Source organism: Pseudomonas sp. c313, from assembly GCF_055407145.1.
Map to the genome: position 1 here is coordinate 731,716 of NZ_JBUZRD010000001.1, position 113,230 is coordinate 844,945.

At 59.5% G+C, this 113,230-nt stretch carries 100 protein-coding genes, 6 tRNA genes and 3 pseudogenes (2 of these 109 running past the window's edge); 63 read left to right on the plus strand and 46 right to left on the minus strand.

Features of this window, described 5'->3' with window-relative positions:
* Both ACZRKZ_RS03625 and ACZRKZ_RS03630 read right to left on the minus strand, forming a co-directional pair.
* On the minus strand, positions 1-243 hold the beginning of the coding sequence (locus tag ACZRKZ_RS03625; protein ID WP_463980725.1) for an MlaA family lipoprotein. It extends 546 nt beyond the left edge of the window; 243 of the gene's 789 nt are visible here — the first part of the coding sequence; the start codon lies at positions 241-243; its stop codon lies beyond the left edge, outside the window.
* Positions 236-1,534 (minus strand): serine/threonine protein kinase, encoded by a 1,299-nt coding sequence (locus ACZRKZ_RS03630; protein ID WP_463980726.1) that lies wholly within the window; start codon positions 1,532-1,534, stop codon positions 236-238. Before ACZRKZ_RS03630 ends, ACZRKZ_RS03625 begins: the two co-directional genes overlap by 8 nt.
* Before the next feature lie 235 nt (positions 1,535-1,769).
* Between ACZRKZ_RS03630 and ACZRKZ_RS03635 the strand changes: the two genes are divergently transcribed.
* Positions 1,770-2,141, plus strand: a complete 372-nt coding sequence (locus ACZRKZ_RS03635) for a hypothetical protein (RefSeq protein WP_463969668.1) — start codon at positions 1,770-1,772, stop codon at positions 2,139-2,141.
* A 37-nt stretch (positions 2,142-2,178) separates the two neighbouring features.
* On the opposite strand, the gene ACZRKZ_RS03640 is transcribed toward ACZRKZ_RS03635, so the two are convergent.
* Positions 2,179-3,729 (minus strand): glycoside hydrolase family 17 protein, encoded by a 1,551-nt coding sequence (locus ACZRKZ_RS03640; protein WP_463980727.1) that lies wholly within the window; start codon positions 3,727-3,729, stop codon positions 2,179-2,181.
* Positions 3,730-4,060: 331 nt separating this feature from the next.
* Here ACZRKZ_RS03640 and ACZRKZ_RS03645 point away from each other — a divergent pair, with 331 nt between their 5' ends.
* The 3 genes from ACZRKZ_RS03645 (at position 4,061) to ACZRKZ_RS03655 (ending at position 7,116) form a co-directional block, all read left to right on the plus strand.
* Positions 4,061-4,912 carry a glycine betaine ABC transporter substrate-binding protein gene (locus ACZRKZ_RS03645; protein WP_463980728.1) on the plus strand — a complete coding sequence of 284 codons (852 nt, stop codon included), beginning with the start codon at positions 4,061-4,063 and terminating at the stop codon, positions 4,910-4,912.
* 237 nt (positions 4,913-5,149) lie between these two features.
* Positions 5,150-5,461 (plus strand): DUF485 domain-containing protein, encoded by a 312-nt coding sequence (locus tag ACZRKZ_RS03650; protein ID WP_463969671.1) that lies wholly within the window; start codon positions 5,150-5,152, stop codon positions 5,459-5,461.
* Complete coding sequence (locus tag ACZRKZ_RS03655; protein ID WP_463980729.1) at positions 5,458-7,116, plus strand: cation acetate symporter; 1,659 nt, start codon at positions 5,458-5,460, stop codon at positions 7,114-7,116. The genes ACZRKZ_RS03650 and ACZRKZ_RS03655 overlap by 4 nt, the downstream gene beginning before the upstream one ends.
* 224 nt (positions 7,117-7,340) lie before the next feature.
* Here ACZRKZ_RS03655 and gltA read toward each other — a convergent pair whose 3' ends face one another.
* Positions 7,341-8,630 (minus strand): citrate synthase, encoded by a 1,290-nt coding sequence (gene gltA, locus ACZRKZ_RS03660; protein ID WP_133099072.1) that lies wholly within the window; start codon positions 8,628-8,630, stop codon positions 7,341-7,343.
* Between the two features lie 364 nt (positions 8,631-8,994).
* Here gltA and sdhC point away from each other — a divergent pair, with 364 nt between their 5' ends.
* The 12 genes from sdhC to ACZRKZ_RS03720 all read left to right on the plus strand — a co-directional run bounded on the left by sdhC (position 8,995) and on the right by ACZRKZ_RS03720 (position 23,317).
* Entirely contained in the window at positions 8,995-9,369 is a 375-nt protein-coding gene (sdhC, locus tag ACZRKZ_RS03665) for a succinate dehydrogenase, cytochrome b556 subunit (protein ID WP_133099071.1), read from the plus strand.
* On the plus strand, positions 9,363-9,731 hold the full coding sequence (gene sdhD / locus ACZRKZ_RS03670; RefSeq protein ID WP_133099070.1) for a succinate dehydrogenase, hydrophobic membrane anchor protein: 369 nt from the start codon (positions 9,363-9,365) through the stop codon (positions 9,729-9,731). The genes sdhC and sdhD overlap by 7 nt, the downstream gene beginning before the upstream one ends.
* A 3-nt stretch (positions 9,732-9,734) precedes the next feature.
* The gene (gene sdhA / locus ACZRKZ_RS03675) at positions 9,735-11,510 is read left to right on the plus strand and encodes a succinate dehydrogenase flavoprotein subunit (protein ID WP_133099069.1); all 1,776 of its coding nucleotides are present in this window, start codon (positions 9,735-9,737) and stop codon (positions 11,508-11,510) included.
* 11 nt (positions 11,511-11,521) lie between these two features.
* Complete coding sequence (locus tag ACZRKZ_RS03680) at positions 11,522-12,226, plus strand: succinate dehydrogenase iron-sulfur subunit (protein WP_133099068.1); 705 nt, start codon at positions 11,522-11,524, stop codon at positions 12,224-12,226.
* A gap of 260 nt (positions 12,227-12,486) precedes the next feature.
* The gene (locus tag ACZRKZ_RS03685) at positions 12,487-15,318 is read left to right on the plus strand and encodes a 2-oxoglutarate dehydrogenase E1 component (protein WP_463969674.1); all 2,832 of its coding nucleotides are present in this window, start codon (positions 12,487-12,489) and stop codon (positions 15,316-15,318) included.
* 44 nt (positions 15,319-15,362) lie between these two features.
* Positions 15,363-16,580 carry a 2-oxoglutarate dehydrogenase complex dihydrolipoyllysine-residue succinyltransferase gene (gene odhB / locus ACZRKZ_RS03690; RefSeq protein ID WP_463969675.1) on the plus strand — a complete coding sequence of 406 codons (1,218 nt, stop codon included), beginning with the start codon at positions 15,363-15,365 and terminating at the stop codon, positions 16,578-16,580.
* Positions 16,581-16,680: 100 nt separating this feature from the next.
* Positions 16,681-18,117 (plus strand): dihydrolipoyl dehydrogenase, encoded by a 1,437-nt coding sequence (gene lpdA, locus ACZRKZ_RS03695; RefSeq protein ID WP_149411451.1) that lies wholly within the window; start codon positions 16,681-16,683, stop codon positions 18,115-18,117.
* A 201-nt stretch (positions 18,118-18,318) separates the two neighbouring features.
* Positions 18,319-19,485, plus strand: coding sequence for an ADP-forming succinate--CoA ligase subunit beta (gene sucC, locus ACZRKZ_RS03700; RefSeq protein ID WP_133099064.1), 1,167 nt, complete (start codon positions 18,319-18,321; stop codon positions 19,483-19,485).
* Entirely contained in the window at positions 19,485-20,366 is an 882-nt protein-coding gene (sucD, locus tag ACZRKZ_RS03705; protein ID WP_463969676.1) for a succinate--CoA ligase subunit alpha, read from the plus strand. Before sucC ends, sucD begins: the two co-directional genes overlap by 1 nt.
* A gap of 354 nt (positions 20,367-20,720) precedes the next feature.
* Complete coding sequence (brnQ, locus tag ACZRKZ_RS03710; RefSeq protein ID WP_463969677.1) at positions 20,721-22,034, plus strand: branched-chain amino acid transport system II carrier protein; 1,314 nt, start codon at positions 20,721-20,723, stop codon at positions 22,032-22,034.
* A 144-nt stretch (positions 22,035-22,178) separates the two neighbouring features.
* Positions 22,179-22,919, plus strand: coding sequence for a DUF599 domain-containing protein (locus tag ACZRKZ_RS03715; protein WP_463980730.1), 741 nt, complete (start codon positions 22,179-22,181; stop codon positions 22,917-22,919).
* Positions 22,916-23,317 carry an MAPEG family protein gene (locus tag ACZRKZ_RS03720; protein WP_463980731.1) on the plus strand — a complete coding sequence of 134 codons (402 nt, stop codon included), beginning with the start codon at positions 22,916-22,918 and terminating at the stop codon, positions 23,315-23,317. Before ACZRKZ_RS03715 ends, ACZRKZ_RS03720 begins: the two co-directional genes overlap by 4 nt.
* 91 nt (positions 23,318-23,408) lie before the next feature.
* On the opposite strand, the gene ACZRKZ_RS03725 is transcribed toward ACZRKZ_RS03720, so the two are convergent.
* Positions 23,409-23,660: a hypothetical protein gene (locus ACZRKZ_RS03725; protein WP_133099059.1), complete on the minus strand. Its 252-nt coding sequence runs from the start codon at positions 23,658-23,660 to the stop codon at positions 23,409-23,411.
* Between the two features lie 159 nt (positions 23,661-23,819).
* Here ACZRKZ_RS03725 and ACZRKZ_RS03730 point away from each other — a divergent pair, with 159 nt between their 5' ends.
* The 4 genes from ACZRKZ_RS03730 to ACZRKZ_RS03745 all read left to right on the plus strand — a co-directional run bounded on the left by ACZRKZ_RS03730 (position 23,820) and on the right by ACZRKZ_RS03745 (position 27,547).
* Positions 23,820-24,296 (plus strand): PaaI family thioesterase, encoded by a 477-nt coding sequence (locus ACZRKZ_RS03730; protein WP_463980732.1) that lies wholly within the window; start codon positions 23,820-23,822, stop codon positions 24,294-24,296.
* Positions 24,293-24,757: a PaaI family thioesterase gene (locus ACZRKZ_RS03735; RefSeq protein WP_463969681.1), complete on the plus strand. Its 465-nt coding sequence runs from the start codon at positions 24,293-24,295 to the stop codon at positions 24,755-24,757. The genes ACZRKZ_RS03730 and ACZRKZ_RS03735 overlap by 4 nt, the downstream gene beginning before the upstream one ends.
* 90 nt (positions 24,758-24,847) lie before the next feature.
* A complete protein-coding gene (gene htpG / locus ACZRKZ_RS03740) occupies positions 24,848-26,752 on the plus strand; it encodes a molecular chaperone HtpG (RefSeq protein ID WP_463980733.1) in 1,905 nt (634 codons plus the stop codon).
* Positions 26,753-26,818: 66 nt separating this feature from the next.
* Positions 26,819-27,547 carry a dienelactone hydrolase family protein gene (locus tag ACZRKZ_RS03745; RefSeq protein WP_463980734.1) on the plus strand — a complete coding sequence of 243 codons (729 nt, stop codon included), beginning with the start codon at positions 26,819-26,821 and terminating at the stop codon, positions 27,545-27,547.
* A 127-nt stretch (positions 27,548-27,674) separates the two neighbouring features.
* Here ACZRKZ_RS03745 and ACZRKZ_RS03750 read toward each other — a convergent pair whose 3' ends face one another.
* Positions 27,675-28,547: a pirin family protein gene (locus ACZRKZ_RS03750; protein WP_463980735.1), complete on the minus strand. Its 873-nt coding sequence runs from the start codon at positions 28,545-28,547 to the stop codon at positions 27,675-27,677.
* Between the two features lie 64 nt (positions 28,548-28,611).
* Complete coding sequence (locus tag ACZRKZ_RS03755) at positions 28,612-29,040, minus strand: OsmC family protein (protein ID WP_463980736.1); 429 nt, start codon at positions 29,038-29,040, stop codon at positions 28,612-28,614.
* A 92-nt stretch (positions 29,041-29,132) separates the two neighbouring features.
* On the opposite strand from ACZRKZ_RS03755, the gene ACZRKZ_RS03760 reads away from it, so the two are divergent.
* The 4 genes and pseudogenes from ACZRKZ_RS03760 (at position 29,133) to ACZRKZ_RS03775 (ending at position 32,505) form a co-directional block, all read left to right on the plus strand.
* On the plus strand, positions 29,133-30,197 hold the full coding sequence (locus ACZRKZ_RS03760) for an amidohydrolase family protein (protein WP_463980737.1): 1,065 nt from the start codon (positions 29,133-29,135) through the stop codon (positions 30,195-30,197).
* Between the two features lie 79 nt (positions 30,198-30,276).
* Positions 30,277-30,741 carry a DUF3859 domain-containing protein gene (locus tag ACZRKZ_RS03765; RefSeq protein ID WP_463969687.1) on the plus strand — a complete coding sequence of 155 codons (465 nt, stop codon included), beginning with the start codon at positions 30,277-30,279 and terminating at the stop codon, positions 30,739-30,741.
* A 138-nt stretch (positions 30,742-30,879) separates the two neighbouring features.
* Positions 30,880-31,650 (plus strand): annotated as a pseudogene (locus tag ACZRKZ_RS03770) (MCP four helix bundle domain-containing protein); the annotation flags it as partial.
* Positions 31,642-32,505: a methyl-accepting chemotaxis protein gene (locus tag ACZRKZ_RS03775; protein ID WP_463980879.1), complete on the plus strand. Its 864-nt coding sequence runs from the start codon at positions 31,642-31,644 to the stop codon at positions 32,503-32,505. The pseudogene ACZRKZ_RS03770 and the gene ACZRKZ_RS03775, both read left to right, overlap by 9 nt.
* Before the next feature lie 67 nt (positions 32,506-32,572).
* On the opposite strand, the gene fabB is transcribed toward ACZRKZ_RS03775, so the two are convergent.
* From fabB to ACZRKZ_RS03800, 5 genes are all read right to left on the minus strand, one after another.
* Positions 32,573-33,793, minus strand: coding sequence for a beta-ketoacyl-ACP synthase I (gene fabB / locus ACZRKZ_RS03780; protein ID WP_463969688.1), 1,221 nt, complete (start codon positions 33,791-33,793; stop codon positions 32,573-32,575).
* 11 nt (positions 33,794-33,804) lie between these two features.
* Positions 33,805-34,320 (minus strand): 3-hydroxyacyl-[acyl-carrier-protein] dehydratase FabA, encoded by a 516-nt coding sequence (gene fabA / locus ACZRKZ_RS03785; protein WP_133099048.1) that lies wholly within the window; start codon positions 34,318-34,320, stop codon positions 33,805-33,807.
* 248 nt (positions 34,321-34,568) lie between these two features.
* Complete coding sequence (locus tag ACZRKZ_RS03790) at positions 34,569-36,470, minus strand: ATP-binding protein (protein WP_463980738.1); 1,902 nt, start codon at positions 36,468-36,470, stop codon at positions 34,569-34,571.
* Entirely contained in the window at positions 36,467-37,399 is a 933-nt protein-coding gene (locus ACZRKZ_RS03795) for an ABC transporter substrate-binding protein (RefSeq protein ID WP_463969690.1), read from the minus strand. Before ACZRKZ_RS03795 ends, ACZRKZ_RS03790 begins: the two co-directional genes overlap by 4 nt.
* 1 nt (position 37,400) lies before the next feature.
* A complete protein-coding gene (locus ACZRKZ_RS03800; RefSeq protein WP_463980739.1) occupies positions 37,401-39,521 on the minus strand; it encodes a TonB-dependent receptor plug domain-containing protein in 2,121 nt (706 codons plus the stop codon).
* Between the two features lie 195 nt (positions 39,522-39,716).
* On the opposite strand from ACZRKZ_RS03800, the gene ACZRKZ_RS03805 reads away from it, so the two are divergent.
* From ACZRKZ_RS03805 to ACZRKZ_RS03845, 9 genes are all read left to right on the plus strand, one after another.
* Positions 39,717-40,742 carry an NAD(P)H-dependent glycerol-3-phosphate dehydrogenase gene (locus ACZRKZ_RS03805; protein WP_149411468.1) on the plus strand — a complete coding sequence of 342 codons (1,026 nt, stop codon included), beginning with the start codon at positions 39,717-39,719 and terminating at the stop codon, positions 40,740-40,742.
* A gap of 10 nt (positions 40,743-40,752) precedes the next feature.
* Positions 40,753-41,100 carry a DUF4389 domain-containing protein gene (locus ACZRKZ_RS03810; RefSeq protein ID WP_463980740.1) on the plus strand — a complete coding sequence of 116 codons (348 nt, stop codon included), beginning with the start codon at positions 40,753-40,755 and terminating at the stop codon, positions 41,098-41,100.
* Entirely contained in the window at positions 41,097-41,546 is a 450-nt protein-coding gene (gene sixA, locus ACZRKZ_RS03815; protein WP_463969693.1) for a phosphohistidine phosphatase SixA, read from the plus strand. The genes ACZRKZ_RS03810 and sixA overlap by 4 nt, the downstream gene beginning before the upstream one ends.
* An 86-nt stretch (positions 41,547-41,632) precedes the next feature.
* Positions 41,633-43,300, plus strand: a complete 1,668-nt coding sequence (locus ACZRKZ_RS03820; RefSeq protein WP_463980741.1) for an AMP-binding protein — start codon at positions 41,633-41,635, stop codon at positions 43,298-43,300.
* Positions 43,301-43,329: 29 nt separating this feature from the next.
* The gene (locus tag ACZRKZ_RS03825) at positions 43,330-43,773 is read left to right on the plus strand and encodes a hotdog fold thioesterase (RefSeq protein WP_463969695.1); all 444 of its coding nucleotides are present in this window, start codon (positions 43,330-43,332) and stop codon (positions 43,771-43,773) included.
* Between the two features lie 97 nt (positions 43,774-43,870).
* Positions 43,871-44,680 (plus strand): alpha/beta fold hydrolase, encoded by an 810-nt coding sequence (locus ACZRKZ_RS03830; protein ID WP_463969696.1) that lies wholly within the window; start codon positions 43,871-43,873, stop codon positions 44,678-44,680.
* Positions 44,677-45,531 (plus strand): alpha/beta hydrolase, encoded by an 855-nt coding sequence (locus ACZRKZ_RS03835; RefSeq protein ID WP_149411474.1) that lies wholly within the window; start codon positions 44,677-44,679, stop codon positions 45,529-45,531. The genes ACZRKZ_RS03830 and ACZRKZ_RS03835 overlap by 4 nt, the downstream gene beginning before the upstream one ends.
* A 102-nt stretch (positions 45,532-45,633) precedes the next feature.
* A complete protein-coding gene (locus ACZRKZ_RS03840; RefSeq protein WP_463969697.1) occupies positions 45,634-46,452 on the plus strand; it encodes a DUF4892 domain-containing protein in 819 nt (272 codons plus the stop codon).
* A gap of 72 nt (positions 46,453-46,524) precedes the next feature.
* Positions 46,525-47,595, plus strand: a complete 1,071-nt coding sequence (locus ACZRKZ_RS03845) for an AI-2E family transporter (RefSeq protein WP_463980742.1) — start codon at positions 46,525-46,527, stop codon at positions 47,593-47,595.
* Here ACZRKZ_RS03845 and ACZRKZ_RS03850 read toward each other — a convergent pair whose 3' ends face one another.
* Together ACZRKZ_RS03850 and ACZRKZ_RS03855 are read right to left on the minus strand one after the other, a co-directional pair.
* Entirely contained in the window at positions 47,596-48,642 is a 1,047-nt protein-coding gene (locus ACZRKZ_RS03850; protein WP_463980743.1) for a sensor histidine kinase, read from the minus strand.
* The gene (locus tag ACZRKZ_RS03855) at positions 48,642-49,406 is read right to left on the minus strand and encodes a response regulator (RefSeq protein ID WP_463980744.1); all 765 of its coding nucleotides are present in this window, start codon (positions 49,404-49,406) and stop codon (positions 48,642-48,644) included. The genes ACZRKZ_RS03850 and ACZRKZ_RS03855 overlap by 1 nt, the downstream gene beginning before the upstream one ends.
* Before the next feature lie 302 nt (positions 49,407-49,708).
* Between ACZRKZ_RS03855 and pyrF the strand changes: the two genes are divergently transcribed.
* Positions 49,709-50,407 (plus strand): orotidine-5'-phosphate decarboxylase, encoded by a 699-nt coding sequence (gene pyrF, locus ACZRKZ_RS03860; protein ID WP_149411479.1) that lies wholly within the window; start codon positions 49,709-49,711, stop codon positions 50,405-50,407.
* Between the two features lie 164 nt (positions 50,408-50,571).
* On the opposite strand, the gene ACZRKZ_RS03865 is transcribed toward pyrF, so the two are convergent.
* On the minus strand, positions 50,572-51,579 hold the full coding sequence (locus ACZRKZ_RS03865) for an NADP-dependent oxidoreductase (RefSeq protein WP_463980745.1): 1,008 nt from the start codon (positions 51,577-51,579) through the stop codon (positions 50,572-50,574).
* A gap of 224 nt (positions 51,580-51,803) precedes the next feature.
* Between ACZRKZ_RS03865 and ACZRKZ_RS03870 the strand changes: the two genes are divergently transcribed.
* The 4 genes and pseudogenes from ACZRKZ_RS03870 to ACZRKZ_RS03885 all read left to right on the plus strand — a co-directional run bounded on the left by ACZRKZ_RS03870 (position 51,804) and on the right by ACZRKZ_RS03885 (position 55,138).
* Positions 51,804-52,565 carry an SDR family oxidoreductase gene (locus tag ACZRKZ_RS03870; RefSeq protein WP_463980746.1) on the plus strand — a complete coding sequence of 254 codons (762 nt, stop codon included), beginning with the start codon at positions 51,804-51,806 and terminating at the stop codon, positions 52,563-52,565.
* Between the two features lie 44 nt (positions 52,566-52,609).
* Positions 52,610-53,056: pseudogene (locus ACZRKZ_RS03875) on the plus strand (aminotransferase class I/II-fold pyridoxal phosphate-dependent enzyme); the annotation flags it as partial.
* 996 nt (positions 53,057-54,052) lie between these two features.
* Positions 54,053-54,277, plus strand: a pseudogene (locus ACZRKZ_RS03880) (HAMP domain-containing protein); the annotation flags it as partial.
* 18 nt (positions 54,278-54,295) lie between these two features.
* Positions 54,296-55,138 (plus strand): methyl-accepting chemotaxis protein, encoded by an 843-nt coding sequence (locus tag ACZRKZ_RS03885; RefSeq protein WP_463980880.1) that lies wholly within the window; start codon positions 54,296-54,298, stop codon positions 55,136-55,138.
* A gap of 194 nt (positions 55,139-55,332) precedes the next feature.
* Here ACZRKZ_RS03885 and ACZRKZ_RS03890 read toward each other — a convergent pair whose 3' ends face one another.
* Positions 55,333-56,091, minus strand: coding sequence for a hypothetical protein (locus ACZRKZ_RS03890; protein WP_463980747.1), 759 nt, complete (start codon positions 56,089-56,091; stop codon positions 55,333-55,335).
* 370 nt (positions 56,092-56,461) lie between these two features.
* Between ACZRKZ_RS03890 and ACZRKZ_RS03895 the strand changes: the two genes are divergently transcribed.
* Both ACZRKZ_RS03895 and ACZRKZ_RS03900 read left to right on the plus strand, forming a co-directional pair.
* Positions 56,462-56,537 (plus strand) — tRNA-Glu (locus tag ACZRKZ_RS03895).
* 2 nt (positions 56,538-56,539) lie between these two features.
* Positions 56,540-56,615, plus strand: a tRNA-Gly gene (locus tag ACZRKZ_RS03900).
* Between the two features lie 134 nt (positions 56,616-56,749).
* Here ACZRKZ_RS03900 and ACZRKZ_RS03905 read toward each other — a convergent pair.
* Together ACZRKZ_RS03905 and ACZRKZ_RS03910 are read right to left on the minus strand one after the other, a co-directional pair.
* Positions 56,750-57,157, minus strand: coding sequence for a PA2817 family protein (locus tag ACZRKZ_RS03905; protein ID WP_149411483.1), 408 nt, complete (start codon positions 57,155-57,157; stop codon positions 56,750-56,752).
* A 74-nt stretch (positions 57,158-57,231) separates the two neighbouring features.
* Positions 57,232-59,679 (minus strand): acyl-CoA dehydrogenase, encoded by a 2,448-nt coding sequence (locus ACZRKZ_RS03910; protein WP_463980748.1) that lies wholly within the window; start codon positions 59,677-59,679, stop codon positions 57,232-57,234.
* A 201-nt stretch (positions 59,680-59,880) separates the two neighbouring features.
* Here ACZRKZ_RS03910 and ACZRKZ_RS03915 point away from each other — a divergent pair, with 201 nt between their 5' ends.
* From ACZRKZ_RS03915 to ACZRKZ_RS03930, 4 genes are all read left to right on the plus strand, one after another.
* The gene (locus tag ACZRKZ_RS03915; protein ID WP_133099025.1) at positions 59,881-60,540 is read left to right on the plus strand and encodes a transglutaminase domain-containing protein; all 660 of its coding nucleotides are present in this window, start codon (positions 59,881-59,883) and stop codon (positions 60,538-60,540) included.
* A gap of 56 nt (positions 60,541-60,596) precedes the next feature.
* Positions 60,597-61,220 carry a glutathione S-transferase family protein gene (locus tag ACZRKZ_RS03920; RefSeq protein ID WP_463980749.1) on the plus strand — a complete coding sequence of 208 codons (624 nt, stop codon included), beginning with the start codon at positions 60,597-60,599 and terminating at the stop codon, positions 61,218-61,220.
* Between the two features lie 135 nt (positions 61,221-61,355).
* Entirely contained in the window at positions 61,356-62,288 is a 933-nt protein-coding gene (locus ACZRKZ_RS03925) for an ABC transporter ATP-binding protein (protein WP_463969709.1), read from the plus strand.
* Positions 62,285-63,064: an ABC transporter permease gene (locus ACZRKZ_RS03930; RefSeq protein WP_463969710.1), complete on the plus strand. Its 780-nt coding sequence runs from the start codon at positions 62,285-62,287 to the stop codon at positions 63,062-63,064. Before ACZRKZ_RS03925 ends, ACZRKZ_RS03930 begins: the two co-directional genes overlap by 4 nt.
* A 52-nt stretch (positions 63,065-63,116) precedes the next feature.
* Here the strand turns inward: ACZRKZ_RS03930 and ACZRKZ_RS03935 are convergent, their stop codons facing one another.
* Positions 63,117-63,662, minus strand: a complete 546-nt coding sequence (locus ACZRKZ_RS03935) for a TetR/AcrR family transcriptional regulator (protein WP_463980750.1) — start codon at positions 63,660-63,662, stop codon at positions 63,117-63,119.
* Positions 63,663-63,753: 91 nt separating this feature from the next.
* Here ACZRKZ_RS03935 and ACZRKZ_RS03940 point away from each other — a divergent pair, with 91 nt between their 5' ends.
* From ACZRKZ_RS03940 to ACZRKZ_RS03955, 4 genes are all read left to right on the plus strand, one after another.
* Positions 63,754-64,947: an MFS transporter gene (locus tag ACZRKZ_RS03940; RefSeq protein WP_463980751.1), complete on the plus strand. Its 1,194-nt coding sequence runs from the start codon at positions 63,754-63,756 to the stop codon at positions 64,945-64,947.
* A 46-nt stretch (positions 64,948-64,993) separates the two neighbouring features.
* Entirely contained in the window at positions 64,994-65,305 is a 312-nt protein-coding gene (locus tag ACZRKZ_RS03945) for a cupin domain-containing protein (RefSeq protein ID WP_463980752.1), read from the plus strand.
* A gap of 105 nt (positions 65,306-65,410) precedes the next feature.
* Positions 65,411-66,565: a TDT family transporter gene (locus tag ACZRKZ_RS03950; RefSeq protein WP_463980753.1), complete on the plus strand. Its 1,155-nt coding sequence runs from the start codon at positions 65,411-65,413 to the stop codon at positions 66,563-66,565.
* Positions 66,566-66,658: 93 nt separating this feature from the next.
* Complete coding sequence (locus ACZRKZ_RS03955; protein ID WP_463980754.1) at positions 66,659-68,533, plus strand: MFS transporter; 1,875 nt, start codon at positions 66,659-66,661, stop codon at positions 68,531-68,533.
* 37 nt (positions 68,534-68,570) lie between these two features.
* On the opposite strand, the gene sugE is transcribed toward ACZRKZ_RS03955, so the two are convergent.
* The 3 genes from sugE to rdgC all read right to left on the minus strand — a co-directional run bounded on the left by sugE (position 68,571) and on the right by rdgC (position 71,789).
* On the minus strand, positions 68,571-68,885 hold the full coding sequence (gene sugE / locus ACZRKZ_RS03960) for a quaternary ammonium compound efflux SMR transporter SugE (RefSeq protein WP_133099016.1): 315 nt from the start codon (positions 68,883-68,885) through the stop codon (positions 68,571-68,573).
* A gap of 118 nt (positions 68,886-69,003) precedes the next feature.
* Positions 69,004-69,969: a bile acid:sodium symporter family protein gene (locus tag ACZRKZ_RS03965; protein ID WP_463969716.1), complete on the minus strand. Its 966-nt coding sequence runs from the start codon at positions 69,967-69,969 to the stop codon at positions 69,004-69,006.
* Between the two features lie 899 nt (positions 69,970-70,868).
* On the minus strand, positions 70,869-71,789 hold the full coding sequence (rdgC, locus tag ACZRKZ_RS03970; RefSeq protein WP_463980755.1) for a recombination-associated protein RdgC: 921 nt from the start codon (positions 71,787-71,789) through the stop codon (positions 70,869-70,871).
* A 159-nt stretch (positions 71,790-71,948) separates the two neighbouring features.
* Between rdgC and ACZRKZ_RS03975 the strand changes: the two genes are divergently transcribed.
* The 4 genes from ACZRKZ_RS03975 to ACZRKZ_RS03990 all read left to right on the plus strand — a co-directional run bounded on the left by ACZRKZ_RS03975 (position 71,949) and on the right by ACZRKZ_RS03990 (position 72,461).
* Positions 71,949-72,024, plus strand: a tRNA-Val gene (locus ACZRKZ_RS03975).
* Positions 72,025-72,043: 19 nt separating this feature from the next.
* A tRNA-Asp gene (locus tag ACZRKZ_RS03980) sits at positions 72,044-72,120 on the plus strand.
* Positions 72,121-72,290: 170 nt separating this feature from the next.
* Positions 72,291-72,366 (plus strand) — tRNA-Val (locus ACZRKZ_RS03985).
* Between the two features lie 18 nt (positions 72,367-72,384).
* A tRNA-Asp gene (locus ACZRKZ_RS03990) sits at positions 72,385-72,461 on the plus strand.
* An 80-nt stretch (positions 72,462-72,541) separates the two neighbouring features.
* Here ACZRKZ_RS03990 and ACZRKZ_RS03995 read toward each other — a convergent pair.
* From ACZRKZ_RS03995 to kdpF, 6 genes are all read right to left on the minus strand, one after another.
* Positions 72,542-73,234 carry a response regulator gene (locus ACZRKZ_RS03995; RefSeq protein ID WP_463980756.1) on the minus strand — a complete coding sequence of 231 codons (693 nt, stop codon included), beginning with the start codon at positions 73,232-73,234 and terminating at the stop codon, positions 72,542-72,544.
* The gene (locus ACZRKZ_RS04000) at positions 73,231-75,888 is read right to left on the minus strand and encodes a DUF4118 domain-containing protein (RefSeq protein ID WP_463980757.1); all 2,658 of its coding nucleotides are present in this window, start codon (positions 75,886-75,888) and stop codon (positions 73,231-73,233) included. Before ACZRKZ_RS04000 ends, ACZRKZ_RS03995 begins: the two co-directional genes overlap by 4 nt.
* 71 nt (positions 75,889-75,959) lie before the next feature.
* Positions 75,960-78,032 (minus strand): potassium-transporting ATPase subunit KdpB, encoded by a 2,073-nt coding sequence (gene kdpB / locus ACZRKZ_RS04005; RefSeq protein ID WP_463969720.1) that lies wholly within the window; start codon positions 78,030-78,032, stop codon positions 75,960-75,962.
* 12 nt (positions 78,033-78,044) lie between these two features.
* Positions 78,045-78,704: a K(+)-transporting ATPase subunit C gene (kdpC, locus tag ACZRKZ_RS04010; protein WP_463980758.1), complete on the minus strand. Its 660-nt coding sequence runs from the start codon at positions 78,702-78,704 to the stop codon at positions 78,045-78,047.
* A gap of 10 nt (positions 78,705-78,714) precedes the next feature.
* Positions 78,715-80,421 carry a potassium-transporting ATPase subunit KdpA gene (gene kdpA, locus ACZRKZ_RS04015; protein WP_463980759.1) on the minus strand — a complete coding sequence of 569 codons (1,707 nt, stop codon included), beginning with the start codon at positions 80,419-80,421 and terminating at the stop codon, positions 78,715-78,717.
* 107 nt (positions 80,422-80,528) lie between these two features.
* Positions 80,529-80,627 carry a K(+)-transporting ATPase subunit F gene (gene kdpF, locus ACZRKZ_RS04020; protein ID WP_074851717.1) on the minus strand — a complete coding sequence of 33 codons (99 nt, stop codon included), beginning with the start codon at positions 80,625-80,627 and terminating at the stop codon, positions 80,529-80,531.
* 410 nt (positions 80,628-81,037) lie between these two features.
* Between kdpF and ACZRKZ_RS04025 the strand changes: the two genes are divergently transcribed.
* From ACZRKZ_RS04025 to ACZRKZ_RS04040, 4 genes are all read left to right on the plus strand, one after another.
* Complete coding sequence (locus tag ACZRKZ_RS04025) at positions 81,038-82,624, plus strand: BCCT family transporter (protein ID WP_463980760.1); 1,587 nt, start codon at positions 81,038-81,040, stop codon at positions 82,622-82,624.
* Positions 82,625-82,717: 93 nt separating this feature from the next.
* Positions 82,718-84,727: a CocE/NonD family hydrolase gene (locus ACZRKZ_RS04030; protein ID WP_463980761.1), complete on the plus strand. Its 2,010-nt coding sequence runs from the start codon at positions 82,718-82,720 to the stop codon at positions 84,725-84,727.
* A gap of 84 nt (positions 84,728-84,811) precedes the next feature.
* Positions 84,812-85,747, plus strand: a complete 936-nt coding sequence (locus ACZRKZ_RS04035; protein ID WP_463980881.1) for a LysR substrate-binding domain-containing protein — start codon at positions 84,812-84,814, stop codon at positions 85,745-85,747.
* A gap of 10 nt (positions 85,748-85,757) precedes the next feature.
* On the plus strand, positions 85,758-87,050 hold the full coding sequence (locus ACZRKZ_RS04040) for an MFS transporter (RefSeq protein ID WP_463980762.1): 1,293 nt from the start codon (positions 85,758-85,760) through the stop codon (positions 87,048-87,050).
* A 233-nt stretch (positions 87,051-87,283) separates the two neighbouring features.
* On the opposite strand, the gene ACZRKZ_RS04045 is transcribed toward ACZRKZ_RS04040, so the two are convergent.
* Positions 87,284-88,414 carry a catalase family protein gene (locus ACZRKZ_RS04045; RefSeq protein ID WP_463980763.1) on the minus strand — a complete coding sequence of 377 codons (1,131 nt, stop codon included), beginning with the start codon at positions 88,412-88,414 and terminating at the stop codon, positions 87,284-87,286.
* A 30-nt stretch (positions 88,415-88,444) separates the two neighbouring features.
* Positions 88,445-90,253: a di-heme-cytochrome C peroxidase gene (locus ACZRKZ_RS04050; RefSeq protein WP_463980764.1), complete on the minus strand. Its 1,809-nt coding sequence runs from the start codon at positions 90,251-90,253 to the stop codon at positions 88,445-88,447.
* Between the two features lie 258 nt (positions 90,254-90,511).
* Here ACZRKZ_RS04050 and ACZRKZ_RS04055 point away from each other — a divergent pair, with 258 nt between their 5' ends.
* The 5 genes from ACZRKZ_RS04055 (at position 90,512) to ACZRKZ_RS04075 (ending at position 93,272) form a co-directional block, all read left to right on the plus strand.
* Positions 90,512-91,231, plus strand: coding sequence for an FKBP-type peptidyl-prolyl cis-trans isomerase (locus ACZRKZ_RS04055; protein ID WP_463969729.1), 720 nt, complete (start codon positions 90,512-90,514; stop codon positions 91,229-91,231).
* Positions 91,232-91,622: 391 nt separating this feature from the next.
* On the plus strand, positions 91,623-92,078 hold the full coding sequence (locus ACZRKZ_RS04060; RefSeq protein ID WP_463980765.1) for a YkvA family protein: 456 nt from the start codon (positions 91,623-91,625) through the stop codon (positions 92,076-92,078).
* A 97-nt stretch (positions 92,079-92,175) separates the two neighbouring features.
* Complete coding sequence (locus ACZRKZ_RS04065; RefSeq protein ID WP_463980766.1) at positions 92,176-92,514, plus strand: helix-turn-helix domain-containing protein; 339 nt, start codon at positions 92,176-92,178, stop codon at positions 92,512-92,514.
* Positions 92,511-92,882 (plus strand): hypothetical protein, encoded by a 372-nt coding sequence (locus ACZRKZ_RS04070; protein ID WP_133099000.1) that lies wholly within the window; start codon positions 92,511-92,513, stop codon positions 92,880-92,882. Before ACZRKZ_RS04065 ends, ACZRKZ_RS04070 begins: the two co-directional genes overlap by 4 nt.
* Positions 92,883-93,272 carry a tetratricopeptide repeat protein gene (locus ACZRKZ_RS04075; protein WP_463969732.1) on the plus strand — a complete coding sequence of 130 codons (390 nt, stop codon included), beginning with the start codon at positions 92,883-92,885 and terminating at the stop codon, positions 93,270-93,272.
* A 5-nt stretch (positions 93,273-93,277) separates the two neighbouring features.
* Here the strand turns inward: ACZRKZ_RS04075 and ACZRKZ_RS04080 are convergent, their stop codons facing one another.
* Both ACZRKZ_RS04080 and ACZRKZ_RS04085 read right to left on the minus strand, forming a co-directional pair.
* A complete protein-coding gene (locus tag ACZRKZ_RS04080; RefSeq protein ID WP_463980767.1) occupies positions 93,278-95,056 on the minus strand; it encodes a bifunctional diguanylate cyclase/phosphodiesterase in 1,779 nt (592 codons plus the stop codon).
* 117 nt (positions 95,057-95,173) lie between these two features.
* Positions 95,174-97,255 carry a carboxy terminal-processing peptidase gene (locus ACZRKZ_RS04085; protein ID WP_463980768.1) on the minus strand — a complete coding sequence of 694 codons (2,082 nt, stop codon included), beginning with the start codon at positions 97,253-97,255 and terminating at the stop codon, positions 95,174-95,176.
* 138 nt (positions 97,256-97,393) lie between these two features.
* On the opposite strand from ACZRKZ_RS04085, the gene ACZRKZ_RS04090 reads away from it, so the two are divergent.
* Positions 97,394-98,356: a zinc-binding dehydrogenase gene (locus tag ACZRKZ_RS04090; protein ID WP_463969735.1), complete on the plus strand. Its 963-nt coding sequence runs from the start codon at positions 97,394-97,396 to the stop codon at positions 98,354-98,356.
* 62 nt (positions 98,357-98,418) lie between these two features.
* On the opposite strand, the gene ACZRKZ_RS04095 is transcribed toward ACZRKZ_RS04090, so the two are convergent.
* The 6 genes from ACZRKZ_RS04095 to ACZRKZ_RS04120 all read right to left on the minus strand — a co-directional run bounded on the left by ACZRKZ_RS04095 (position 98,419) and on the right by ACZRKZ_RS04120 (position 103,741).
* On the minus strand, positions 98,419-99,072 hold the full coding sequence (locus ACZRKZ_RS04095) for an HAD family hydrolase (RefSeq protein WP_463969736.1): 654 nt from the start codon (positions 99,070-99,072) through the stop codon (positions 98,419-98,421).
* Positions 99,073-99,110: 38 nt separating this feature from the next.
* A complete protein-coding gene (locus ACZRKZ_RS04100) occupies positions 99,111-100,100 on the minus strand; it encodes an ABC transporter ATP-binding protein (protein ID WP_463980769.1) in 990 nt (329 codons plus the stop codon).
* Positions 100,097-100,897, minus strand: a complete 801-nt coding sequence (locus ACZRKZ_RS04105) for an ABC transporter permease (protein ID WP_463969738.1) — start codon at positions 100,895-100,897, stop codon at positions 100,097-100,099. Before ACZRKZ_RS04105 ends, ACZRKZ_RS04100 begins: the two co-directional genes overlap by 4 nt.
* Positions 100,884-101,729 (minus strand): ABC transporter permease, encoded by an 846-nt coding sequence (locus ACZRKZ_RS04110; RefSeq protein WP_463980770.1) that lies wholly within the window; start codon positions 101,727-101,729, stop codon positions 100,884-100,886. Before ACZRKZ_RS04110 ends, ACZRKZ_RS04105 begins: the two co-directional genes overlap by 14 nt.
* Positions 101,726-102,532, minus strand: coding sequence for an alkaline phosphatase family protein (locus tag ACZRKZ_RS04115; protein WP_463980771.1), 807 nt, complete (start codon positions 102,530-102,532; stop codon positions 101,726-101,728). The genes ACZRKZ_RS04110 and ACZRKZ_RS04115 overlap by 4 nt, the downstream gene beginning before the upstream one ends.
* A gap of 132 nt (positions 102,533-102,664) precedes the next feature.
* Complete coding sequence (locus ACZRKZ_RS04120; RefSeq protein WP_463969741.1) at positions 102,665-103,741, minus strand: ABC transporter substrate-binding protein; 1,077 nt, start codon at positions 103,739-103,741, stop codon at positions 102,665-102,667.
* A gap of 351 nt (positions 103,742-104,092) precedes the next feature.
* Here ACZRKZ_RS04120 and ACZRKZ_RS04125 point away from each other — a divergent pair, with 351 nt between their 5' ends.
* A complete protein-coding gene (locus ACZRKZ_RS04125) occupies positions 104,093-104,806 on the plus strand; it encodes a UTRA domain-containing protein (protein WP_463980772.1) in 714 nt (237 codons plus the stop codon).
* Positions 104,807-105,521: 715 nt separating this feature from the next.
* Here ACZRKZ_RS04125 and ACZRKZ_RS04130 read toward each other — a convergent pair.
* The 8 genes from ACZRKZ_RS04130 to minC form a co-directional block, all read right to left on the minus strand.
* A complete protein-coding gene (locus ACZRKZ_RS04130) occupies positions 105,522-106,868 on the minus strand; it encodes an amidohydrolase (RefSeq protein WP_463980773.1) in 1,347 nt (448 codons plus the stop codon).
* A 50-nt stretch (positions 106,869-106,918) separates the two neighbouring features.
* Positions 106,919-109,078, minus strand: a complete 2,160-nt coding sequence (locus tag ACZRKZ_RS04135; protein WP_463980774.1) for a mechanosensitive ion channel family protein — start codon at positions 109,076-109,078, stop codon at positions 106,919-106,921.
* A gap of 73 nt (positions 109,079-109,151) precedes the next feature.
* Positions 109,152-109,328 (minus strand): hypothetical protein, encoded by a 177-nt coding sequence (locus tag ACZRKZ_RS04140; protein ID WP_178114425.1) that lies wholly within the window; start codon positions 109,326-109,328, stop codon positions 109,152-109,154.
* A 107-nt stretch (positions 109,329-109,435) separates the two neighbouring features.
* A complete protein-coding gene (locus ACZRKZ_RS04145) occupies positions 109,436-110,725 on the minus strand; it encodes a M18 family aminopeptidase (RefSeq protein WP_463969744.1) in 1,290 nt (429 codons plus the stop codon).
* A 163-nt stretch (positions 110,726-110,888) separates the two neighbouring features.
* Positions 110,889-111,524 carry an RluA family pseudouridine synthase gene (locus ACZRKZ_RS04150; RefSeq protein WP_463969745.1) on the minus strand — a complete coding sequence of 212 codons (636 nt, stop codon included), beginning with the start codon at positions 111,522-111,524 and terminating at the stop codon, positions 110,889-110,891.
* A 96-nt stretch (positions 111,525-111,620) separates the two neighbouring features.
* Positions 111,621-111,875 carry a cell division topological specificity factor MinE gene (minE, locus tag ACZRKZ_RS04155; protein WP_003175252.1) on the minus strand — a complete coding sequence of 85 codons (255 nt, stop codon included), beginning with the start codon at positions 111,873-111,875 and terminating at the stop codon, positions 111,621-111,623.
* A gap of 3 nt (positions 111,876-111,878) precedes the next feature.
* A complete protein-coding gene (minD, locus tag ACZRKZ_RS04160; RefSeq protein ID WP_463980775.1) occupies positions 111,879-112,691 on the minus strand; it encodes a septum site-determining protein MinD in 813 nt (270 codons plus the stop codon).
* 210 nt (positions 112,692-112,901) lie between these two features.
* Positions 112,902-113,230, minus strand: partial view of a septum site-determining protein MinC gene (gene minC, locus ACZRKZ_RS04165; RefSeq protein WP_463980776.1) — the 3' end only. The gene runs 409 nt beyond the window's last position; only the last 329 of its 738 coding nucleotides appear in the window; the start codon falls outside the window, past its right edge; its stop codon occupies positions 112,902-112,904.

Below are 113,230 nucleotides of genomic sequence, written 5' to 3' on the forward strand. Positions count from 1 at the left end.
GAAGCGGTAGTTGAAGTGGTACACCCGACGGTTCCACGACTCCAACGGGTCGTAGACGTTGAGAGCGTTCAGTGTCGAGCGTTCGAATTCGCGCTGGTCCAGGCCCGGGTTGAACTTGAGCCTGCTCAGAGGTTCCTTGAAGCCGTCTTCATCGACCACGGTGGGTGTGTGGGCCTTGCTGTTGTCGGCATTGGCGACGCCTGTGCAGAGTAACGCAGCAATAAGCAGGAGATATTTAGCCACGGAAGAACTCCAGCATGGCGTCGGCGTTGACGCGGTAATTGAGGTTGCCGCAGTGGCCGCCCAGTGGATAGACGGTCAAGCGATCGCCGAAGGTTTTACGCAGGAAGCCGAGGTCACCAGGGCCGAGGATTACATCATCGGCGTTGTGCATGACCGCAATTTTCGGGCTGTCGCGCAGGTAATCCTTGAGGGCGTAGAGGCTGACCTGGTCGATCAACTGCAACAGGCTGCCGCCATCGGAACGGGCGCGCCACATCGGGATCACTTGTTCGGTCAGGTAGCAGTCGAAGTCGCATTGCAGCGCACGCTTGAGGAACGGTGTAAGGCTGGTGCCTTCGGTGATCGGGTATTTCGGTGGAATGATCAGGCCGCGGCGGTTGATCAGGTCCGAGGTAAAGGCAATGTCGGCCGCCGAAAAGCGGAACGTGGTGCCGATCAGCATCGCCATTTGTTCGTTGGTCAGGTGCTGTTTGGAGTTCTGGAAGTCGTAGAGCAGGGCGTCGTTGAGATCAATGTAGCCCTTTTGCTGGAAGTAGCGGGTCAGCTTGTTCAGCACCAGTTCATAGAACGTGGTGCTGTTGTTGATGCCCTTGACCTCGGTTTGTACCAGCTTGTCGAGGTTGGTGATCGAGGTGTAGAGGTTGACCGGAGGGTTGAGCAGCAGCACTTTCTTGAAGTTGAAGCTGCGCCGGGTCTCGTCCAGCTTGCTGACGAATGCTGCGTCCAGGGCCCCCAGGCTGTAGCCGGTGAGGTAGTACTCGGTGACCGGCAGGCGCGGGTGTTGCGCGCGCACGGCTTGCATTACCCGGTACATGTCCTCGGCGTCTTCACTGGTGATGCCCGGTGTGGCGAAGCGCGACGCAGCACTGATGAAGTCGAAGCTGGTGGGCGACGACAACTGGACCACATGGTAGCCGGCCTTGTAATAGAGCTTTTTCAGGTATTCGTTGATGGTGCTGTCGTAGCGCGCACCAGTACCGGAGATCAGGAAAATCAGCGGCGCGGCATGGTCTTGCTTGGCCATGCGGTAGGTGAGTTTCTTTACCGCCCAGAAGTTGTCGGGCAGGCTGAATTGACGTTCTGGACGCATTGTCAGGCTGTAGTCGGACTGATCGATCTCGTCATCGGTCGGCAGTTCAGGCCGAAGATGAGGGGGCGTGGTGGCGATGGTCGCTTCGAACGGGTTGGTCAAAGGGTAGCCATAGCTGGCGGGGTCGACATCGACCGCCAGTGCTGACGCACTCAAAAAAAGGCCGCCCAACAGGGCCGCACAGCGTAAGGAACGGAGCATGACTTAATCCCTAAGAGGAAAGGTGCTGAATGAAGTTCGCAGGCTATGACCACGGCGCTGCCACCGAAGTGCCAGCCGTCGGCACAAAAAGTCGGTAAAAACAGCGAGAGTCGGAATAATAGTCGCTAGACGATACACTTTGGCACGTTTTGTTGAACACTTATCTGCGTACAAGCCTTGCCAACCGCTACCGGGCGATTAAGCTGGGCGCCGTTTTCGCCTATCGGAGTGCCCCATGTCCCGCCGCTTGCCGCTGATTCTGCTGCTTATTGCCCTACCGTTATGGCTGGCCGCCAGTTATGGGGCGCGTTACGGCTTTATGGAGGACGGGCAGTGGGTCGGCATTTGCGCTGATGAGGCTAGCCGCTGGGAATGCCAGGTGCGCTCGAACCTGGGCCTGATGATTCACTTCAAAGTGATGGGCTGGGCGGCGCTGGTGACGTCGGTGCTGGCGTTTTTTGTGCCGGGGCGTGCCGGGTGGGGCTTGGCGGTGCTGGGATTGGTGTTCGGGTTTTCGGCGTTGGCGTTGTACAACACCACGTTTGCAGTGTTCGCCGTAGTTATTGCCGGATTGCGCTTGGTCAGGGCGCCGCGGACCGCCGAGTAACCTGTGGCGAGGGGGCAAGCCCCCTCGCCCAGAAACCTTATTTGCGAACCCGCAAGCAACGCCACAACGCCGCGACCATCAATACACTCACCAACGCCCAACCCAGGGCCTGCTGGTTCATCAACCCTTCGCGATACAGTTGCGGTGCAATGCCGGCACCGATGATGAACGCGAGCAAGGCAATCTCCCGACGCGGCCCCGTGACCGGACGCACCAGATACACCAGTGCCGGTAGCAGCAATGCCGCGCTCGGGAAGCTGCGATAGCGCGGGTCAAACACCAGCGCCAGCATCATCACCGCACCGGCAAAGCCAGCCAGCGCCACCAGCCAGCCGGCGCGCTGTTCCAGCCAGTTGAAACTGCGCGCGCGCCAACCTTCACGGGTGCTCAGGGCCAGGGCTGCATGGGCCAGCACCAGCAGGTTCAAGGCCACCAGCAACGCAGCCCAGATCCATTCATCAGTAAAGCGCGCGGTGACACGGGTCAACTCGCTCCAGCTACCCATCGAGCAAGCCGCCACCGCGCCCAGCAACGGCAACAGCAGGGCGGCGCGTGTGCTGCGAACGCGCCCACCCAACACCAGCGTGCCCAACAGGATTATCCCGCCAACGCCCAGCCACATCGGCCAGTACGGCACATTGGTGACCGGCCCGGCCAGCACGCCCTTGTCCTGGCGATCGGCATCAAACAAGCCCCAGTAACCGCCCACCGCACCTTCGCTGGCGCGCTTCCATGGCTGGTCAAAGGCTTCGATCAGGTTGTAGTGCCAGCCATTCGATTCGGCCATGGCGACAAAGCCGCGGATAAACTTGGCTTCGTTGACTCGGCTAGGCACGGCGGTTTCGCGCTGGCGGCCTTCGCTCGGCCAACCGGTCTCGCCGATCATCACGTCCTTGGGGGCGAAGCGGTTGCCGAAGGTCTGGCGGATATCGCCGACATGCCGGAGTGCCTGGTCGATCCCCGCCGGGTCATCTTCCCAGTACGGCAGCAAGTGAATGGTCAGGAAATCCACCGCTGGAGCGATTTGCGGGTGTTGTAGCCAGAATTCCCACACATCGGCGTAGGTGACGGGCTGCTTGATCTGGCTCTTGACCCGCTGGATCAGCTTCACCAGCTGGGTGGCGGTGATTTCCTTGCGCAGCAGGGTTTCGTTACCGACGATCACTGACGTGACCACGTCGGCGTTGGCATTGGCGGAGGCAATCAGCAGGTCGACTTCCTTGGCGGTATCCACCGGGTTGCTGTTGACCCAGGCGCCGATCATCAGCTTCAAGCCGTGCTTGCGCGCTAGATCCGGCAGGGCTTCAAGGCCGCTCATCGAGTAGGTGCGAATGCATTCAAAGCGGGTGGACAGCAGCGCGAGGTCGGCATCCATGCGCTCAGGGCGCAGTTTGAACGGCTGGTCGAAAGGCGATTGGTCTTTGTCGAACGGTGTGTAGGACGCACATTGCAACTTGTGACTGGCGCTGGCGACATCGGGCAGCGCCACCGGTTGGCCGAGGCCGTACCAATAGCCACCTAGGGCAAAGAGGCCCAGCAGCAAGGCGAATAAATAGGGCAGGGCAGGGAAGCGGGCGGTCGCGGGCATGGTCTGGCCGTCTGGGGGCAAAGCCGCGCATCTTACCCGTATTTGGTCGGCGCCAGTGGGGCTGCATAACTTTGACATGCAAAGTTCGGGCGGGATTGTTACCTGGTGTCCTATAACTCGACCTGCTGGCGATGTGATGTCGTTTCCTGCTTACCTGAGGTCGCAGTCAGAGCAGGTCGCTCGTGGCAGCAGGTTGATGATCGAAGTGTCAGTACTCCACTGATGTCGCGACAGCATGATCGATGCGCGTGAAGGGGGCGCGGTGCACCACATAACAACAGGTTGACGTCGCTCGGCATCCGTCGGGCGCAGCACTTTCGGGGAAGTAACGATGAAGATGCGACGACTCTTGGGCGCAGGTGCCGCACTGGTGCTTGTGATGAGCTCCACACTGGCCAGCGCCGACAGCAAAACCCTGAGCATCGGCTATGTGGATGGCTGGTCGGACAGTGTCGCTACCACCCACGTGGCGGCAGAAGTGATCAAGCAGAAGCTCGGTTATGACGTGAAACTGCAAGCGGTCGCCACCGGGATCATGTGGCAAGGCGTGGCCACCGGCAAACTCGACGCTATGCTCTCGGCCTGGCTGCCGGTGACCCACGGTGAATACTGGGCCAAAAATAAGGACAAGGTGGTCGACTACGGCCCCAACTTCAAGGACGCCAAGATTGGCTTGATCGTACCGGAGTACGTCAAGGCCAAGTCCATTGCCGACCTCAAGGATGACACCAGCTTCAAGAACAAGATCGTCGGCATCGATGCCGGTTCAGGCGTGATGCTCAAGACCGACGAAGCCATCAAGGCCTATGGCCTGGACTACAAGCTGCAAGCTAGCTCCGGCGCCGCCATGATCGCCGAACTGACCCGTGCCGAAGACAAGCAGGAATCCATTGCGGTCACCGGCTGGGTACCACACTGGATGTTTGCCAAGTGGAAACTGCGTTTCCTTGACGATCCAAAAGGGATTTATGGTGCTGCCGAAACTGTGAACAGCATCGGCAGCAAGGGCCTGGAGAAGAAAGCGCCTGAAGTCGTGGCCTTCCTGAAAAAATTCCAGTGGGCCTCCAAGGATGAAATCGGCGAAGTGATGCTGGCCATCCAAGAGGGCGCCAAGCCTGATGCAGCGGCCAAGGATTGGGTCGCCAAGCACCCTGAGCGTGTCGCTGAGTGGACCGCTCCGTAATACCTGAAACATGTAGGAGCGAGCTTGCTCGCGATGGACTTCAACGATGACGTGTGGTGCCTGAATGGACGCGTTGTCCTGGTGTTTTTCGCGAGCAAGCGCGCTCCTACAATTGTTTCTGCGCCCTGACAACTCCTCGCTACACGCCTTCTAATACTAAGGTCGTCTGGAACCTGTCCCGCAGCTGCATAAAGTGGATACGTTCCAACAATAATCTGTGCTGCGAGGATAAAAACAATGAACGACAGCATTTACCTCTCGATTCAAAACAGCCCGCGCTTCAAGGAGCTGGTTAGTAAAAGGGAAAAGTTCGCCTGGATTCTCTCGGCGATCATGCTTGGGCTGTACTCCGGATTCATCCTGTTGATTGCCTATGGGCCACAAATACTGGGGGCCAAGATCAGCCCCGGTTCGTCCATTACCTGGGGAATCCCGATAGGGGTCGGGCTGATTGTTTCGGCCTTCGTCCTCACCGCCATCTATGTACGACGCGCCAACGGCGAATTCGACGAGCTGAACAATGCGATTCTCAAGGAGGCTGCGCAATGATCCGTCGTCTATTGGCTGTACTCGGCGCTTCGGTCTTCGCTCCTGCTGTTTGGGCGGCGGAAGCGTTGACCGGTGAAGTGCATAAACAACCGCTGAACGTTGCAGCGATCCTGATGTTCGTAGCCTTTGTCGGCGCGACGTTGTGCATTACTTACTGGGCGTCCAAGCGTAACAAGTCGGCGGCTGACTACTATGCGGCTGGCGGCAAAATCACTGGGTTCCAGAACGGTTTGGCGATTGCCGGCGACTACATGTCGGCGGCGTCTTTCCTGGGGATTTCCGCGCTGGTGTTCACCTCCGGCTACGACGGCCTGATCTACTCGATCGGCTTCCTGGTGGGCTGGCCGATCATTCTGTTCCTGATCGCCGAGCGCCTGCGTAACCTGGGTAAATACACCTTTGCCGACGTGGCGTCCTATCGCCTCGGGCAAACCCAGATCCGCAGCCTGTCGGCTTGCGGCTCCCTGGTAGTGGTGGCCTTCTACCTGATCGCGCAGATGGTTGGCGCCGGCAAGCTGATTCAGCTGCTGTTCGGCCTTGATTACCATGTGGCGGTGATCCTGGTGGGTATCCTGATGTGCATGTACGTGCTGTTCGGCGGTATGCTGGCGACCACGTGGGTGCAGATCATCAAGGCGGTGTTGCTGCTGTCCGGTGCCTCGTTCATGGCGCTGATGGTGATGAAACACGTCAACTTCGACTTCAACATGCTGTTTACCGAGGCGATCAAGGTTCACCCTAAAGGTGAAGCGATCATGAGCCCGGGCGGCCTGGTGAAAGATCCGATTTCGGCATTCTCCCTCGGTCTGGCACTGATGTTCGGTACCGCTGGCCTGCCTCACATTCTGATGCGCTTCTTCACCGTGAGCGATGCCAAGGAAGCTCGTAAGAGCGTGCTGTATGCCACTGGCTTTATCGGCTACTTCTACATCCTGACCTTTATCATCGGCTTCGGCGCGATTCTGCTGGTCAGCACCAACCCGGCCTTCAAGGATGCGGCAGGTGCCTTGTTGGGCGGCAACAACATGGCGGCGGTGCATCTGGCCAACGCGGTGGGTGGCAGCATCTTCCTGGGCTTTATCTCAGCCGTGGCCTTCGCCACCATTCTCGCGGTGGTTGCCGGTTTGACCCTGGCCGGTGCTTCGGCGGTGTCCCATGACCTGTATGCCAGCGTGATCAAGAAAGGCAAGGCCAACGAGAAGGATGAGATTCGCGTCTCGAAGATCACCACCATCGCCCTGGCGGTGCTGGCTATCGGCCTGGGCATCCTGTTCGAAAGCCAGAACATCGCGTTCATGGTTGGTCTGGCGTTCTCCATTGCCGCCAGCTGTAACTTCCCGGTGTTGCTGCTTTCCATGTACTGGAAAAATCTCACCACTCGCGGTGCGATGATTGGTGGCTGGTTGGGTCTGATCAGTGCCGTTGGCCTGATGGTCCTTGGTCCAACCATCTGGGTCTCGATCCTGCACAATGAAAAAGCCATCTTCCCTTACGAGTATCCAGCACTGTTCTCTATGATCATTGCGTTCGTCGGGATCTGGTTCTTCTCCATCACCGACAAGTCGACGGCTGCGGAAAAAGAGCGGGCGCTGTTCTACCCGCAGTTCGTGCGTTCGCAGACCGGTCTGGGGGCGAGTGGGGCGGTTTCTCACTAAGGGTTGTCGAAAGACAGCTGCATAAGCTGCACCCATAAAAATGCCCCGGTCGAGAGATCGGGGCATTTTTTTCTGGGTGGTTAATTTGTGGTAGCCGGGCTTTTGTGGCGAGGGGAAAACCTCTTCGCCACAAGTGTCCCCCAACACAAATCCTGCACAAACAAATACGGCCTCCAAGAGGAGGCCGTATTCGGTGCAGCTAAGCGGTTATCGCAAGACACTGCTTATTTGCGGTCTTCCAGCTTGGAGATATCACGCTGCTCGTAGCCGGTGTACAGCTGGCGCGGGCGGCCAATCTTGTACGGGCTGGAGAGCATTTCTTTCCAGTGGGAGATCCAGCCCACGGTCCGCGCCAAGGCGAAGATCACGGTGAACATGCTGGTTGGAATGCCGATAGCCTTGAGGATGATCCCGGAGTAGAAATCGACGTTCGGGTACAGCGAGCGTTCGATGAAGTACGGGTCGGTCAGGGCGATCTCTTCCAGGCGCATGGCCAGTTGGAGTTGCGGATCGTTGTTGATCCCCAGTTCCTTCAGTACTTCGTCGCAGGTCTTCTTCATTACGGTGGCGCGCGGGTCGCGGTTCTTGTAGACCCGGTGACCGAAGCCCATCAACTTGAACGGATCGTTCTTGTCCTTGGCCTTGGCGATGAACTTGTCGATGTTCGACACATCGCCGATTTCATCGAGCATGCTCAATACGGCTTCGTTCGCACCGCCGTGGGCAGGGCCCCACAGTGCGGCGATACCGGCGGCGATACAGGCAAACGGGTTGGCACCCGAAGAGCCCGCCAGGCGCACGGTAGAAGTCGAGGCGTTCTGTTCGTGGTCGGCGTGGAGGATAAAGATCCGGTCCATTGCCTTGGCCAGCACCGGGCTGATCGGTTTGATCTCGCACGGGGTATTGAACATCATGTGCAGGAAGTTTTCCGCGTACGTCAGGTCGTTGCGCGGGTACATCATGGGTTGGCCCATGGAGTACTTGTAAACCATCGCTGCCAGGGTTGGCATCTTGGCAACCAGGCGGATCGCGGAAATTTCGCGATGCTGCGGGTTATTGATGTCCAGGGAGTCGTGGTAGAAGGCCGACAGGGCGCCAACCACGCCACACATGACAGCCATCGGGTGGGCGTCGCGGCGGAAGCCGTTGAAGAATGTCTTCAACTGCTCATGCACCATGGTGTGATTCTTCACGGTGCTGACGAACTGGGCTTTCTGCTCGGCTGTTGGCAATTCGCCATTTAGCAGCAGGTAGCAGGTTTCCAGGTAGTCCGACTTCTCGGCCAGCTGTTCGATCGGGTAGCCCCGATGTAGCAGGATGCCATTATCACCATCAATATAGGTGATCTTCGACTCGCAAGAGGCGGTCGACATGAAGCCTGGGTCGAATGTAAAACGGCCCGTGGCCGTCAGGCCCCGTACGTCGATAACATCAGGACCAACGGTGCCGGTTAAAATGGGCAGCTCGACGGGGGCTGCGCCCTCGATGATCAACTGCGCTTTTTTGTCAGCCATGTGGCCTCCTATTTATGCTTCAAATCATCAGACAGACCCCCCACGCAGGGCCCGCACCACTATAGTGAGATAAATTCGAATGTCAATTTGCCTAAAGTCTTGCTCCAGAAGGCTTTAACCGTACTTTTTCCTCGAAATTACCTGCCGTTTACGCCTTTTATCCCAACAGCGCAATCAGCTATTAGGGTGAGGTGCGCGCGTTGTCATTAGTTGCCTAACTGTCTATACTCGGCCACCGACCGCCAAGGGCTTTTGGGCTTGTTTTCATTGGGGGTCGCACTCCCTGGGTGGTGCTTACCTGACCAGTGCCCCCCCCAACAACTTTGCCCTGATTGTTAGGGGCTCTTCAGTGTGAAAAAAAGCCGTGAATAGCCAACGACCTGTAAACCTAGACCTAAGGACCATCAAACTCCCCATCACCGGCGTGACGTCATTCCTGCACCGTGTTTCCGGCATCATCCTGTTTCTCGGCCTGGGCATCATGCTTTATGCATTGAGCAAATCCCTGGGTTCGGAAGAGGGATACGCTGAGGTGAAGGCATGCATGACCAGTCCGCTGGCCAAGTTCGTGGCGTGGGGCCTCCTGTCCGCTCTGCTGTATCACCTGGTGGCCGGTGTTCGCCACTTGATCATGGACATGGGTATCGGTGAGACGCTGGAAGGCGGCAAGCTGGGCTCGAAAATTGTTATCGCCATTTCCCTGGTGATGATCGTTCTGGCGGGAGTTTGGATATGGTAACCAGCGTTACGAACCTGTCGCGTTCGGGCCTCTATGACTGGATGGCGCAGCGTGTGTCTGCGGTCGTTCTCGCGGCTTATTTCATCTTCCTGATCGGATACCTCGTTGCCAATCCGGGTATCGACTATGCCCAATGGCACGGCCTGTTCTCCCACAGCGGGATGCGTATCTTCAGTCTGCTGGCCCTTGTGGCCCTGGGCGCTCACGCCTGGGTCGGCATGTGGACTATCGCGACTGACTACCTGACGCCGATGGCGCTGGGCAAGTCCGCGACTGCAGTACGTTTCCTCTTCCAGGCAGTATGCGGCGTCGCGATGTTCGCTTACTTCGTCTGGGGTGTGCAGATTCTTTGGGGTATCTGATTCATGGCTAACACAGTTAATACACTTTCATTCGACGCCATCATCATTGGCGGCGGCGGTGCCGGCATGCGTGCTGCGCTGCAACTGGCCCAGGGCGGTCACAAGACTGCCGTGATCACCAAGGTGTTCCCGACCCGTTCCCACACCGTTTCGGCCCAGGGTGGCATCACCTGCGCCATCGCCTCCGCCGATCCAAACGATGACTGGCGCTGGCACATGTACGATACCGTCAAGGGTTCCGATTATATCGGTGACCAGGACGCTATCGAATACATGTGTTCCGTAGGCCCGGAAGCAGTCTTCGAACTGGAACACATGGGTCTGCCGTTCTCCCGTACCGAACAGGGCCGCATCTACCAGCGTCCGTTCGGCGGTCAGTCGAAAGATTTCGGTAAGGGTGGCCAGGCCGCCCGTACCTGCGCTGCAGCCGACCGTACCGGTCACGCGCTGTTGCACACCCTGTATCAAGCCAACCTGAAGGCTGGCACCGTATTCCTCAACGAATACTACGGTGTCGACCTGGTGAAGAACGAAGATGGTGCCTTTGTCGGCATGATCGTTATCTGCATCGAAACCGGCGAAACCTCCTATGTACGCGCCAACGCCACCGTATTGGCGACCGGCGGTGCAGGTCGGATCTACTCGTCCACCACCAACGCCCTGATCAACACCGGTGACGGTATCGGCATGGCCCTGCGTGCAGGTGTTCCGGTACAAGACATCGAAATGTGGCAGTTCCACCCGACTGGCATCGCCGGCGCCGGTGTACTGGTGACCGAAGGTTGCCGTGGTGAAGGTGGTTACCTGATCAACAAGAACGGCGAGCGCTTCATGGAGCGTTATGCTCCGAACGCCAAAGACCTTGCCGGTCGTGACGTTGTAGCCCGTTCCATGGTTAAAGAGATCATCGCCGGCAACGGCTGTGGTCCCGATGGCGACCACGTGATGCTGAAACTCGATCACCTCGGTGAAGAAGTACTGCACAGCCGTCTGCCGGGCATCATGGAGTTGTCCAAAACCTTCGCCCACGTCGATCCGGCTGTTGCGCCGATCCCGGTTGTTCCAACCTGCCACTATATGATGGGCGGCGTTGCCACCAACATTCACGGTCAGGCGATCACCCAGGACGCCGATGGCGTTGATCAGATCATTCCTGGTCTGTTCGCCGTAGGTGAAGTGGCGTGCGTATCGGTTCACGGTGCCAACCGTCTGGGTGGCAACTCGCTGCTCGACCTGGTGGTGTTCGGTCGTGCTGCTGGCCTGTTCCTGGAGCAGACTCTCAAGGAAGGCGTCGATTACACACGTGCTCGCCAGTCCGACATCGACGCTGCCCTGGCACGTCTCGATGGCCTGAACTCGCGCACTGACGGTGAAGACGTTGCTACCCTGCGTAAAGAGCTGCAAAGCTGCATGCAGAACTACTTCGGTGTGTTCCGTACCGGCGAATACATGCAGAAGGGTATCGCCCAGCTCGCTGATCTGCGTGGCCGTATCGCCAACGTCAAGATCAACGATAAGAGTCAGGCGTTCAACACCGCTCGTATCGAAGCCCTTGAATTGCAGAACCTGCTGGAAGTGGCTGAAGCAACTGCCATCGCCGCAGAAGTTCGCAAAGAGTCCCGCGGCGCTCACGCCCGTGAAGACTTCGAAGAGCGCGACGACGTTAACTGGCTGTGCCACACCCTGTACTTCCCGGGTGACAAGCGCGTAACCAAGCGTGCCGTGAACTTCTCGCCAAAAACAGTCCCTACGTTTGAACCAATGATTCGGACTTATTAAGGGTGGCCGCCATGTTGAAAGTCAGTGTTTATCGCTACAACCCTGATCAGGACGCTGCGCCGTTCATGCAGGAATTCCAGGTCGATACCGGTGGTAAAGACCTGATGGTGCTGGACGTGCTGGCGCTGGTCAAAGAGCAGGACGAAGGTTTCTCCTATCGTCGCTCTTGCCGTGAAGGTGTCTGCGGTTCCGACGGCATGAACATCAACGGCAAAAACGGCCTGGCGTGCATCACGCCGCTGTCCGCTGTCGTCAAAGGCAACAAGCTGATCGTTCGTCCACTGCCAGGTTTGCCGGTAATCCGTGACCTGGTCGTCGATATGAGCATCTTCTACAAGCAATACGAGAAGGTTAAGCCATTCCTGCAGAACGACACGCCGGCTCCGGCCATCGAACGTCTGCAGACCCCGCAAGAGCGCGAGAAGCTGGACGGTCTGTACGAGTGCATCCTGTGCGCTTGCTGCTCGACTTCCTGCCCGTCCTTCTGGTGGAACCCGGACAAGTTCCTGGGCCCGGCTGCACTGCTGCAAGCGTATCGCTTCCTGGCAGATAGCCGTGACACCCAAACGTCCGAGCGTCTGGCTTCACTGGATGACCCGTTCAGCGTATTCCGCTGCCGTGGGATCATGAACTGCGTCAACGTATGTCCTAAAGGCCTGAACCCGACTAAGGCCATTGGTCACGTACGTAGCATGTTGCTGCAAAGCGGCGTGTAACTGACGTTGTAGTAAAAGCAGGACCGTTGTGCCCGTAGATGCTGCGGCGCAGGCTTCAACCGGCGCCGTAGTCTTAACCTGAGCAGCGACTTACAAAGCGCGGCTCTTATTTTGAAGAAATGAGACAAGCAGGGGCATCCGGGTTGGTACCCGGACTATCAGCGTGATCCTAAGTGGCTTGTTTTGGTCGCTGCACTCGGACTTTGCAAGCAGACTCGGTGTCTTCGCCGGTGGTGTCCCCTAACCGAGGGTGACCAAGCATGCAAGAAAGCGTGATGCAGCGCATGTGGAACAGCGGCTATCTTTCAGGTGGTAACGCTGCCTATGTGGAAGAGCTTTATGAGCTCTACCTGCACGACCCTAACGCTGTGCCAGAAGAATGGCGCACCAAATTTCAGACGTTGCCCGCTGACGGCAACGCTGCCACCGATGTATCGCACTCGACGATTCGCGATCATTTCGTGCTGCTGGCAAAGAACCAGCGCCGCGCCCAGCCGGTTTCCGCCGCAAGCGTGAGCAGTGAGCATGAGAAGAAGCAAGTTGAAGTGTTGCGACTGATCCAGGCCTACCGTATGCGTGGCCACCAAGCAGCCCAGCTTGACCCGCTGGGGCTGTGGCAGCGTCCTGCACCTGCAGACCTGTCGATCAATCATTACGGCTTGACCAATGCCGATCTTGATACGACCTTCCGTGCCGGCGATCTGTTTCTCGGCAAGGAGGAGGCGAGCCTACGCGAAATTCACGAAGCGTTGCAGCAGACATATTGCCGCACCATTGGTGCTGAGTTTACGCATATCGTCGATACCGAGCAGCGCCACTGGTTCCAGCAGCGTCTGGAAAGCGTGCGCAGCCGTCCGGTGATCTCCGCCGACCTCAAGAGCCACCTGCTTGAGCGCGTCACTGCAGCTGAAGGCCTGGAAAAATACCTGGGTACCAAATACCCGGGTACCAAGCGTTTCGGTTTGGAAGGCGGCGAGAGCCTGATTCCGATGCTCGACGAGTTGATCCAGCGTTCCGGTTCCTACGGCACCAAGGAAATCGTCATCGGCATGGCCCACCGTGGTCGTCTGAACGTGTTGGTTAACACTTTCGGCAAGAATCCGCGCGATCTGTTCGATGAGTTCGAAGGCAAGAAGAAGGTCGAGCTGGGTTCCGGTGACGTTAAATACCACCAGGGCTTCTCGTCCAACGTGATGACCACAGGCGGCGAAGTCCACCTGGCCATGGCATTCAACCCCTCCCACCTGGAAATTGTTTCGCCAGTGGTCGAGGGTTCGGTGCGTGCCCGTCAGGATCGTCGTAACGATCCGACCGGTGAAAAGGTCCTGCCTATTTCCATCCACGGTGATGCGGCATTCGCCGGTCAAGGCGTGGTCATGGAAACCTTCCAGATGTCGCAGACTCGCGGCTTCAAGACTGGCGGTACCGTTCACATCGTCATCAACAACCAGGTTGGCTTCACCATCAGCAACCCGGAAGACTCGCGTTCCACCGAGTACGCTACTGACGTTGCGAAAATGATCCAGGCGCCGATCCTCCATGTAAATGGTGATGATCCGGAAGCCGTATTGTTTGTGACCCAGTTGGCCATCGACTACCGCATGCAGTTCAAGCGTGACGTGGTAATCGACCTGGTTTGCTACCGCCGCCGCGGTCACAACGAAGCAGATGAGCCGAGCGGCACCCAGCCGTTGATGTACCAGCAAATCGCCAAGCAGCGCACCACCCGTGAGCTGTACGCCGAGCGCCTGACCCTGGCCGGAGTGGTAGATGATGCGCGTGTTCAAGGCAAGATCGACGAGTACCGCAACGCGTTGGACAACGGTCTGCATGTTGTAAAAAGCCTGGTCAAGGAACCGAACAAAGAACTGTTCGTTGACTGGCGTCCGTACCTGGGTCACGCCTGGACTGCGCGTCACGACACCACGTTTGATCTGAAGACCTTGCAGGAATTGTCCGCCAAGCTGCTGGAAATCCCGGATGGCTTTGTAGTTCAGCGTCAAGTATCGAAGATCTACGAAGACCGTCAGAAAATGCAAGCCGGCGGCCTGCCGATCAACTGGGGTTATGCCGAAACCATGGCATACGCGACCCTGGCGTTTGAAGGCCACCCGATTCGCATGACCGGCCAGGACATCGGTCGTGGTACGTTCTCGCACCGTCACGCGGTGTTGCACAACCAGAAAGACGCGGGTACCTACATCCCGCTGCAAAACCTGTACAAGGGCCAGCCACGTTTCGACCTGTACGATTCGTTCCTGTCCGAAGAAGCAGTACTGGCCTTCGAATACGGTTACTCGACCACCACGCCTGAGGCGCTGGTGATCTGGGAAGCCCAGTTCGGCGATTTCGCCAACGGTGCCCAGGTGGTTATCGACCAGTTCATCACCAGCGGCGAGCACAAATGGGGCCGTCTCTGCGGTCTGACCATGCTGCTGCCGCACGGTTATGAAGGTCAGGGTCCGGAGCACTCTTCGGCTCGCCTGGAGCGTTACCTGCAGATGTGCGCCGAGCACAACATTCAGGTGTGCGTACCCACTACGCCGGCTCAGATCTACCACTTGCTGCGACGCCAGGTGATTCGTCCCCTGCGTAAACCACTGGTAGTCCTGACTCCAAAGTCGCTGTTGCGTCATAAATTGGCCATCTCGACCCTGGAAGATCTGGCCGAAGGTTCGTTCCAGACCGTTATTCCGGAAATCGATGCCCATGACCCGAAAAAGGTCACGCGTATCGTACTGGCGAGCGGCAAGGTCTACTACGACCTGCTGGAAAAACGCCGTGCCGAAGGTCGTGACGACATCGCCATCGTGCGTCTTGAGCAGCTGTACCCATTCCCTGAGGACGACTTGATTGAAGTCCTGGCTCGTTACTCCAACCTCAAACATATCGTTTGGTGTCAGGAAGAGCCGATGAACCAGGGTGCCTGGTACTGCAGCCAGCATCACATGCGCCGCATCATTGGCGGTCACGACAAGTCGCTCGTACTTGAGTACGCGGGCCGTGATGCTTCTGCTGCACCTGCTTGTGGTTATGCATCGATGCACGCCGAGCAGCAGGCAAAACTGCTGCAAGATGCTTTCACTGTTTAACGCCTTCGCGCTGACTGAAACCGAATTTTAAGGACCCACAGATAATGGCTATCGAAATCAAAGCCCCGTCATTCCCGGAATCGGTTGCCGATGGCACCGTTGCCACCTGGCACAAGAAACCAGGTGACGCTGTCAAGCGTGACGACTTGATCGTTGACATCGAAACCGACAAGGTTGTGCTGGAAGTGTTGGCCGAAGCCGACGGCGTCCTGGGCGCCATCGTTGCCAATGAAGGCGACACCGTTCTGTCCAACCAGGTACTGGGCTCGATCGAAGAGGGTAGCGCTGCTGCCGCTCCAGCCGCTGCTGCTCCGGCTGCCGCACAAGCTGCTGCTCCAGCCGACGCTGGCGAAGACGATCCTGTTGCTGCACCGGCTGCTCGCAAGCTGGCTGAAGAAAACGGCATCAACATCGCTTCCGTTGCCGGTACTGGCAAAGGCGGTCGTGTGACCAAGGAAGACGTAGTCGCTGCTGTTGCTACCAAGAAAGCCGCTCCGGCTGCCGCGCCTGCCAAGGCTGCTGCACCTGCTGCTGCCGCTCCTGTGTTCGCGGCAGGCGATCGCACCGAGAAACGCGTGCCGATGACCCGCGTACGTGCCACCGTGGCCAAGCGTCTGGTTGAAGCCCAGTCGAACATGGCGATGCTGACTACCTTCAACGAAGTCGACATGACCGAAGTCATGGCATTGCGTTCGAAGTACAAGGATCTCTTTGAGAAGAGCCATAACGGTGTGCGCCTGGGCTTCATGTCGTTCTTCGTAAAAGCGGCTACCGAAGCGCTGAAACGCTTCCCGGCAGTCAACGCTTCCATCGACGGCGCCGACATCGTTTACCACGGCTACGCTGACGTCGGTGTTGCTGTCTCCAGCGAGCGTGGGCTGGTGGTGCCGGTTCTGCGTAACGCCGAACTGATGAGCCTGGCTGAAATCGAAGGCGGCATCGCCACCTTCGGCAAGAAGGCTCGTGACGGCAAGCTGACCATCGATGAGATGACCGGTGGTACCTTCACCATCACCAACGGTGGTACTTTCGGCTCGATGATGTCGACCCCGATCGTCAACCCACCACAAGCTGCGATCCTGGGCATGCACAACATTCTGCAGCGTCCTATGGCGATCAACGGTCAAGTGGTCATCCGTCCGATGATGTACTTGGCGCTGTCCTACGATCACCGCCTGATCGATGGTAAAGAAGCCGTGACTTTCCTGGTGACCATCAAGAACCTGCTGGAAGACCCGGCTCGTCTGCTCCTGGATATCTGATAGAAGCAGCGTCAAGTTGCGAGCTGCAAGCTGCAAGTTAAAGCAGCTTGGCTTACAGCTTGACGCTTGAAGCTTGTCGCTAAATAGAGGATCTATTTTCATGTCTCAGAAATTTGACGTTGTAGTGATTGGTGCAGGCCCTGGCGGCTATGTTGCCGCCATCAAGGCCGCGCAACTGGGCCTCTCGACTGCTTGCATCGAAAAATACACCGACAAGGAAGGCAAACTGGCCCTGGGCGGTACTTGCCTGAACGTCGGTTGCATTCCCTCCAAGGCGCTGCTGGACAGCTCCTGGAAATTCCACGAAGCCCAAGTTGGTTTTGCCATCCACGGTATCAACCACGCTGGCGTGACCATGGACGTACCAGCAATGGTCGGCCGCAAGGCCAACATTGTTAAAGGCCTGACTTCCGGCGTTGCAACCCTGTTCAAGGCCAATGGCGTCACTTCCCTGCAAGGTCATGGCAAACTGCTGGCCGGCAAGAAAGTTGAAATCACCAAGCCTGACGGTTCGGTCGAAATCATCGAAGCCGAGAACGTGATCCTGGCTCCAGGTTCGCGTCCAATCGACATTCCACCTGCTCCAGTTGACCAGAACGTGATCGTTGATTCGACCGGCGCCCTGGAGTTCCAATCAGTTCCAAAACGTCTGGGCGTGATCGGCGCTGGCGTGATCGGTCTGGAACTGGGTTCGGTCTGGTCGCGTCTGGGTTCGCAAGTGACCGTCCTGGAAGCCCTGGACACGTTCCTGCTGGCTGCCGACAGCGCTGTGTCCAAAGAAGCCTTGAAGACCCTGACCAAACAAGGTCTGGACATCAAACTGGGCGCACGCGTGACTGGTTCCAAGGTCAACGGCGAAGAAGTCGTTGTGACCTACACCGACAAGAATGGCGAACAGACCATCACTTTCGACAAGCTGATCGTAGCCGTTGGTCGCCGTCCGGTGACCACTGATCTGCTGGCTGCCGACAGCGGCGTGAATCTCGACGAGCGCGGTTTTGTGCACGTTGACGATCACTGCGCCACCACCGTACCGGGCGTTTTCGCCATTGGCGACGTGGTTCGCGGCATGATGCTGGCGCACAAGGCTTCCGAAGAGGGCATCATGGTTGTCGAGCGCATCAAGGGTCACAAGACTCAGATGAACTACGACCTGATCCCGTCGGTTATCTACACCCATCCAGAGATTGCATGGGTCGGCAAGAACGAACAGCAGTTGAAAGCTGAAGGCGTTGAAGTTAACGTCGGCACTTTCCCGTTTGCCGCTTCTGGCCGTGCCATGGCAGCCAACGACACCGGTGGTTTCGTCAAAGTCATCGCTGATGCCAAGACTGACCGCGTATTGGGCGTCCACGTGATTGGCCCAGGCGCAGCAGAACTGGTTCAGCAGGGCGCAATCGGTATGGAATTCGGCACCAGCGCCGAGGATATCGGTATGATGGTCTTCTCCCATCCGACCCTGTCCGAAGCGCTGCACGAAGCTGCGTTGGCAGTGAATGGCCATGCCATCCACATCGCCAACAAAAAGAAGCGCTAAGCAAGATAATAAGAAACCACGGCGGTTGCCCGTCGTGAGCCTTGTGCGCAAGACTCACCGCGGAATATCCGCTGGACGCAGTCTTGCGCAGCTTTGCAAGCCTAAGGGCTGCGAAGCTGGGCAAGCAGCAGTCACAGGTGGTGCGGCACTAACACTAGTGCAGCACCGAATGCGCAGTACCTAACGAAGACGGTAATAAGCATGAATCTTCATGAGTATCAGGGTAAGCAGCTGTTCGCTGAGTACGGCCTGCCAGTATCCAAGGGTTACGCAGTAGACACCCCGGAAGCAGCAGCAGAAGCTTGCGACAAAATCGGCGGCACCGAGTGGGTTGTCAAAGCCCAGGTCCACGCTGGTGGTCGCGGTAAAGCGGGCGGCGTGAAGCTGGTTCGCAGCAAAGAAGACGCCAAGGCCTTCGCTCAACAGTGGTTGGGCAAGCGTCTGGTGACTTACCAGACTGATGCCAATGGCCAGCCAGTCACCAAGATCCTGGTTGAATCGTGCACTGATATCGCTAAAGAGCTGTACCTGGGCGCTGTCGTTGACCGTTCGAGCCGTCGCATCGTGTTCATGGCTTCCACCGAAGGTGGCGTGGACATCGAGAAGATCGCTCACGAAACCCCAGAAAAAATTCTGAAGGCCACTATCGATCCACTGGTTGGCGCTCAGCCATTCCAGGGTCGCGAGCTGGCATTCCAGTTGGGTCTGGAAGGTAAGCAAGTTGCTCAGTTCGCCAAGATCTTCGTAGGTCTGGCCAAGCTGTTCAAGGATCACGACCTGGCCCTGCTGGAAGTGAACCCGCTGGTGATCAAGGCTGACGGCGATCTGCATTGCCTCGATGCCAAGATCAACATCGACGCCAACGCCATGTACCGTCAGCCTAAGCTGAAGACTTTCCACGATCCGTCGCAAGACGATCCGCGTGAAGCGCACGCTGCCAAGTTCGAACTGAACTACGTAGCCCTGGAAGGTAACATCGGTTGCATGGTCAACGGTGCTGGCCTGGCCATGGGTACCATGGACATCGTCAATCTGCATGGCGGCAAACCAGCCAACTTCCTCGACGTGGGCGGCGGTGCTACCAAGGAACGCGTTACCGAAGCGTTCAAGATCATCCTGTCCGACTCCAACGTCGCTGCAGTATTGGTCAACATCTTCGGCGGCATCGTTCGTTGCGACATGATTGCCGAAGGCATCATTGGTGCAGTGAAAGAAGTCGGCGTTAAAATCCCGGTTGTTGTTCGCCTTGAAGGTAACAACGCGGAACTGGGCGCTAAAGTACTGGCAGAAAGCGGTTTGAACATCATCGCTGCTACCAGCCTGACCGACGCTGCTCAACAAGTTGTCAAAGCTGCGGAGGGCAAATAATGAGCGTCCTGATCAATAAAGACACCAAAGTTATCTGCCAGGGTATTACCGGTTCGCAAGGTAGTTTCCACACCCAGCAAGCCATCGAGTACGGCACCAAGATGGTTGGCGGTGTAACTCCAGGCAAAGGCGGCACCACTCACCTGGACCTGCCTGTTTTCAACACTGTGAAAGAAGCCGTAGAAGTCACTGGCGCCACCGCTAGCGTCATCTACGTTCCAGCTCCTTTCTGCAAGGATTCCATCCTTGAAGCAGCGTTCGGCGGCATCAAGCTGATCGTTTGCATCACTGAAGGCATTCCTACCCTGGACATGCTCGACGCTAAAGTTAAGTGCGACGAACTGGGTGTGGTCCTGATTGGCCCTAACTGCCCAGGCGTGATCACTCCAGGCGAATGCAAGATCGGCATCATGCCCGGTCACATTCACTTGCCAGGCAAAGTCGGTATCGTTTCCCGTTCCGGCACCTTGACCTACGAAGCTGTTAAGCAGACCACTGACGCCGGTTTCGGTCAGTCGACTTGCGTCGGCATCGGTGGTGACCCGATCCCGGGCTCCAACTTCATCGACATCCTGAAATTGTTCCAGGAAGACCCGAAGACCGAAGCGATCGTCATGATCGGTGAGATCGGCGGTTCGGCTGAAGAAGAAGCGGCTGCCTACATCAAGGCACACGTGACCAAGCCGGTTGTTTCCTACATCGCTGGTGTGACTGCCCCTGCAGGCAAGCGCATGGGCCATGCTGGCGCAATCATCTCTGGCGGCAAGGGTACAGCAGACGAGAAGTTTGCTGCCCTGGAAGACGCAGGCGTGAAAACCGTGCGTTCGCTGGCAGACATCGGCAAGGCTTTGTCCGAGCTGACCGGTTGGGCTGTCAAGTAAGCCTCGCGCTTAACTGACGCTTCACCACGCAAAGGCCACCTTCGGGTGGCCTTTGTGCATTCTGGAGGTTGGTGAAGATCAAAAATGTGGGAGCAAGCCCGCTCCCACACTTGATTGCATTTCAATATTTAGATATACGGATGCGACATATAAATGTCGCTTATCGGACAGTTCGCCCTGCAATAGTGCGTTCGTCAGACAAATTCGTTAGGCTAGCTGCCTCTTTATGCGTCCGCTCCCCACAAGGAAGTTCCGCGCTAGACCGGTCGGTCCCCATCCGGGCTGATAGCATTTCCCTCATCCATAGGGAAGCCCCTCTCTAAATTCCGATTCAGTAGTGTGGTATTTCCTCAAATGAAAGTGTTGAAAAGCCAGGACATCCTGGCGTTGGGCTTTATGACTTTTGCCCTGTTCGTGGGCGCCGGTAACATCATATTTCCGCCTATTGTTGGTTTGCAGTCCGGGCCTCATGTCTGGATGGCGGCGCTGGGCTTCCTGATTACCGCAGTAGGACTGCCAGTGGTCACCGTCATCGCCCTGGCCAAGGTCGGTGGTGCTATGGACGCGTTGAGCAGCCCCATCGGCAAGGTCGCCGGTGGCATCCTGGCCGCGGCGTGCTACCTGGCAGTGGGTCCTTTGTTCGCCACGCCACGTACCGCGACGGTGTCCTTCGAAGTCGGCCTGGCGCCACTGACCGGTGAAAGCCCGTTGGCGTTGTTCCTCTATAGCTCGGTGTATTTCCTGCTGGTGTTCTTCATCTCCCTGTATCCAGGGCGTCTGCTGGACACCGTTGGCCGTTTCCTCGCGCCGCTGAAGATCATCGCCCTCGCGGCACTGGGCATCGCCGCCTTTGCCTTGCCCGCCGGAGATGTCGGTGTCGCCACGCCTGAGTACGCCGCCGCGCCGTTCTCCCAGGGCTTTATCAATGGTTACCTGACCATGGATACCCTGGGCGCCCTGGTGTTTGGCATCGTTATTGTCAACGCCATTCGTTCCCGTGGCGTCGAGTCGCCACAGTTGATTACCCGTTACGCGATCATTGCCGGGCTGATTGCCGGCGTGGGCCTGGCGTTGGTGTACATCAGCCTGTTCCGCCTCGGTTCGGGCAGCCATGAAGTGGCTGCTGGTGCCGCCAACGGTGCCGCGGTGTTGCACGCCTACGTTCAACATACCTTCGGTTCCCTGGGCAGCGGCTTCCTTGCGGTGCTGATTTCCCTGGCGTGCCTGGTGACCGCAGTAGGCCTGACCTGTGCCTGCGCGGAGTATTTCAGCCGTGTACTGCCGCTGTCCTACAAAACCCTGGTGGTCATCCTTGCCGCGTTTTCGCTGCTGGTGTCGAACCTGGGCCTGACCAATCTGATTGCCTTCTCGATTCCGGTACTGACCGCGATCTACCCGCCGTGCATCGTCTTGGTCGCGCTGAGCTTCTGCAAGGGCTTCTGGCAGGAACAGGGCCGGATCGTCGGCCCAGTGATGCTGGTGTCGTTCATCTTCGGCACTATCGACGCTTTGAAAGGTGCGGGGCTGGCGGACTGGCTGCCGTCGCAACTTGCCAATCTGCCGCTGAGCGAGCAGGGCCTGGCGTGGCTGGTGCCGTCGGTGATGACCCTGGTGGTCGCGGTGGTGATTGACCGTCTGCTGGGCAAGCGCAGCGAAGCCATCGCCTAAAACGCTTTGTTACACGCTGAAATCGAAATGCCCCGTATCAAACGATCCGGGGCATTTTTTATGGGCGTCAGGCAGTGTCTTTTTCCGTGAGCTAACGTCGAACAGGCACAAAGCACTTTTCGCCAATGTCTTACAAGGACCCGCATGTCGTTCGTCGAAGCCAACTTGATCCATCTGCTTGCCGCGCTCTGGTTTGCCATTTGCTGGGGTGGTTATACTCGTTACGCCAGTTGGAAAGCCCGTGATACGGCGTGTCTGGCCAGTGTCCTGCACCTGTATCGCGAAGACTGGATGCGCCGCATGCTGTTGCGGGACAATCGTATCGCTGACGCCAGCGTGATCGGCAACCTTGAGCGCAACGCCTCGTTTTTTGCTTCCAGCACCCTGATTATCCTCGCCGGTATTCTGACCGTGCTTGGTGCATCGGAGCGGGCGGTCTCGTTGCTGGCGGATATTCCCATGATCCAGCAAGCGTCCCAGGGCATGTCGGAGATCAAACTGTTGTGCCTGGCCCTGGCGTTTGTCTACGCCTTCTTCACCTTTAGTTGGTGCATGCGCCAGTACAACTTTGCGGCGATCCTGATCGGTTCGGCCCCCATGGTCGGCGAGCGGTATGTCTCCGAGCAGGAGCGCAAGGCGTTTGCCTTGAGGGCAGCTCGGGTGATTTCGATGGCGGCCAACCAGTTCAACTTGGGCCTGCGCTCCTACTACTTCGGCATGACCATGCTGGCGTGGTTCGTCAGTCCGTGGCTGTTCATGCTGATGAGCACTGGAGTGGTGTTGGTGCTGTACCGCCGGGAATTTCATTCCGACGTATTGGAAGTCATGGTCTATACCCCTACAGAGGCACCCTTGCCTGAATCCTCCAAGGAGGCGACGTTGTGAGCATTCCGTTCTGGTGTGTGTTTATCAGCGCGCTGCTGATCTTCGTGGCGCGCATGCCCGTGGCCAGGGCCATGAAAGAGCAGGGCGGTTACGACAATCGCGAACCGCGTCGTCAGCAGGCGCAATTGACCGGGTTTGGTGCGCGGGCAGTGGCCGCTCATCAAAACAGCTTTGAAGCGTTCATTTTGTTTGCGGTGGGGGTGTTGATGGCCCATACCACTCAGACCCAGGGCTACCTGATTGACTGGCTGGCGATCATCTTTGTGGTCGCGCGAGTGGTTTATTTACTGTGCTATTGGGCTGATCTGGCGTGGCAGCGCAGCCTGGTCTGGTTCGTCGGTTTACTCTGTTCGCTATTACTGATGCTTAGTCCGACCTTTCGTACTTTTCTCCTCTGAGAAAAAAACACCAGGCAAAGTAAAGCCCGCTCTAAGGCGGGCTTTCTTTTGCAACATGGCTTTTCAAACCACGGTATTCAAGTCGTCAGACTCAAGAACCGGTTGCAGGCGTAGCAGGAGCACTTTCTTTGACCGCTGCTGCGTCAGATTCAGCTTTGGCTTTGGCGGCTTCAGCGTTTTCTTTTGCAGCGTCGTTCACTTTATTCTGAGCTTCGCTCATTTTTTCTTGAGCTTGTTCAGCATGTTGGTTGGCATCCTGAGCTTTGTCCTCGGATTTTTTATCGCAGGCAGCGAGGCCAAGGGCAGCGGCCAACATCAAGGAAACAGCTAAAGTCTTGCGCATGGGGTGTTTCTCCTTAGTGAAGATATCTACTGGCCTTTCGAGCCTAAGGTGCGCGTATTAGTTCCTTTAATCCCACAGATATATAAGCCGCGTCGCAAAGGAACTTTCTTCGGGGGGGACAAACTCCGCCGGATCAACACTAATAAGAGTCTCTATCGAATGACCGACAACCCTATTTTAGAGCGTGCGGTACGCTTTGTTTCAGCCTTGCGCCATTGTCAGGTGCTGGGTATCGAGGTTCATGACGCCAGCGCGGACGGCATGACCCTGCTCCTGCCGTACAGCGCGCACATCGTCGGGGACCCACAAACCGGGGTGATCCATGGTGGTGCCCTCACATCCTTGATGGACACGGCCTGTGGCATGGCCACTTTGTGCGTTCTTGCGGAGTTCGAGGTGTGTCCGACCCTGGACTTGCGCATCGACTACATGCACCCGGCTGAGCCCCACCAACCGGTTTTCGGCTTTGCCCAATGTTACCGGGTGACCACCGACGTGATCTTCACCCGTGGTTTTGCCTACCAGGATGACCCGCAGCAACCGATTGCCCATGTGGTGGGCACCTTCATGCGCATGGGCAAGCGACTCAAAGGCACGCAAGGTCTCGGTGGCACCATCAAGGGAGAACAGGCATGACCCACCGATTCAGGACCCGGATGGAACAGGCCCACAATCGCGGCGACTACGAGGCGTTACTCAACCTGATTCCCTACGCCAAGCTGATCGGCATTGAATGCACCCGCTTGGGGGACGAGTTGCTGTTCCGCATGCCCGCCAACAAGGACAACATTGGTAACCCGATATTGCCAGCGATCCATGGCGGCGTAATCGCAGGCTTTATGGAGCTGTCGGCGGCGCTGCATTTGCTGGTATTTACCGGTGCGCCCGGCCTTGAAAAAAGCATGCCGAAAATCATCGACTTTTCCCTCGATTACCTGCGTGCCGGGCAGTTTCGCGACACCTACGCCAAATGCCAGGTGTGGCGTCAGGGCCGACGGGTGGCCAATGTGGCGATTACCGCTTGGCAAAGCACCCAGGCAGAACCTATCGCCACCGCTCGGGCCCATTTCAAGATCCAGGAGCATGATAGCCCTTGAAATCCTGCTCTTAGCCCCCAACTTTGATGACAACCCGCCGCCAACCCTCAAGGGCGCGGCCACTGCCATCCAAGTTGGAGTTTGATGACCATGAGTGTGGAAACTCAAAAGGAAACCCTGGGCTTCCAGACCGAGGTGAAGCAACTGCTGCACCTCATGATCCATTCGCTGTATTCCAACAAGGAAATCTTCCTTCGCGAATTGATCTCGAACGCCTCTGACGCTGTCGACAAATTACGTTTCGAAGCCCTGTCCAAGCCAGAATTGCTGGAAGGCGGCGCGGAACTGAAAATCCGTGTGAGCTACGACAAAGACGCGAAAACCGTCACCCTCGAAGACAACGGTATCGGCATGAGCCGCGACGATGTGATCACCCACTTGGGGACCATCGCCAAATCCGGCACCGCTGACTTCATGAAGAACCTGTCGGGCGACCAGAAGAAAGATTCGCACCTGATCGGCCAATTCGGCGTGGGCTTCTACTCGGCCTTCATCGTTGCTGACGAGGTTGAAGTGTTCAGCCGCCGTGCCGGGCTCGCTGCCAGCGAAGGCGTGCACTGGTCTTCCAAGGGCGAGGGCGAGTTTGAAGTCGCCACCGTCGAAAAGGCTGACCGTGGGACTCGCATTGTCCTGCACCTGAAATCCGGTGAAGACGAATTCGCCGATGGCTGGCGTCTGCGCAACATCATCAAGAAGTACTCCGACCACATCGCCCTGCCGATTGAGTTGCCGAAAGAACAAGCGGCGGCCGAAGGTGAAGAGGCTCCTGCCCAGGAATGGGAAGTCGTCAACCGCGCCAGTGCCCTGTGGACCCGTCCTCGTACCGAAGTCAAAGACGAGGAATACCAGGAGTTCTACAAGCACATCGCTCATGACTACGAGAACCCGCTGAGCTGGAGCCACAACAAGGTCGAAGGCAAGCTGGAATACAGCTCGCTGCTCTACGTACCGGCCCGTGCTCCGTTTGACCTGTACCAACGCGAAGCGCCGAAAGGCCTGAAGCTGTACGTACAGCGCGTGTTTGTCATGGATCAGGCGGAATCCTTCCTGCCGCTGTACCTGCGCTTTATCAAAGGCGTGGTTGATTCCAACGACCTGTCGCTGAACGTGTCGCGTGAGATTTTGCAGAAAGACCCGATCATCGACTCCATGAAGTCGGCGCTGACCAAGCGCGTGCTCGACATGCTGGAAAAACTGGCGAAGAACGAGCCTGAGCAATACCAGGGCTTCTGGAAAAACTTCGGCCAGGTCATGAAAGAAGGCCCAGCAGAGGATTTCGCCAACAAGGAAAAAATCGCCGGTCTGCTGCGTTTTGCCTCCACCCAGGGCGACGACGGCGAGCAGAACGTTTCCTTGACCGAGTACTTGGCACGCGCCAAGGAAGGCCAGGACAAGATTTACTACCTGAGCGGCGAAACCTATGCCCAGGTCAAGAACAGCCCGCACCTGGAAGTCTTCCGCAAGAAAGGCATCGAAGTGCTGCTGCTCACTGACCGTATCGACGAGTGGCTGATGAGCTACCTCAGCGATTTCGACGGCAAGAGTTTTGTCGACGTGGCCCGTGGCGACCTGGACTTGGGTAACCTGGATTCGGAAGAAGACAAGAAGGCCGCCGAGGAAGTCGCCAAGACCAAAGAAGGTCTGGTTGAACGAATCAAGGCCGCCCTGGGCGATGCCGTCAGCGAAGTGCGGGTTTCCCATCGTCTGACCGATTCTCCGGCGATCCTGGCCATTGGCGAGCAGGACCTGGGCATGCAGATGCGTCAGATCCTGGAAGCCAGCGGTCAGAAGGTTCCGGATTCCAAGCCGATCTTCGAATTCAACCCGGCGCACCCGCTGATCGAGAAGCTCGATGCCGAGCAGAGCGAAGAGCGTTTTGGCGACCTGTCGCACATCCTCTTCGACCAGGCAGCCCTGGCTGCGGGGGACAGCTTGAAAGACCCGGCCGCCTATGTGCGCCGACTGAACAAGTTGTTGGTTGAATTGTCGGTTTAACACCGCTGTTAGAAAACCCCGCTTCGGCGGGGTTTTTCGTTCTAGTGATCTCAACTGGAGTAAATGATGAGCCAAGTCACCGTGCGTTCCGTGGTCTATCAGATTGATGGCCAGTCTTATGAAAGCCGTCTGGCCTTTGATGCCAGCCACAAGGGGCCGCTACCGGGCCTGTTGATGGCACCGAACTGGATGGGCGTCAGTGTGGGTGCCGAGGAGATCGCCAAGACCGTGGCCGGCAAGGGCTATGTGGTGCTGATCGCAGATCTGTACGGGCAAAGCGTTCGCCCTTCAAGCGGCGATGAAGCGGGTGCCGCGATGATGCCGTTGAAAAATGACCGGGCATTGCTGAACAAACGTATGCAGGCGGCCCTTGAGCAGTTGCAAGGGCAGACGGAAGCGGCGGTCGATACCTCAAGGCTGGCGACGTTTGGCTTCTGCTTTGGTGGGTGCTGCTCCCTGGAGCTGGCCCGTACCGGCGCGTCGTTGAAGGCCGCCGTTTCGTTCCACGGCACCCTCGACACGCCGAATCCAGCCGATGCGAAGAACATCAAGGGCTCGGTACTGGTACTGCATGGTGCATCCGATCCTTTGGTGCCCAAAGAGCAACTGCCGGCGTTTGAAGATGAAATGAACGCTGCGGGTGTGGATTGGCAACTGCTGAGCTACGGTGGGGCGGTGCATTCCTTTACCGATCCCGATGCGAATGTGCCGGGCAAGATGATGTATGACGCCAAGACGGCTGGCCGCGCGTTTTTGTCGATGCATAACTTGCTGGATGAAGTGTTCAAGGGCTGATTGCTTGGGGGGCGGTTTTAGAGGCGCGATTGAGTACATATCCGTTTCTGCGGTAACGGCGGATTAGAGTTACGCCCTGACCGAAATAACGGATATGTACCCAGCCGACCAGCAGCCCACACATTTTTCAAGCCTTGTTCCCAGGCAACTCAATCCGCTCACTTTCCCCCGGCACCGTCGGCCAATCCCCGGCCGCCCAGCGCTGCCGAGCCTGTTCGATCAGCGCCGGATCACTGGCGACAAAATTCCAATTGATTCGCCTCGGCCCATCCAGCGGCGCGCCACCGAATACCACGAGATGGCAATCAGTTTCGGCAAACAGCGCCATTGTTTCGCTTGCCGGTAAAACCACCAGGCTATGGACCTCCAGGGACTTGCCATCAAGCTGCGCCTCACCCTCCAGCACATACACCGCCCGCTCCTCATGCTCATGGGGGATCAGCAAGGTCGTGGCCGTCTGCATCTGCACCTCGGCGTACAGGGTTGGCGACAACACCGGCACCGGCGACTCCAGGCAGAAGCCGCTGCCGGCAATCAGGCGGATCTTTACCCCAAGGTTGTCACTCATGGGCAGGCTGGCGGCCGAGTGATGGCTGTAATGCCCCGGGCCTTGTTCGTGTTCCTTGGGAGAGGCCAGCCACACCTGTAGCCCATGCAGGCTGAAACCTCTGGCCTTGAGGGCTTCAGGCGTGCGCTCAACGTGGGCAATGGCGCTGCCGGCAGTCATCCAGCTGACATCTCCGGCCTTGACCACTTGATCGGAACCCAGGCTGTCCTTGTGCAGGAGTTCGCCTTCAAACAGGTAGGTGAGGGTGGAGAGACCAATATGGGGATGCTGCCGAATATTCATGCCGCTGCCCGGTGCGTAGCGGGTTTCCAGCATATGGTCAAAGAACACGAAAGGTCCGACGCTGCGGCATTGCCTTGAAGGTAACGGGCGCAGGATCGGTTGGCCCTCGACATCCTCGGCGCGAGGGCGAATCACAGTCACAGTGGTCATGGTACGTCCCAATCTGAGCGGGGTTGATGAGGCTGAGCATAACCCGCTCGATGGGATGTTGGCGCTATTGGCTGAAGGCACCTTCCGAGAGCTTGGTCTCGATGATAATTTCGGTAGTGGTCATCAACTTGTGTACCGGGCAGCGATCGGCCACGCTATGCAGTTCGTCGCGCTGGTCGTCGGTCAACACGCCCTTGAGGGTCAGCTTGACGTTGAGTTTGTATTTGCCCTTTTGCTCTTCGCTGCTGTCATGGGTGACTTCGACGGTGACACCGGTCAGCGGGATGTCCTTTTTCTGCGCATAAAGTTTGAGGGTCAGGGCCTTGCAGGCGCCGAGGGCCGCGTCGAAGTAGTCATGAGGGGAGGGCGCGGAGTCTTCGCCGCCCAGGCTCTTGGGCAGGTCGGTAAACAGCTCATGCTTTTCATTGCCATCAGCAATTTCGATGTTGTGGCGAAAGCCTTTGTCGGATTCGGTATTCACGGTAACAGGCATGGCGAACCTCATTAGGTGGCAGGATGAAGGTCATGCAGTTATAGAGCATGCTGGCACCTGGGTGTTCCCTGCTTTTTTGTCGCTGAACCCGGATGGGCGGCCGGGGGTCTACCTGTATTCGTCCTTATCGAGGTTTCCCCGTGCCTTGGACCCGCTTGAGTATTACCCTGTTGCTGGTCACCATCAGCGTTGCCACCCAAGCGCGCGACTACAGCTACAGCGACGCGCACCTGCATTACGTCGATTTCTTCCAGGAGACGGCAGGCATGGACAAGTTGCTCAAGGCCATGGCTGAGAATCGCATTGAGCATGTGATGCTTTCCGGCGTCCCAGTGGCAAAGAAATGGCACGAAGACGAGCCCAAGCGTCCGCGCTACTACGCTGGTGACGACGCCGATGCCTACTGGTACAGCGCCACGGATGTAATCGTCGCGGCGGCAGTGAATAAACTGACACCCGAACAACGCCAGCATTTCCACCCGTTCCTTACAGGTTTCAACCCCAACGACAAGAATTCCGCCTCCCATATCCAGCGCATGCTCGACCTCAATCCCGGCCTGTGGCAGGGCATTGGGGAAGTCTTCACTCGCCACGATGACCTGACCGCCCTGACATCGGGCGATACCCCACGGGCCAACAACGAAGCCATGACTCGGATTTATCATTTGGCCGCCGAAAATGATCTGCCAGTGATGCTGCATTCCAATATCACTTCCAAGCGTGAGCGCAATCCGCTGTACCTGGCGGAAATGGAAGAACCGCTGCGCAATCACCCCCATACACGGTTTATCTGGGCCCACGCTGGCACCAGCATGGAGATCCATCGCCACCAGACGCAGTTGGAGTTCCTCCTGCCGACCCTGACGCGGATGCTGGAGGCGTATCCCAATCTGTACATTGACCTGTCCTGGAGCGTGCTCACGCCTTACTTGCTGGATGGCGCGGGAAAGCCTCGTCCCGAGTGGGTAAAGCTGGTGGAGCGCTTCCCTGAGCGCTTTATGCTGGGTTCCGACGTGGTAGGGCGTTTCAGCAAACTGGGTAAGAAGATGCGCAGCTTTGATCCGTTTCTTGATGCATTGCCTGAAGACGTTGCGAGAAAAGTCGCCCGAGATAACTTTCTGGCGATTTTGCCCAATGTGGGAGCTGTCGAGCCTTAGCGAGGCTGACAGCTCCTGCGGTCATCTTCCCGTCACACCCGTGTCATAAGCTCCCGCCATCTTAATTAAGGAGCGCACCATGCATTTCACCCGTACAAGCGCCCTGGCGGCGCTGATGATGATTAGCAGCCTGGCCAGTGCCGAAGTCCGTATCGAAGGCCCGGTGGAATACGGCGTGTTTGACGGCCCAAAAGCCGCACTGCAATCGGGGGAGCGCGTGTTGCGCCGCAGCAACGAACAGATCCAATCCACCGAAGTGGTCCCCGCCAAGCTGGGCACCAAGTTCGGCCTGCGCTATCAGTTGGTCGGCAAAGTGGCTGAAGACACGCCGCTGACCCTGCTCTACTTTACCCCCGGCATCCGTACGCCCGACGGTGTTCGCCACGACAAGTTTGAAATCACGCAGAAGCTGGTGCCCGGCGCGCCTCAGGATGTGATGGCCTACGAGTTCACCGAGAGCCACGAAGTGGTGCCGGGAGAATGGCGTTTCATGGTGTTCCAGGGTGACCGCCTGCTGACGCAAAAGAGCTTTACCGTCCGCTGAATCGCTACAGCTTTGGCCGCAAGCAGCTAATGCGTTTTGATATCGCGTTTTCGTCTTACGCAAAACTCACAAGGCGCCGATACCTTTCAAGAGCAACCCGCTGCAGGTAGATGCAGCGCTTTTGGAAGGAGCCAACGCATGAGTATCAGAAGTCTGAATATCGCCCCCCGTGCAGGTCTGGGGTTTGGTTTGCTGGCGTTGATGGTGTTTGCCCTGGGCGGATTCGCCTTGCAGCAGATGGCCAATATGCGTGAACAGTCGGATCAGGTGGAAACCAACTGGCTGCCCAGTGTGATGGCGGTCGGGGAAATGAGTCAGGACCTGCTGCGGGTGCGGGCCTTGACCTTGCGCTTGCTGATCAATCGAGACCCCCTGGCGCTGGCGCAAAATGAACAAAAACTCATCGACATTAAAAACGGCCTGCACACCGCTCAGTCGCTGTATAAAGGGTTGATTGTTCTGCCCGAAGAGACGGTGCTGTTCGACCGCTTTAAAACCGAGCAGCAGCAATACCTGCAACGCCAAGAGCAAGTCATGGCGTTTTCCCGGCAAAACCAGCTGGAAGACGCGATCAAGGTCGCCAATGGTGATATGAATCACGTGGCCGACGAAATGGCCGGCACCCTGCGCGAGCTGGTCAATCTCAACAAGGTTAACGCCAATCAGGCGGCGACTCTGGCCCAGCACGTGTTCAGCCAATCCCGGGGCTGGGTGATTGGCATGATTGCCGTGACGACCCTGATCACGATCAGCCTGGCGTTGTTGTTGACTCGCAGTATCGTGCTGCCACTCTCCCAGTCGTTGAAAGTCGCCCAGGGCGTAGCTAGTGGCGATCTCACAGCAGAGATCGCCGTCAGCGGCAAGGACGAGCCTGCGCGCTTGCAGCAGGCGCTCAAGAGCATGCAGGAGAACCTGCGGGAAACCATCCGGCGCATCTTGGACTCATCCAATCAGTTGGCGTCCGCCTCCGAAGAGCTCAGTTGTGTCACTGAAGACGCAACCCGTGGCCTGCATCAGCAAAGCCAGGAAATCGAACAGGCGGCCACTGCGGTCAACCAGATGACGGCGGCGGTGGAGGAGGTAGCGAGCAATGCGGTGGCGACGTCCCAAGCGTCCCGCGAGTCTGATCGCATTGCCCAGCAGGGGCGCGAACAGGTTCATCAGACCGTGCTGTCCATTGAGTCCCTGGCTGATGACGTGGCCGCCAACGCCACGCAGGTCGAGGATCTGGCGCAAAAGGTCTATGGCATCAGCAAGGTGTTGGACGTGATCCGTTCGATCGCCGAACAGACCAACCTGCTGGCGCTCAACGCCGCCATCGAAGCGGCGCGGGCCGGGGATGCCGGGCGCGGGTTTGCCGTGGTGGCCGATGAAGTGCGGGCGCTGGCCCATCGCACCCAGCAGTCGACCCAGGAAATCGAGCAGATGATCAGTGGGATTCAAAAGGGCACTGATCAGGCCGTCAGCTCCATGCAGCAGAGCAACAACCGGGCACGTTCAACCCTGGATATTGCCAAGTCGGCGGGGATGGCACTGGAGGAGATTGCCTCGGCGTTTACCCTGATCAACGAGCGCAACCTGGTAATCGCCAGTGCCTCGGAGCAGCAGGCGGCGGTGGCGCGGGAGGTGGATCGCAATTTGATGAACATCCGCGACTTGGCGCAGCAGACGTCGGCGGGGGCCAATCAGACCAGTGAGGCGAGTCAGGAGTTGTCGAGGTTGGCGGTGGATCTTAATACGATGGTGGCGCGGTTTTCGGTGTGATTCATTTGCCACAATAAAAAACGCCCCGAACCAGTCGGGGCGTTTTCATGTGATCAAGCTGCGAGGCTTACTTGCCCTGCCAGCGTTTCAGCACCAGTGTGGCGTTGGTGCCACCGAAGCCGAAGCTGTTGCTCATCACGGTGTTGATGGTTGCATTTTCACGGGTCTTGGTCAGGATCGGCATGTCAGCCATTTCTGGGTCCAGTTCCTCGATGTTGGCAGAACCTGCCATGAAGTTGCCTTCCATCATCAGCAGGCAGTAGATCGCTTCGTGAACGCCGGCGGCGCCCAGGGAGTGACCCGACAGGCTCTTGGTAGAGCTGATGGCGGGAGCCTTGTCGCCGAACACTGCACGTACGCCTTCCATTTCCTTGGCGTCGCCGACCGGAGTCGAGGTGCCGTGGGTGTTCAGGTAGTCGATCGGGCCGTCAACGGTAGCCATGGCCATCTGCATGCAGCGGATGGCGCCTTCGCCGCTTGGCGCAACCATGTCGTAGCCATCGGAAGTAGCGCCGTAACCGACGATTTCCGCGTAGATCTTCGCGCCACGGGCCAGAGCGTGTTCCAGCTCCTCGACCACCACCATGCCGCCGCCGCCGGCGATGACGAAACCGTCACGCTTGGCGTCATAGGCACGGGAGGCCTTTTGCGGGGTATCGTTGTACTGGGTGGACAGGGCGCCCATGGCGTCGAACAGGAACGACTGGCTCCAATGTTCTTCTTCACCGCCGCCGGCGAACACGATGTCCTGCTTGCCCAACTGGATCTGCTCGACCGCAGTACCGATGCAGTGAGCACTGGTGGCGCAAGCGGAGGAGATCGAGTAGTTCACGCCCTTGATCTTGAACGGCGTGGCCAGGCAGGCGGAAACGGTGCTGCCCATGGTCCGCGTGACGCGGTACGGGCCGACGCGCTTGACGCCTTTCTCGCGCAGGATGTCCAGCGCTTCCATCTGGTTCAAGGTCGATGCGCCGCCGGAACCTGCGATCAGGCCGGTGCGCGGGTTGGAAACCTGCTCGTCGGTCAGACCGGAGTCGGTGATCGCATCCCTCATGGCCAGATAGGCATAGGCGGCGGCGTGGCCGACGAAGCGATAGATCTTGCGATCGATCAGCTCTTCGAGGGGCAGGTCGATGGAGCCGGAAACCTGGCTACGCAGACCCATTTCGGCATATTCCGGATTGAAACGGATGCCAGGGCGACTTGCACGCAGGTTAGCGGAGACGGTCTCTTTGTCATTGCCCAGGCACGAAACAATGCCCAGACCAGTGATAACGACGCGGCGCATGCGGATAACCCTTAAAAGTTGTCAGTGGAAGTAAATACGCCGACCCGAAGGCCTTCGGCAGTATAAATCTCGCGACCGTCGACAGTCACCGAACCATCGGCAATAGCCAGGTTCAGCTTGCCCTTGAGGACGCGCTTGATGTGAATGTTGTACGTGACCTTCTTGGCGGTCGGCAAGACCTGACCAAAGAACTTCACTTCGCCCGAACCCAAGGCGCGACCACGGCCCGGCAGACCTTGCCAGCCGAGGTAAAACCCGACCAACTGCCACATGGCGTCGAGGCCCAGGCAACCTGGCATGACCGGATCGCCTTCGAAATGGCAGGCGAAAAACCACAGGTCAGGGGTGATATCCAGCTCGGCGACCAATTCACCTTTGCCGTACTTGCCACCTTCTTCGCTGATATGGGTGATGCGATCCACCATCAACATGTTCGGGGCGGGCAGTTGCGCGTTACCTGGGCCGAATAGCTCACCGCGACCGCAGCGCAGCAGGTCTTCCCGAGTAAAGGCGTTTTGTTTGGTCATGCGAGCTCCTCAATAGTCCCATGCGGCAGGGTAGGGCAAATCTTCCCGACCGACTGAAGCGTTCATGCCTCACATCGGCAGCCTACACATAGACTATTGCGTTGTAGTGAAAGTCACAGCGTCAAGGTCATGAATGTACACTTGTGCACTGAAAATTTAAACCGGGCCGGTTTACGGGCCCGTTCGGGTGCCTAAGACTGCCGCACTTTCGCCTTTCACGCCAGTCGCAGTTGGCTGACGATGCCGATCTAATGAACCCACCGTTGTAAGATTTGCTGTAAATCCGTGCGTTTGAACGGCTTGGCCAGGTAATCGTTCATTCCCGCGGTCAAACAGGCTTCCCGATCACCCTGCAAGGCGTTGGCGGTCAGGGCGATGATGGGCAGGTCGGCGCATCCGGGCAATTGGCGAATCTGCCGGGTGGCCTCGTAACCGTCGATCACCGGCAGCCGGCAGTCCATCAGGATCGCGGTAAAAATCAGGCTCTCGGCACTGCGAATCGCCTCGGCGCCATCAGTGGCGATACTGACCTCAAACCCCAGGCTGCGCAGCATGGCTTCGACCACCGTGCGGTTGACGGGGTTATCTTCCACCAGCAGGACGTTGCGCCCGCCGCCCGCACTGGCTTTGCCTTCGGCATTCGGTGCGATGACCGGCAGGCTCTGTTGGTAGATCGCCAAGGGGATTTCAAGGGTGAACACCGAACCTTGGCCTTCTTCGCTTTTGGCCCGCAAGGTGCCGCCCATCCGTTCGGCGAGCGTGCGGGCAATAGGCAGACCCAGGCCGGTACCGCCGTAACGTCTTGAAATGGAACTGTCCGCCTGCTGAAAGGCGTCGAACATCAGTTCCAGGCGCTCCGCCGAGATGCCAATCCCGCTGTCGCGCACGGTGCAGGTGAACCACAGCAGTTCATGGTCTAGGTTTTGCCAGTGGGGCTCGACGGTGACGGTGCCGTGCTCGGTGAACTTCAGCGCATTACCGATCAGGTTCACCAGAATCTGCCGGATGCGAGTAGGGTCGCCCTGCACGCGCAATGCGTCCATGCCAGGCGCAATCAGTAACTCCAGCAACAGGCCACGCTGCACGGCGTTGTGCTGGAAGGCCTGGGCGCAACTGTTGATCAACTCCACCAGATTGAACGGAATGTGCTCCAGTTCCAGGGCTGCGCGCTCGATGCGCGAGAAGTCGAGGATGTCATTGATGACTTTAAGCAGGTGCTCGGTGGACTCGCAAGCCAGGGCGGCGTACTCAGTCTGCTCTTCGGTCATGGTGGTGGTTTCGAGCAGTTGCAGCATGCCCAGCACACCGTTCATCGGCGTGCGCAGTTCGTGGCTCATCATTGCCAGGAAGTCTGACTTGGCATTGTTGGCCCGCTCGGCCTCTTCGCGCGTCTGGATCATCTGGGCCATGGCCTGCTGCTGTTCACGGCTGGCCTGGTGCAGGCCTTCGGCGAGGTTATTGATGTGGCGCGACAGGTCGCCCAGCTCGGAGTCATCGACAATAGGTAGCGGGGTTTTGTAGTCACCTTGCTGGATGGCCTTGACCGCGTTGCCCATGGCGCTGATCGGTTGCGACAGGCTGGCAGCCAGGCGCCGCGCCAGCAGGAAGGTGAACAGCAAAGCGAACAACGCAAGAATCCCGGCCTTGAAGAGGATTTCCTGTTGACGCTGGCTGAAGGCGTCGTTGGACATGCCGACGATCACGCGGCCCAGATAGTCCGCTCGTGGCGCCTTGGGCTGCGCGGTGCTGTCCTGGAAAAAATCATTGCCCAGTTGGATATGTTGCAGCCGTATTGGCGCCTGGAACACTTTCACCGTCAGTGAACGGTCGTGTTTTTCCGAGGGTTGTTCGACGTAGACCAGGATGTTTTCTGCGCTGTCCTGGATTTCCAGGAAGCGCACGTGAGGCGTGGCCAGGGTCGCCCGCAACAGGCTTTCCAGCACGTCGTTGTTGCCGGAGATCACCCCGTATTCGGTGGCCGGAGCCAGTTGGTTGGCGATCAGTTGGCCGGTGTGATCCAGTTCCTGGCGCAGGTCCTGAATCCGCACGAAGGTGAAGAAGCTGATCAACAGCAACGTCAGCAACAGGGCCGGGCCCAGGGTGATGAGCTGGGTGCGGGTGTTGATGTCCCAACGTCGACGCAAGGTCATGGGCGTTTTTCTCCTTCGGCCAATCGGGTCGCAACGTTGGTTTCGTTCACCTGTTCGATCCCCAGCGAGCGTGCCACCTGCGCGTTGCCCACGACTTTGAAGTGTTCCGGGTACAGCGAGCGCGGCCAACTGGACGGTGCATGGTCCAGCAAGCGGTCGAGGACGTTTAGCCAGTCGTTCTGGTCGCTGTAGGTGCTGGCCAGGCTGCCGGCCCTAACGAAGCCGGCGTTGGGCCCGATCAGCGGCAACTGTCTGGCGTAGCTGCTCAAGAGCAGGTTTTTCACGGTTTTTGGGTTGTACAGCTGCGGATCGTCCAGCCCCAGCAACACATCGCTATTTTTGAACAAGGCTTGCAGCGGCCGACTGTCGTTAATGTCGTCCCAGTGCTGGGGGACGATTTCCAGGCCCAGGGGGCTGGCGTACTGGCGCAGTTCACGCAGCAGGAACTCGCTGTCGTTGCCATACAGCACACCAATGCGCCGGGCCTGGGGCAGGATGCTGGCGATCAAGTGCAATTGCCGGTCCAGCGGTGGATCGCTCCACAGCAGGCTGATCTTGTTCGGCAGGGCATTGCCCAGGCGTTGTCGGGCTTGCAGGCGGCTGATGCGCAGCACCAGAGTCGGCGGTCCCTGGGCCTCCTGCAAGCGCCAGTCCAGGCTTTGCAGGTCCAGCAGGATAAGGCGGGTGCTGGCGGGCAACTGGCCGGGAGCTGGCAGGTCTTTCAGCGGCTTGAAGTCGACCTTGTCCTCGGGACGCTGCTGGCTGAGTGCCTGAGCGAATGCCTGCACGCCGGGCCCATCTTCGGCGGCGATCAGCAGGATCTCGGCGGTCCAGGCGGGGGCAGCAAACATCAGGCTGACAAGCAGCAGGCAACGTCTCCAGAACCTTGAGGAAAAGGGGGCGGTCATCCGTGACTGAGCATGGTTCATGCTAGAACTCTAACTCCGCACTGAAGTAGAGCACGTGGCGCTGGTCGTAGTTATTGTCGGGCCAGGTAGTGGGCTGGTTATCGAGCCGTTGTTGCAACATGCCGGCCAGCTCCAGGTTGGCTTTGCCCAGGGCAATGCGTTTGGCCACCCGCATGTCGACCCGTTGGAAGCGGTATTGGTTGAGTGCATCGTCGCCATAATAGAACAACGCACTGGACCAGCCGGCGCCCCACTCATGCATCCAGCCGGCCGAGCCGCTGTTGCGGGCTGTTTGTTGCTGGTCGAGCGGGTTGCTGGCGCTGGCGTCGACGTAAGCATAGGTCAGCCGCAGGCGGTCGGCAGTGCTTACGTGCCAGTCGAGCTGAGTTTCAGTACCGATAAAGCGCGAGCTGTTGGTGTTGCTGGCAATGTACTGATTGTTGCGCAACGGTTCGCTGATCATGCCGGTGATTTCGTCATAGAACAGCTTCACGTCGAGGTTCAGCCCGATGTCGGCGAAAAAGCCGTTGTAGCCCAGCTCCCGGGAGCGCATCAACTCCTTGTCGAGATTGCCCGGGCCGCGTGTCTTGACGAAGTACTGGCCAGAGGTCTGCCCATAGGTAGGGGAGCTGAGGTTGGTGACTCGGTAGCTCCAGTTGACGTTGTTCTCGAACATGTCCGGCGAGCGGATGGCTTCGGAGTAAACGGCGCGCAAGCCGTGGCGCGGGTTGATCAGGTAGTTGACCGCGACCCTTGGCGTCAGTGAGTTACCGCTCAGGTGGGTGTTTTCGTACATCGCGCCGCCCTGTAGCAACCAGTGCTCGCTGGCGCGCCACTCCAGGTGGCCGAACAGGCGCCAGGTGGTGTCGTCGAGGGTGCCGTTAAAGTAGGTGTCGGAGTCGGCGCGGTCATAGCGGTAATTCAGGCCACTGACCAGGCGCAGGCTGTCGGACAGGCTCAGGGTGTCTTGCAGTTCCAGGTCGTAGCGGCTTTCCTTGGTGCTTTGGTCGATGTTGCCGCAGACGCTGTCTTGGCCGCCGTTTTTCCATTGGCCCAGGACTTGGTTGCCTAGGGCCTGTTCGGCCGCACTGCCCGGTGGCGCGCCATTCTGGCTGAATGCTTTCATATTCCGCGCCAACTTCTCGGCATAGTTGGGATTGAGCTGCCACAGTTGCGTCAGTTCGGGGCTGAACGAGACTTTGGCATCGCAGGCTTTCCAGATTTGCCGGCGATCCCATTGCTGGGCCGACCCCTGGATATACAGGCTGTGGTCGGGATTGAAATCGAAATTCCAGCGCAACGAGCCGGCATAGTCCTTGGCGGTGACGTCGGAATTGGTGCCGTTTTCGGTAATCTTGCCAAACACGGGTGTGTAGGCGTAGGGGCGCTGGTTGGTCCCTTCCTTGGCGCTCAATTGCCAATCGATGCTTTGTTGCTGGTTCAAGGTCTGGCTGACAGCCAGGCTGAAGCGACTCAGGCGCCTGCTGTCGCGGCGGTCGGCACCGACACGGTCGCTGTCAAAACCATCGTCCTGTTGCCCGGACAGTGAAAGTCGCAGGTCGCCGGTTTCCCAGCCCATGCCTTGGCTGGCGTACCAGTCGTTGATCCCGCGCTCGCCCCGGATGACTTTCATCCGCGTGCCCTGGCTGTTGGCCGGTGAGCGGGTGAGGATGTTGACCACTGCCATCAGCGCGTTGGCGCCATAGCTGACTGTGTTGGGCCCACGGAACACTTCGATGCGTTCGATATCCTCCATGGCTACCGGGATGTCGCTCCAGTCCACGGTGGCCAGGCCTGCGCGGTACACCGAGCGGCCGTCGATGAGCACCTGCATGCGCCGCGCTTCACTGGCATTGGTGCCGTGATAGTTGACGGCGGCCTGGTTGCCTGTGGTGTAGCCGACCATCATCCCCGGCACCAGCCGCAGCAGCTCGGCGATGTCCCGTGCGCCGCTGGCCTTGATCAGTTCGCTGTCGAGCACCGTCATGCTGCCAGGTACGGCAGCAGCCGACTGCTTGAGCCGGGTGGCGGTCAGGACTTGCGGCAGCGGTTGGCTGTCGAGGAAAAGATCGTCGGCGAGCAGCGGGGCACTGAACAACAGCGCCAGAAAGAAGGATGAGCGAGGAGGAGGGCCCGAATACACGGCACGGCCTTGATAATTACGGATAGCCGCCCATGTTAACCGAGGCAGGGGCTTTTGCCAGTCGCTGCCATCGCAATTACTGTGCTTCACTCGGTCTTTTTCCGACAAGCGCGGGAAATCACACGGGGGCTGGCCGCCAGCAGGTCGGCCCGTATAATGCCGTCATCGCCACTGGTATGGATTAACGAATTGCATATGACTGAACAGCGCCCTATTGCGGTCCTGGGAGGCGGAAGTTTTGGTACCGCCGTGGCTAATCTGCTGGCTGAAAACGGTCATCAGGTACGTCAGTGGATGCGCGATCCCGAGCAGGCCGAGGCCATTCGAGTTAACCGGGAAAACCCTCGTTACCTCAAAGGCATCAAGATTCATCCCGCTGTCACGCCGGTCACCGACCTGCTGGCGACTCTGGATGCGTGCGACTTATGCTTCATCGCCCTGCCGTCCAGCGCCTTGCGTTCGGTGCTGGCGCCCCACGCCGAGCGCCTGGCCGGCAAGCTGCTGGTCAGCCTGACCAAAGGCATTGAGGCCCACACCTTCAAGCTGATGAGCGAAATCCTCGAAGAGATCGCCCCTCAAGCGCGTATCGGTGTGCTGTCCGGGCCGAATCTGGCGCGGGAAGTAGCCGAGCACGCGCTGACCGCAACGGTGGTCGCCAGCGAGGATGAAGAACTGTGTGAGCGGGTCCAGAAAGTACTGCATGGCCGCACCTTTCGCGTCTACGCCAGTGCCGATCGTTTTGGCGTGGAGTTGGGCGGGGCGCTGAAAAACGTCTACGCGATCATTGCCGGTATGGCCGTGGCGCTGGGCATGGGGGAAAATACCAAGAGCATGCTGATTACTCGTGCGCTGGCGGAAATGACCCGTTTTGCGGTCAATCAGGGGGCCAACCCGATGACGTTCCTGGGGTTGGCCGGCGTGGGTGACCTGATCGTCACCTGCTCGTCGCCGAAAAGCCGCAACTATCAGGTCGGCTTCGCCCTGGGCCAGGGTTTGAGCCTGGAGGACGCGGTAACGCGCCTGGGTGAAGTGGCCGAAGGGGTTAACACCCTGAAAGTGCTGAAGGCCAAGGCCCAGGAAGTCGGTGTTTATATGCCGTTGGTCGCCGGTTTGCATGCGATTCTGTTCGAAGGGCGCACCTTGAACCAGGTCATCGAGCTGCTGATGCGCGCCGAGCCGAAAACCGATGTCGATTTTATTTCCACCAGTGGTTTCAACTGAGGAACGCGCGATGAACGATCCGAAAACGCCACCCAAATATGAATCCATTGCCCTGCGCATCCTGTGGATGCTGGTGTTTGCCCTGGTATGGCAAGTAGCGCAGTTCCTCCTGGGCGCGCTGGTGGTGGTGCAACTGATCTACCGCCTGGTCTATGGCGCACCGAACCTGAGCCTGATGAACGTTGGCGACAGCCTCAGCCAGTTTCTGGCGCAGATCGGCCGTTTCGGCAGCTTCCACAGCGAGCAGAAGCCTTGGCCGTTCGCCGATTGGCCAACCCCCCGTGCTCCGGAAGGCGAAGCTGCCCACAGCGCGCCGCCGGCACCGCATCCAGTGCGTGATGAGGAGCCGAAGCTATGAAGGTGTGGGTATTGCGTCACGGTGAAGCCGAGAGTCATGCCCGCAGTGATGCCGAGCGCAACCTGACTGACCATGGCCGCGAAGAAGTATTGCGCAGTGCGGCCCATCTGATCGGCCAACCGATCAAAGCCATCATCGCCAGCCCTTATGTACGGGCGCAGCAGACGGCGCAATTGGTGCGTGAGGCGTTGGGATTTGAGCCGGGAGTACGCACGGAGCCCTGGTTGACTCCCGATTGCAGTCCACTTCAGGTGCTGGATAAGCTCGACACCGATGACAATGTGCTGTTGGTCAGTCACCAGCCGTTGGTGGGAAGTTTGATCAGCTTCTTGCAGCATGGGCACCTGCGCCAGCCGCATCCCATGAGCACCGCGAGCCTGGCGGAGCTGGAAGGGGATTTCCCGTTGGCGGGGTTGATGAGCCTCAATAGCGTCAAGAATCCCTGACCCATCGCGCTCCATTTTTGTGTGCTATATAGTCAACCAAGCAAGTGCTTGGTTGGCTATCGTCGGAACACACAGGAGCGCGTCCCATGTCTGTCGCTTTTCGTTTGCCGTTGCAGGTCTTCTTCGAACGTGAAGCGCGCCATCCGCGCCAACGGTTTCTGGTCCAGCCCATCGGCGGCGGTCAAGTGCAGACCCTCACCTGGGGCGAGGTCGGCCATCAGGCCCGCTGCGCCGCGCACTGGTTGCGCTCGCGTGAACTGCCCCAGGGTTCGCACATTGCCCTGATCTCAAAAAACTGCGCCCACTGGATCATCGCCGACCTGGCGATCTGGATGGCCGGGCATGTTTCTGTGCCGCTGTATCCCAACCTCACTGCTGATTCCGTCGCCCATGTCCTGGAGCATTCCGAGGCGGCCCTGGCGTTTATCGGCAAGCTGGACGACTGGCCTGCCATGGCCCGCGGGTTCAAGGCTGGCTTGCCCACCATCAGTCTGCCGCTGTGCCCCGAGGGTGACTTCGATTACACCTGGGCCGACCTGCAGGGCTGTTCACCGATCCAGGACGACCCGGCGCCTGCGGCGTCTGATTTGGCCACCATTATTTACACCTCTGGCACCACTGGGCTGCCCAAGGGCGTGATGCACAGTTTTGCCGCACTGGGCTTTGCCGCCGTGCGTGGTACCCAATTGTTCGGCCTGGGGGAGGGTGATCGCCTGTTGTCCTACTTGCCGCTGTGCCATGTGGCGGAGCGGATGTTTGTCGAGATGGCCTCGATCTACACCGGGCAGACGGTGTTTTTCGCCGAAAGCCTCGACACTTTTCTTGTGGATCTGCAGCGGGCCCGGCCAACGGCTTTGTTCGGTGTGCCCCGGATCTGGACCAAGTTCCAGATGGGCGTCTACAGCAAAATCCCGGAAAAGCGCCTGGAGCGGTTGTTGAGCCTACCGTTTATCGGCAAGCGCGTGGGCCACAAGGTGCTCGTCGGGCTGGGGCTGGACGCGGTGCGTGTCGCGCTTTGCGGGGCAGCACCAGTGCCCGAGGCGTTGCTGCGCTGGTATCGGCGCCTGGGCCTGGATGTGCTGGAGGTCTACGGCATGACCGAAAGCTGCGGCTACTCCCATATCTGTCGCCCCGGCCAACAGAAAATCGGCTGGATTGGCCTGCCGTGCCCGGAGGTTGAGGTGCGCATTGATCCTGCCGGGGAAGTCCAGGTGCGCAGCGGTGCAACCATGCTCGGTTACTTCAAGGACCCGGTCAAAACAGCCGAGACGATTACCGAGGATGGTTTCCTGCGCACTGGCGACAAGGGCGAGCAGGATGCCGAAGGCCGTTTGCGGCTCACCGGGCGCCTCAAGGATATATTCAAGACCAGCAAGGGCAAATACGTGGCGCCAGCGCCCATTGAAAACCGCCTGGCGGAGCATGGGCGGATCGAGCAGGTGTGCGTCGTGGGTGATGGCATGGCTGCGCCGATGGGTCTGTGTGTGTTATCGGCGGTGGGCGTGCAAGAGGCGGCCGGTGCTGCGCGTCATGCCTTGCAAAGCAGCCTGGAGCGCCTGCTGGAGGAGGTCAACCAAGCCCTGGATAAACATGAGCGCTTGCATCGACTGGTGGTGGTGAAAGACAGTTGGGCAGTGGAAAACGGTTTTCTGACCCCCACCCTGAAGATCAAGCGCAATGTTATCGAGTCAAAGTACGGGGCACAGTTCCAGGCCTGGAGCGAGCGTTCCGAGCCGGTGCTGTGGCAGGATTGAGCACTCATAAAATCAATAAGGACACGTTAATGAGCCTGTGGCGCACCCTTCCCAATATCGAGCAATTGAATGGCATCCAGAAAAACACCATCGGTGAAGTGCTGGATATTCGCTTCGAAGCGTTTGACGATCAATCCCTGACCGCCAGCATGGTGATCGATCACCGCACCCATCAACCCTATGGCCTGCTGCACGGGGGGGCCTCGGTGGTGCTGGCGGAAACCGTGGGCTCCATGGCCAGCTACCTGTGCATCGACGCCAGCAAGTTCTATTGCGTGGGCCTGGAAATCAACGCAAACCACCTGCGGGGCCTGCGTTCCGGGCGTGTCACGGCGGTGGCCAAGGCTATCCATATCGGTCGCACTACCCATGTCTGGGACATTCGCCTGACCAGCGATGAAGGCAAGGCCAGTTGTGTATCGCGCCTGACAATGGCGGTGGTGCCTTTGGGCGAGAGTCCGCCGGCGCGATAGGCGTAGCGTGAGTGTCATCATTCCTGGCAGTTACAGTCATTGCTGTCGGTGTCGCACATGGTGACAATCAACCTCTGTTTTTAGTGATGGAACCGGTATGTCGCAGCACGTGTTTTTCGCTCACGCCAATGGCTTTCCTTCGGCGACCTACGGCAAGTTGTTTGCCGCCCTGGCCCCGGAGTACGTCGTCGCACATTTGCCGCAGCACGGTCATGACCCCAGGTTTCCGGTGGACGACAACTGGCAGAACCTGGTGGACGAGTTGATCCACCACCTCGAACAGCAACCGGAGCCTGTGTGGGGCGTGGGCCATTCCCTGGGCGGGGTGCTGCACCTGCACGCCGCCATGCGCTGCCCGCATCTGTATCGCGGGGTGGTGATGCTGGACTCGCCGGTGTTGACCTTGGCCGACCGCTGGGTGATTCGTGCGGCCAAGCGTTTTGGTTTTATCGACCGCCTGACTCCGGCCGGTCGTACCCTGGGTCGGCGCGAAGAGTTTGCCGACCTCGACACCGCCCGCAGTTACTTTTCCGGCAAGACCCTCTTTCGCGGCTTTGACCCTGAATGCCTGGAAGCCTATCTGCAACATGGTTTGCACCAGGTGGGCGACCGCCTGCGCCTGTGTTTTGACCCAGCTACCGAGATCAGCATCTACCGCGGGGTGCCCCACACCAGTCCCGGGCAGACCCGGCAATTGAAAGTGCCGCTGGCGGTGGTGCGCGGTCGGCAGAGTCGGGTAGTCATGCGCCACCATGCCAGTGGTGTGGCACGTCTGCCCATGGGCGAGATGCTGAGCATGCCCGGCGGCCACATGTTTCCCCTTGAGCGCCCCCAGGACACCGCGACCTTGATCAAGAACCTGTTTGCCCGCTGGGAAACTCGCCAGCGCGAGCGCAGTTGCGCATGACTACACCCGTCGAAGAGGTTCGCCTCAGCCTGCCGCATATTGAGCTGGCCGCGCATTTGTTCGGGCCTGAAGACGGTCTGCCGGTTATCGCCCTGCATGGCTGGCTGGACAACGCCAACAGCTTCGCCCGCCTGGCCCCCCAACTCAGTGGCTTGCGCATCATTGCCCTGGACATGGCCGGCCACGGTCACTCGGCCCACCGGCCGGCGGGGGCCGGTTATGCCTTGTGGGACTACGTCCACGATGTGCTGCAAGTGGCCGAACAACTGGGCTGGAAACGTTTTGCATTACTTGGTCACTCCCTTGGTGCCATCGTTTCCCTGGTGTTGGCCGGCGCCTTGCCCGAGCGTGTGACGCACCTGGGGTTGATCGACGGCGTGATCCCGCCGACCGCCACCGGCGAGAATGCCGCCGAGCGCCTGGGAATGGCGTTGCAGGCGCAGTTGAACCTGCAAGACAAGCGCAAGCCGGTGTACAGCACCCTTGATCGTGCCATCGAAGCGCGGATGAAAGGCGTGGTGGCGGTCAGCCGTGAAGCCGCCGAACTCCTGGCCCAGCGGGGGCTGATGCCGGTGCCGGGTGGTTATACCTGGCGCAGCGACAGCCGCTTGACCCTGGCTTCGCCGATGCGCCTGACGGAAGAACAGGCCATGGCGTTCGTGCGCAGAGTCGCCTGTCCGACACAGTTGGTGGTCGCCGAAGACGGCATGCTGGCGAAACATCCCGAACTGTTTTCCCAGCTTCCGTTCAATGTGGCGCGGTTGCCCGGAGGCCATCATTTGCACTTGAACGACGCATCCGGTGCTGCCCTTGTTGCAGACTGTTTCAATCGGTTCTTCACCATGCCTTGACTTGGCGGGGGCAACTGCCGAGGCTGGGCGGATTGAAAGGGAGTCAACCATGAACGATTTCAACACCGCAGCGACCCCGAATGGCCAGGGCTTGCTGAGCCGATGAGTATGCCGAAAGGATTTATCCGTATTTTGGGTCTGTGCTGTTTCAGCCCGCTGGTGTTCGCTGCCGACTTGCCAGGAAGCCAGGATTTGCCAGCCGTGGCTCGTCAGGCCGATGCACAGATCGTCGATTACCGCCCGGCGCAAGAGAAGGAACGCATCTACCCGATGGGTTCGATCCGCAAGATCAGCGGCCAGTTGCGCTACGAAGGCCAGGCCACTGCTCGCGGCCAGGCCACGGCCATCACCTATGAGTTGCCCGCCGAACACACCTCCAGTGCCGCCTTCACCGCGACGCGTGAAGCGTTGCAGGAGCAGGGTGCGCAGTTGCTGTTTTGGTGCCAGGCGCGTGATTGCGGGGAAAGCAGCCTGTGGGCCAATGAGGTCTTCGGCAATGCGAAGCTGGTAGGTGCCGACGGCCAGCAGGAATATCTGCTGCTACGCCTGGCGGCCCCCCAGGACAACTCCCTGGTGGCGCTGTATGGCATCACCCGTGGCAATCGTCGGGCCTATCTGCATGTCGAGCAACTCGACGCCAGTGCGCCATTGGGGGATTTGCTGCCGACCTCGGCAACCCTGTTGCGCGAGCTTAAAAGTACGGGCGAGCTGGACTTTCCCACTCTGGGGGCCGATCTTGACGCCACGTGGCTGACCTTGATTTCCCGTGGATTGAACCTGGACGCCACCTTGCGGGTCAGTCTGACAGGCCCCAATGCCGAAGCCTGGCGTCAGGGCTTGATCGACAAGGGCGTGCGTGCCGCGCGGATGGAAACCGGGACCGCCGAGGCCAAGGGCCTGCACCTGCAATTGCTGCGCTGACCGTTTCATGGCGAACGGACCCGCGCCGTTCGCCTAAGCTCTCCTCTTACAGACTTCTTTTCGAGAAACCACATGCTCAACAACGATCGCCTGCTGGTGCAGATCCTGCTCCTGGTGCTATTTGGTGCCAGCTTCTGGGTGATGGCGCCGTTCTGGTCGGCGCTGTTCTGGGGCGCGGTGCTGGCCTTTGCCAGTTGGCCGTTGATGCGCCTGCTGACCCGCTGGCTGAAGGGCCGAGAATCCCTGGCTGCCGGGGTCCTGACGCTGGGCTGGATGCTGCTGGTCGCTGTGCCTCTGGTTTGGCTGGGATTCAACCTGGCCGACCATGTGCGTGATGCCGTGGTGCTTATCAAGGACATCCAGGTCGACGGCTTGCCCGAAGCGCCAAGCTGGCTGGGCTCACTTCCCTTTGTCGGCGAGCGGCTGGTGGGCCTGTGGGACAGCATCGACCAGCAGGGCGCTGCCTTGATGGTGACCCTCAAGCCGTACCTGGGGCAGGTCGGCAACTGGTTGCTGGCCCGCAGTGCGCAGATTGGCGGCGGGATACTGGAGCTGACCCTGAGCCTGGTGTTCGTGTTCTTTTTCTACCGCGATGGGCCACGGCTGGCGATGTTCATCCATCGCTTGCTGGAGCGCCTGATTGGCGACCGCGCCGGTTACTACATCGAATTGGTGGCGGGTACGGTGCAGCGGGTGGTCAACGGTGTGATCGGCACCGCTGCGGCTCAGGCGGTGCTGGCACTGATCGGCTTCATGATCGCAGGTGTACCTGGGGCGTTGGTGCTGGGGGTCGTCACCTTCCTGCTCAGCCTGATCCCCATGGGCCCGCCGCTGGTGTGGATTCCGGCCACGGCCTGGTTGGCCTGGAAGGGCGATTACACCTACGCGGTATTCCTCGGTGTTTGGGGCACTTTTATCATCAGCGGCGTCGACAATGTGCTCAAGCCGTACTTGATCAGCCGCGGCGGCAACCTGCCATTGGTGATCGTGCTGCTGGGGGTGTTCGGCGGGTTGATTGCGTTCGGCTTTATCGGTTTGTTTATCGGGCCGACCTTGTTGGCGGTGGCTTATAGCCTGTTGACCGATTGGAGTACGACGCAGGCTCAGGCGCGGCGAGAAGACAAGCCTGGTCAGCCTGAATGATCAGGCGCGGGGCAACCACATCACCGCCGTCAGCCCACCGCCTGGCGTCTCTTCCAGGCCCAGCTTTCCACCGAGCCGCTCCACCGCCTCCTTGGCGATGGTCATCCCCAGCCCTACGCCGCCGGAGTTGCGGTTGCGCGAGCCTTCCAGGCGATAAAACGGTTCAAACACCGCTTCGCGCTTGTCGGCGACAATTCCCGGCCCATGGTCGATCACTCTGATCACCAGCGCCTGGGGACTGTCCGCCAGCTCGATGCGGGCAGTGCCGGCATAGCGCAGCGCGTTATCCAGCAGATTATTCAGGCATGAGCGCAGGGCCATCGGCTGCACCTGCAACGGCACGGATTCACCGCTGCATTGAACGTCCGAGCCCTGGTCCTGGGCGTTTTCGCTGAGCGACTGCACCAGCGCCTGGACGTCCAGCCACTGTCGGCTTTCGCCGGTGCGTTGTTCGTGCAGGTAGCTGAGGGTGGCATCGAGCATGCCGATCATGTCGTTCAGGTCCTGGCGCATCTGGCCCTGCAACTTTGTGTCCTCGACCTGTTCCAGGCGCAGCTTGAGCCGTGACAGCGGGGTGCGCAGGTCGTGGGAGACGGCGCCAAGCATGCGTGCCCGTTGGCTGACCTGCTCGCGGATACGTTTTTGCATCATGTTAAACGTCGACGCCGCTTGTCGGGCTTCCCGAGGGCCGGATTCGCTCAGTGGCGGGCTGTCCAGATCAAGGCTCAAGCGCTCGGCCGCCGCGCTCAAGCGCTGGATCGGCCGGCTGAGCAGCTTGGCGCCGTACCAGGCCGCGATGATCAGCGAGATAAACTGAAAGGTCAGTGGCACCAGCGGGCCGCCAAACCAGGGGCGCGTAGGGTGCTTGCGCAGCAGGGTTGGCGTCGTGCCGTCTGCTTGTTCCAGCGTCGCCTCGGCTGACTCTGGGGGCGGCGGAGGAGGGTCATAGTGGTGAAACCAGAAGATGGCGAGCACATGGGCCAGTACGATGGCCACCAGCAACACACCGAACAACCGGCCGAACAGGGTGTTGAAGGCGTTGCGCATCAGCCGATATCCCGGGCGTCGAACAGGTAGCCTTCGCCGCGCACGGTCTTGATCAATTGCGGGGCTTTGGGGTCATCGCCCAGTTTTTGCCGCAAGCGCGAGACCAGCAGGTCGATGCTGCGATCAAAGGCTTCGATGGAGCGACCACGGGCCGCATCCAGCAGTTGTTCGCGGCTCAATACCCGGCGCGGGCGTTCGATGAATACCAACAGCAAGCGAAACTCGGCGTTGGACAGCGGCACTACCAGGCCGTCATCGGCCACCAGTTGGCGCAGCACGCTGTTGAGTCGCCAGTTGTCGAAACGGATATTGGCCCGCTGTTCAGTGCGGTCATCGCGTACCCGGCGCAGGATGGTCTGGATGCGCGCCACCAGTTCTCGGGGTTCGAAGGGCTTGGACATGTAATCGTCGGCCCCCAGTTCCAGGCCAATGATGCGGTCGGTGGGTTCACAGCGGGCGGTGAGCATCAGGATCGGGATGTCCGACTCGGCCCGCAGCCAGCGGCACAGCGACAAGCCGTCTTCGCCGGGCAGCATCAGGTCGAGTACCACCACGTCGAAGGTTTCGGCTTGCATGGCCTGGCGCATGGCGGTGCCGTCGGTCACGCCGCTGGCGAGAATATTGAAGCGCGCCAGGTAATCGATCAGCAGTTCGCGGATTGGCACATCGTCGTCGACGATCAGCGCGCGGGTGTTCCAGCGTTTTTCATCAGCGGGAATCGCGCCTTTTTGCTCGTTATTCAGCAGAACGGAAGGGGTATGCATGGTGCGATCATCTGCCTGGTTGGCCGCCATGCCCAGAGACGGCGGCTAGGTTGTTGCGTTCAGCATAGGCGCCCAGCCCGATGGCTGGAAGTGCTGGACTTTCGGGTCTTGCGAGGGAGGCTAAGCTGCGGGGGTATTGCAGGCATGTCATGAATGTATCGGCTTTGAAATATATTCCCGGCGACCGATAATATTGGCCATTAATGCGCGGAACCTGAGGATTTACCGATCATCGGACCCCGCAAAGGCGCTGCTTGCGCTACAATCCGCGCCGATTTCGACTTGCCTGAGAGCCCATTCCAATGTCCGTCTGCCAGACTCCTATCATCGTCGCCCTGGATTACCCCACCCGTGACGCCGCACTGAAGCTGGCTGACCAGTTGGACCCCAAGCTTTGCCGGGTCAAGGTCGGCAAGGAACTGTTCACCAGTTGCGCCGCGGAAATCGTCGGTACTCTGCGTGACAAAGGTTTTGAGGTGTTCCTGGACCTTAAATTCCACGACATCCCCAACACCACCGCCATGGCGGTCAAGGCCGCCGCCGAAATGGGCGTGTGGATGGTCAATGTGCACTGCTCCGGCGGCCTGCGCATGATGGCCGCCTGCCGTGAAGTGCTGGATCAGCGCAGCGGTCCCAAACCGCTGTTGATTGGCGTGACCGTGCTGACCAGCATGGAGCGTGAAGACCTGGCCGGGATCGGCCTGGATATCGAGCCACAGGAGCAAGTGCTGCGCCTGGCTGCATTGGCGCAGAAAGCGGGTCTGGACGGTCTGGTTTGCTCGGCACTGGAAGCCCAGGCGTTGAAAGCCGCCCACCCATCGCTGCAATTGGTCACTCCAGGGATTCGCCCGGCGGGCAGCGCCCAGGACGACCAGCGCCGTATCCTGACCCCACGCCAGGCGCTGGATGCCGGCTCCGATTACCTGGTGATCGGGCGCCCGATCAGCCAGGCGGCCGACCCGGCCAAGGCCCTGGCGGCGGTGGTGGCCGAGATCGCCTGACTCACTCGATCTCAAGGAAGGCTTGGTCAATGGGTGAACCGGGCTTGCCTGCGATGCAGGCGACCCGGTCTTTCAGTAACACCGAGGCGCTGCTATCGCCGCGATGCAGCGATCCGACCAGCCAGCTCCCACACTGACCATGCCCACTGGGTTGGGGCGGTGTATCAGTTGACCTTCAACACCAACTTCCCAAAGTTCTCCCCGTTGAACAATTTCATCAACGTTTCAGGGAACGTCTCCAGCCCTTCGACGATATCTTCCTTGCTCTTGAGCTTGCCCTGCGCCATCCAGCCGGCCATCTCCTGCCCGGCGGCGGCAAAGTTCGTCGCATGATCCATCACCACAAAACCTTCCATGCGCGCCCGATTGACCAGCAATGACAGGTAGTTGGCCGGCCCTTTCACGGCCTCTTTATTGTTGTACTGGCTGATGGCGCCACAGATCACTACCCGTGCTTTCAGCGCCAGGCGGCTCAGTACTGCGTCGAGAATGTCGCCGCCGACGTTGTCGAAGTACACGTCCACACCTTTCGGGCATTCGCGTTTGAGTCCGGCGTGGACGTCTTCGTTTTTGTAGTCGATGGCGGCGTCGAAGCCCAGTTCATCCACCAGGAATTTGCACTTGTCTGCACCGCCGGCAATCCCCACCACGCGGCAACCTTTGATCTTGGCGATTTGCCCGGCAATGCTGCCGACCGCACCGGCCGCACCGGAAATGACCACGGTCTCCCCGGCCTTTGGGGCACCGGTGTCGAGCAGGGCGAAGTAGGCGGTCATGCCGGTCATGCCCAACGCTGACAGATAACGTGGCAGTGGTGCCAGTTTTGGGTCGACCTTGTAGAAACCACGGGGCTCTCCCAGGAAGTAATCCTGTACACCCAAGGCGCCGTTGACGTAGTCCCCGACGGCGAATTTCGGATTGTTCGAGGCGATGACCTTGCCGACGCCCAGTGCCCGCATTACTTCGCCGATGCCTACCGGTGGAATGTAGGATTTACCTTCGTTCATCCAGCCGCGAATGGCTGGGTCAAGGGACAGGTATTCATTGCGCACCAGAACCTGGCCGTCCACAGGAGTACCCACCGGCACTTCCTGGTAAGTAAAGGTTTCCCGGGTGGCCGCGCCGACCGGACGTTTGGCGAGCAGAAATTGGCGGTTGGTCTGGGCAGTCATGGCAGGGACTCTCAATAAATGAACCTTGATTGATAGACCCTCTCGGCCTGAGGGGCAAGCGGTGCCGAGGGTGCGAATGGCCGTCGATACACTGCGCTGATAGTGATCCATGCTGGCTTATCACTACCACTCATGAGTACACAACCGGCCTTCTGATAGTGCTGACGCGCGGTTGCTGCCACTGGCTAGACTGGGCCAACAGGTATTCATCTAAGGACATAATCATGAGCATGATATTTTCCGGCCAGGTCGCCCTGGTGACCGGTGCGGCTGCGGGTATAGGCCGCGCTACGGCCCTGGCTTTTGCTGCAGAAGGCTTGAAAGTGGTGGTCGCCGATCTGGACGCGGCGGGCGGCGAGGGCACGGTCGCGCTGATCCACCAGGCCGGAGGCGAAGCGGTCTTCGTGCGTTGCAACGTCACCCTGGAAGCCGACGTGCAGCAGCTTATGCAGCAGGCTGTGGCTACCTATGGTCGGTTGGATTACGCCTTCAATAACGCCGGTATCGAGATTGAAAAAGGCAAGCTGGCCGACGGCAGCCTGGACGAGTTCGATGCCATCATGAGCGTCAACGTCAAGGGCGTGTGGTTGTGCATGAAATACCAGTTGCCTCTGCTCTTGGCCCAGGGCGGTGGGGCGATCGTCAACACGGCCTCGGTTGCCGGGTTGGGTGCGGCGCCGAAGATGAGTATCTATGCAGCTTCCAAGCACGCAGTGATTGGGCTGACCAAATCGGCGGCGATTGAGTATGCGAAGAAGAAAATCCGCGTCAATGCCGTGTGCCCGGCAGTGATCGACACCGACATGTTTCGCCGCGCCTATGAAGCCGACCCGAGAAAAGCCGAGTTTGCGGCGGCCATGCATCCGGTCGGGCGTATCGGTACGGTCGAGGAAGTCGCCAGTGCGGTCCTCTATTTGTGCAGCGACGGTGCTGCGTTCACCACGGGTCAGGCGCTCGCCGTCGACGGTGGTGCGACTGCCATTTAGGGGTCGATCGACAAGCCCTTGTACCGGTAGTGCAGCAAATCGTCAGCGCGGCGATCATTGTTCAACTGCTCAAGGTCAAAACCCTGACCGGCATCGGCACCTCGCGGTTCTCCGAGGCGGTAGTGGCCAGCCTTCTGGCCAATGGTACCTACCGCAAGTGGCTACAGCGCCTGCGTCGACGATTGAGCACGGAAATGGCGATGACCTTGCAGGTGCTGGAGGACGAGGAGTGGGAGGTCTTTGCCGTGCCGGCGGGTGGGATGTTCCTCTGGGCCAGGCCGAGCACAGGCGACAGGTCCATGCTGGAGGCGCGGGCCCACAAATTAAGGGTGTTGCTTTCACCAGGGCCGTTGTTCAGCCCAACGGGAGAAAACAGCGACTGGTTGCGCATCAATGTGGCCTATGCTTCTGATCAACGTGCCCTGGCGCTGTTCAAGGCTATGGGCCCTGCAGGATCGACCTCCACCATTCTGAAAGCGACGGGCATGTAGCTTTTTGCCATTATTCCGGCGCCAACGTCTTGTGCATCAGGGCCTCTCGTTGCGAATCTCGCTGTATGGACAGTGGGCTTGATGGCATTCGCCACTCCAAGAGGATTCAGTGCAATGATTTCGTCCGTGCAACGACGTTTTGCCAACCTCGGTATGGCAAGGAAACTGGGCCTGGGGTTTGCCTTGGTGCTGCTGCTGACGGCCTTGGTGGCTGCCATTGGCGTGTGGTCCCTGCAAACCATCGGGCAGCGGTTCGAAGGCCTCAAGGCCATGTCCTCGCTCAACAGTGGCCTGTTGAAGGTGCGCTTGATCGAGCAGGACTACGCACTGCACGCCGACCCCAAGTCCGTTGACGCCTTGCATGAAAGCGTCGATGCGTTGTTGGCCCAGGCGCAGATTCTCAAGGCGCAGTCTGCCGCCAACGTGCCGGTAATGACTGACGTGGAGCAGGCTCTGGGCGCCTATCGCAAGGCGTTTGACGAGTTTGTCGAACTGACCCAGGCCAAGGACCTGGCGCTGGAAATGGCCAGTTGGTCCGTCTCCAGCGTCTCCAATAACCTCGATGTGCTGCAGGCCGGGCTGGCCGATGATGGCGCTTATGGCCTAAAGGAAAGCCAGGGCAAGGAGGGCGCCGATTTTATCGAGCAGGCGGGTCAAGTCGGCCAGGTCTCGCGCTTGATGTTGCAAGCCATGAACGAAGCGCATGTGCGCCTGGATCAAAGCCGCAAGGGCGATGAGGAGAATGCCGGGCAAGGTAAGATCGAGCAGGCCGAGCAGGCCTTGGCCCAGGCCGAGCAACTGAAAACCACGGTCAAGGACCCCGGTTATCAAACGGTGCTCAATGAAGTGGCTGGGCATATCGCCGCCTTCAGCGAAAAACTCGGGGAATATACCGGCCTGCTGACCCAGGAAAAAGTGGTGTACCAGCAACTGCATGAGCGCGCCAACCAGGTCGTGTCACGCGTCAATCAGGCCTACGACGCCGAAGACCAATCGATGCAGGGGCAATTAAAGAAAAGCGCGTTGCTGATCATCGGTTCTTCGGCCCTGGCCTTGCTGGTGGGGCTGATTGCCGCGTGGGTGATCACCCGCTTGATTGTCGCGCCGTTGCGCAGCGTGATCGCCGTCGCCCAGCAAATTGCCGCAGGGGATCTCAGCGGTCGCATGGAAGTGAGCCGCCGCGATGAGATCGGCCAGCTCATGCTGGCGATGCAGCAGATGGGCAACGGTTTGAGCAGCATGGTCAGCGGCTTGCAGGCCGGTATCGAGCAATTGGCCAGTTCTGCCCATTCGTTGTCCAGCGTGACCGAGCAGACCAATATCGAAGTCAGCAGCCAGAAAGAAGAAACCGAACAAGTCGCCACGGCGATGAACCAGATGACTGCCACGGTGCACGACGTCGCGCGCAACGCCGAGGAGGCGGCCCAGGCGGCGCAGACAGCCGACGATAAGGTTGACAGTGGTCAGCGAGTGGTACGCCAGAGTCTGCAGCGCATCGAGCTGCTGGCCAGTTCTGCGACGTCCGCCAGTACCAGCATCGAGAGTTTGAGCGCAGAAATCCAGAACATCGGCACTGTGCTGGGTGTGATCAAAAGCGTGGCCGAACAGACTAATTTGCTGGCGCTCAATGCGGCCATCGAAGCTGCACGGGCAGGCGAGCAAGGGCGCGGATTTGCAGTAGTGGCCGATGAGGTTCGGGCGTTGGCCAAGCGGACCCAGCAATCGACCGAAGAAATTGAGCGGCTGGTAAGTACATTACGCGGCGCGGCGCAGTCTTCGGTGCAGCAAATCAAGCAGAGCGGTGAGCTGGTCAAGCTGGCCGTGAGCGACGCCCTTGAAACGGAAAGTGCCCTGGGCAGTATTGCAGCAGTGGTGTCGTTGATTCAGCAGATGAACCAACAGATCGCGGCGGCGGCTGAGGAGCAAAGCTCGGTGGCCGAAGAGATCAATCGCAGCGTCACCAGCATTCGTGCCAGTGCCGATCAATCGGCATTGAGCATGCAGGGCAATGCCGCGTCGAGCATTGAGCTGGCGCACTTGGGGGCAGAACTCAAAGGGATGGTCGGGCACTTCCGCCTTTGATCGCTGCGCGGGCGCAGCGATCACATATGGCGGTCCCATAGGTAGCTCTGGCCGAGCAGGGCGACCGGGCCTCTTTCGTTAACGCAATGAAGCGCACTTTTTACCCTGGTCGCGAGTGTGGGGATAGGTGCAAGGTGATGGCATGTGGCAAGCCCCTTGCCACAAAATACCCCCTGGTCACAGGGGAGGGGGTGTCAGTCGTAAATCGCCTTCTTCTTCCAGTCCGCATCCGCATCCACGACTTTCAAGCCTTCGGTCAACTCATTGACCTCATCTTCGGCGGGCTGGGTGTTGGTCAGCACCATAGAGTTGGCGCGGGCCAGTTGCTTTTCCAGGGACTGCAGTTGTTGGCGGTAGATGGCAGGCTCAGGCTGCTTGCGCAGATACTGGACTCCGCGCTCAAACGCCAAACGCGCCTGACCCGGTTGGGCCTGTTGCAAGGCATGCTGGCCGAGGTTGTTGAAGAATTCAATGTGCAGCAGCACCAGGATGTGGCGAATTTCCTTGATCCAGTGCTTGGCCTCATTGGTCGGCAAAAAGCCGTCCTGGGCTGCGCGCGTGACTTGGCCGTGCAGAGCTTCCAGCAGGAAGCGCACGTCCTTGGCCTTGGCCTCGGTCTGAATCGGCCCTGGTGGGTTATTAACCGGAATCGATTCGCCCTGAGCCACCAGCGCGTTCAGTTCCGCAATGCGTGCCTTGAGGGCGGCGCTGGATTTACTCAGGTGCAGCAGGCGTTGATTGGCGTTCAGTTCCAGGCGGGTCAGCAACAGCTTGAGCGCCGGGGTCATCAATTGGCCAGGGAAGGTCTCGGTGATTTCGCCACAGCGCCGCAGACGGTCATTGAGCTCGATCTGGGTCCGGGCCTTTTCCAGTTTGTTGTTTTCCACCACGTGGTTCATGTAGCCAATGGCGATCAGTATTACGATCCCGGCTATTACCAGCAGGGTGATCATGAGTGGTGTCACCGGTGTGACCTCTTTATTGGATGTGTGTTGAAGTGTAGTGATTGGTGCGTGTGGCGGATAGGACTGATCGACGAGCTGAGTCAGTCCTTCCTCTATATAAGTAAGTGGTACCTGTATGAATGCACATTGCCATCATTTGCTGGTGCGAACTATAACGTCTTGTAGGGCGCCAGAATATAGGCGCCAAACCTTGGGCGGCGAAAATGCCCGAGAGGGCCGGTAAAGAGCCGCGAAGTCATTGATTTAAATAAATTTATCCTTGGGGGTTGACGACACCCCAGTCCATCCATACAATGCGCGCCACTTACAGCGTAAAGCACACAGCAAAGCGCAGTTGAGTAGTGAATGTTGTACGCGTGTCCCCTTCGTCTAGTGGCCTAGGACACCGCCCTTTCACGGCGGTAACAGGGGTTCGAGTCCCCTAGGGGACGCCATTGCGGGAATAGCTCAGTTGGTAGAGCACGACCTTGCCAAGGTCGGGGTCGCGAGTTCGAGTCTCGTTTCCCGCTCCATATTTAACAAAAACGCCGCTCAGCAATGAGCGGCGTTTTTGTTTGTGCGTTTTTTATCTGGTGGAGTGCGGCGAGGGAGCCGACGTTGCGTTAATTGTGGAGCGAGCGTGCTCGCTCCTGCAGTTGATCGCTAATCAGTGCTTGGGCTGGTCATTGGACATGGCCAACAACTGCTTTTCCTGGTTCCAGTCAAACGGTTCGTCATTCTGCTCGGCTTCGAAGCGACGCTCTTCCAGGGCCTGATACAGGTCCAGTTCGTCGTCCGGCATGAAGTGCAGGCAATCACCGCCGAAGAACCACAGCAGGTCGCGCGGTACCAGATGGGCAATTTGCGGGTAGCGCAGGATGACCTGGCTCATCATGTCCTGGCCCAGGTACTGGCTTTCGATTGGGTCGATGGGCAGCAGGGCGCGCAGTTCGTCGAAACGCTCCAGGAACAGCGCGTGGCTTTCCTCGGGAACCTGTTCGGCTTCACCGACGGCAACCAGGATGCTGCGCAGGTGGTCGAGCAAGGCAAGATGATCGGCAACGACGTTGGACACGAGATAAGTCCTCAAGAGCAAAACGGGCGCGAGAGTATATAGCTCTCGCGCCCGCTTTTATATGACCGTTGGACTCAGCGGACTTTTCCTTCCGTTTGGGCCAGCTCTTCCTTGCTGAAGTCATCCACGTCGATCACCTTGCGTCGTGCCGCTTCGGCGTCACGCAGGGTTTGCGCTTCTGCCGGTTGCAGCACACCAGCTTGCAGCGCGGCGTCGATGGCATTTTCCCCTGCTGCCGGCTTGAGCTGGCCGCTCTTGAGGGCTGAGTGGAGTTTTTTCTGTAATGGATGGCTGGCGGCCAGCAGGTCGTAGGCATGTTGCAGTGCGCCCACCGGGTCCTCGGCCGATTGCGGGCGATAGCAGCCAGCCAGCAACTCTTCCAGGGTTGGATCGCCCTTGGCACGGCCAATCACAGCGGCGACTTCGGCATCCAGAGCGTCGGACGGGCCCTTGTGGCGACGACCGAACGGGAACACGATCACCCGCAGCAGGCAACCCAGCACCTTGTTCGGGAAGTTGCTCAGCAGTTCATCCAGTGCCCGCTCCGAATGGCCGAGGCTTTCTTCCATGGCCCAGGCGAACAACGGACGCAGATGATCGGGTGAGTCGAGGTCGTGGTAACGCTTGAGCGCCGCCGATGCCAGGTACATATGACTGAGCACATCCCCAAGGCGCGCCGACAGGCGTTCGCGGCGTTTAAGTTCGCCGCCCAGCAGCATCATGCTCAGGTCCGCCAGCAGGGCAAACGCAGCTGCCTGACGATTGAGGGCGCGGAAATAACCTTGGCTCAAACGGTTGCCAAGCGCTTTTTCGAAATGCCCGAAGCCCAGGTTCAGCACCAGGGTACTGGCGGCGTTACTCACGGCAAAACCGATGTGTTGCAGCAGCAGGCCATCGAACTCTTTCAGCGCCTGGTCATGGTCTTTGCGACCAGCCAGGGCCATCTCCTTGAGCACGAACGGATGGCAACGAATGGCTCCCTGGCCGAAGATCATCAGGTTGCGTGACAGAATATTTGCGCCTTCCACGGTGATGAAGATCGGCGCGCCTTGCCAGCTACGGCCCAAGTAGTTGTTGGGGCCCATGATGATGCCCTTGCCACCGTGTACGTCCATGGCGTGGCTGATGCACTCGCGACCGCGTTCGGTCAGGTGGTATTTGAGGATTGCCGACAGCACCGAGGGTTTTTCGCCCAAGTCTACCGCGTTGGCGGTGAGCATGCGCGCACTGTCCATCAGCCAGGCGTTGCCGCCGATACGGGCCAGGGCTTCCTGGATACCTTCAAAGGCTGACAGTGGTACGTTGAACTGTTCCCGCACCTGGGCGTATTGGCCAGTCACCAGGCTGGTGAACTTGGCTGCGCCAGTGCCGACAGCCGGCAGGGAAATCGAACGGCCCACCGACAGGCAATTCATCAGCATCATCCAGCCCTTGCCGAGCATTTCCTGGCCGCCGATAAGAAATTCCAGCGGGATAAATACATCCTTGCCGGAGTTAGGGCCGTTCATAAATGCCGCACCCAGCGGCAGATGACGGCGGCCAATCTCTACGCCGGGAGTTTCGGTGGGGATCAGCGCGAGGCTGATGCCCAGGTCTTCTTCATCGCCCAGCAGGTGATCCGGGTCGTAGGCCTTGAAGGCCAGGCCCAGCAAAGTGGCGACCGGGCCGAGGGTAATGTAGCGCTTTTCCCAATTCAGGCGCAGGCCCAGTGTTTCCTGGCCTTCCCATTCACCTTTGCAGATGACGCCGGTGTCGGGCATGGCACCGGCATCGGAGCCGGCCAGCGGGCCGGTAAGGGCGAAGCACGGAATATCATCGCCTCGGGCCAGGCGCGGCAGGTAGTGGTTGCGTTGTTCATCGGTGCCGTAATGCAGCAGCAGTTCGGCCGGGCCCAGTGAGTTGGGGACCATCACGGTGGAGGCGAGGTCGCCGCTGCGGGTCGCCAGCTTCATGGCGATCTGGGAGTGGGCGTAGGCCGAGAAACCCTTGCCGCCAAATTCCTTGGGGATGATCAGGGCAAAGAAGCCGTGCTGCTTGATGTGCTCCCAGGCGGCGGGCGGCAAGTCCATGGCCTGGCCGATTTCCCAGTCGCTGACCATGGCGCAAAGTTCTTCGGTAGGGCCGTCGATAAAAGCCTGCTCTTCTTCGGTCAACTGCACCTTTGGGTAGGCCAGCAGTTTGTCCCAGTCGGGGCGACCGCTGAACAGTTCGCCATCCCACCACACAGTGCCAGCGTCGATGGCGTCGCGCTCGGTCTCGGACATTGGCGGCAGGACTTTCTGAAACCAGTTGAACAGCGGCGCGGTGAAGTATTTGCGGCGCAGGTCCGGCAGCAGCAAGGGAGCGGCCACGACGGCGATCAGCACCCAGAAGACCAGCAGCAATCCGCCCGGCGCATGGCTGAAGGCGCCCATGGCCAGCAGGTAGACGGCGACCACACCCAGGGCGGGCAGGGGCGCGGTGCGGCGGTGTGCCAGGTAGGCAATGCCGACCACCAGAACCAGTATCCACAACAACAGCATATTCAATCCTCCGTGAAACCAGGGGCGAAATCACCTCAGAGCTTAGTCGGCATCCGAACAAATGGGTGATCAGGGTGTTACGTGGTGTGCCGGGCCATGTTGTTAAGACATGGGTGTCAGGCGCCGACATTTGGCCGAATCGTCGTTATCCCAGGGCCGGACCTGTGGTTAGACTCCAGGCTTGCCTCGGAGATTAACCCCATGAATGCGTACTTGAGTCCTAGCCGCTTCATCGATAGTGACCACCCGGCGGTGGTGGAGTTCGCCGAAAAACACCGCGGTTCGAGTGCTGATCCCTGTGACCAGGCAGTCAGTCTTTATTACGCCGTACGCGAGGCGGTGCGCTACAACCCTTACACCTTCAGCCGCGATCCGCAAACCCTGAGTGGCAGTTACGCCTTGGCTGCCGGCCAAAGCTATTGCGTGCCCAAGGCCACCCTGCTTGCTGCGTGCGCCAGGCATTGCGGCATACCGTCGCGCATCGGCCTGGCCGACGTGCGCAATCACCTGTCGACGCCGCGTTTGATCGAATTGCTCAGAAGCGACGTGTTCGCCATGCACGGCTACACCGAGTTGTATTTGCAGGGGCGCTGGGTCAAGGCCACGCCGGCGTTCAACCAGCAACTGTGTGAATTGTTCGACGTGCCGCCGCTGGATTTCGACGGTATCAACGACAGTGTTTTCCACCCGTTCAACCGTAAGGGCCAACGCTCCATGGAGTACGTGGTGGACCACGGGCAATTTGCCGATGTGCCCGAGGAATTCTTCTTCGCTCATCTGGAGAAATGTTACCCGCACCTGTTTGGCGAGCAGATGCCGATCCTGCTGGGGGACATGCAGAGCGATTTGAGCAAGGCGTGAACCGGCGTATGCTGCCTCGGCATTCATCCACCATGTTCATCAAGTCAGGGGCGGTCATGCTGAAAATCTGGGGTCGTAAAAATTCGTCAAATGTCAGGAAGGCACTGTGGTGCGCCGAGGAACTCGGCCTGGACTATGAGGCAATTGATGCGGGCGGGGCTTTTGGTGTGGTCGATACGCCGCAATACCGGGCGTTGAACCCGAATGGCCGGGTGCCGCTGATCGAAGATGGCGATTTTGTGTTGTGGGAATCCAACACCATCGTGCGTTATCTGGCCGCGCGCCATGCTGCGGATTCGAACTGGTACCCCGGCGATCTGCAAGCGCGAGCCAACGCTGAAAAATGGATGGACTGGACCACGTCCACCTTCGCTGAACCGTTCAAGATCGTATTCTGGGGCGTGTTGCGTACCCCAGCCGGAAAGCAAAACTGGGACAGCATCCACGCCGGGCGCCAAGCCTGCATCGATGTATTGCAGACGGTGGACCAGGCCCTGGCCACGCAACCCTACCTGTCGGGTGCCGAGATCGGCATGGGCGACATCCCCTTGGGCAGCTTTATTTACGCCTGGTTCGAGATGCCTATCGAGCGGCCCCCAATGCCCAGTCTAGAGGCCTGGTACCAGCGTCTTTGCCAGCGTCCGGCCTATCAAAAAGCGGTTATGACCGCGTTGACTTAATACTGACTATTAATACAGGTGACTGTACTTGTACGGCGCGGGCACGCACCATGGCTGTCATGCGCCGGCGTTGTATTGTCGGCCGCCTGCCCTTATTTAATAAGTAACTTCCTTCTTCTTGGTGCGTAATCCGATATGAGTTCCGCTCTGTCCATCCGGCAGCTAACCAAAACCTACGGCAACGGTTTCCAGGCCCTGAGTGGTATCGATCTGGATGTTGCCGAAGGTGATTTCTTCGCCTTGCTCGGCCCCAACGGCGCCGGCAAATCCACCACCATCGGCATTCTCTCGACACTGGTGAACAAGACCAGCGGCACGGTGAATATCTTTGGCCACGACCTGGATAAATCCCCGGCCGCGCTCAAGCGCTGCATTGGCGTGGTGCCCCAGGAGTTCAACTTCAACCAGTTTGAAAAGACCTTCGATATCGTCGTGACCCAGGCTGGCTACTACGGCATCCCTCCGAAAATTGCCAAGGAGCGCGCCGAGCAGTACCTGACGCAACTGGGCCTGTGGGACAAGCGCGACGTACCTTCACGTTCTCTGTCCGGCGGCATGAAGCGCCGCCTGATGATCGCCCGCGCCCTGGTTCACGAACCGCGCCTGCTGATCCTTGACGAACCGACGGCGGGGGTAGACATCGAGCTGCGTCGCTCGATGTGGACCTTCCTCACCGAGCTGAACGAGAAAGGCATCACCATCATCCTCACCACCCATTACCTGGAAGAGGCTGAGCAGTTGTGCCGCAACATCGGCATCATCGACCACGGCACCATTGTCGAAAACACGAGCATGCGTCAGTTGCTCGGCCAGCTGCACGTCGAGACTTTTCTGCTGGACCTGAAATACGACATGACGGTGCCACCGCAGTTGATCGGCTACCCGAATCGCCTGGTGGACAGCCACACCCTGGAAGTCCAGGTGGATAAAGCCGTGGGCATCACCGCGTTGTTCGGCCAACTGGCTACCCAGAACATCGAAGTGCTGAGCCTGCGCAATAAAACCAATCGCCTTGAGGAGTTGTTCGTGTCCCTGGTGGAGAAAAATCTGGCGAAGGTGGCGGTATGAGTTCCGAACTGCAACCCAACCTCGTTGCCCTCAATACTATCGTCTACCGCGAAGTGAAGCGCTTTACCCGGATCTGGCCGCAAACCCTGCTGCCGCCAGCGATCACCATGGTTTTGTACTTCGTGATTTTCGGTAACCTGATCGGCCGGCAGATCGGTGACATGGGTGGTTTCACCTACATGGAATACATCGTGCCGGGGCTGATCATGATGTCGGTGATCACCAACTCCTACGGCAATGTGGTCTCCAGTTTCTTCGGCAGCAAGTTCCAGCGTTCCATCGAGGAATTGATGGTCTCGCCGGTCTCGCCCCACACCATTCTGATTGGCTACACCGTGGGCGGCGTGCTCCGCGGTTTGATGGTCGGGGTGATCGTGACCCTGCTGTCGCTGTTCTTTACCGATCTGCAGGTGCATCACCTGGGCGTCACCATTTTGGTGGTGGTACTGACGGCGACAATCTTCTCGCTGCTGGGCTTCATCAATGCGGTATTTGCGCGCAACTTTGATGACATCTCCATTATCCCGACCTTTGTGCTAACGCCACTGACTTACCTGGGTGGGGTGTTTTACTCGATTACCCTACTGCCGCCGTTCTGGCAGACGGTGTCGTTGGCCAACCCGGTGTTGCATATGGTCAACGCGTTTCGCTACGGGATTCTTGGGGTTTCGGATATCAAGATCGGTGTGGCAATCACCTTCATGCTCGTAGCGACCGTGGTGCTGTATCTGGGCTGTGCGCGGTTGCTGGTGAGTGGGCGTGGGATGCGCACGTGACAGTGATGTGGGATAGCAAAACGGCCTCTAGATGAGGCCGTTTTTTATGGGGTTACCCTCGCAACGCGATCTCGATCAGCTCGTGCAACTCCTCAAGCTGCAACGGCACGGAGGAGAACAAAATCCGAAACACCGTCGGTGCTGCCAGCAGGTTGATCAGCCGGTCCACGCTGGGCAATACGTCACGGCTGTCCTGATAACGATCAAGGATGGCCTGCAACTGCCCACCCAGAATGCTCACGCAATACCCCGGCGTCTGGCTGCACTGCACATCACGCATCATGTTGCGCCCCGGCTGCGAATTCATCTCGTCCAGGTATTGCTCGGCCCACGCTCGTAAATCGCCACGCAGGCTGCCGGTGTTGGCAGGTGTGCTGTCTGGGCGCATGCGGGCCAGGGCGACGTCGGCGAGGAGGGCGGACAGGTCGCCCCAGCGTCGGTAAATCGTCGACGGCGTCACTCCCGCACGAGTAGCGATTTGCGGTACGGTCACGCTGGCGCGGTCCTGCTCTTGCAGCAATTGACGCACCGCCGAATGAACCGACTCTTGTACCCGGGCACTGCGGCCCCCCGGGCGGAGGCCTTCTTTTATCGCCATGTTTAAAACCTTAACACAAAGAATTTGCTTTAAGGGCGGTGGAGTAGCACACTCCGCAAAAGCAAAATATTAGCTTTAGCGGAGTGTGCTCATGCCCATTGTCACTTCTCATCGTTGCAGCCTGGTGTTCCTGGCGATCACCTTGCTGACATTTCTCGCCGCCTCCAGCGCGCCGACGCCGTTGTATCACCTCTACCAGGAAGACCTGCATTTTTCCGCTGGTGTGCTCACCCTGATCTTCGGCGTGTATGCCCTGAGCTTGCTGGCGGCTCTGTTGACCGTCGGTTCGCTGTCGGATCACCTGGGGCGCAAGCCGGTGATCTTTGTCGCGCTGGTCCTGGATATGCTGGCGATGCTGCTGTTTATCAATGCCGACAGTGTTGCCTGGCTGATTGCCGCCCGCACGCTGCAAGGTTTCGCCACCGGCATGGCCACTGCGGTGTTGGGTGCGGCGTTGCTCGACACTGACCGTCAGCGGGGCCCGCTGGTCAACAGCGTTGCGCCGCTATTGGGCATGGCGTGTGGCGCCATGGGCAGCAGTTTGTTGGTGGAGTTCGCGCCGCTGCCCACGCAGTTGATCTATTGGACGCTGTTCGCCCTGTTGGCGTTGCAGTGCCTGTATGTCTGGCGCTTGCCGGAAACAGTGAGTCGCATACCCGGTGCGCTGGCATCCCTGTGGCCGACCTTGCATGTACCGCCCCAGGCGCGACGAGCCTTGTGGCTGTCGCTGCCGGTGGATATCGCGGTGTGGGCAATGAGTGGCTTTTATCTGTCCCTGGCACCTTCGCTGGTGCGGGCGGCGACTGGTTCGACCTCCAATCTGATCGGCGGCGGCTTGGTGGCAGTGTTGACGTTGAGCGGCGCGGTGATGATTTTCAGCTTGCGCAATCGCCCGGCGGACAAAGTCCTGCGGCTGGGAGCGAGCTTGCTCGCCGTGGGCGTGGCGCTGATTCTCGCGGCGGTCCACAGCGCCAGCCTGTCACTGTTTTTCTTCGCCACTCTGGTCGCCGGCAGCGGGTTTGGTGCGGGTTTCCTCGGCGCATTGCGCAGCGTCGTGCCGTTGGCATTGCCTCACGAGCGGGCCGGCTTGATATCGGCGTTCTACGTGCTGAGCTACCTGGCGTTCTGCTTGCCGTCGCTGTTGGCGGGCCACCTCACTCGCACCTTTGGCCTGATCGCCACCACTGATGGTTATGGGCTCGTGCTGATCGTGTTGGCGCTTAGTGCCTTGGTCGGTTTGATGATGCAGGACTCTGCCAAGACCAGGGCGACGTCGGGCGGTTGATCGGTAATAATCCGCGCTCCGTGCAACCCAGAATCGAGATTCAAGCATGAAGATCATCCGCAGCAAGGACTTCACCGGTAGCCGCGCCTGGGAGGCACTGGACATCGCCAGGATGAACGGCATCACCACCCGCTTGCACTGGACCGATCAGCCTTACCGCTGGCACATCAACGATGGCGAGGAGGTGTTTGTGGTGCTCGATGGTCAGGTGCAGATGCACTATCGCGAAAACGGTAAAGAAAAAAGGGTGTTACTTGAAGTCGGCGACATCTTCTACGCCAGTATCGGCACCGAGCATGTGGCCCGTCCGCAGGGGGCGGCGCGAATTCTGGTGATCGAATCCGAGGGCAGCGAATAGCCTTATATTGGTAAAACAGATAACAGTTAGAGATATTACCCGTTTTATAGATATTCGATCAGCTTCTACCATGGCCTCAACCTCATACGAGGAAGAGGATTACCCATGACCTGCCCCAACAGCATCACCACCGGTTACAAACCATTCAGCCACCTGGCCCGTCCCCGGGAAGTCATTCGCCAGTTCACCCCCAACTGGTTTGCCGCCACCATGGGCACCGGGGTGTTGGCGCTGGCCTTGGCGCAAGTGCCGGTCAACCTGCCTGGGTTGCATGCCATCGCCGAGGCGCTGTGGCTGCTCACGATCGTTCTGTTTGTTTTGTTCAGTGGCCTGTACGCCGCACGCTGGGTGATGTTTTTCCATGAGGCGCGGCGGATTTTCGGCCATTCCACGGTCTCGATGTTCTTCGGCACCATTCCCATGGGCCTGGCGACCATCATCAACGGTTTTCTGCTGTTTGGCCTGCCACGCTGGGGCGAGGGCGTGGTGCAATTGGCCGAAGTGCTGTGGTGGCTGGACGTGGCAATGTCCCTGGCGTGCGGGGTGCTGATTCCCTACATGATGTTCACTCGCCAGGAACACAGCATCGACCAGATGACTGCGGTCTGGCTGTTGCCGGTGGTCGCCGCCGAAGTCGCCGCCGCCAGCGGTGGCCTGCTGGCACCGCACTTGGTCGACGCCCACTCGCAACTGGTTATGCTGGTGACCAGCTACGTGCTGTGGGCGTTTTCCCTGCCGGTGGCGTTCAGCATTCTGACCATCCTGATGTTGCGCATGGCCTTGCATAAACTGCCTCACGCCAACATGGCTGCGTCGAGCTGGCTGGCCCTCGGTCCCATCGGCACCGGTGCCCTTGGCATGTTGCTGCTGGGCAACGACGCCCCGGCAATCTTTGCCGCCAACGGCTTCCCAGGTATCGGCGAGATTGCTGAAGGCCTGGGCCTGATCGCTGGTATTACCCTGTGGGGCCTGGGGTTGTGGTGGATGCTGATCGCGGTGCTGATTACCTTGCGCTACCTGCGGGCCGGTATCCCGTTTAACCTGGGCTGGTGGGGTTTCACCTTTCCACTGGGGGTCTATGCCCTGACCACCTTGAAGCTGGCAGGCACCTTGCACCTGGGTTTTTTCAGCGTCTTCGGTTGTGTGTTGGTGGCGGCCCTGGCCCTGATGTGGCTGATCGTCGCCAAGCGCACGGTGCAGGGGGCCTGGAAAGGTGAGCTTTTTGTTTCACCGTGCATTGCGGGACTAGGGAATAAGTAATCAGGATTAGGTAAAGTCGTGGCCTGGCTCTCAAGTGCAAAGTCCCAATTGCCAGATCAATAACAGCCTTCAGGCCACGCAGGAACATGGACGATGAGTCACCCCTCGCAATTCACCTTGCTGCGCAAACGGCGTTTTCTGCCGTTTTTTATTACCCAGTCCCTGGGTGCATTCAACGACAACATCTTCAAGCAGTCGCTGATCCTGGCGATTCTCTACAAGCTGACCATCGAGGGCGACCGCTCGATCTGGGTCAACCTCTGCGCCTTGCTGTTTATCCTGCCGTTCTTCCTGTTCTCGGCCCTGGCCGGGCAATTTGGCGAGAAGTTCAACAAGGACGCGCTGATCCGCATGATCAAGCTCGGCGAGATCGTGATCATGGCCGTGGGCGCCGTCGGCTTTATGTTCAACCACCTTGAACTGATGCTGTTGGCGCTGTTTGCCATGGGCACTCATTCGGCGCTGTTCGGCCCGGTGAAGTACTCGATCATGCCCCAGGCGTTGCATGAAGATGAGTTGGTGGGTGGCAATGGCCTGGTGGAGATGGGCACATTCCTGGCGATTCTGGCGGGGACCATCGGTGCCGGGATCATGATGTCCTCCAGCCATTACGCGCCGGTAGTGTCTATCGCCATCGTCGGCGTTGCGGTGTTGGGATACCTGGCCAGCCGCAGCATTCCTCGCGCCGCCGCCGCCAGCCCTGAGATGCGCCTGAACTGGAATATCTTCAGCCAATCCTGGGCCACCTTGCGCCTGGGCCTGGGGCAAACGCCGGCTGTGTCCCGTTCGATTGTTGGCAATTCGTGGTTCTGGTTTGTCGGTGCGATCTACCTGACGCAGATCCCGGCCTATGCCAAGGAGTGGCTGTACGGCGATGAGACTGTGGTCACGCTGATCCTGACCGTATTCTCGGTAGGTATCGCGCTAGGTTCGATGCTCTGCGAGAAGCTCTCCGGGCGTAAAGTGGAAATTGGCCTGGTGCCCTTTGGCTCCTTTGGTCTTACGGTGTTTGGCCTGCTGCTGTGGTGGCATTCCGGCGGTTTCCCGCAGAACGTCCAGGCCAACGACTGGATCGCCGTGCTCAGCTACGGTCAAGCCTGGTGGGTGTTGATCGATATCCTCGGCCTTGGCGTGTTTGGTGGGTTCTACATCGTGCCGCTGTATGCGCTAATCCAGTCGCGCACCGCCGAAAAAGAGCGGGCGCGGGTCATTGCGGCCAACAACATTCTCAATGCGCTGTTCATGGTGGTCTCGGCAATTGTCTCGATCCTGCTGCTGAGCGTGGCCAAGCTGTCGATCCCCGAGTTGTTCCTGGTGGTGTCGCTGCTCAACATCGCGGTCAACACTTACATCTTCAAGATTGTTCCCGAGTTCTCCATGCGTTTCATGATCTGGCTGCTCAGCCATTCCATGTACCGCGTTGAACATCGCAACCTGGAACTGATTCCCGACGAAGGTGCGGCGCTGCTGGTGTGCAACCATGTGTCGTTTGTCGATGCATTGTTGATTGGCGGCGCGGTGCGTCGGCCGATTCGCTTTGTCACGTACTACAAGATCTACCGTTTGCCGGTGCTGAACTTTATCTTCCGCACTGCCGGGGCGATTCCGATTGCCGCGCGGCATGAGGATATCCAGATCTACGACAAGGCGTTCCAGCGGATTGCCCAGTACCTCAAGGATGGCGAGTTGGTGTGCATCTTCCCCGAAGGCAAGTTGACAGGTGATGGCCAGATCAATGAGTTCAAGGGCGGGTTGACGCGGATTCTTGAGGAGACCCCGGTGCCGGTGATTCCGTTGGCTTTGCAGGGGTTGTGGGGAAGTTTCTTCAGTCGTGACCCGGCCAAGGGGATGTTCCGTCGGTTGTGGTCGCGGGTGACGCTGGTGGCAGGGCCGCCAGTGACGCTGGAGACGGCGACGCCGCAAGCATTGCAGGAAGTGGTGGGGCAGTTGCGGGGGAGTGTCAGGTAGGTTGATCGTTCCCACTTTCGCGGGAACGATCCGGGGTTCAAGCGCTGATCTTGAGCCCCACCAGCCCGGCAATAATCAATGCCACACTGGCCAGCCTGAACAGCGCCATGGATTCCCCAAACAGGATAATCCCGGCAATCACCGTGCCCACTGCACCGACTCCGGTCCAGATGGCATAGGCGGTGCCCAGTGGCAGTTCTTTCATGGCCAATCCCAACAAGCCCAGGCTGACAGCCATGGCGGCAATCGTCAGGGCTGTTGGCATGGGTTTGCTGAAGCCGTCGGTGTATTTCAGGCCAACGGCCCAGCCGACTTCAAAGAGACCTGCAAAAAACAGAATGATCCAGGACATGAAAACCTCCATCGATAGAAGGGGTCGTCCCCAGTGAATACCTTGATCGAGCCGCGAGGTCGTCCCCGCGAAGCTCGGTAGAGTGCCGAAAATTGATCGTGTGATCAAGTTTCAACCGTCAGTCGGTCTGCTGTTGCGCCAACAGTTCGCGATCTTCCTTCTCGCTCATCCGGCGGAAATACGTCGACAGCAACGCCCCGGAAATGTTGTGCCAGACGCTGAACAGCGCGCTCGGCACCGCCGCCAACGGCGAAAAGTGCGCACTCGCCAAGGCGGCGCCCAGCCCTGAATTCTGCATGCCCACTTCCAGCGCCAACGACTTGCGTTGTGCCAGCGGTAGCTTGAACACGAGGCCGGTGAAATAACCCAGCAGGTAGCCAAAGCTGTTGTGCAACATCACCACGGCCATGATCAGCAGGCCAGACTCGGCAATCTTCGCCTGGCTTGCGGCCACCACGGCGGCGACGATGATCACGATGCTGACTACCGACACCAGCGGCAATACGTCCACGGCATGGCGCACCCGATCACCCAGCAACCGTTGCGCCAGCACACCGAGCACGATGGGCAGCAACACCACCTGCAGGATAGACCAGAACAACTCCATGAACGACACCGGTAGCCAGGCCGAGGCGAGCAGCCAGATCAGCGCCGGGGTGAGCAGCGGTGCGAGGAGGGTGGTGACGGCGGCGATGGCCACTGACAGCGCCAGGTCGCCACGGGCCAGCCAGGTCATGACATTGGACGAGGTACCGCTGGGGCAGCAACCCACCAGGATCACGCCGACGGCAATTTCCGGCGGCAGTTGGAAGGCCTGGCACAGCAACCACGCCATGCCGGGCATGATCACAAAATGCGCGACCACGCCAAGCGCTACACGCCATGGGTGACGGGCGACCTCGGCGAAGTCTTCAAGTTTGAGGGTCAGCCCCATGCCGAACATCACCAGCCCCAGCAGCGGGACGATGGCGCTCTTCAGGCCGATAAACCAGCTTGGTTGCAGGAACGCGACCACGGCAAAAATCAGCACCCAGTAGGCGAAGGTGTTGCCGACGAAGCGGCTTAAAGCGGCGAGTGCGCGCATGGGGTGGTCCTTGTTATTGGAGAGCAGTTTGTCGAGTGACAGAAAATCCGAGGCGGTAATCTGATCGAATGTGTGTGGCTTGCTTGCGATAGCTATAGGTATCTATATGTTTTGGGATTGGGTTGGGCTGGGTACATATCCGTTATTTTGGTTGGGGCGGATTAGGGTTACGCCCTTACGGCGTGTCACTTTGCAAAAGCGGCAAAGTAACCAAAGCGCTCTTGCCCCACCACTCGGTGCCTCGCTTAGGCTCGGCATGCCTTCACTCCGGCATTGCTCCGTGGGCCGCCGCGATGGGCCATCCTTGGCCCAGCGCGGCTAAACCGGCGTCCTGCCGGTTTACCCACGGATCAATGCCTGCGTTCAGCCATCGTGGTTAACGGGGCGCCTTAGATCAAGATCAAAAGCACGGCGGCCTGGTAGCCGACCTGAGTGGTGAGAAGCAAGAGCAGATCCCATGCCCACTGCCCACTGTAGGAGCGAGCTTGCTCGCGATGGTCGTTAACGATGACGCTGGCATCCTGAATCACCGCGGTGCCCTCAGGTTCTTCGCGAGCAAGAACTAGGCGTCCCCCTCGCTCCTACAAAAAAGCGGATGGCTCTTGATCTGCCTGCCCATAAAACCAGAGGCCGAACGCAGGTGTTGAGCAGTGGGTAAACCGGCAGGACGCCGGTTTAGCCGCGCTGGGCCAGGGATGGCCCAGCGCGGCGACCCTCGGAGCAATGCCTTCGTTCGGGCACGCCGAGCCGCAGCGAGGTGCCGATAGGTAGGGCAGGAGCGCTTTGGTTACTTTGCCGCTTTTGCAAAGTGACAAGCCGTAAGGGCGTAACCCTAATCCGCCGTTACCGCAGCAACGGATATGTACTCAACCGAACCTGCCCCCTAGCTATCAGCATTTTTAGATCCCCTGCGGGGTCTCTTCGCCGCCCAAAGCCTCAACCAACGCCGGCAGGAAATCGCCAAACGTCAGCATCATCAAGGCAAAGCTGGCGTCCTGCTGGCCCAGGGCTTCGTCGCCGCCGTCCTGTTCTGCCTGGTCTTGCAGCAGGTCTTCGAACTTCAGGCGCTTGACCACCATCTTGTCATCCAGCATGAAGGACAGCTTGTCCTGCCAGGCCAGGGACAGTTGCGTCACCACCTTGCCGGTGCTCAGGTGCAGTTGGATTTCTTCGCCGGTCAGGTCCTGGCGCTTGCAGCGCACGATGCCGCCGTCTTCGTGGGTGTCGCGCAACTCGCATTCGTCGAGGACGAAGAAGTCATCGGCCGGCTTTTGCGTGGTGACCCAGTCGGTCATGGTGGCGGTTGGGGCCATTTTCACGGTCAGCGGACGTACCGGCAGGGTGCCGATCACTTCACGCAGGGTGGACAGAAGGTCTTCGGCACGCTTTGGGCTGGCCGAGTTGACCAGGATCAGGCCCTGTTTCGGCGCGATGGCGGCGAAGGTCGACGAGCGACGGATAAAGGCGCGGGGCAGGAAGGCCTGGATGATTTCATCCTTGATCTGGTCGCGTTCTTTTTTATAGACCTTGCGCATTTGCTCGGCTTCGATCTCTTCGACTTTTTCCTTCACCGCATCACGCACCACGCTACCCGGCAGGATACGTTCTTCCTTGCGCGCAGCAATCAGCAGGAAGTCACCGCTGACGTGTACCAATGGCGCATCTTCGCCTTTGCCGAACGGGGCGACGAAGCCGTAAGTGGTCAACTCCTGGCTTGCACAGGAGCGCGCCAGTTTGGTGGCCAGTGCAGTTTCCAACGCCTCGGCATCAACAGGCAGATCTTGGGTCAGGCGATAGATAAGCAGGTTTTTGAACCACATGGGGTGAGTCTCTCCTTTATACAAAGGTGGGCATTATTCCCCTCGTAGCGCCGTAGGCCAACCCCGCCTAAGCCATTGGAAGGCCTGAAAAAAATATTTAAGAAAGTGCTTGCCAGAGTTTGGGTCGCTCCGTAGAATGCGCGCCACACCGAAAGTGAAGGGTGATTAGCTCAGCTGGGAGAGCATCTGCCTTACAAGCAGAGGGTCGGCGGTTCGATCCCGTCATCACCCACCATTCGCTTACAGTGTTACGCGCAGCGGTAGTTCAGTCGGTTAGAATACCGGCCTGTCACGCCGGGGGTCGCGGGTTCGAGTCCCGTCCGCTGCGCCATATTAAGGTTTCCTGGACCGCTGAACGCCAGGTCACCGCGAGAAGCCCGCTCAAGTAGCGGGCTTTTTGTTGTCTGCGATTTCACAAAAATGAAATCTTTTAAATAAATTGCATTTAAATCAACACATTAGAATTTTTTGTGAGAGAATGCGCCCCGCAACGAAGGTGAAGGGTGATTAGCTCAGCTGGGAGAGCATCTGCCTTACAAGCAGAGGGTCGGCGGTTCGATCCCGTCATCACCCACCATTACTTTCAACGCTACGCGCAGCGGTAGTTCAGTCGGTTAGAATACCGGCCTGTCACGCCGGGGGTCGCGGGTTCGAGTCCCGTCCGCTGCGCCATATTAAGGTTTCCTGGACCGCTGAACGCCAGGTCACCACGAAAAGCCCGCTTATAAAGCGGGCTTTTTTTTGCCTGGAATTTAGAGCCCTACCAGTCGATACCCCACCTGCAACTCGGTAATGAAATACTGCGGTTGTGCGGGGTTCGCCTCCAGCTTCTGGCGCAGATGGGCCATATGCACGCGTAGATAATGGGCGCGTTCCACGTAATCCAGGCCCCAGACTTCCAGCAGTAACTGCCTGTGGGTCAGCACTCGGCTCTGCCCGCGAATCATCGCGCACAACAGGCGGTACTCGATGGGCGTCAGGTGCACCGGCTGGCCCTGGCGCCATACCTCATGGGTGGCCAGGTCGACTTCAACCTCGCCAAACGCCACTTTGCTGGTGGCTGCCACGGTGCCGGTTTGCCCATGTCGACGCAGTTGTGCGCGGATACGTGCCAGCAGCTCGGGCACGCCGAAGGGTTTGGTCAGGTAGTCATCGGCGCCAGCGTCCAGGGCGGCGACTTTTTCCTCTTCGCGATCTCGCGCCGACAGTACCAGGATCGGCACCGCCAGCCAGCCCCGCAATTCGCTGATCAACTGTTTGCCGTCACCATCCGGCAAGCCGAGATCGACGATCACCAGGTCTGGCTGGCGGCTGGCGGCATGGATCAAGGCGCGCTTGACGCTGTCGGCCTCGAAGACCTGGAAGCCTTCATCTTGCAGGGCGATACCGACAAAACGGCGGATATTGGCCTCGTCTTCAACAATCAGAATGCGCGCAGTGCTCATAGGGTTTCCATGGGTGGCGGGGTGCCCGCCGGTAAAGTGATGACGAAATGCATGCCGCACTCGGTGCCGGGGTTGGCCTCAATGCGCCCGCCATGGGCTTCGATGATGCGCTTGACCAGTGCTAGCCCCAGGCCGATGCCCGCGACGGCGGACTCCTGCTGGCCGCGAGTGAAGGGTTTGAACAGGTTGTGAGCAGCACAGCCCGGCCCGGTGTCGTTGACCTCCAGCAGGATCTTGTCCCCAGCCTGGCGGGCGCCAACAGTAATGCAGGTGCCGTCGGGGGTGTACTTGGCGGCGTTGTCCAGCAGGTTGACCAGCACCCGTTCGATCAATAGTCCATCGACCTCCACCAGTGGCAACTGCGCGTCAATGGCGGTGTGTACGACGTGCCGGGCCAGCGGTTCGCGCAACTGGCGCAGGGAGCTGCCGACGATTTCTTCCAGGGAGTGCCATTGCCGATTGAGCCGCACTCCGTGTTCTTGCATGCGGGCCATGTCCAGCAGGTTTTCAATCAGCCGTTGCATGGAAGTGGCTTGTTCGTGGATGTCGTGCAGCAAGTCAGTCAGGGGCCCGGGTGGGGCGTGGGGCAGTGCGGTGTCGGCGGCGCCGATCAGCGTGGTCAAGGGCGTGCGCAAGTCGTGGGAAATGGCGGCGAGCAGGGTGTTACGCATTTTCTCGCCTTCCATCTGCACCAGTGTGCTTTGCGCCACTTCGACGAAATGCACTCGCTCCAGGGCGATCGCCAGCTGGCTCATGCAGGCTTCCAGCAACCGGCGCTCTTGCGGTTCGCTCAGGCGTTCGCGCTGGGCCAGTTCCAGCACCAGCACACCGCGTACGCGCATCGGTGCCTTCAATGGCAGGTAGCAACCTTTGGCGGCCGCCAGGGTGTCGGTGCCCTGGCCCGCCGGGCGGCCATGGTCGTAGCTCCATTGGGCGATGCCTTCATCGATGGGCAGCACGCCCGCGCCAACGCTATGGAGACGGTCTTGCGCATCTGGCAACGCCAGGCCCACCCGCGCCTCGAACACGCCGCTGAAGGTGCGCAGTGCCACTTCGCTGATCTGCTCCACGGTCAACGCCGCCGACAGGTCGCGGGCCAGTCGCGCCAACGACGTTGCACGCCGCTCCCGGGCCGCGGCGGTGCGTGCTTCATGGCGTAGACGGGCGGTGAGTTGCCCGGTGATCAAGGCGATGCCGAGCATCAAGGCAAAGGTGAAGAAATACTGGGTGTCATTGACGGTGAAGGAATAGCGCGGCTGCACGAAAAAGAAGTCAAAACACAGCACCGCGAGCATCGCCGCCCAGACGCCGGGACCGCGCCCATAGCGCAGGGCCACCAGCACCACGGTGAGCAAAAACACCATGACCACGTTGGCCAGGTCGAACACCTGAAGCAGCAGCGCGGCGATGGCGCTGGCGGTGAAGCAGGCCAGGCTGGCCCAGATATAGGCCAAGGTGCGACCCGGCGCAGGTGCTGGCTTTTCAAGATTTTTGACGGGGGCGCTGGCGGGTAATACACCGTGGGCAATGACGATCTGATCAATCTGCGGATGGTGACGGCTGATTCGATCACTGACCGACTGGTGCCAGAACCGCCAGGCCTGGCGGGGATGATGGCCAAGCACCAGACGGTTGGCGTTGTGCTCACGGGCACAGGCTGCCAGCGCCTCGGCGACGTCCATGCCTGGCAGTGTTGCGGTATCGGCACCAAACTCGGTGGCCAGGGCCAGGGTTTTCATGGCCGTCAGATAGCGCTTGGCACCGCGACCTTGGGCCGAAGCCACATGCACGACGATCCAGTCTGCCTCAAGCTTCTGCGCCAGCCGCGCCGCTTCACGCACCAGGCGTTCATCACCGGCGTCGCCCGCCACGCCGACCAGCAGCCGCTCGCGGGCTGGCCACAAGGCTTTGATTGAGCGTTCGCGGCGATACACCCGCATCTGCGTGTCGACCCGGTCGGCCGTGCGGCGCAGTGCCAGCTCGCGCAGGGCCAGCAGGTTGCCCTTGCGGAAAAAATGCCGTGACGCACGCTCGGCCTGAGGCCCCAGGTAGACCTTGCCGTCCTTCAAGCGCTGCAACAGGTCATCGGGTGGCAGGTCGACCACCACCACTTCGTGGGCATTGTCGAACACGTGGTCGGGTACGGTTTCCCGCACGCGGATACCAATGATCCCACTGACAAGATCGTTAAGGCTTTCCAGGTGCTGGACGTTGAGGGTGGTCCACACGTCGATGCCGGCGCTGAGCAGTTCTTCCACATCTTGCCAGCGTTTGGGGTGGCGCGAGCCAGGGGCGTTGTTGTGGGCCAGTTCGTCGACCAGCAGCACCGACGGATGCCTGAGCAGGGCGGCGTCGAGGTCGAATTCAGTAAGGGCGACTTCGCGGTGTAACAGGGCGGTGCGGGGCAGTTGTTCCAGGCCATGGAGCAGGTCGGTGGTTTCCTGGCGACCGTGGGTTTCCACGACGCCCGCGAGCAGGTCGCGGCCCAGGGCGACTTCTCGTTGCGCTGCCGCGAGCATGGCGCAGGTCTTGCCCACGCCGGCGTTGGAGCCGAAGTAGATACGCAATTTGCCGCGCAAGGCGGCTTGTTCTTCCTGCTGGAGTCGGGCCAGCAAGGCGTCGGGGTCGGGGCGATCTTCGTTTAATGCGGGCATGTCATTCCTCAAGAGAGTCTGTAGGAGCGAGGAGGACGCCTAGTTCTTGCTCCTACAGGGGAGTTGGTCCGTTACACCAGACCTAGTCCAGTCAACACCATGTCAATTACCTTGATCCCGGCAAACGGCACCAGCACCCCACCCACGCCATAGATCAGCAGGTTGCGGTTAAGCAACGCCGCCGCACCAATGGCCCGATAGGTCACGCCGCGCAACGCCAGTGGAATCAACGCGACAATGATCAGCGCGTTGAAAATCACCGCACTGAGAATCGCCGAGTTGGGACTGGTCAGGTGCATGACGTTCAAGGCACCGAGCTGCGGATAGGTCGCCACGAATGCCGCCGGGATGATCGCGAAATACTTCGCCACGTCGTTGGCGACGCTGAAGGTGGTCAGGGCGCCACGGGTCATCAGCATCTGTTTGCCGACCTCGACCACTTCGATCAGCTTGGTCGGGTTGCTGTCCAGGTCGACCATGTTGCCGGCCTCTTTCGCTGCCTGGGTGCCGCTGTTCATTGCTACCGCCACGTCGGCCTGGGCCAGTGCCGGAGCGTCGTTGGTGCCGTCGCCGGTCATGGCGACGAGCTTGCCCTGGGCCTGGTAGTCGCGGATCAGTTGCAGCTTGTCCTCTGGGCGAGCCTCGGCGAGGAAGTCGTCGACACCAGCCTCCACGGCAATCGCTGCAGCGGTCAGGCGGTTGTCGCCGGTGATCATCACCGTCTTGATGCCCATGCGCCGCAATTCGGCGAAGCGCTCCTTGATGCCGCCCTTGACCACGTCCTTGAGCTCTACCACGCCCAATGCCGTGGAACCGTCGGACACCACCAGCGGGGTGCTGCCGCGCCGTGAGACTTCATCGACCTTGGCCTGCAACGCCGCCGGAAAGCTCCCACCCAAAGCTTCGATATGACTGCGAATAGCATCCGCCGCACCCTTGCGAATGGTCCGGCCCTCGGGCAGGTCGACGCCGCTCATGCGGGTTTGTGCGGTGAAGTGGACAAAGCTGGCGCCCAGGGCGTTGATGTCTCGCGCCCGCAGGTCGAACTTCTGTTTGGCCAGCACCACGATGCTGCGACCTTCAGGGGTTTCATCGGCCAGGGACGCCAGTTGCGCGGCGTCCGCCAACTCGGCTTCCTTGATACCCGGTGCAGGAAGGAAACTGCTGGCCTGGCGATTACCCAGGGTGATGGTGCCGGTCTTGTCCAGCAACAACACGTCGACATCGCCAGCAGCCTCGACGGCCCGGCCTGAAGTGGCGATTACATTGGCCGACATCATCCGGCTCATCCCCGCCACGCCAATGGCCGAGAGCAGGCCGCCGATGGTGGTGGGGATCAGGCACACCAGCAACGCCACCAGCACCGTGGCACTGATCACGCTGCCGGTGCCGCTCATGGCTACGGCGAAAATCGAGTAGGGGCTCAGGGTGGCGATCACCAGCAGAAACAATAGGGTCAGCCCCACCAGCAAAATGTTCAGGGCTACCTCATTGGGCGTCTTCTGGCGCTTGGCGGACTCGACCATGGAGATCATGCGGTCGAGAAACGACTCACCGGGGTTGACGCTGATGCGCACCACCAGCCAGTCCGACAGCACCCGCGTGCCGCCGGTGACCGAGGAAAAGTCGCCACCCGCTTCGCGAATCACCGGAGCCGATTCGCCGGTGATCGCGCTTTCATCTACCGAGGCCACGCCTTCGATCACCACACCGTCCAGGGGCACCAGGTCGCCGGCTTCGATCAGCACCACGCTGTCCTTGCGCAACAGACTGGCTTCAGTGGGCAACCAGGCCGCACCGTGCCGGGGTTGTTGTAGCAATTTGGCCAGGGTCTGGCGCTTCATGCTGCGCAGGCTTGCTGCCTGGGCGCGGCTGCGTCCCTCGGCCAGGGCCTCGGCGAAGTTGGCGAACAGTACGGTGAACCACAGCCACAGGGTGATGCTTAAAATAAAGCCGCTGGGGGCTTCACCCGCTCCGCCCAGGGACTGGAACCACAGCAGCGTGGTGAGAATGCTGCCCAGGTACACCACGAACATCACCGGGTTTTTCCACTGGGCCTGGGGCAGCAGTTTCTTAAAAGCGTCGACGCAGGCGGTGAGCACAATGCGCCGATCAAACAGAGGTAAACGAGCATTCTTGATCATGAGGGGAATCTCTTACTCACTGGCCGCAATAGGGGGCTGACGCAGGGGCAGACGAGCGTCCAGCGCGAGGTTGAGTTGCAGCACATTGACCCGTGGCTCGCCGAGCAGGGCGAGGGTGCGGGCAGCGGTGTGGTCGTTCACCAGTTGCAGCAGTTCGGCTTCGGGCATCTGCCGCAGAAGGGCTACTCGTGCCAGTTGGATCCGTGCGTTGGCCACTGAGATATGTGGGTCCAGACCGGAGGCAGAGGCGGTGACGGCATCCACCGGCACTTGCGCATCGGCGGCGAGGGCGTTCTCCTGGCGATACGCCAAAACCCGCGCACTGACCTGGTCGATCAGTTTCTGGTTGGTCGGCCCCAGGTTGCTGGCGCCGCTGGAACCGGCGTTGTAGGGCTGCGACACGCTTTTGCTCGGGTCTTGCGGGTCGGCGCCGAGGGTCATGCTTGGGCGGCCGTGGAAATACTCCGGGCGGGTGAAGTGCTGGCCGATCAGGGCCGAGCCGATCACCAGGCCGTCGCGCTCGATCAGCGAACCCTGGGCCTGGAATGGGAACAACAGTTGTGCGGCAAAGGTGGTGAATATCGGGTATGCCAGGCCCGTAAGGGCCATGAAAAACACCGCGGAGACCAGCACCGGGCGCAACAGCCCTTTGAATATCGATTGAGTCGTCATCAACGTGTCCTTATTTGTACGTCTGGCCGGACAGCAACTGCAGTTGCTCCACCAGCGGGCCAAGCGCGAGCGCCGGCAGGAAGGTCAGGCCGCCGACCACCAGCACCACGAACACCACCAGCAACATAAATAGCGGGGTAGCGGTGGGGATGGTGCCAGCACCGGCAGGTACGGTTTTTTTCATCGCCAGGGAACCGGCTACTGCCAGCATGGGCAGCATGGTGAAGAAGCGTCCGATCAGCATCGCCAGGCCAATGGTGGTGTTGAAAAACGGTGTGTTGGCGTTTAAGCCAGCAAAGGCCGAACCGTTGTTGGCGGTGCCCGAGGTGTAGGCGTACAGCACCTCGCTGAAACCGTGGGGGCCGAGGTTATTGAGGCTGGCCATGGTGTCGGGCCACACGGAGGCGAGGGCGGTGAAACCAAGGATGCTGATGGGGTGCGCCAGTACCGAGAGCATCACCAGTTTCATCTCCCGGGCCTCGATCTTCTTGCCGAGGAATTCCGGGCTGCGGCCGATCATCATGCCCACCAGGAACACTGTCAGTAGTGCGTACTGGATCAGGTTGATAAAGCCCACGCCGTCGCCGCCAAACACGCAGTTGAGCATCATCTGCGCCAGTGGCACGAAGCCGCCCATGGGCGTCAGCGAGTCGTGCATGGTGTTGACGGAACCGGTGGTTGCCGCCGTGGTAGTCGCAATGAACAAGCTGCTGTCGGCGATGCCGAAGCGCAGTTCCTTGCCTTCCATATTGCCGCCGCTCTGCTCTATCGACAGCGTCTGATTAGCGCCGGCCTGGGTCAGCAACGGGTTGCCGTTCTGCTCCGAACCGTAGACCAGGGCCAAAAAGCCGATGAACATCACCAGGAACGTGCCGAAAAACACCCAGCCCTGACGGCGACGCACCAGCATGCTGCCGAAGGTGTAGGTCAGTGCCGATGGGATCAGCAACATGCTGAGGATGTGCAGGATGTTGGTCAGCGGCGTCGGGTTTTCGAACGGGTGCGCGGCGTTCATGCTGAAAAAGCCACCGCCATTGGTGCCGATGTGCTTGATCGACTCAAAGCTGGCCACTGCGCCGACGATCAACTGTTGTTGCGCGCCTTCCAGCGTCGTTGCCAGGGCTTGGGACGCGAAGGTCTGCGGCATGCCTTGCCAGACATACACCAGCGCCATGCCCACGCACAGCGGCAGCATCACCCGGTAGAGGGTGCGGGTGAAGTCGACCCAGAAGTTGCCGATGTCCGCCGAATTGGCGCGGCTCAATCCGCGAATAAAAGCGGCCGCAGCGACCACGCCGGAGGTGGCTCCGACAAACATCAGAAAGGTAATGACCGCCATCTGGCTGAAGTTTGACAGGCTGGTTTCGCCCGAGTACGCCTGCCAGTTGGTGTTGGTAATAAAGGACGCGGCGGTGTTGAACGCCAGGTCCGGTGCCTGCGCTGCCAACCCCAGGGGGTTGATCGGCATGACTGCTTGCAGGCGCAGGATGAAATAACCCAGCAGCATCATCGCCGCGTTCGACAACACCAGCGCCGAGCCATAACGGGCCCAGCCCATGGTCTCCAGGGGATCAATGCCCAGCAGGCGAAACGTCGCGCGTTCCGGCAGGGCGTGGCGGGTCCCGGTAAATACCCGGGCTAGCCACTTGCCCATCAGCACGGCGAGCCCGGTCATCAACCCCAGGACCAGCGCAAATTCCAGCAAAGTGCTTAACATATTGAGGCTCCGTTCAAATCTTGCCCATGGCAACAATGGCCATGGCAGTCGCAGCAAAAAACACCAGGGAGATGCCTACAAAGATCAAGTCGTACATAGCGAACTCCCTAGAACTTTTCGGCGCGAATAAGGGCATAACCCAGATAAGCGAACAGGCCCACGGCACATAAGCCGCTGGCGATATAAATGAACGTGAGTGTCAACACGGTAAAGCTCCCCTTATTAATAAGCCGCAATAGCGGACGCGGGGAGGTTAAGGGACGGGGTATCAAGCTCAGGCACTGATTGCGGGTGCGGGTATTAAGACGGCGTATAGATGAGTGTGCAGAAAGTCACGGTAGTGGGGTTGTTGGCGGTGGTTCAATAGAGGTGACGTAATCGTTATGGCCAATAGCCTTTTTATACGCGTTCTTTACGCGGTATTTGGAGCCCCAGTCATGACCTGAGGGAATGCCCCCATACCCATTGGTCGATTGCGCCCGGTTGTGCATAAACGGTTATCTATACCCACGCGAAGACTTCAAGGCGAACCACCCGACGCAGGATGCGCGGCGTTCGCCCTCTAAAAATGGCCTGTAAAGGCAATAAAAATAGTCTGTCTGGGGAATCGCATAACATGAAATACCCATTGCGTCCGTTGGTCTTCTGGCCAACCTTTCTGATTTTGCTGGCGGCGGTAATTGCCAGTTATGTCGACCTGAATGCGTTCCTTGCGGTCAGCAAACAGCTCAATACGATGATTCTCGAAAACTTCTCCTGGCTGTTCAGCGCTGGCTCGTTTGCCATGGTGGTGCTGACAGGCATCGTCTACCTGTCGCCGCTGGGCAAGGTGCGCATCGGCGGTGAAAACGCCAAGCCCCTGCTGAGTAAATGGCGCTGGTTCATGGTCGCGCTGTGTACCACGTTGGCAGTGGGGGTGTTGTTCTGGACCACGGCCGAGCCGCTCTATCACCTGTATTCGCCCCCCACCAGCCTGCCGATCGAGGCCGGTAGCGCGGCGGCCAAGAGCTTTGCGATGTCGACGATGTTCCTGCACTGGACCATCACCCCCTATGCGATTTACCTGGTGCCGTCCCTGGTGTTTGCGTTGGTGTTCTACAACCTGCGCAGCAATTTTTCCATTGGCGCCATGTTGCAACCATTGCTCGGCGAGCAGCGGGTCAAATGCTACGCGGGGCTGATCGATACCTTGGCGATGTTTGCCCTGGTGGCCGGCATGGCCTCGTCCCTGGGCACCGGTGCACTGACGTTGTCCGGCGGCCTGAGCCAGTACATCGGCGGCGAAACCACGCCCTTGCGCCTGGGGCTGATCATCGCCGTGATCGTCATCACCTTCGTCGCCTCGGCCGCCAGTGGTTTGCAACGCGGCATTGTCATGCTGTCCTCGTTCAATACCTGGATCATGCTGGCCCTGGGGCTGTTCGTGCTGCTTTGTGGACCGACCCTGTACATAGTCAGCCTCGGCGTCGAATCCCTCGGTGTTTACCTCGATACCTTCTTCAGCCGCAGCCTGTTTACCGGTGCCGCCAGTGGCGACACCTGGCCGCAAAGCTGGACGGTGTTCTACTGGTCGGTGTGGTTCGCCTGGGCGCCGGTGAGCGCGCTGTTCCTCGGCAAGATCGGTCGGGGCTACACGGTGCGCGAATTTATCCATATCAACATGCTGTACCCGGCGTTGTTCACCGCAGCGTGGATCTGCATCTTCTCCGGGAGCAGCCTGTATTTCGATGCGCTGGGTGATGGCAGCTTGAACCGCGTGCTCAATGAGCAGGGCATCGAGCATGTGCTGTACCAGATGTTCCAGCAGTTGCCGGCCAGTGGCTTGATGGTAGCGTTCCTATTGTTCGTCGCCTTTATCTCGTTCGTCACCGCCGCCGACTCCAGCACCGATGTCATTGCCAACCTGTGCAGCAAGGGCGTCACCGCCGATTCCGACCTGGACGGCAACCCGGCGCTCAAGATCGTCTGGGGCGTAATCATCGGCACCGTGTCGTGGGTGATGGTGGCCTTTGTCGGCATCGACGGGGTGAAGATGCTCTCCAACCTCGGCGGCTTGCCGGGGATGATCCTGGTACTGCTGGCCAGCACCTCGTTGATCTACTGGCTGAAAAATCCGGCGTTGCTGGAGGTGAAAAACCTTGCGGTGACGACGCCGGAGCCTGGCCTGCGAGGCGCCAGCCCGTTACCGGATTTTGCCCGCTGACCGACTGATCCTGCGTGTCTTCTCGCGCGCTGCAACCTGAGCGCGTGGGAGTCGTTTGCTTGCAATAACGTCTACCCGCTTCTGGAGTTACCGATGGAAATCGTTACCGAGTTTGCCCACAAGGTCCGTGAAATCGAGCATTGCCTGATCCCGCTGAGCGATGGCACACAACTGGCCGCCCGCATCTGGCTGCCGGAAACGGCAGGCGATCAAGCCTTCCCGGCGATCCTCGAATACCTGCCGTACCGCAAGCGCGACGGCACCGCCGTGCGCGATGCGCTGACCCATCCGTGGATGGCCGGGCAGGGCTATGTCTGTGTGCGGGTGGACATGCGCGGCAACGGTGAATCCCAAGGCCTGATGGCCGATGAATACCTGCTGCAGGAACAGGATGACGCCCTCGAAGTGATCGACTGGCTATGCCAGCAACCCTGGTGCGACGGCAACGTGGGGATGATGGGCATCTCCTGGGGCGGCTTCAACGGCCTGCAAGTGGCGGCGCGCCAGCCCGAGGCATTGAAGGCGATCATCACCCTGTGCTCCACCGATGACCGCTTTGCCGATGACATCCATTACAAGGGCGGCAACCTGCTGATGGAGAATTTCGGCTGGGCCGCCACCATGCTCAACTTCAGTGCTGCGGTGCCCGATCCCTTGCTGGTGGGCGAAGACTGGAAAGCCATGTGGCAAGAGCGCCTGGACGCCATGCCGCTGCTGGCCGAGACCTGGCTGCAACACCAGACCCGTGATGATTACTGGCGCCATGGTTCGGTGTGCGAGGACTACTCGGCGATCAAGGCGGCGGTGTATGCCGTCGGTGGCTGGGGCGATGCCTACAAGAATGCCGTGCCACGGCTGATGGAAAACCTGCCGGGTCCGAAGAAAGCGATGATCGGCCCGTGGATTCACAAGTACCCGCATTTCGCTGTGCCCAACCCGGCTATCGGCTTTTTGCAGGAGGCCAAGCGTTGGTGGGATCACTGGCTCAAGGGCATCGACAACGGGGTGATGGATGATGCCGCCTGCACTTTTTACCTACAGGACGTTCTGCCACCCAAGGGCAGTTACGCCGAGCGGCCGGGTGTGTGGGTGCAGACATCGGGCTGGCCTGATCCTCAGGTTCAATGGACCGATTACAGCCTCGACGACGCGGGTCTTGCGCCGGGCTGCCAGCCATTGGCGACGGCACGCAGTATTTGTTCGCCACTGACCACTGGCCTGCATCAAGGTGAATATTGCGCCATCTGGTTCGGTCCCGACGGCCCGACAGATCAGCGCCGCGACGACGCTCACTCCCTGTGCTTCGACTCCCTGCCGCTGACCGAGCCGCTGGCGCTGCTGGGCGACGTGCGTTTGAACCTGCGAGTGGCCAGCGATACCACCTGCGGGCAACTGGTGGCCCGGCTTAATGCCGTGGCCCCCGATGGTCAGGTCACGCAGATCACTTATGGCGTGCTTAATCTCACCCTTCGTGAAGATGTTTCCCGGGTGACACCGCCGGTGCCGGGCGAACCGATGGACGTGCAATTGAGCCTGGATCACGTCGGCATGCGCCTTCCGGCGGGCTATCGTTTGCGCCTGGCCCTCAGCACCGCCAGTTTCCCGCTGCTGTGGCCCAGTCGCGAATTGACCACCCTGACCTTGCTGCCCGAACTGCAAAACGTGCAGTTGCCCGTGTTTACCGGTGAGGCTATAGAGTGCCCGTTTGAAGCCCCGCAATCAGCCCCGCCAGCGGCCCTAGAAGTCCTGCGCGCCGCCGCGCCGAAACGCACGCTGATGGAAGATGTCGGCAGCGGTGAAGTCTGCGTGAAGATCGAGGATGACCTGGGCGCGGTACGTTTTACCGATCATGGGTTGTCGGTGGACCAGCGCTGCACCGAGCAGTACCGCACCTTGGCGTGGGACCCGTTGTCGACCCGTGCCGATATCCAGTGGCACTACCGTGTCAGTCGTGATCAATGGTCGGTGGAAGTGGACAGCAGCCTGCATGTGCATGCCGATGCTCAGTGGTTCTATATCGAGGCCGAGCAAGTGGCGTGGGAAAGTGGCCAGTGGGTGCATCGTCGCCAATGGAGCAAACGTGTAGCCCGGGTCGCGCTGTGAATGATCAAGTGGCAGGATGCCCATAAACCTGATCACCCGCTGGCGCCAGTTCATCGGCGCCAGCGCTTGCCATTGGAAACCCTCATGTCGCGCCGAAACGTCGATCTTCCACCGCTCAACTGCTTGCAGACATTCGAGGCAGCAGCTCGCCATCTGAGCTTTACCCAGGCCGCCCATGAACTGAACCTGACCCAAAGCGCGGTGAGCCGGCAGATCAAGCGTCTGGAAGAAAACCTGGCGCGCCCGCTGTTCCATCGACTGGCACTGGGCATCAGCCTGACGCCTGCAGGTGAGCGCTACTTCCGCACTATCCAGCGTTTGTTGCGCGAGCTGGATCGCGAGTCGGCCGAGTTGCGCCGCCGGGGGGAGGATCGCCAACTCACGCTGGCCAGCACGCCGACCATCAGTTCAATCTGGCTCGCCGCGCTGTTGCCCGCTTTCCAGAGTCAGCACCCGGACCTGGATATCCGCATCCTGTGCAGCGAGAGTCCGAGCCATCTGGATGTCAGCGAGTATGACCTGGGCTTGTTTTATCACCTGGATGAGCTGCCTGCGCCTCACGGCCTGGAGTTGACGCCTGTGTTCGACAGCGAGCAGGTCATCACTGTCTGCAGCCCCAGCTATGTGGAGCGTCACGGGCCGATCCGCGACCCGCAGCACCTGCTTCATGCCCACACCTTGCTGATCGTCGAGGATCACTATCACGACTGGCTGACCTGGACCGACTGGTTCGTCGATGCCGGCGCCCATTACCACGCCCCGCGCCATGCCTTGCGCACCAATAGCTACCAGTTACTCATGCAATCGGCGGTGATGGGCCATGGCGTAGCCCTGGGTTGGAAAAGCCTGCTGGAGGGTGAGTTGGCGGCAGGGCGCCTGCAAATGGCCTTGCCCCACAGCATGCTCAGCCGCGGGCGCCTGCAACTGATGCAACCGCACCATCGCAACCCGCCATCGGCTGCCCGCAGTTTTCGCCAGTGGTTGCTGGCACATGCCGACACCTTGAAAACCACCTCCTGACCTGACCTTTATGAACTTGACCCTGCTGACCTTTCCCGCGCTCTACAGCGCCACCATCCTGATGCTGGCTGGCAACGGGTTGTTTTTCAGTTTTATCGGCCTGCGCCTGAGCAGCGAGGGCGTCAATGAACTGTGGATTGGCGCGCTGACAGCCGCCTATTACGGCGGCATGGTCTGCGGCGCCAAGTTTGGCCACCGGATGATCGCAGGCGTCGGTCATGTGCGTTCCTACGTCGCCTGCGCCGGGGTCGCCACTATCATCGTGCTGTTGCACGTGTTGTTCGAGCAGTTGGAGTTCTGGCTGGCGCTACGGTTTGTCATGGGGCTGGTGATGATGAACCAGTACATGGTGATCGAGAGCTGGCTCAACGAGCAGGCCGAAAACAACCAGCGCGGCGCGGTGTTCGCCGGCTATATGGTCGCCGTCTCCCTGGGCTTGATGCTCGGCCAGGGCGTGTTGATCTGGCGCCCGGAGCTGGACTTCAAGCCGCTGCTGATCGTCGCCATCTGCTTTGCCGCCTGCCTGCTGCCGGTGACCATGACCAAGCGCCTGCACCCTGCCAAGTTGGTGGCCGCGCCGTTGGAAGTCGGCTTCTTCTGGAAACGCGTGCCTAAGGCATTGACCACGGTGTTCATCACCGGCCTGATGATCGGCGCTTTCTACGCCCTGGCGCCGGTGTTCGCCACCCGCAACGGCCTGAGTACCGCTGAGGCCGGCACCTTTGTCGCGGTGTCGATCTTTGCCGGCCTGTGCGGGCAATGGCCGATTGGTTGGCTGTCTGACCGGATTGATCGTTCCCGGCTGATCCGTTGCTGCGCCCTGGCCCTGGGCGTGTTGGTGATCCCGTTATGGGGAATGGTCCAACTGAGCTATCCGCTGTTACTGGTGTTCGGTTTTCTCAGCGGCTTGCTGTTGTTCACCCTGTACCCGTTGGCGGTTGCATTGGCCAATGACAACGTTGAACAACCGCGCCGGGTGCCCTTGAGCGCCATGATGCTCGCCACCCACGGCATCGGCGCTTGCCTGGGGCCAATGGTCAGCGGGGCGCTGATGAACAGCTATGGCCATGGCGCCTTCTACATGCTGTTTTCCGCCTGCGCCTTGCTGCTGATCTGGCGAGTGCAGCCCAAGCAGGTCACTGGCGAATACCTGGTGGACGGCGCACCGCTGCATCACGTCGCAATGCCGGAGCACCCAATGGGCGCCATGGCCGCCATGCTCGATCCGCGCGTGGACGAAATTCCCCAGGAACTGGTGATCGACGAGCCAGCGTCTGCTAGTGATCCAGGCGTGAAGACCTGATCGGATTACTTGGCTTTTTTCTTTTTCGGTTGGCGCGTGGACAGATGGTCAAAGCAAAAGGACGCGGCGCCGAACAGCGCAATCATTGAAAGTACGATCATGCCGAGTGTTGAGCTTTCCACGGTGACTTCCTACGAGTGTGAGGGGTAGGAAGCCACGGTAGTGGCGGGGCGCCAGTGTCTCAATAGACTCGACGCAATCGTTATGAACGGCCTCGAATCTATATGAAACCTTTACAAGTTACGGCTGTGACGGTAGTCGCTGACCGCTTCGTACACTGCTTTGCGCAGTCGGTTGATCCCGCCAATCGGCCGGTGCTCTTCCAGGCCGAACCAGGGGTTGAACGACTGGTTATCGCAGGCCAGGTTCAGTGCCGGCGTATCGAAATCCTGGGCCGGGATCTTGATGTTGGCGACAGTTTCATAAGGTGCATCGCTTTGCTTCCATTCGATGCTGGTGTCTTCGATCGGCATGTATTTCTGTGGATTCTGCCGCTGGATTTGCAGGGCAAAACACGCCGCTACACGGTCGGTGGACAACTGCTGGCTCAAGGCACTGCGCAGGAAGTTCGGCAGGTCCTGATTCTGTTTGGGCAGGGAGTACTCTGGGCAGCTTTGCGGGTCGGGTGCGACGCGAAACTTGGCGTTGGCCGTGCCGAACTTGTAGGGCGATACGGAAAAGTAGGTGGTCTGGGTTGGACTGGCCGGCGCGGGTGCCAGGGTTGCGAGGGCGATAAACAGGTGGCGCACTTGCCAACTGCGCGGGTCGAGGCTGGGGAAGAAGGCCATGACTTTTTTGCCATCGGCCTGGGCGCCTACGTTCTGCGCGTACTCAGCAACGTCGCTGACAAAGAAGTTCGGATGACTGAACATAACGAAATCCTGTTCGCTGCGCGCCTGCTGATCAGCCAGCAGTTGCTTGCCCGGTACATCGAGCAACTTGATCGCCATGCCCCGGGCATCGCGAATGCTGTCGAACTGCGGGTAGGCGTTGCCGTTGGACAGGCGCAGGGTCGCCTGCCAGGTTTTGCCCGGCTCGGCAAAAACGCCCTGGCGCAGTGCCGGGTCGAGGTCCGCCAGCACGCTGACCTCGGCCTTCACGCAGCCGTGAGCCTTGGCATGGGCGTCGCGTAAATAACGCGTGCCCTCGCGGTGCTGATCGACGATGCGCACCGCCGTCTGAATGATGCCTTGGGTCATGGCGGCTTCCCCTGACGGGATTTGTTCATCCGGCGATACCGGACCGCTGTGTTGCCAGGCGAACCAGATGGTGGACAGCAACCAGCCGAGCAAGCCCAGGCCCACCAGCCACAACAGGGTCTTGCCGAGAAACGCGCCGAGGTGCAGCCAAAGTCGAGCGAGCATTGAAAAATCCTTTTTGACGAAGACGGTTGATCAGGGCAGTTGCTGTTCCAGCGGGCCGCCCAGTACTTTCAAATATTCCAGCAGCGCCCAGCGTTCCTCGGGCAGCAAGCCACGCCCGATCACGCCGTTGCCCCGCTTGCCGGCACGGAACTCGTGACCGCTGTTGTGGTTGCCGGTGATCTGCGTATCGAACAGGAAGGCGTTTTTAAAGGCCGAGGTTTGATAGCCCAGGTGACGCGGGTCGTAGTCGAAGGTGCCTTTATAGAAGGTACGGCTGCGCTCGTCCTGGGGAGAGAGCAACTGGTAGATCGTCGGTACCGAGCCGTTGTGCAGGAACGGCGGCGTGGCCCACACGCCGGCCAGCGGGCGTGCCTTGTAGGCGCGTAACTCGCGTACGCCAATCGGCAAGCCGTAGCCGTCCAGGCGCGGGCGTTCGGCCGGGGTGACACCGGCAGCGCGATAAGCATGCTCTTCGACGAAGGCGGTGACGTAGGCCAGCCCCTTGGCCACCGATATTTTTCGCAGGTCCAGAGGCTCGGTTGGCGTCGGGTGCAGCTCGACGTTCAACTGCGCCAATTCCGCCGGGTCCCATTGCAGGGCGCTGAGGTCGTAACGCTGGTCGGCGATGTTGCTGGCGGTACCAGGGTCGGTGCCGATCACCTCGACGGGGAGCATTTTCAGTTGCTGCACCGGGCGACCATTAACGTGGGTAACGGTTGGCACGTGGCAGCCGGCGCAGTTTTTGCTGAACAGGGCGCGGCCTTGGGCAGCCAGTGGCTTGTCGACGGCGCTGAACAGCTCTTCAGGCCAGGTGGGGGGCTTGAGCCGTTGCAGGGTTTCCTCAATCAGGTTCAAGTCGCGAACTCGCACGCTGGACGGGTAGCGCGCATCGCCCTTGAGAGGCTGGCCGGCGCTGTCGAAGAAATCCAGGGTTGCGCCCACGCCCAGGGCTTCACCGATATTGCGCGCCATGGGTTGCTGGGCCGAGCCGTTCCATTGCACCCAGTCGAAGTTCCACATGTCCCACAGTTGCGGGTAATCCACCGGGGCGTTGGCGATGCGGTAGTTGTCTGGGGAAATGGCATCGCCGAAGCTGGCATTGGCGATGCGGCCGAAAGCGTCGGTGCGGCCGGGGCCTTCTTCGGTGGGGTAGAGGCCGCGATGGGTGTCGTTCCAGGCGACCTTAAGGAAGTTGTCCAGGGACTTTTTGAAGTCCTGGCGCAGTTGGCTATGTCGGGTGTCGTATTCGTCCCCCAGCACCGTGCGGGCGAAGCGCTCGAATTTCCACGGGTTGTAATAGGTGGACGCGAGGCTGGCCACCAACGCCTGGCCGAAACTGCCACCGCGCAGGGTAGGGACGCTGGAGGGTAATACGTGCTGGGCTGAACCGCCGTCGATGCGCAAGGCCTGGCCTTTGAAGTGCAGCTCGCCGGTGTGGCAGGCGGCGCAAGTGATGTCTAGAAACTCGTCGTTGCTGCCGGCGTTCTTGTGTCGGGCGAAGCCGACAGGCAGGTTGCCGGGGTTTTGGGCTGTGACCTGTTGTCGCGGGTCTACCAGGAAGCCGAAGCGCGCCAGGTACTCGGGCGCGGCAAAACGTTGCTGGGAAAATGGCAGTTCCAGCGCGGCGAACCAGTCATAGCGCAGGCCCTTGACCTGGGTGCCCTGGGGCGTGAAGTAATACGTCTGGCGGTCGGCCGCACTCCATTGATTCTGGTAGTGCACCTGCTCCACCGGCACGTACTCCGGCAGTTTCGGGTTGGCGACGTAATAGAGCAGCACGGCAAGGCCGACGCCCAGTAATGCGAGGGCCAGGAGTAAAATACGGGAAAAAATGCGCAAAATAACTATCCTTGTCGAGGGGTAGCGCTGTTATGCCATCACCCAACGGGTGCGGCAAGTAACCATGAGCCCAGCTCATGGACGGTTTCTGGCGGTCCCAGCATCCGTTGCAGGGCGTTGGTACGGATGAAAATGCGTTTAAACACGTGAACTTATCAGAAGTTTCCTGCTCACATGCCGGTAGCCATTGGTCGTGGCCGCCTGATAAGCTCGCGACTTTACTCGAATGCCCTTTTGGCGCATGAACAAGGAAATAGCATGAAACAGCATCGGTTGGCGGCGGCGGTGGCCCTGGTTAGCCTGGTACTTGCGGGTTGTGATTCGCAAACCAGCGTAGAGCTGAAAACCCCGGCGCAGAAAGCTTCCTACGGTATCGGCCTGAACATGGGCAAAAGCCTGGCTCAGGAAGGCATGGATGACCTGGACTCCAAAGCGGTCGCCCAGGGCATTGAAGATGCCGTCGGCAAGAAAGAGCAGAAGCTGAAAGATGACGAACTGGTCGAAGCCTTCGCCGCACTGCAAAAACGTGCTGAAGAGCGTATGACCAAGATGAGTGAAGAGTCGGCAACCGCTGGCAAGAAATTCCTCGAAGAAAACGCCAAGAAAGACGGCGTTGTCACTACCGCTTCCGGTCTGCAATACAAGATCGTGAAGAAAGCTGACGGTGCTGAGCCCAAGCCTACCGACGTAGTGACTGTTCACTACACCGGCAAGCTCACCAACGGCACCACCTTTGACAGCTCCGTGGATCGCGGCAGCCCGATTGACCTGCCGGTCAGCGGCGTGATTCCAGGTTGGGTCGAAGGCCTGCAACTGATGCACGTGGGCGAGAAGGTTGAATTGTACATCCCGTCCGACCTGGCCTACGGCGCCCAGAGCCCGAGCCCGGCGATTCCAGCCAACTCCGTGCTGGTATTCGACCTGGAACTGCTGGCGATCAAGGACCCGGCCAAGGCTGAAGCACCAGCTGCCAAGTAACACGCAGCTGAACACCCAACGCCCCGTCTCGACGGGGCGTTGTTGTTTCTGGTGCAATCGTACCTATCCACTCCCGCAGCCCCTGTAAGACCGCAGCGATGCCATCGCCGCCTCGCTAAAGCTCGACAGCTCCTGCAGTGCTTTGAATCCAGTGCAAATCCAACCGAACGTGTGCGACTGAGGGCAGTCTGATAAAAGACCTGAGTGCGGGTATCCGCAGATGCCCCCCAAGTCAATGAAATCTTGGGTTTTTTTTATATGCGCAAAAAACGCCCGATCTGACCACGGGCCTTGTAATCCGGGCCTTGCAGCCGCGAAAATGCGCTCTGTTCACAAGGTTATCCACAACTTGTGTGGATAACCTTTTCTGTCGCCTGGAACTGGAGTGACGATGAAAGCACCCTGGAATTTCACCCGTTTCCTGCCTTTGGCCGCGCGCCTTCTTGGTCGCGGTCGCTTGCCGACCCTGTTGTTCGCGGTGGCTGCCAAAGGCTCCAGCCAGGGTAACCGGCTGGGAAAGCTCAAGGACGACCTCAAGTTGCTGCAGGCGCTGTGCCTGGCTTATTGGCGCGGCGAGTACCGGGCGATCAACCCCAAGGCCCTGGTGTCGGTGGTGGCGGGCTTGATGTACTTCCTCAGCCCTATCGATGCGATCCCGGACTTTATCCCCATGTTCGGCATGCTCGACGACATTGCCGTGCTGGCATGGGTCATGAAGACCCTGGACGGCGAACTGAGCGCTTTTCGCGCCTGGCGTGAACGCCAGCGCCCCGAAAAGCTTGCGGTGGTTGAGCGCCTGCCTGACACGCCGCAGCTTCTGGAGCAGGAAAACCCGAAAAAAAACTGAACGCGTGGATTATCCCCCTGCGCTCTTTGTGGCTGTTAGGATTACACTCCTAAGGAAAGTACTTACTCAGTAAGTGTTGTGATCCTACGGGGCAGTCATGGATATACAAATAATTTCACGGGATGGTGAACCCGAGTACGCGGTTCTGCCATGGGCTCAGTACCAGGCATTGTTAAAAACCGCCGGTCTGCAGCAGCCTACGACGTCTTCATCGAATATCCCCCAGGCCGATGTCGATCAGGTTTTGCGGCCATTGGCGCACCTGTCCAGCTTGCGCGAGGCAAAGGGCCTGGCCATCGAGACTCTGGCCCGCACCGTGGGTATCAGCCCGTCGTACCTGGGTTTGATCGAAAGCGGCGAACGCCTGCCGGATGCCGCCATCCGCCGCAGCTTGGCCTGGGAACTGGGTATCGCCGGTTGGAGGGATGAAGTGTGAGCGTGCGCATCAGCCGTCAACACTGGGATGGGTTGCTCAACGAACTTGACCAGGCTCGCCGCCAGCGACACCTCTTGACCTATCGCGCCCTGTTGGAGCGCCTGCAATTTCCTACCCCGGCCATGCAAACCCTGACAGCCGCCCTGGAGCATTTGGCGGCCCTGGATGCCAAGGCCGATCAGCCGTTGCGCAGTTCTCTGGTGATCAGCCAGGGTGCTAGCCGCCTGCCACGTACCGGCTTTTTTGAGTGCGTCGAGCGCCTTGGTCGCTTTTGCGGGCCGTCCGATGGCGTCGCAGCCGCGTCATGGCACGCATCGGAAGTGGTTCGAGTGTTTGAGTACGATTATCCTGAATCGGTGGAGGCCTGAGTGCTCTGGAAACTCAAGGCGTATGTCAGTTATTGGCTAGCGCGCAAACTGTTTCATTGGTCCTGGTTCATGCAGCAGCCCCGTGGCTGGCACTGGCTGGAAGGTCAGTTCGCGCGCATGGCCAATCTGGGGAATGTAGAGGCGCAAAGTTTCTACGGGCATATCCTGACCTTTCGCGGCCAAGGCCTCGGCGCCCGTGAAGAGGGGGTGCGCTTGCTGCGGCTGGCCGCCCAGGCCGGTGATGGCAAGGCGGCCTATCAGGTGGGTGTGTTAAGCCTGGCGGGAAGCCTGGGCAAGGCGCCGGACCCTGTGGAAGCGGCCCGTTGGTGGAAAGTCGCCGCCAAGGCCGGGCATCCATTGGCGGCCATTCGCCTGGAACAGCTGGGCTGAATCCCCTACAGGGATTCTGGCTCCTCCAGTTCCAGCCGCAAGCTATCAATCACATGAATGCTATACCCCGCCACATTCTTGGCGTGGTGTTTGGCCTGCGATGCCAGCTCGGCCAGTTGGCTGGCATCGAGATGGCCACAGCTCTGTGGATGCAAATGCACCACGCCAATGGACAGTGACAACAACGCAAATTCCTGGCGCACCCCTTGCCGATTCAGCGCGATAAAACAGCCAGCTTCCAGGTGTTCGCTGCGGTAAAAACGTCGGCACTGAGTCTGGAAGTCATCCACCAGTTGATTCAGCCGCTTGCGCCAATCCTGGGCACCCAACACCAGCAAAAAATCATCGCCGCCTATGTGCCCGACAAAGTCGCGGCTCGGGTCTACCCGATCGTTCAGGCATTGCGCCAGGCACAGCAGCACTTCATCGCCGCGCCCATAGCCATAGATGTCGTTGAACGGCTTGAAGCTGTCGATATCCACATAACAGATCACCGATTCGCGCTGCTGCTGCAAGAGCCGCGTCAGGCACTGCTGGATTGGCACGTTGCCGGGCAGCAGGGTCAGCGGGTTGGCGTAGCGGGCCTGCTGGATTTTCAGTTCGGTAATCAATTTGAGCACATCAATCACCCGGCCCAGTCCCAGGTAGTTACCGTTGAGGGTGATGATGAAATCTTCTTCAATCCGCTGCCGCGCACGGCTAGTGAGCAGGCGGCTGACCTGTTGCAAGGACTGGCTCAACTCCACGGCGAGAAAGTCGTCACTCATCAAGCGGCTGATGGGCTTGCGGGCAAACAGGTCGGTGGCAAAGGGCTTGAGCAGCGCATCCGAGAGAGAATGTCGATGCACGATGCCAATGGGCTGGCCACGTTCATCCAGCACCGCCAGTGAGTTGAGGTTGGCCTGGCGGCGAAAGGCCTCCAGCACTTGGGCGGTGGCTGTGTCTTGGCCCACCGCCGGCTGCTCGTTGAGCAGGGCGCTGAGGTCGCTGGTCTCATCGTTGAGGGGTACGATGGCGTTGTCCGGCTTGGGTAACATTAACCGTGCTTCCTGGGGCGGATGTTCCTGAGGGCGGCAGAGCAGATAACCCTGGATCAGGTCGACGCCCATCTCCGTCAGCACGGCCAGTTCTTCTGATAGCTCGATACCTTCGGCGATCACCTGCGCACGGGACGCCCTGGCGATTTTCAGGATCGAGCCGACGAACTCGCGCTTGAGTGCGTCCTGGTGGATGCCATCGATAAAGTGCCGGTCGATCTTCACATAGTCCGGACGCAACTCGGACCACAAGCGCAGGCTGGAATAGCCGGCGCCCAGATCGTCCAGGGCAATCGAAAACCCCATGGCGCGATAGTGATGCAATGCGGTTTGCAGCAGTTGAAAGTCGTCGGTCGGGGTTTGTTCGGTGAGTTCGATCACTACCTGGCTGGGAGGAATGCCGAAGTCACGCAGCAGTTGCAGGGTGCGTCCCGGTTGGTGGGCGGTTTCCAGCAGGGATTCCGGCGAGACGTTGAGAAACAGCTTTCCCGGCAGTTTCTGTTCGCTGAACCGCCTGCAGGCGCTTTGCCGGCAGGCCATTTCCAGTTCACTGAGACGCCCAGCGTGGCGGGCCACGGAGAACAGTGCGACAGGGGAGTGCAAAGGGCTGTTGGACGGGCCGCGGCTCAAGGCTTCGTAACCGAGGATGCGCCGTTCGGAGAGGGAAATGATCGGTTGGAACAGACTGTGCAAACTGCCTTGAGCCAGGATGGAGCCCAGGGCATTCAGCTGTTCGGTCATGGTCATGGTGTTCTCTATCGAAAAAAAGGACCGGATACGTTACGTATCCGGTCCTTCATTTCACGACAGAATGATGTCTATATGATGACACTCCAGGGAGTGGTCATATTAAATTGCCATCATTTACTGCTTGGCCACTGTCTTGCTGATTTTCAAGTAGTCCAGCAGAATCCGCCCGGTCTCGCTCAGGTAGGCGTCGTCTTCCGGCTTGGTTTTTTCAGGCTCGGTCGGCAGCGCATCTTCATCTTCTTTCTTCAGTTCCTTGAGTGGATCTTCACCCTTGGCCTTGCGGCGGGTGTTCTCCAGTACAAGTTGCTGATTCTCGATGTCGCTGTGCTGCGCGCGGCGATCCACTTCATTGAGGCTGACGGTTTTCTCGGCCATCAGCTTCTTGGCCAGGGCCAGCTTGTCGCGGATAAACACGAACTCGGCATCCTTGGCGGAGCGGGCGTCATGTTCGTTCTTGAGCTGGGTCAGGAAGGGCTTGAACGGGTCCGATGCAGGCTTGATCGCAGGACGGATGGTGTCCCATGGCATGGCCTCGGGCAGGGCGCTCTCGCCGATTTCCTTGGTGTCGATGATCGACGGGAAATCGATATCCGGCAGTACGCCCTGATGCTGGGTGCTCTGCCCGGAAACCCGGTAGAACTTGGCCAGGGTCAGTTTCAGTTCGCCATGGTTCAGCGGCTGAATGGTCTGCACGGTGCCTTTGCCGAAGGTCTGGCCGCCGATGATCAACGCGCGGTGGTAGTCCTGCATCGCGCCGGCGAAAATCTCCGAAGCCGACGCCGAGAGGCGGTTGACCAGCAACGCCATCGGCCCTTTGTAGAAGGCACCCGGGTTCTCGTCTTCGAGCACGTCGACACGGCCGTCAGCATTGCGGACCAACACGGTCGGACCCTTGTCGATAAACAGGCTGGTCAGCTCGGTGGCTTCCTGCAAGGAGCCGCCGCCGTTGTTGCGCAGGTCGATGACCACGCCGTCGACTTTCTCTTTCTGCAGTTCGGTCAGCAGCTTCTTGACGTCGCGAGTGGTGCTCTTGTAGTCAGGATCACCGGCGCGGAACGCCTTGAAGTCCAGGTAGAAGGCCGGGATTTCAATTACACCGAGTTTGTAGTCCTTGCCATCCTGCTTGAGGTTGAGCACCGATTTTTTCACGGCCTGGTCTTCAAGCTTCACCGCTTCACGGGTAATCGAGACGATTTTGCTGGTCTGGTCGTTTGGCGCGTTGCTGTGAGGAATCACTTCCAGACGCACCACGGTGCCTTTTGGCCCACGGATCAGCTTGACCACTTCGTCCAGCCGCCAGCCGACCACGTCGACCATCTCTTTGTCGGCCTGGGCCACACCGATGATCTTGTCAGCCGGAGCGACTTGCTTGGTCTTGTCCGCCGGACCTGCCGGCACCAGGCGCACGATCTTGACCTGATCGTTGTCGCTCTGCAGGACGGCACCGATGCCTTCCAGGGACAGACTCATATTGATATCGAAATTTTCCGCGTTATCTGGTGACAGATAATTGGTGTGCGGGTCGTAGGACATCGCAAAGGTGTTGATGTAGGCCTGGAAGATATCTTCGGCACGGGTCTGATCCAGACGCGCCAACTGATTCTTGTAGCGCTTGGTCAACAGCTCTTGAATCGCTTTAGGTTCTTTACCCGCGATCCTCAAGCGCAGGACTTCATCCTTGACGCGCTTGCGCCACAGGTCATCCAGGGCGGCGGTGCTGGTCAGCCAAGGGGCGTCCTTGCGATCCACCAGCAAGGTTTCCTTCTGGGTGAAGTCGAGCTTGTCGACGCCTTTGTTCAGCTCACCCAGGGCGAAGTCCAGACGCGCTTTGACGCGGTCCAGGTAACGCTTGTAGATGGTGAAGCCGGGCTGCAAATCGCCGCTTTTGAGGAAGTCATCAAACTGCGTCTTCCACTTGTCGAACTCGGCAATATCGCTGGCCAGGAAGTAGCTGCGCGAGGGGTCCAACAGCTTTAGGTAGCTGTCATAGATGATCACCGAGCGTGCATCGTCCAGCGGCGGTTTGCTGTAGTGGTGACGCTTGAGCAACTCGACGACGTTAAGGCTGGCAATCACCTCGTCGCGATCAGGCTGAAGTTTGTCCCAGCTGTTGGCTGCGAACGTATTGGTCGACAGTGGCAACAGGCCGAGGCCAATGAAAAGAGCGAGGGCGGTGCAGGGGAACAAATGCTTCATGCTGATTCGACGCGGGGGCAATTGATAACGCATATTAGGCCGTCTTTGAAGTCGCCGGTTCCATATGGGCCGGTCGCATAATGCAAAAAGCCCGACGCTACAGCAACGGGCTCAGTCCAGACTCACTATGGAGGCACTGTGAAAGCATTGCAAGGCGTTGACGGTCATGTGGAGTGGCTTGAAGAACCAAGTCCTACGTGCGATGTAGGGCAAGTGCGCATTCGCGTGGCGGCTGCTGGATTAAATCGGGCCGATTTATTACAACGATCGGGGCTTTATCCGCCACCGCCCGGCGCGAGCCAAGTGCTGGGCCTGGAGTGTTCCGGAGTAATCAGTGAAGTCGGTGCCGGCTCGTCCTGGCAGATCGGTGAGCGGGTTTGCGCACTGTTGGCCGGTGGCGGCATGGCCGAGGAAGTGGTGGTCGACGCGCGGCATGTGCTGCCTGTGCCGGAAGGTTTGTCGTTGATCGAAGCGGCGGCGTTGCCGGAGGTGTACAGCACCGCCTGGCTCAATCTGTTCCAATTGGCGGCGCTCAAGCCTGGTGAAAAGGTACTGTTGCATGCTGGCGCCAGTGGCGTGGGCTCGGCGGCGATCCAGCTGTGCAAGGCTTTTGGCAGCCCGTGCTGGGTCAGTGTCGGCTCGGCAGAGCGTCTGGCGTATTGTGAGGGCCTGGGCGCCCAGGGCGGTGTGGTACGTACTGATGGTATCGAGAGCCTCAATGACTTCGGCCCGTTCGACGTCATCCTCGATCCGGTGGGTGGTAACTACGCTGCGCTGAACCTCAAGCTACTGGCTCGCGACGGTCGTTGGGTGCTGATTGGCCTGATGGGCGGTCGCGAGGCCCAACTGGACCTGGCCCAAGTGCTGGCCAAGCGTGTGCAAGTGCTGGGGTCGACCTTGCGCAGTCGTGATGATCAGTTCAAGGCCGATTTGTTCAGCGATTTGAGCCAGCATGTCTGGCCGCTCTTTGCCGAGGGGCGCTTGAGCCCGCAACTGGCCAAGACATTCCCGATCAAGGATGCCGAAGGGGCGTTTGCCGAATTGGCGACCAACCAGATTTCCGGGAAATTGGTGTTGGTGATCGACGAAACCTTGAAGTGACCCACTAATCGAGAACCGAAATTATTGTGGCGAGGGGGCAAGCTCCCTCGCCACAGGGATTTTCAGATCCAGTGATGAATCGGCCAGCCCGCCTTTTCAGCCTGCTCACGCAACACCGGGTCCGGGTTCACCACCTGCGGATGATCCACCTTGAGCAACAACGGCAAATCATTACGCGAGTCGGAATAGAAGTACGCGCCTTCCAGGCTCTCGCCTTCTTTCTCCAGCCACTCCAGCAAGCGGGTGATCTTGCCTTCGCGGTAGGTCAGTACACCCACCGTATTGCCGCTGTACACGCCATGTTTGACTTCCAGCTCAATTCCCAGCACTTCATCAATGCCGATGCGCGCCGCAATCGGCGTGACCAGATGGGTACCCGAGGCTGAAATCACCAGGATACGGTCGCCGTTCTTGCGGTGTTGGGCGATGGTCTTGGTGGCATCGCTGTAGATCAGCGGCTCGATGATGTCTTCCACCCACGGCTCAACCAAGTGCTCGATTTCTTCCGGGGTGCGGCCAATCATCGGCTCCAGGCTGAAGTCCATGAAGACCTCCATGGCCAACTCGCCCTTGCTGTAGGCGTACATCAGTTCGTTGTTCTTGCGCATGAACGATTCCGGGTCGACCCAGCCCAGCCGGCCCATCTGCTCGCTCCAAAGGCTCGCGCAGTCGCCGTGGATCAGGGTGTCGTCCAGATCAAAAATTACCAAAGCCATCAGTCTTTCTTCCTCAAATCGTCTGAATCCTCAATCCCTCAGGCTACCTCACATAGAGCGCTGGGATCGATGGAGAGTGCCAAGCGTACTCCGTCAGGGTGCAAGTCGTCTGCCGAACGGTTGAGCACGTCCACCACCAGTTCCACTCCTCGGGCTTCGACGCGATAGCGGATCACGTTACCCAACAGGCTATGGCTGCGCACTAGAGCGTCGAGTTCACCACTGCGACTTAGCTCAATGGATTCCGGGCGAATGGCTATGCGCCCAGTGATGGGCCGCTGCAAGAGCTTGCTGGCCTTGTCGGCGTCCAGCAGGTTGTAGTTGCCGATAAAGCCGGCGGCGAACACGTCAACCGGCGCGGTGTAGAGGGTTTCGGCATCGCCGCTCTGGACGATCTTGCCCTGGTTCATCAGGAAGATGCGGTCGGACATGACCAAGGCTTCTTCCTGATCATGGGTGACGAAAATCGTCGTCAGTCCCAGTTCGCGCTGGATCTGGCGGATCTGCTCGCGCAAATGCTTGCGAATCCGTGCATCGAGGGCCGACAGCGGTTCATCCAGCAACAGCAGGCGCGGGCGAGTGACCAGCGAACGGGCCAGGGCTACGCGCTGGCACTGGCCGCCGGACATCTGGTGCGGATAGCGGCCGGCGAGGTCTTTCAGTTCCACCAATTGCAGCACTTCCTGCACGCGCTTGTGGCTGTCGTCGGCGTTGACCTTTTGCATGCGAAGGCCGAAGGCGACGTTTTGTTCCACTGTCATATTGGGGAACAGCGCGTAGCTCTGGAACACCATGCCGATATGACGCTTTTGCGGGCTCAACGGGACGATGTCCTGGCCGTCCAGGAGAATTTGCCCACTGTCTACCGACGTCAGGCCGGCGATGCAGCGCAGCAGCGTGGACTTGCCGCAACCTGAGGGACCGAGCAGCGTGACGAACTCGCCCTTGGCGATTTCGCAATTGATGTCGCTGAATACAGGGGTCCCGGAATAGCCTTTTTGCAGATGCTGGACGCTGACGAAGCTCATTGGCTTTTGTCCTTGTTCAAGATGTTGGCGGCCCAGGTCAGCAGCAGCACGAAGAAAAAATAGGAGATCACCAGAGCGCTGGTGAAATGGCCGCTGCCGTTACGCATGTTGTTGAGGTACACCTGCAGGGTTTCGTAGCGGGTACCCACCAGGATGTTGGCGAAGACGAATTCGCCGAACAGGAACGAGAACGACAGCAGCAGCGCGACCATCAAGCCCTTGCGCAGGTTCGGCAGCACCACCAGGAACGCCGCCTGCCAGGTACTGGCGCCGAGCAGTTGCGCGGCATCCATCAAGTCTCGAAGGTTGATGGCCTGCAGGTTATTGGTGATCGCCCGGTACATGAATGGCAACGCCACGGTGAAGTAGCAGCCGATCAGAATCCACGGCGTGCCGACCATGGCAAACGGCCCTGAGCCATACAGCTGCAACAGCCCCACCGACGACACCACCGGCGGCACCGCGAAGGGCAGCAGGATCAGGATGTTCATCAGCGCGTCGAGCCGGGGAAAGTGGTAATGCACCACGAACAGCAACGGCAGGATCAGCACCACCGACAGGATCAGCGCGCCGACACAGACCAGCAGCGATTGGCCAAAGGCATTGAGAAAGCGCGGGTCGCTCCACAGCTGCAAATACCATTTGAAGGTAAAGCCTGAGGGCAGGATGGTCGCCGACCAACTGCTGGAGATGGAATACACCAGGGTGCCGAGCAGCGGCAGTACCAGGATCGCAAACAGTAGATAGACCACTACCCGATGGTAGAGGGCGGCCGACCCGGCTTCAGCGCGAGACATGGTAGCTCCTCTTGAGCAGCAGTTGGTGCACCACGGTGATCAAGGTCATCAGTGCCACCAGCACTACAGCCAGTGCGCTGGCCATGTTCGGGTCCAGGGAGATATCGCCGGAAACCATCGCCGCGATACGGATCGGCAGCACGTTGAAGTTGCCGGTGGTCAGCGCATACACCGTGGCGTAGGCGCCCAGGGCGTTGGCCAGCAGGATCACGAAGGTGCCCAGCAGCGCCGGCGCCAGCACCGGCAAGCCGATATGCCGCCAGAACTGCCAGCCGTTGGCTCCCAGCAACGCGGCAGACTCGCGCCAGTCTTCGCGCAGGGCGTCGAAGGCGGGGTAGAGCAGCAATACGCCGAGGGGAATCTGGAAGTAGGTGTAGAGAATGATCAGCCCGGTCTTGGAGTACAGGTTGAAGTCCTGAATGATCCCGGCCTGCTTGAGCATGATGGTGATGCTGCCGTTGAACCCCAGCAGGATGATGAAGGCAAAGGCCAGGGGCACGCCGGCGAAGTTGCTGGTCATATTGGCGAAGGCGGTGACGAAGTTGCGCAGCGGCCCATCCACCCGCCGCAACGAGTAACTGCCCAGTACGGCGATGATGATGCCGAATACGCTGGAGTAGAAACTGATCTCCAGGCTGTACTGGATTGCCTGCAGGTAGAACTTCGAACTGAAGATCTTGGTGAAGTTGGCCAGGCCCCAGCCGAACTCTTCCGATTGCAAGCTGTTGACCAGCACCCAGAACAGCGGCGCGATCTGGAACACGATAAAGACGATGGCAAAGGGCACCAGACACAAGGCAGCCAGCCACTTGCCACGGATCACTGAATTCACGTCAACAGCTCCCGGCACACAGGTTTGTCATGGGCAACGCCGAGCAGGGCGCAGACGGTGCCGCACAGTTCGGTTTGTTTGGGGCGGGCCAGGGGATCGAGACTGAACGCATCGCCCAGGACAAACAGCGGTACTTCGCGCTCTTCGGGTAACAGGCCGTTGTGGGAGCGGTCGTTGTTCATGCCGTGGTCGGCGGTCACCAGCACCTGGTAACCGGCGTCGAGCCAGCCTTGCAGGTAGTCGGCGAGGATGATGTCGGCCGAGCGGGCACTGTTGCGGTATTGCGGGGTGTCGAGGCCGTGCTTGTGGCCGGCATCGTCGATGTTCATCGGGTGCACGACCAGGAAGTTCGGTGCGTGTTTGAGACGCAGGTGCTCAGCGTCGGCAAACAGGTGGGAGTCCGGGTAGTGGTCATTCCAGTAGAAGTGCCCGTGCTGGATCGCCAGTGACTTGTCGTCGGTATGACGATCCCGTGCGGTGTTGAACGGCGAGCGGTTATACAGCTCGCTGACCCAGTGGTAAGCCGCCGCCGCTGTGGTCAGGCCCGCGTCGGTGGCGTAATGAAAGATGCTGCGCTGGTTGGACAGGCGCGAGACGTTGTTGTGGACGATGCCGCTTTCAATCGGTGGCACACCGGTGAGGATGCATTCGTACAGCGGCCGCGACAGGGCCGGCAGTTCACATTCCAGTTTGTAGAGTGCTGCGCGTCCTGCGCCGATATAAGCCTGAAGATGCCCCATGGCATGCCGGGCAACCTCGTAGTTCAGGCCGTCGAGCACGACAAGGATGACGTTGTGCTTCATAGGGGCTGGGACTCCGCGACAAATGGACTTGATTCGGTTTGGCTGCAGGAACCGGATCAAAGATGTGGGAGCAGGCAAACCTGCTCCCACACTGACCGCGCTCCTCTTTTAGGTTTCAGTGGGCCTGAAGCCTTATTGCATATTGATGATGACTTCTTCCTGCCATTTCTGTGGCAGTGCCTTGGAGGTTTTCTCCCAAGCGTCGGCATCCTTGATCGGTTGTGGATTGGCGGCGGTGTATTGCTCGGAAGGGATCAGGTTCTTGGCAATGTCGGCAGGCAGTTTCAGGTCCGTTTCAGCACGAATCGGGCGGGCGTTACCGCGCGCCAGATTGAGTTGGCCGGCATCGCTGAAAATGTATTCGCGGGTCAGCTTGGCGGCGTTCGGGTGTTTGGCATATTTGTTGATGATGGTGGTGTAGCCCGATTTCACCGAACCATCGGAAGGGATCAGCACCACGTAGTCATCCGGGTTGGCCATCTTGGCCTTGTAGCTCAGGCCGTTGAAGTCCCAGACCACGCCCACTTCCACTTCACCTTTTTCCATGGTGGCGATGGTCGGGTTGGCCAGCGACAGGCGACCTTGCTTGGCGATATCGGCAAACATCAGCAGAGCCGGCTGGATGTTCTTTTCGTCGCCTTTGAGGGCGATGGCTGCTGCCAGTACGCCGTTGGCAGCCTGGGCCGCAGTGCTCACATCACCGATGGAGACCTTGTATTTGCCGGTCTTCAGGTCGGCCCAGCGTGTGGGTACGTCGGAGCCGTGCAACAGTTTTTTATTAACAATGAAAGCGATGGTGCCGGTGTAGGCCAGCGCCCAGTTGCCGTCCTTGTCTTTCGCCCAATCCGGAACCTTGTCCCAGGTGCTCGGCTTGTACGGTTGGGTGACGCCTTGTTTCACCGCAATCGGACCGAAGGCCGCACCGACGTCGCCGATGTCGGCGCTGGCGTTGTCTTTTTCCGCAGCAAATTTGGCAACTTCCTGGGCCGAACTCATGTCGGTGTCGATGTGCTTGAGGCCGTAGGTCTTGGCCAGGTCTTCCCAGGTGCCCTTCCAGTTGGCCCAGTCATCGGGCATGCCGACGCTGTTGATTGCACCTTCCGCTCTCGCGGCGGCTTCAAGGGTTTTCAAATCGGTATCAGCAGCCATGGCGGCGGTGCACATGGCAATGGTCGAGCCTAACAGTGATGCCAGGAAAAGCTGTTTCATCCGAAGCTCCTTTGGGCGTTTTCAACGCTGCGTTTTTATCGACGTTTGCGGTTGTGTTGGTCTAGGTCAGCAATACCTGAGCCAATTTAGGCCCGATGGATGACAGTTTCATGTCTGTGTCGTTTTTTGCTGCCCCGTACAGGCAGTTTCCGGGTAAGCGTAGACCATGCCCAAGTGCCCGTAAGCCTTGGACTTGGCCGATGTCTTGCAGGTCTTGTGGAAGAGCGTCGCAAGGCGCTGTCATCTGTCGGTCATGTGCAATGCCTAGGCTTGCTCGCAGTGAAAGTGACGAATTTCAGGGATGTTTTTTGCACCCAGACAGTGCTGGTCTAGTCCAGATAGGTAACGTTGATGCGTGATGAGGCAACCAAAGCGGTGACGACCATTGGCCTGGCGCTGCAAGAGCAGATCGACCACGGCCTGCTGCCGCCCGCCAGCAAACTGCCCGCCGAGCGCAAACTCAGCGAGTTGTTTGGTACCACCCGGATTACCGTGCGGGAAGCCTTGTTACAACTTGAGGCCCAGGGGCAGATTTATCGCGAGGAGCGCCGGGGCTGGTTCGTCTCGCCGCCCAGGCTTGCGTACAACCTGATGCAGCGTAGCCACTTTCACGCCATGGTCAGCGCCCAGGGCCGGGTGCCTTCCACTGAAGTGATTTCGGCGCGCCTGCAACCGGCTTCGGCGGCGGTGTGTGCGTGGTTGCAGCTGCCGGCGTTGTCCAGCGTGATTCAGATTTGCCGGGGGCGCAGGATTGATGGGCGGTTGGTCTTGTATGTCGAGCACTACCTTAATCCGCAATATTTTCCGGGGATTTTGGAGTGTGATTTGAATGAGTCGATGACTGAGTTGTATGCGCGCGATTATGACTTGCACTACGGGCGGGTGCGGTTTGAGATTGTTCCCACGTCTTTGCAGGTTGAAGCTGCGGCTGCTTTACGGGTGTCTGTTGGGAGTCCGGGATTGCGGATTGCTCGGGTCAATTACGATCAGTATGAGCGGTTGATCGACTGTGACCTTGAATTTTGGCGCCATGATGCGATTCATGTTGGGGTAGATGTGGTCTGAGCGCTGGCCTGGAGTTTGCGGTCGTCCGGGGAGGATACATATCCGTTGCTGCGGTAACGGCCACCTAGGGTTACGGCCTTACGGCGTGTCACTTTCGAAAAACCGGAGTGCCGGCCCTGACGAAAGTAGCCAAAGCGCTACTACCCTACCTATCGGCGCCTCACCTAGGCTCGGCGTGCCCTCACTCCGGTTTTATGGGTAGGCAGATCAAGAGCCAGCGCCCATCTGCTTTTCTGTAGGCGCGAGGGGGAGGCCTAGTTCTTGCTCGCGAAGAGCCTGAGGGCTCCGCGGTGATTCAGGAAACCAGCGTCATCGTTAACGACCATCGCGAGCAAGCTCGCTCCTACAGTGGGCAGTGGGCAGTGGGCATGGGATCTGCTCTTGCTTCTCACCACTCAGGTCGGCTACCAGGCCGCCGTGCTTTTGATCTTGATCTTAGGCGCCCCGTTAACCACGATGGCTGAACGCAGGCATTGCTCCGTGGGTAAACCGGCAGGACGCCGGTTTAGCCGCGCTGGGCCAAGGATGGCCCATCGCGGCGGCCCACGGAGCAATGCCGGAGTGAAGGCATGCCGAGCCTAAGCGAGGCACCAAGTGGTGGGGCAAGAGCGCTTTGGTTACTTTGCCGCTTTTGCAAAGTGACACGCCGTAAGGGCGTAACCCTAAGCCGCCGTTACCGCAGCAACGGATATGTCCCCGCAAAATCCCCCACCCCTCAAGGCCGCGCATTCTCATACAAATAATCCGTAGCCAACGAAGCCAGCGTCCTCACCCCCACCACCAACGCCGACTCATCCACAAAGAACCCCGGATTATGATTTGGCGCCGCCTTGCTCATATCCTGATCCCGCGGTGTCACCCCGAGGAACACAAACAACCCCGGCGCCTCCTTGGCATAAAAGGAAAAGTCCTCGGCCCCGCCTACCAGCGGCCCCTGGACGACATCACCGTTGGCCGCCCAACGCAGGCTCGGCAGCATCTTCTCCGTCAGCGCCGGGTTGTTGATGGTCGGATCGTACTTCTCAATGATCGTCACCTCAGCCTTGGCGCCGCCACTTTCAGCAATCTTTTCCACGGTCTGGCGCACATCCGCATGCAGTTTCTGGCGGATGCCATAGTCGTAGGAACGAATGGTGCCGCTCATCTCCACGGACTCGGGGATGATGTTATAGCGGGTGCCGCCATTGATCGTGCCGATGCTCACCACCGACGGAAACGAAGAAATATCGGTACGCCGGCTGACCACCGTTTGCAGGCCGACAATGGTTTGCGCGCCCACGGTGATCGGGTCGATACCGTCCCATGGTCGTCCGGCGTGGGTCTGTTTGCCGAGGATCTTGATGCGCAGGTCGTCAGAGCTGGCCAGGGTCGGGCCCGGGCGATAGGCGATGCGACCGGCGGGAACGCCTGCCCACACATGCAGGCCGAACACCGCGTCTGGCTTGGGTGATTTCATCACGCCTTCTTGCACCATCATCTTCGCGCCCCAGGTGTTTTTGCCGTCGGGGATGAAGTCGCTCGGACCTTCTTCAGCAGGCTGGAAGTAGAACACCACGGTGCCGGGCAGGCGGTCGCGCATGCCGGTGAGAATTTTCGCCGTGCTCAGCAAGATCGCGGTGTGGGCGTCGTGGCCACAGGCGTGCATTACGTCGACTTCCTTGTCTAGGTACACGCCTTTGGCTTTCGAGGCGAAGGGCAGGTCGGAGACTTCCTTGACTGGCAGCGCGTCCATGTCGGCGCGCAGGGCGACGGTCGGGCCGGGCAGGGCGCCTTTGAGGATGGCGACCACTCCGGTGCGGGCGACGCCGGTTTTTACTTCCAACCCCATCTCCCGCAGTTGCTTGGCCACAAGCTCGGCGGTGCGTTTTTCGGTGTTGCCCAGTTCGGGATGGGTGTGGATGTCGCGCCGGGTTTCCAGCAGGGCCGGCTCGAGAATTTTCGCCTGGGCGGCGATTTCTTCCCGGGCGCTGTCCTGGTCGCTGCTGGCGGCAATCACCGCACTGCTGGCGACGCCACAGAGCAGGCCTAATACCCATTGATGTCTAAAACCGGTTAATCGCATAGGGACTTCTCCATGATTATTGTTGTGGGTCCGCGGCCGTCTGGTAGCGCTTACTCTTTCTCCTGGGCACCACCCGCCGCCGTCACCACCTGCACACTCAAGCGCGGTGTCGCCAGGTCCAGCCCGGCTTCGTCCAGGTGCCGCTTGAGGGACAGGTTGAATGCCCGCGACACTTCCCACTGCTTGATGGGCGCGGTCTTGAAGCGTGCGCGAAGAATCGCGCTGCCGGACTCGAAACTTTCCACCCCCTGGATCTCCAGTGGCGACCAGATGTTGCGGCGCTGCAGCGGATCGTTGCGCATTTTCTGGCCAACATCGCGCATCAGCTTGATGGCGTCGTCGATTTCCATGTTGTAGGGAATGGCCACCCGGAAGATCGCGTAGCCGAACTCACGGGAGTAGTTCTTGATGCTTTTGATTTCACTGAACGGGATGGTGTGGACAATGCCGTCGATATCCCGCAGGCGCACGGTGCGGATAGTCAGGCCTTCGACGGTGCCGAGGTGGCCGCCGACGTCGACGTAGTCATCAATGGCCAGGGAGTCTTCGATGATGATGAACAGGCCGGTGATCAAGTCCGCCACCAGGGACTGCGCGCCGAAACCGATGGCCAGGCCGATCACGCCGGCACCGGCGAGCAGCGGCGTGACGTTCATGCCCATGTTCGCCAATGCGACGATGGCAGCAATGATAAAGATCGTCACGAACAGCACGTTACGAATCAACGGCATCATGGTTTGCGCACGGGCGTTGGCCAGGCCTTTGCGCGAATGGGTCAGGGCGTGGTGGATCGCGGTGTCGCTGAGGATCCAGATCAGCCAGGCGAACAGCAGCGTGCCGGCGAGACCGAACAGCTTGACGCTGACTTCATGGCCATCGCCTTCGGTAAAGCGAATCAGCGACAAGCCCCAGACCCGCAGGCCCAGTTCGATAAACACCAGCCACACCAGCAGATGGACGAGGGTGTAGACGAAGCTTTTCAGGCGCTCGGAATACAGCGCGTGGCGTTTGTGCCCGCGCTGCGGCTTGAGAGAATGACGGCGCACCAAGCCGTTGATCACCATGCACAGCACCAGCAACACCGTGCAGAGCAAGGATTGGCGCAGAGCGGTACTGGTGTCGCCCGCGGAGACGAAGGTGGCAAACAGCGAGATGCCTACCAGTAGCAGCGCGGGCAGGTACCAGAAGGTGCCGATGATTGAGAGGGTGTCGCTCAGGGCGCGGTGGGTCAGGCGCCGGGACAGTGGCTGGTTGCGGATCAGGTGGGCGATGGGGCGGCGAAAGCGCAGGATGAACACGCCGGTGGACAGCGCGGCCATTACATTGGCGATGGTCGCAGCGGTGTGGGCCAGGTGCGCACCCAGGCTGTCGGTCAGGCGCGGGTCGCTAAGGGCTTCGCCGAAGGCAGCAAAGCTGCCGATCAGCCACAGCGGGCGAAAGGCCTGGTGGCGCAGGATGTACAGTGCCCGACGGCGGTGTGGGCCATCCAGTACGGAAAACGCTACTACGCAGATCGCCGAGAAACAGGTGCCCACCACCAGGGCGTAGGCCAGCACCATCGCTAGGGATTTGCCCAGGGACGACGGCAGCGCGTAGCTCAGGTAAACGGTGATCACCAGGGCGATCAGCCACGGACCTAGTTTGCGCAGGGCAAAGCGCAGTATGTCCCAGGTTTTGGGGTGTTGCGGCAGTTCTTCGGTAAGGCCGAAGCGCATCCGCACCCGAGAGCTCAGCCAGATCAGCGCGGCTGCCAGCAGGCTCCAGAGCATCAGAATCATGGCAAAGCCAAAGATAATCGGCAGCCACTCACTGGTCGGCAGCATCAGTGCGGCCAGTTCATCCTTGGCCTGGTCAACCTCGCTGGACCAGCGGCTCAGCGGGCTGTTGGCACCGGAGAACTGTTGCTCAAGGCTCGCCAGGGTACCGCCAATAAGGCCGAGCACGCCTTGCTCGACGGCGGGTTGAGCTTTTTTTGTGGTCTCGCGCAGCTTCTTCAGATCGCTCAGCAGCTTGGTGCGCTGCTGGTCGTTTTCCAGGGTCTTGATGACTTCGTCCAGGGACTGCCCCAGCGGCACATCGGCCTGCGGCTGGGTTTTAGTGGTGCTGCCCAGAATGCCCGGTAAACCGACGGCCTGGGCTGGGGCCATGGGCAACAGGGTCAGCAGGCAAAGAAGCAGGCAGTACGGCAGGGTAAACAGACGGGCAAGCACGAGGCGGTCAACCTTGAAAACGACAGATTGGCCGAGTGTACGAGGCGGCTATGCCCAATGCGAGTGCATTTGTTTATTCGGCGAGTTTGGCGAGGATCTTGTAAACCACGGTGCCGAGGATCAGCAGCATGCCGACCCACATGCCAAACACACCGACATTCTTGTCGCGGAAGTTGAAGCCGACGGCTAGCAGGATCATGCCCGTGAGGATAGGGATAAGCATGGCGTGGAAGGCTTGCATAGTGATCATCGGGCGACGGCCTTGTCGAAGAGGGATGCAGATAAGTCTAGGCGGGTTTGTGGGAAGTGGGGTTGATGTGAGTCAGAAAGGAGGGAGCAAGCTCCCTCATCATCCGATCACGGCAAATCGCGACTCGCGTAAAACGCGCTCAACACTTTCACCAGGTGCGCCAAATCATGGCTGCCGCACAACTCACGAATCGAGTGCATGGCAAAGGTTGGCAGGCCGATGTCCACGGTGCGCACGCCCAGGTGACTGGCAGTGATCGGGCCGATGGTTGAGCCGCAGCCCATATCGCTGCGCACCACAAAGCTTTGCACCGGTACTTCTTCGGCCATGCACAAGTGGCGGAAGAACCCGGCGGTCTCGCTGTTGGTGGCGTAGCGCTGGTTGCTGTTGACCTTGATTACCGGGCCAGCGTTGAGTTTTGGGCCATGGTTGGCGTCGTGCTTGTCGGCGTAGTTGGGGTGTACGCCGTGGGCGTTGTCGACGGAAACCAGCAGCGACTTCTGGATGGTGCGTACGAATTCATCACCTTCGGGCAGCAGGCGACGCAGGGTCTGTTCCAGCATCGGGCCGTCGGCACCGCAGGCGGAGCAAGAGCCAACTTCTTCGTGGTCGTTGCACACCAATACGCAGGTTTCTTCGGTCTCGGCAGTCAACAAGGCTTGCAGGCCGGCGTAGCACGACAGCAGGTTGTCCAGCCGCGCGCCGGCAATAAAGTCGCCGTGCAGGCCGATCACAGCCGCGCTTTGGGTGTCGTAGAAACTCAGCTCATAGTCGAGGACCACGTCGGCGTTCAGGCCATGCTCGCGGGCCAGTTGGTCGGTGAGCACGGCGCGAAAGTCCACGCGCTCGTCACCGGCAAACTGCGCGAGGATTGGCGGCAACTCGGTCTGGGCATTGATCGCCCAGCCCTGGTTGGCTTCACGGTTCAGGTGAATGGCCAGGTTGGGGATGATGGCGATAGGCAGCTTGAAGTCGATCAGTTGGCTTTCGACCTTGCCGTCCCGGCGGAAGGTGACGCGGCCGGCCAGGGACAGGTCGCGGTCGAACCACGGAGCCAGCAGCGCGCCGCCGTAGACTTCCACGCCCAACTGCCAGAAGCCCTGGCGTTGCAACTCCGGTTGTGGCTTGACTCGCAGGCACGGGCTGTCGGTGTGGGCGCCAACCAGGCGGATGCCGTCTTGCAGGGGTGAATGGCGGCCAAGCTTGAAGGCGATGATTGAGGAGTCGTTGCGGGTCACGTAGTAGCGACCATTGGCCTCGGTGGTCCAGGTTTCGCGCTCATCAAGACGCTGGAAACCAGCTGCTTCCAGGCGCTGGGCGAGGGCGGCAGTGGCATGAAAGGGGGTAGGGGAGGCCTTGAGGAAGTCGATCAGGCCTTGGTTCAACGCTTCGCGCATAAGTAGCTCCAGACAGCAATGGCGCGAGTTTACCGTATTGGCCCAGCCGATTCATTGTAGGAGCGAGCTTGCTCGAGAAAATCACCAGCGATAACGCGGGTATTCTGGATTTGCGGGAGCAAGAACTAGGCGTCCCCCTCGCTCAGGTAACCGTATTTACCCTTTAGAACGGTGCCGGGCACTCAAAGCGCAAGCGCTCGCCGCTTTGCGGATGGGTAAAACTCAACATGCTTGCATGCAGGCACAGGCGCGGCCACGCAGCCAGCGCCTGCTCATGGGCGTACAAGCCATCGCCGAGCAATGGATGCCCGATGGACAGCATGTGCACCCGCAATTGATGCGAGCGCCCGGTAATCGGCGTCAGTTCAACCCGGCACCAGTCCCCGCAACGCTCCAGGACTTTCCAGAAGGTCAGGGCGTTCTTGCCGAACTCGTGGTCCACCACATGCCGGGGCTTGGTCGGCGGGTCGTAGCGCAGCGGCAGGTCGATGCTGCCGCTGTCCAGTTCCGGCTGGCCCCAGCACAGCGCGGTGTAGGCCTTTTCAGTTTCGCGGTCGTGGAACTGGCGAGACAGTTCACGGTGGGTGTCGGCATCCCGCGCCAGGAGGATGATTCCCGAGGTTTCCCAGTCCAGGCGATGGACGATGCGGGCTTCGGGGTAGCCGTTTTCCTGCAGGCGGGTGATCAGGCAGTCCTTGTTATCGTCGGCCCGGCCGGGCACGGACAGCAACAGGGTAGGCTTGTTCACTACCAGGACAGCGGCGTCCTGGTGAAGGATATGGATATTGGACAACGGCATTAAAACAGCCTCGTAACAAACGCCAACGGCGGCTCGGCCACCTCGACCCCGCATGGGGTAAAAGTGCCCGAGCCGCCGTGGCGACCGCCTTTTCGATCAACGATCAGGCAGGGTGATATTGAGTTCCAGAATCGAGCAGCTGCCGTCGTTTTCCAGAGCGACATGCACATCATCGTTGCCGATATTGACGTACTTGCGAATCACCTCTACCAGTTCCTTCTGCAAGGCTGGCAGGTAATCCGGCGTGCTGCGTTGGCCGCGTTCGTGCGCCACGATGATCTGTAGACGCTCTTTCGCTACCGACGCGGTGCTTGGCTTTTTATTGGCACGAAAGAAGTCAAGAAATTTCATTGTTTAGTTGCCTCCAAAAATACGCTCGAAGAATCCCTTCTTCTGTACATCGAGGAAGCGATGTTCCACGGTCTTGCCCAGCAAACGATCGACGGCATCGCTGTACGCCTGGCCGGCGTCGCTCTGGTCATCGAGAATCACCGGGACGCCCTGGTTGGAGGCCTTGAGCACTGCCTGGGATTCTGGAATGACGCCCAGCAGGGTCACTGCCAGGATGTCCTTGACGTCTTCAACGCCAAGCATTTCGCCTCTGCTCACACGCTCCGGGTTGTAGCGGGTCAGCAGCAAGTGTTCCTTGATTGGCTCTTCGCCTTTCTCGGCACGGCGGGATTTGCTGGCCAACAGGCCCAGCATGCGGTCCGAGTCACGTACCGAAGACACTTCCGGGTTGGTCACGACGATGGCTTCATCGGCGAAGTACATCGCCAGGTGAGCACCGGTCTCGATGCCGGCCGGGGAGTCGCAGACCACGTACTCAAAGGTTTCCTTGAGATCCATCAGGACTTTTTCCACGCCTTCCTTGGTCAGCGCTTCCTTGTCCCGGGTCTGGCTGGCGGCCAGTACATACAGGTTCTCAAGGCGCTTGTCCTTGATCAGGGCCTGGCTCAGGGTCGCTTCGCCGTTGACGACATTGACGAAGTCGTACACCACACGGCGTTCGCAGCCCATGATCAGGTCGAGGTTACGCAAGCCGACGTCGAAGTCGACGATGACTGTCTTGTGGCCGCGCAGAGCGAGGCCGGTACCGATAGCGGCGCTGGTGGTGGTCTTACCCACACCACCCTTGCCGGATGTAACCACGAGAATCTTGGCCAAGGTGTTTCACCCCTAAGGAAAAAGGACTTTCTAGCCCCTGAAAAACATCTCTTGAAACCCGCTGCAGGCGGACAGCCTGTGTAGGAATAAGCTGAAAAAGGTGCGGTTTACCGGAAGGAAACGCCACCTGCTGATTATTCCTACTCAAGTTTTGCCGTTTTCGCTGTGCTATCAGAGTTTAGAGATGCTTGGAAAATGCGGCAGTATCCGTTAAAGACGAATGATGTTCAACACATCACCCGACAGGCTGATTTGTACCCCGGCCCCCCACAGCGGATCACGGCGCAAATCTTCTGAAACCTTGTACTGGCCTGCGATGGACACTAGCTCAGCGGTCAATTGCTGGCAAAAAATACGGGCCTTGGTGTCACCCTTGATGCCGGCCAGTGCGCGACCGCGCATGGGGCCGTATACATGGATGTTGCCATCGGCGAGAAGTTCCGCCCCGGGACTGACCGGGGCGATCACCACCAGGTCGCCGCCCTGGGCGTAAATTTGCTGCCCGCCGCGTACGGGGGAGGTGATGATCTTTGTAGGCT

Bases quoted from the DNA above. Each gene is read 5' to 3' on its own strand.
- ACZRKZ_RS03630 (WP_463980726.1), bottom strand. From the start codon at position 1,534: ATGCTCCGTTCCTTACGCTGTGCGGCCCTGTTGGGCGGCCTTTTTTTG.
- ACZRKZ_RS03635 (WP_463969668.1), top strand. From the start codon at position 1,770: ATGTCCCGCCGCTTGCCGCTGATTCTGCTGCTTATTGCCCTACCGTTA.
- ACZRKZ_RS03640 (WP_463980727.1), bottom strand. From the start codon at position 3,729: ATGCCCGCGACCGCCCGCTTCCCTGCCCTGCCCTATTTATTCGCCTTG.
- ACZRKZ_RS03645 (WP_463980728.1), top strand. From the start codon at position 4,061: ATGAAGATGCGACGACTCTTGGGCGCAGGTGCCGCACTGGTGCTTGTG.
- ACZRKZ_RS03650 (WP_463969671.1), top strand. From the start codon at position 5,150: ATGAACGACAGCATTTACCTCTCGATTCAAAACAGCCCGCGCTTCAAG.
- ACZRKZ_RS03655 (WP_463980729.1), top strand. From the start codon at position 5,458: ATGATCCGTCGTCTATTGGCTGTACTCGGCGCTTCGGTCTTCGCTCCT.
- gltA (WP_133099072.1), bottom strand. From the start codon at position 8,630: ATGGCTGACAAAAAAGCGCAGTTGATCATCGAGGGCGCAGCCCCCGTC.
- sdhD (WP_133099070.1), top strand. From the start codon at position 9,363: ATGGTAACCAGCGTTACGAACCTGTCGCGTTCGGGCCTCTATGACTGG.
- sdhA (WP_133099069.1), top strand. From the start codon at position 9,735: ATGGCTAACACAGTTAATACACTTTCATTCGACGCCATCATCATTGGC.
- ACZRKZ_RS03680 (WP_133099068.1), top strand. From the start codon at position 11,522: ATGTTGAAAGTCAGTGTTTATCGCTACAACCCTGATCAGGACGCTGCG.
- ACZRKZ_RS03685 (WP_463969674.1), top strand. From the start codon at position 12,487: ATGCAAGAAAGCGTGATGCAGCGCATGTGGAACAGCGGCTATCTTTCA.
- odhB (WP_463969675.1), top strand. From the start codon at position 15,363: ATGGCTATCGAAATCAAAGCCCCGTCATTCCCGGAATCGGTTGCCGAT.
- lpdA (WP_149411451.1), top strand. From the start codon at position 16,681: ATGTCTCAGAAATTTGACGTTGTAGTGATTGGTGCAGGCCCTGGCGGC.
- sucC (WP_133099064.1), top strand. From the start codon at position 18,319: ATGAATCTTCATGAGTATCAGGGTAAGCAGCTGTTCGCTGAGTACGGC.
- sucD (WP_463969676.1), top strand. From the start codon at position 19,485: ATGAGCGTCCTGATCAATAAAGACACCAAAGTTATCTGCCAGGGTATT.
- brnQ (WP_463969677.1), top strand. From the start codon at position 20,721: ATGAAAGTGTTGAAAAGCCAGGACATCCTGGCGTTGGGCTTTATGACT.
- ACZRKZ_RS03715 (WP_463980730.1), top strand. From the start codon at position 22,179: ATGTCGTTCGTCGAAGCCAACTTGATCCATCTGCTTGCCGCGCTCTGG.
- ACZRKZ_RS03725 (WP_133099059.1), bottom strand. From the start codon at position 23,660: ATGCGCAAGACTTTAGCTGTTTCCTTGATGTTGGCCGCTGCCCTTGGC.
- ACZRKZ_RS03730 (WP_463980732.1), top strand. From the start codon at position 23,820: ATGACCGACAACCCTATTTTAGAGCGTGCGGTACGCTTTGTTTCAGCC.
- ACZRKZ_RS03735 (WP_463969681.1), top strand. From the start codon at position 24,293: ATGACCCACCGATTCAGGACCCGGATGGAACAGGCCCACAATCGCGGC.
- htpG (WP_463980733.1), top strand. From the start codon at position 24,848: ATGAGTGTGGAAACTCAAAAGGAAACCCTGGGCTTCCAGACCGAGGTG.
- ACZRKZ_RS03745 (WP_463980734.1), top strand. From the start codon at position 26,819: ATGAGCCAAGTCACCGTGCGTTCCGTGGTCTATCAGATTGATGGCCAG.
- ACZRKZ_RS03750 (WP_463980735.1), bottom strand. From the start codon at position 28,547: ATGACCACTGTGACTGTGATTCGCCCTCGCGCCGAGGATGTCGAGGGC.
- ACZRKZ_RS03755 (WP_463980736.1), bottom strand. From the start codon at position 29,040: ATGCCTGTTACCGTGAATACCGAATCCGACAAAGGCTTTCGCCACAAC.
- ACZRKZ_RS03760 (WP_463980737.1), top strand. From the start codon at position 29,133: ATGGGCGGCCGGGGGTCTACCTGTATTCGTCCTTATCGAGGTTTCCCC.
- ACZRKZ_RS03765 (WP_463969687.1), top strand. From the start codon at position 30,277: ATGCATTTCACCCGTACAAGCGCCCTGGCGGCGCTGATGATGATTAGC.
- ACZRKZ_RS03775 (WP_463980879.1), top strand. From the start codon at position 31,642: ATGCAGGAGAACCTGCGGGAAACCATCCGGCGCATCTTGGACTCATCC.
- fabB (WP_463969688.1), bottom strand. From the start codon at position 33,793: ATGCGCCGCGTCGTTATCACTGGTCTGGGCATTGTTTCGTGCCTGGGC.
- fabA (WP_133099048.1), bottom strand. From the start codon at position 34,320: ATGACCAAACAAAACGCCTTTACTCGGGAAGACCTGCTGCGCTGCGGT.
- ACZRKZ_RS03790 (WP_463980738.1), bottom strand. From the start codon at position 36,470: ATGACCTTGCGTCGACGTTGGGACATCAACACCCGCACCCAGCTCATC.
- ACZRKZ_RS03795 (WP_463969690.1), bottom strand. From the start codon at position 37,399: ATGAACCATGCTCAGTCACGGATGACCGCCCCCTTTTCCTCAAGGTTC.
- ACZRKZ_RS03805 (WP_149411468.1), top strand. From the start codon at position 39,717: ATGACTGAACAGCGCCCTATTGCGGTCCTGGGAGGCGGAAGTTTTGGT.
- ACZRKZ_RS03810 (WP_463980740.1), top strand. From the start codon at position 40,753: ATGAACGATCCGAAAACGCCACCCAAATATGAATCCATTGCCCTGCGC.
- sixA (WP_463969693.1), top strand. From the start codon at position 41,097: ATGAAGGTGTGGGTATTGCGTCACGGTGAAGCCGAGAGTCATGCCCGC.
- ACZRKZ_RS03820 (WP_463980741.1), top strand. From the start codon at position 41,633: ATGTCTGTCGCTTTTCGTTTGCCGTTGCAGGTCTTCTTCGAACGTGAA.
- ACZRKZ_RS03825 (WP_463969695.1), top strand. From the start codon at position 43,330: ATGAGCCTGTGGCGCACCCTTCCCAATATCGAGCAATTGAATGGCATC.
- ACZRKZ_RS03830 (WP_463969696.1), top strand. From the start codon at position 43,871: ATGTCGCAGCACGTGTTTTTCGCTCACGCCAATGGCTTTCCTTCGGCG.
- ACZRKZ_RS03835 (WP_149411474.1), top strand. From the start codon at position 44,677: ATGACTACACCCGTCGAAGAGGTTCGCCTCAGCCTGCCGCATATTGAG.
- ACZRKZ_RS03840 (WP_463969697.1), top strand. From the start codon at position 45,634: ATGAGTATGCCGAAAGGATTTATCCGTATTTTGGGTCTGTGCTGTTTC.
- ACZRKZ_RS03845 (WP_463980742.1), top strand. From the start codon at position 46,525: ATGCTCAACAACGATCGCCTGCTGGTGCAGATCCTGCTCCTGGTGCTA.
- ACZRKZ_RS03850 (WP_463980743.1), bottom strand. From the start codon at position 48,642: ATGCGCAACGCCTTCAACACCCTGTTCGGCCGGTTGTTCGGTGTGTTG.
- ACZRKZ_RS03855 (WP_463980744.1), bottom strand. From the start codon at position 49,406: ATGCATACCCCTTCCGTTCTGCTGAATAACGAGCAAAAAGGCGCGATT.
- pyrF (WP_149411479.1), top strand. From the start codon at position 49,709: ATGTCCGTCTGCCAGACTCCTATCATCGTCGCCCTGGATTACCCCACC.
- ACZRKZ_RS03865 (WP_463980745.1), bottom strand. From the start codon at position 51,579: ATGACTGCCCAGACCAACCGCCAATTTCTGCTCGCCAAACGTCCGGTC.
- ACZRKZ_RS03870 (WP_463980746.1), top strand. From the start codon at position 51,804: ATGAGCATGATATTTTCCGGCCAGGTCGCCCTGGTGACCGGTGCGGCT.
- ACZRKZ_RS03885 (WP_463980880.1), top strand. From the start codon at position 54,296: ATGGTCAGCGGCTTGCAGGCCGGTATCGAGCAATTGGCCAGTTCTGCC.
- ACZRKZ_RS03890 (WP_463980747.1), bottom strand. From the start codon at position 56,091: ATGATCACCCTGCTGGTAATAGCCGGGATCGTAATACTGATCGCCATT.
- ACZRKZ_RS03910 (WP_463980748.1), bottom strand. From the start codon at position 59,679: ATGCTGTTGTTGTGGATACTGGTTCTGGTGGTCGGCATTGCCTACCTG.
- ACZRKZ_RS03915 (WP_133099025.1), top strand. From the start codon at position 59,881: ATGAATGCGTACTTGAGTCCTAGCCGCTTCATCGATAGTGACCACCCG.
- ACZRKZ_RS03920 (WP_463980749.1), top strand. From the start codon at position 60,597: ATGCTGAAAATCTGGGGTCGTAAAAATTCGTCAAATGTCAGGAAGGCA.
- ACZRKZ_RS03925 (WP_463969709.1), top strand. From the start codon at position 61,356: ATGAGTTCCGCTCTGTCCATCCGGCAGCTAACCAAAACCTACGGCAAC.
- ACZRKZ_RS03930 (WP_463969710.1), top strand. From the start codon at position 62,285: ATGAGTTCCGAACTGCAACCCAACCTCGTTGCCCTCAATACTATCGTC.
- ACZRKZ_RS03935 (WP_463980750.1), bottom strand. From the start codon at position 63,662: ATGGCGATAAAAGAAGGCCTCCGCCCGGGGGGCCGCAGTGCCCGGGTA.
- ACZRKZ_RS03940 (WP_463980751.1), top strand. From the start codon at position 63,754: ATGCCCATTGTCACTTCTCATCGTTGCAGCCTGGTGTTCCTGGCGATC.
- ACZRKZ_RS03945 (WP_463980752.1), top strand. From the start codon at position 64,994: ATGAAGATCATCCGCAGCAAGGACTTCACCGGTAGCCGCGCCTGGGAG.
- ACZRKZ_RS03950 (WP_463980753.1), top strand. From the start codon at position 65,411: ATGACCTGCCCCAACAGCATCACCACCGGTTACAAACCATTCAGCCAC.
- ACZRKZ_RS03955 (WP_463980754.1), top strand. From the start codon at position 66,659: ATGAGTCACCCCTCGCAATTCACCTTGCTGCGCAAACGGCGTTTTCTG.
- sugE (WP_133099016.1), bottom strand. From the start codon at position 68,885: ATGTCCTGGATCATTCTGTTTTTTGCAGGTCTCTTTGAAGTCGGCTGG.
- ACZRKZ_RS03965 (WP_463969716.1), bottom strand. From the start codon at position 69,969: ATGCGCGCACTCGCCGCTTTAAGCCGCTTCGTCGGCAACACCTTCGCC.
- rdgC (WP_463980755.1), bottom strand. From the start codon at position 71,789: ATGTGGTTCAAAAACCTGCTTATCTATCGCCTGACCCAAGATCTGCCT.
- ACZRKZ_RS03995 (WP_463980756.1), bottom strand. From the start codon at position 73,234: ATGAGCACTGCGCGCATTCTGATTGTTGAAGACGAGGCCAATATCCGC.
- ACZRKZ_RS04000 (WP_463980757.1), bottom strand. From the start codon at position 75,888: ATGCCCGCATTAAACGAAGATCGCCCCGACCCCGACGCCTTGCTGGCC.
- kdpB (WP_463969720.1), bottom strand. From the start codon at position 78,032: ATGATCAAGAATGCTCGTTTACCTCTGTTTGATCGGCGCATTGTGCTC.
- kdpC (WP_463980758.1), bottom strand. From the start codon at position 78,704: ATGACGACTCAATCGATATTCAAAGGGCTGTTGCGCCCGGTGCTGGTC.
- kdpA (WP_463980759.1), bottom strand. From the start codon at position 80,421: ATGTTAAGCACTTTGCTGGAATTTGCGCTGGTCCTGGGGTTGATGACC.
- ACZRKZ_RS04025 (WP_463980760.1), top strand. From the start codon at position 81,038: ATGAAATACCCATTGCGTCCGTTGGTCTTCTGGCCAACCTTTCTGATT.
- ACZRKZ_RS04030 (WP_463980761.1), top strand. From the start codon at position 82,718: ATGGAAATCGTTACCGAGTTTGCCCACAAGGTCCGTGAAATCGAGCAT.
- ACZRKZ_RS04035 (WP_463980881.1), top strand. From the start codon at position 84,812: ATGTCGCGCCGAAACGTCGATCTTCCACCGCTCAACTGCTTGCAGACA.
- ACZRKZ_RS04040 (WP_463980762.1), top strand. From the start codon at position 85,758: ATGAACTTGACCCTGCTGACCTTTCCCGCGCTCTACAGCGCCACCATC.
- ACZRKZ_RS04045 (WP_463980763.1), bottom strand. From the start codon at position 88,414: ATGCTCGCTCGACTTTGGCTGCACCTCGGCGCGTTTCTCGGCAAGACC.
- ACZRKZ_RS04055 (WP_463969729.1), top strand. From the start codon at position 90,512: ATGAAACAGCATCGGTTGGCGGCGGCGGTGGCCCTGGTTAGCCTGGTA.
- ACZRKZ_RS04060 (WP_463980765.1), top strand. From the start codon at position 91,623: ATGAAAGCACCCTGGAATTTCACCCGTTTCCTGCCTTTGGCCGCGCGC.
- ACZRKZ_RS04065 (WP_463980766.1), top strand. From the start codon at position 92,176: ATGGATATACAAATAATTTCACGGGATGGTGAACCCGAGTACGCGGTT.
- ACZRKZ_RS04080 (WP_463980767.1), bottom strand. From the start codon at position 95,056: ATGACCATGACCGAACAGCTGAATGCCCTGGGCTCCATCCTGGCTCAA.
- ACZRKZ_RS04085 (WP_463980768.1), bottom strand. From the start codon at position 97,255: ATGAAGCATTTGTTCCCCTGCACCGCCCTCGCTCTTTTCATTGGCCTC.
- ACZRKZ_RS04095 (WP_463969736.1), bottom strand. From the start codon at position 99,072: ATGGCTTTGGTAATTTTTGATCTGGACGACACCCTGATCCACGGCGAC.
- ACZRKZ_RS04100 (WP_463980769.1), bottom strand. From the start codon at position 100,100: ATGAGCTTCGTCAGCGTCCAGCATCTGCAAAAAGGCTATTCCGGGACC.
- ACZRKZ_RS04105 (WP_463969738.1), bottom strand. From the start codon at position 100,897: ATGTCTCGCGCTGAAGCCGGGTCGGCCGCCCTCTACCATCGGGTAGTG.
- ACZRKZ_RS04115 (WP_463980771.1), bottom strand. From the start codon at position 102,532: ATGAAGCACAACGTCATCCTTGTCGTGCTCGACGGCCTGAACTACGAG.
- ACZRKZ_RS04120 (WP_463969741.1), bottom strand. From the start codon at position 103,741: ATGAAACAGCTTTTCCTGGCATCACTGTTAGGCTCGACCATTGCCATG.
- ACZRKZ_RS04125 (WP_463980772.1), top strand. From the start codon at position 104,093: ATGCGTGATGAGGCAACCAAAGCGGTGACGACCATTGGCCTGGCGCTG.
- ACZRKZ_RS04130 (WP_463980773.1), bottom strand. From the start codon at position 106,868: ATGCGATTAACCGGTTTTAGACATCAATGGGTATTAGGCCTGCTCTGT.
- ACZRKZ_RS04140 (WP_178114425.1), bottom strand. From the start codon at position 109,328: ATGATCACTATGCAAGCCTTCCACGCCATGCTTATCCCTATCCTCACG.
- ACZRKZ_RS04145 (WP_463969744.1), bottom strand. From the start codon at position 110,725: ATGCGCGAAGCGTTGAACCAAGGCCTGATCGACTTCCTCAAGGCCTCC.
- ACZRKZ_RS04150 (WP_463969745.1), bottom strand. From the start codon at position 111,524: ATGCCGTTGTCCAATATCCATATCCTTCACCAGGACGCCGCTGTCCTG.
- minE (WP_003175252.1), bottom strand. From the start codon at position 111,875: ATGAAATTTCTTGACTTCTTTCGTGCCAATAAAAAGCCAAGCACCGCG.